The sequence below is a fragment of the Actinacidiphila epipremni genome (assembly GCF_012034175.1).
Lineage (GTDB): Bacteria > Actinomycetota > Actinomycetes > Streptomycetales > Streptomycetaceae > Actinacidiphila > Actinacidiphila epipremni.
Genome location: NZ_JAATEJ010000015.1, coordinates 114,366 through 198,267, shown reverse-complemented (window position 1 = coordinate 198,267; position 83,902 = coordinate 114,366). Strand labels below are relative to the sequence as shown.

Genomic DNA, 83,902 nt, shown 5'->3' with positions numbered 1-83,902 from the left:
TGGGTGGGGGCTGGGGTGGGTGGGCCCCCTGCTTTCGTCGGGGCTCTGGCCGCGGACGGTGGGTGGGCGTCGGGTGGCTAGACGCCGGTGGGGGATGGGGTGGTCAGGGAGGTGATGGCTGTGGTCAGGGTGTCGAGGGCGGCTTTTACGTGGGGGAGGGTGAGGGGGTTGGGGGTGGTCAGGGTTTGGTGGAGGTGGTGGGGGGTGTGGCCGTGGAGGGGGCCGGTGTCGATGCGGAGGCGGGGTTCGGTGGGGTCGTCGCCGAAGTGGTGGGCGCCGGGGGTGGGGCGGCCGAGGGCGGTGGAGAGGCGGGCTTCGGCGGTGGGGGCGTCGAGGCCGGGGGCGGTGAGGGTGGGGTAGAGGTGGAAGCCGGCTTTCGGGGGGCGGCAGACGGCGCCGGCGGCGGTGAGGGCGCGGTGGGCCGCGGCGGCGGTGAGGGCGTGCAGGCGGTTGGCCGCGGCGGTGAAGTCGGTGACCTCGGTGGGTTCGGTCAGGACGTAGGAGGTGGCCGCGGCGACGGGGGCGGGGAGGACCGCGCGCAGGGCGGCGAGGGCGGCGGCGGTGCGCTGGCGCCAGGAGGTGCCGTGGGCGGTCGCGGGGAAGCGGGCGAGGGCCGCCGGGACGGTGAAGGGGACGAGGGTGGCGCCGAGGTCGGTGAGGACCACCGTGTGGTCGGGCAGCATCTCCGCGGGGCTGAGCAGCACCGTGTCGCGGTGGTGCAGCGTGTCGGAGTACGTCTCGTCGGAGACGATCTGCAGGCCCGCCTCCGCGGCGGCCTCGCAGGTCTCGTGGAGCAGCTCGGGCGCGGTGACCGTGCCGGTGGGGTCGTCGGCGGCGGAGAGCACGAGCAGGCGGGGGTCGGCGCCGGCGGAGCGGGCCCGGCGGACGGTCTCCAGCAGGGCGAACGGGTCGGGTACGCCGCCGCCCTCGGGGGCGCTCGGGACGGCGTGGACGGGGCGGCCGATCAGGGCGGCGACGCCGACTTGCCAGGCGGGGGCGGGGCGGGCCAGGACGGGGTCGCCGCCGACCGCGGCGAGCAGGGCCAGCAGCAGGGACTCCGCGCCGGGGGCGGCGAGCACCTGGCCGGGGCCGCTCCACAGGCCGCGCCGGGTGAAGTAGCCGCAGGCGGCCTCCAGCAGGCGGGGCCCGCCGCCCGGGTCGTCGGTGCCGGGCGCGGCGGCGGCCAGGTGCTCCGCCCAGTACGGGGGTACGGGCAGGCCCGGGTCAGGCCGGACGCCGTGCGGCACGCTGATCGTCATGGCGCACCTCCGCTGCTGGCACTCCGGGGCGCGGGAGCGCGCCCCCTGAGGCCACCTTCCCTCGCCGCGGGCACTTGTGCACCAGGAGCGCTCCGGCGTCACACCCCGAGCAGGGCGGGCAGCTCGCGCATGTGGGCGAAGACGGTGGTGCCGGGGCCTTCCAGCCGGTGCGCCGGGGTGAGGCCGCCGCAGTAGCCGAAGGCGGGCATGCCGGCGGCGCGGGCGGCGGCGACGCCGTAGGGGCTGTCCTCGACGACGACGCAGCGGGCCGGCGGTACGCCGAGGGTGCGGGCGGCGTGCAGGAACAGGTCGGGGGCGGGCTTGCCGCGGGTGACGTCGGCGGCGCTGAAGACCCGGCCGGCGAAGCGGTCGTAGAGGCCGGTCAGGCCCAGCGTGTGTGCCAGGCCGCTGTGGCCGGTGCTGGAGGCGACGCAGGTCGGCACGCCCGCGCCGGCCAGCGCGTCCAGCACCGCCTCGACGCCCTCGACGGCGGTCAGTTCGGCGTCGAACGTCTCGCGGTAGCGGCGGCGCCAGTCGGTGTCCCAGCCCGCGGGCAGCGGCTGGCCGAGCTGGTTCTCGATGTCGGCGGCCATGTCGGTGAAGGAGCGGCCGACGAAGCGCTCGACGATCTCCGCCTCGGTCAGGGGCCAGCCGAGGCCGGCGAGGATCTGCGCGTCGATGGTGACGGCGAGCCGTTCGCTGTCGATCAGGACGCCGTCGCAGTCGAAGACGACCAGGTCAGGTGGTCTGTTCGGGGTGACGTTCACCCGGCGGAGCGTACCGTGCGCGTGTGCGGGCCGCCGCAGGGTAACCGAGCGGCATGGCATATCCCTGGAAGAGCTGGGACCGGGCGCTTTTCTCGCAGGTCGCGGGCCGGCACTGGCCGGGCGCGGAGCCGGTGCTGCCGCGGCTGAGCCGGGCGGCCGACCACGGGCGGCTGTGGGGCGCGGTGGCGGCGGGCATGGCGGTGGTGGGCGGGCCGGAGGCGCGGCGGGCGGCGCTGCGGGGCGCGGGGTCGCTCGCGCTGGCGTCGCTGACGGTCAACACGGTGGGCAAGGGCGCCTTCCGCCGGGCGCGCCCGCTGCTGGAGGCCGTGCCGGTGATACGGCGGCTGCGGAGGCAGCCGGTCACGTCGTCCTTCCCCTCGGGCCATTCGGCCTCGGCGGCGGCCTTCGCGACCGGGGCGGCGCTGGAGTCGGCGGGCTGGGGCGCGCTGCTCGCGCCGGTCGCGGCGAGCGTGGCCTTCTCCCGGGTCTACACCGGGGTGCACTACCCGAGCGATGTGCTGGTGGGGTGCGCGCTGGGCGTCGGCGCGGCCTTCGCCGTACGGGCGGTGCTGCCGCCCGCGCCGGGTGTGCCGCGGCCGGGGCCCGCCGTGCCGGTGCCGGAGCTGCCGGGTGGGCGCGGGCTGCATGTGGTGGTGAACGCCGCCTCCGGGCCGCCGCCGCTGCTGAGCCCGCCGGCGGCGCGGATCGCGGCGGCGCTGCCGCTGGCCGAGGTCAGCGAGTGCACGGAGGACGACGACCTGGCCGAGCAGCTGGAGAAGGCGGCGTCGCTGGCAGCGGGGCAGCGCGGGGCGCTGGGGGTGTGCGGCGGCGACGGGACCGTACGGCTGGCGGCGGCGGTCGCGCTGCGGCACGGGCTGCCGCTGGCGGTCTTCCCCGGCGGGACGCGCAACCACTTCGCGGCGGATCTGGGCCTGCGGGGTGTGGAGGACACCGCGGCGGCGGTGCTGGAGCGGCGCGGGGCCCGGGTGGACGTGGCGGGCACGACCGCGCTGGACGGGGGTGCGCGGGGGGCGGCCGAGCCGTTCCTGAACACCTTCAGCATCGGCTCGTACCCGGACCTGGTGCGGGTGCGGGAGCGCTGGTCGCGGCGGGTCGGGGCGTGGCCGGCGAGCGTGCTGGCGGCGGTGCACGTGCTGCGCACCTGCCGGCCGGTGGACATCGAGATCAACGGCAGGCCGCGCTCGGTGTGGCTGCTGTTCGCCGGGAACTGCCGCTATTCGAGCGTGGGCCTGGCGCCGGTGCGCCGCCGGGACCTGGCCGACGGGCGGCTGGACGTGCGGATCGTCGACGGCGGCCCGTACGCCCGCACCCGGCTGCTGGGCGCGGCGCTGACCGGGGTGCTGACCCGGTCGCCGGTGTACGAGGCGGCGGAGGTGCGGCGGCTGCGGGTCCGGGTGCCCGGCGAGGGCGTCCACCTGGCGTGCGACGGCGAGGTGGCGCCGGCTCCGCGTGAGCTGCTGCTGGACAAGGTGCCGGACGGGCTGGTGGTCTACCGCGGGCGCCGGTGAGCCGCGGCACGCGCGACGGCCGGCCCCCGGGTGGGGGCCGGCCGTCGGTCGCCGGGCCGCTGCCCTGCGCCACGCTGTCAGCTGCCGCCGTCAGGTGTTGCCGGTCAGTTGTTGCCGCTGACCAGGCCGGCCAGCGCCCGGACGCCCTGGCCGGAGATGCTGAGGGAGTCGGCGTTGCCGGTGTCGATCGACAAGATGAGCTCGTCGGAGGGCCAGGCGCCGCTGAGCGCCGCGAGCTGCACGAGCCGGTAGCGGTGGGTCGCCGGCAGCGCGTCGGCCATCCGGTTCTCGGAGGTGAAGACCGGCACGAGCTGCCGGCCGTCCTCCTGCTCGTAGACCGGTAGCTGGATCTCGCTGGGCAGTTCCGTGCCGTCGACGCCTTCGGGGTACTCGTCCACGGCCGGCACCGGCAGCAGCACGTCGCTGACGGCGAGGGTGCTGAGCGCGATGACGTTCTCGCTGCCGCTCGCGATCTCGTGGAGTGCGCGCTGCACGGGAGGCAGGGCGCCGTCGGGGCTGATGTCGTCGGTCATCGCTGAGGTGTCCTCTCGCCGCGGGGCCCGGGGGTGACACCGGCCTGGTCCGGCCGGGCGCCCCGGCTGCGTGGTCGGTCCTGCGCGTGCGTTTCCCTTACTGACCCCGGCGCGTACCCGGCAGGCGGCAGAGCATGCGCCGCGGGCCGGGAAATGCCACCGGCCGGGCCGGAAACATCCCCGCCCGGCCGGTCCCCCGGTGGCCTCACTCGTACTCGGTGCCGCCCTTGCGGGTCAGGTAGGCGTCGCCGACGACCTTGGCGAGGGCGCGACCGCCGAGGACGGGGCTGTACGTGTCGTCGGCGGTGCGGACGACGACGCCCTCGCGGATGTGCGTCCCGCGCCCCGTGACGGTCTCCCGGCCCTGCGCCAGCTCCAGCACCCGGTCGAGGTCGAAGGGGCCGTGGAAGAGCCGCGGCACCAGCGGCAGCTCGCCGACCGGCAGGTCCGCCGGGTCGATCCAGCGCAGCCGGCCGCCGATGTCGGCGCACACGTCGAAGGCCGCGTAGCCGGGCAGCTCGCGCCGGGCGTCGACGCCGTAGCCGAGGTCCTGCACGCCGCCGCCGTAGACCTCGCCGTAGATGCCGAGCCGGGCCGCGCCGAGCTTGCCGGCCAGCTCCGCGGCGAGCTCGGGCAGGCCGTAGCCGCGCACGGCACGCCAGTAGAGGTTGCCGGCCGCCTCGGTGAGGGCCAGCCGCTGGGCGCCCAGGCCCTTGGAGGTGACGTGCACCTCGCCGGTGCCCGCGTAGTACGTCAGGCAGCAGGCGGTGCCGTGCAGCTTCTCGGTGACGGTGACCAGGTCGCCGGGCGCGAAGATGCCGGGGAAGCGCTTGAGGTTCTCGATGTCGGTCCACGGCAGCAGGTCGGGCGCGGCCGTGACGTCCCCGCTCATCGACACCGGCACCGGCGGCACCCACTTGGTGATGCCCAGGCGCTCGGCGAAGTCCTCGTCGGCGGCCGACGCCGCGGCCAGGTCGGTGCCGTCGAGCGCGGCGGGGCGGCACACGAGGCCCTGCGACAGCTCGCCGCGCAGCCGTACCGCCCTGACGCGGTTGGCGGCGCCGCCGGCGAGCCGCCCGGTCAGGCCGAGTTCGGCGATGAGCGGGTCGGGCAGTACGGCCTGCTCGGGGATGTACACCGCGAACTCACCGGTGCGGAAAGCCCCCTTGGCCACCACCGCGCGGTAGAGGCCGACCTGCGCCAGCTCCAGTGCGTCGGCGTTCGGGTGCTCCAGAATCGTCAGCCGCTCGGCGGTGACCCGCAGTGTGGACATGGCTGTCCCCTCCCCCGGTTCGTGTGGTGTGCGCCCCGCGATCGGGGGCGCACACCACTGTGGCGGCGGGAGTCAGGCCCGGGCCAACGGTTTTCCTGCCGGGGTGTCAGCTGCCCGGCCGCATCAGGAAGTCGTAGCCGGCGGGCAGCGGGTGCCCGGCGCGGGCGGCGGCCCGTACCGCGTCGGTGATCTCGCCGTCGCCGGCGACCAGCCGCTCGGCGACCGCCCACCAGGTCTCGTTGAGCTCCTCCGCGCCTTCCCGCAGGTCGGCGACGACGATCCCGGCGTCCAGTAGCGCCCGCGCCGCGGCGGCGTCCCCGCGGGCCAGTGCGGTACGGGCGCGCAGCAGCCGGATCCGCCCGTCGTCCAGCGGGGCCCCGCCGCCCAGGGCCGGGGCCGCCAGCAGCCGCTCGGCGTCGACGGCCCGGCCGGCGTCGAGCAGCACCGGCACGGCCTCGACCAGCAGGGCGCGCTGGGCGGTGCGGGCGTCGGGCCCGTACTGCTCCGCGCCGGCCAGCAGGCCCTGCCACGCGGTGAGGTAGCGCTCGGCGGCGCGGTCGGTGCGGCCGTCCAGCGCGTCGGCGACGGCGAGCGCGCGGGCCGGCCAGGGCGAGGGGTGGGCGGCCAGCGAGCGCTCCCAGCTGCGCACGGCCTGCGCCTGGTCGCCGGCCGCCCACTGGGCGACGCCCAGGTAGTAGTCCAGGTACCACTCGTTGCCGGGGTAGGTGTCGGCGGACTCCAGCAGTTCGCGCCACGGCGGCGACACCAGGCCCGGCCCGGGCAGCGCCCCGGCGGGGGGCCGCGGGAAGACGCCGGCGAGCAGCAGTTCCAGCCACGGCTTCTGCGGCTCGCCGAGCGCGGTCGCCTCGAACGGCGTGCCGGGCAGCCGCAGATGGCCGCGCTCGGCCTCCAGCGCGCCCCAGCCGGAGCCGGTGTGCAGGATGTCCTTGGGGTCGACGTCGGCCTGTTCCAGCCAGTCGGCGTACGCGGTGTCGACGGCGGCGCGCGGCAGCGCGGCCTCCAGCCGGGCGGCGGCCTCGGCGCGGGCGGCGGCCCAGTCGGTGTCGTGCACCAGCTCCGGGTCGGCGCTCAGCGGCCCGTACGCCTCCAGCCAGGACAGGTCGGTGTCGGCGGGCATCGGGATGTGCTCGAACTGGGTACGGGCCAGGCCGGCCTGGATCTCCAGGTAGCCGCCGGTGCCGGGCTCGGTGAGCCAGTCCTGCCAGCGCCGCCCGCCGCGACCGCGGCCCCACCAGAAGACCTTACGGCCGCGCAGCAGGTCGGTGGACGTCTGGACCAGGCCGTGGCCGTCGCCGTCGAGCGCGGTGATCCAGCGGCGGTCGTCGCCGCGGATGTCCAGGAAGTAGTCGGCGGCGTGCTGCGAGCCGCCGGGGTAGCTGACGTCGGGGGCGCCGGCGGCCGGCACCGGCAGCTCGACCTGGCGCAGCACCCGCTGGTGGCCGAAGTGCCAGGCGGCGGTCGCGGGGGCCAGCACCCGGGTGCGGTCGGTCTCGGGCACCGCGATGTTGGACCACCAGTAGGCGGGGACGGTGCGGTCGTGCGGGTTGCGCACCCGGATGCCGACGTAGAGGAAGTCGGAGTCCTCCGGCAGCCACAGGTCGATCTGGAAGGCCAGGTCGCGCAGCCGCTCCCACTCCCACAGCCGCAGCATCTCGCCGCCGTCGGGCGCCGGGACCCGCCCGGCGTGCAGCGGGGCGCAGGTGTGGGCGGCGTGTCCGGTGGCGCCGAGGTTCCATTCGACGCCGCCGGAGAACCAGGCGCCGGCCAGGGCGAAGTCGGCGGGCTGGAGGACCGGGTTGCGGTAGAGCAGTTCGCGGCCGGTGGGCTTGTGGAAGAGCGAGTGCAGCCGGCCGCCGAGGCCGGGCAGGACGGTGGCGCGCAGCCGGGAGTTCTCGACGACCAGGGCGTCGAGTTCGGCGGGGGCCCGGTCGCGGCCGTAGCCGTCGCGGGTGCGGACCGGGAGGATGGTGCGCAGCGGGGCGTAGCCGATCTGCCGGGCCATGTCGGCGGGCAGCCCCACGAGGTCGGCCGGGTCGATCCGGTGCAGTTCGCCCGCGGGGCGCAGCGCGGGCAGCGGGTTCTCCGGTCCGAGCGGGGCGGCCGGAAGGGCCACCTTCGTACTGCGCACGGTCGTAGCCAAGGCCACCTCATCCTCGTCCGGTGCGGCGATCGCGGGTTGCGCGGGGTCTGACGATCACCATGGAACAGCTTTCCCGGCGCTCTGAACAGGCCCCCTGGGGTTCAGGGTTGGGCAAAACCCCGCAAGTGGGCGGTGGAGGGGTGAGGTCCGGGTGGCCGGATCACGCGGTGCGGGCGGGGCGGGTGCGCGGCGTGTGTGCGGCGGGGCCGGCGCGAGGGGGCCGGATTGTCGGTGGGCGCTGCTACAACGGAACGTATGACGACCGCCCCGCCTCCGCTGCCCCCGCCGCCTGCGGCGCTGGTGTTCGACGACTGGCTCGGCCTGATCGAGGACCGCTCGGCCGCGCTGCGGTCGGCGGTGGCCGCGGCGCCGGCGGGCGCGGCGGTGCCGGCCTGCCCGGACTGGACGGTGCCGGACGTGCTGGCGCATGTCGGCGCCGCGCAGCGCGCGTGGGCCGCCGCGGTCGCCGCGGGGCCGGCCCGCCGCCCGCCGGCCGAGGTGCCGGTGCCGCGCGCGCTGGCGGCCGGTGAGCTGCTGGAGTGGTCGGCGGATGCGACCCGGGTGCTGGTCGGGGCGTTGCGGGCGGCCGGTCCTGACGCCCCGTGCTGGACGTGGTGGGCGGAGTCCGGCGGGCTGTCGACGGCGGGCGCGGTGGCGCGGCACCACGTTCAGGAGGCCGCGGTGCACGTCAGGGATGTGCAGGAGGCCGCGGGCGGGCCGCAGCCGCTGCCGGCGGCGCTCGCGGTGGACGCGGTCGACGAGTTCCTGCAGGTGGGCTTCGGCTCGATGGACGGCTGGCCGCACTCCCCCGCCCGGGTCGCGCTGGTCGCGGACGAGGGCCGGGCGTGGACGCTGATCCTGGACCCGACGGGCGCCTCGCCGATCCGGGGCGCCGCGGGCGCCGCCCGGCCCGAGGCGGACGCGACGGTGGCCGGGTCGGCGAGCGATCTGCTGCTGGCGCTCTACCGCCGGCTGCCCTGGGCGGACGCCCCGCTGCGGGTGACCGGGGACGCCGCGCTGATACGGCAATTAGTGGTCTGGCCTCCGCTTGGTTGAGCACGTACCGTCCTGATAAGAGGGGTGATGCCCGTGTCAGGTCGAGTGTGGCAGGCGGCCGTTGTGACGTGTGGGGCGCTGCTGGTGACGGCAGGCTGCTCGTGGGGCGGAGGCGGAGCCGCGTCGTCCCCGCCGTCCCAGCCCACCGCATCGCCCGGCCCACCCGTGGGCAGCATCGACCACCCCCGTCCCGTGACGTGCCTGGACGGCGCGACGGCGCCCGTCGCCCGCGGCCCCGCCGCGAGCCGCACACCCGGCCGCCCCTGGGCGCCGCCGGTGACGGCGACGCCCACGCCCGGGCCGCAGGACGTCAGGGTCGGGCCGCTGACGCTGCACGGCCTGCGGGCGCTGTCGGGCGGCGACCAGGGCGCGCACGGCGTGCACAACTCCGACGGCTGGCACTACCTCATCGGCACCGCCGTCAGCGGCACCGACGCGGTGACGGTGACGATAGGCGCCGAGCAGCGGGCCCGCGCGGGGCTGGAGTTCGGCGGCGACGAGGGCCTGACGCCGGCCCCCGCGGTGACCTTCCACGGCTGCCCGGGGACGCAGACGTCCTACCTGGGGGCGTTCTTCGTCGCCGGGGACGGGCGGGCGTGCGTGCCGCTGGACATCCGGGTGGGTGACGGCGCGCCGCAGCGCGTGGTGATCTCCTTCTTCAGCGGGCGGTGCCCCGCATAGGGTGGGCCCATGACCGAGCCCACCGAGCCGACCGAGCCCAGTGCCGGCCGCGCCCCTCAGCCCGAGGCGCCCGGCGAGCCCGCGCACGACCCCGAGGTGCTGCAACTGGCCGGGCAGGTCTTCGATCTGGCCCGGCAGGGCGACACCGACCGGCTCGCCGCGTACGTCGACGCGGGAGTCCCGGCGGACCTGACCAACGACCGCGGCGACACGCTGCTGATGCTCGCCGCCTACCACGGCAACGCCGCGACGGTACGGGCGCTGCTGGAGCGCGGCGCGGAGGCCGACCGCACCAACGACCGGGGGCAGACGCCGCTGGCCGGCGCGGTCTTCAAGGGCGCGCGGGACGTCATCGCGGCGCTCGTCGACGCGGGCGCCGACCCGGCCGCGGGCACGCCGTCGGCGATCGACACGGCCCGGATGTTCGGCAAGGCGGACCTGCTGGCGCTGTTCGGCGCGGGCTGAGCGGGGGGCCGCTGTCCCCGGGGGCGGTGGGCCCGGGGTGGTGGGCCCCGGGACCGTTGCCGTACCGCTCGCGCGCGGGCGGGGTCAGGACGCCGTGGCGCGTTCGGCGCGTTCGCGGTGCTGCTGGGGGCTGATGCCGCGGACGCGCTTGAAGGCGGCGCTGAGCGCGAACGGGCTGCCGTAGCCGACCTTGCGGGCCACCGAGGCGATCGTCGCGTCCGGCTCGCGCAGCAGGTCCGCGGCCAGGGCCAGCCGCCAGCCGGTCAGATAGGCCATCGGCGGCTCGCCGACCAGGTCGGTGAAGCGGCGGCCGAGGGCGGCCCGGGAGACGCCGGTGCGCGCGGCGAGCCCGGCGACCGTCCAGGCCCGGGCCGGCTCCTCGTGCAGCAGCCGCAGCGCCCGGCCCACGACCGGGTCGCCCTGCGCCGCGTACCAGGACGGCGTGGCGGCCTCGGGCCGCGCGAACCAGGCCCGTAGCACCGCGATCAGCAGCAGGTCGAGCAGCCGGTCCAGCACCACCTCCTGGCCCGGGTCGTCCCGGGCGACCTCCTGGTCGAGCAGCGCGGGCAGCGGGCTGGACCAGGCGTCGGCGGGCAGCACCAGCACCCGCGGCAGCGCCGACAGCAGCCGGCCGCTGACCTCGCCGCGCATCCGGTACGTCCCGGTCACCAGCACGCCGCACTCGGGCGGCACGGCGCCGGGCGCGGCGTGGTCGCCGCCGGCGGGCGCGTCGCCCCAGGTCCGTACGCCCAGGTCCATCCGCTCGCACAGCTCGACGCCGTCGGTCGTGGTGGACACCTGCCCGGGGCGGATGACGATCCGCGGCTCGGTGTGCGGGTCGCCCGCGACGGTGTACGCCTCGGGGCCGCGGACCACCGCGACGTCACCGGGGCGCAGCTGCCGCGCGGGGCCGTCGCAGGGGCGTACCCACGCGTCGTTGCGCACCACGTACAGCAGCGTCAGCGGCGCCTCGTCGGCGATCTCCAGCGACCAGGGCGGGGTGAGGACCGAGCGCAGGAGGAAGGCGCCGCGGGCCCGGGGGCCGTCCAGCAGGTTCGCCAGGGCATCCATGCACCCCACTCTAGGGTGGACGCGCGCATATGCGGATGAGCTTCTCGGCGATGGCCGGGCGCGGGGCCGCGCGGATTGACTGTGGTCATGACGCAGCCGCCGCAGACCCCTTCGACCCCGCGCCCTCCGCAGGCCTCGCGCCCGCAAGAGCACTCGCCGCAGTACCCGCACCCGCACCGGCCGCCCGCCGGCTCCGCCGACCCGGGCCCGTACGCGCCCCTTCCCGACCGCCGCCCGACCCGAGGAGCTGCCGTGCACGGCGATCTCCGCAGCCTCGTCCTGCTGGCCGCGACGCTGACCACCGGCCTGATGGCCGGCCTCTACTTCGCCTTCTCCGTCGCCGTGATGCCGGGCCTGGCCAGGGGCGGCGACCGGACGCTGGTGGAGGCGATGCAGCGGATCAACGTGGCGATCCTCAACGGCTGGTTCACCCTGGCCTTCGGCGGCGCGCTGGTGCTCGGCGTGGTCGCCGCCGTCATGCACCGCGGCGGCGCCGGGCGGCCCGCGCTGCCCTGGATCGTCGCCGGGGTGGCGCTGTACGCGGTGTCGCTGGTGATCACCATGGGCTTCAGCGTGCCGCTCAACGACCGGCTCGCCGGGGCCGGGGACCCGGGGCGTATCCACGATCTCGCGGCGGTCCGGGCGCGGTTCGAGTCCGCGTGGGTGCACTGGAACGCCGCGCGGACCGTCGTCAGCACCGCCGCGCTGGGCTGCCTGGCGTGGGCGATGCGGGTCGCGGCGGGCACCGGCCGGGCGTGACGCCCCGGGCCGCGGCCCCCGCCGGCACGGGGCGGCGGGGGCCGCGGTGGCCGGCGTGTCCTCGGAGTCCGCGGGGGCCGTTGCGCGGCCGGCCGGAACGGAGCAATCGTCGAGTCCGGTGGGCGGCGCGGGCGCCGACAATGGGCGCCATGAATAATCCTGACGGCCACTCATCCGTGGCAGGCGGCACCGCGACCGCCGGGGAGCCGTACGCCGGCGCGTCCGCCGAGGAGGCGTTCCTGGCGCTGGACGGCGGCGAGGTGCACGTCCTCCAGGACGGCCCGCAGGACGCCCCCGCCCTGCTGCTGATCCACGGCTCCGCCTCCTCCGCCCGCACCTGGGACGCGATGGTGCCCGCACTTGCCGCCGCGCACCGGGTGATCCGCCTCGACCAGCTCGGCCACGGCCTGTCGGCCAAGCCCGCCGAGGGCGGCTACGGGATCGAGGAGCAGGCCGGCCGCGCCGCCGCGGTCCTGGACCGGCTCGGCGTCGCACGGGCCGTCGTCGCGGGCCACTCCGGCGGCGGCTTTGTCGCCGTCGCGCTCGCCGAGCAGCGCCCCGAGCTGGTGTCTGCGCTCGCGCTGGTCGGCACCGGGCCCCGGCTCGACGCCTTCACCGCCCGCGCCGGCGGCGGCATCGGGCCCGAGCAGTGGCCGCCGGACGACGAGCAGATCCGGCGGTTCGCGAGCAGCGGCTTCCACCCGGGCTTCGCGGTCCCGCAGGAGCTGGTGGACGAGCTGCGCGGCATGGCCTTCCACGCCTTCGCCGCCACCGCGCAGGCGTCGCTGGCGTATCTGGGGCGGCGCCCGATACCGGAGCGGCTGGCGTCGCTGGGCAAGCCGGTCCAGGTGGTGTACGGCGAGCTGGACGCCCGCTGGGAGCCGGCGTCCTTCGCCGGTTACGCGGCGGTGCCCGGTGCGCGCCTCGACGCGCTGCCGCACTGCGGCCATACGCCGGTGCTGGAGGACCCGGCGGGTACGGCGGCACTGCTGCTGGACTTCACCGCCGGGCTCGCGGCCGGCGCGGCCGGTGCGGCGGGGCCGGTGGGAGCCGCGGGGCAGGACGCGCCCGGGGACTGAGGGCGAGCGGCCGGTGCGGGCGGCGCCGCGATGCCATGCTCGGCACATGCTGATCTCATTACGTGATGCCGTGGCCCGACCCGACTCCCCGCTGGCCGCCGTGGGTTCGGGCGGGTGGACCGGCGGGGCGCGGCAGCTGGTGCTCGTCGACGGCGGGCCCGCGCCGGCGGATGTGGACGGGGCGCTCGCCGTGGTGTCGGCGGCCGACCCGCGCACGCGTGAGGCGCTGGCCGACATCGCCGGCAAGGCGGCGGGGCTGGTGGTCGTCGGGGACGACGCGCTGGCGGAGCGGATAGCGGCGGCGATATCGGTGCCGGTCGCGGTGCCGGCGCCCTCCGGGCCGGCTTCGGGGCCAGCGGCTTCGGGGCCAGCGGCTTCGGGGGCGGCGGCTTCGGGGCGGGCGGGCCTGCCGGAGGTCTGGGCGTGGCTCAACGGGCGCGCGGCGCTGTCGGCCGCCCGGCACGCCGACCGGATGGCCGAGCTCGCCGCGGTCGGCTGGCGGCACCTGCGGTCGGCGGAACCCGGCGCCCGGCCCCTCACCGCGTGGGCGGCCGGGCAGCTGGGCGCCCGGGTGCGGCTGGTGGCGGCGGGCGCGGACCCGGACGGCTGGCGCGGCGGGGACTGGGCCGCGTACGCCGAGCAGTGCCGGCGGCAGGCGCCCGCGCCGGTGCCGCTGGACGTCCCGCACCACGGGCATGTGGTGCTCGTCGACAGCGCCGGGGCAGTGCTGCTGGCCGAGCGCGCCGAGCCGTGGGAGCCCGGTGAGCCCGAACTGCTGGCGCAGGTCGCGCGGTTCGCGGCGATGGCGGCGTGGGCGGACGACGTACGGGGCCAGGAGATGCGTTTCGCGCAGGCCGGGCGGCGGCTGCGGGCGGCGGCGCTGCGGCGGCTGATGGACGGCCACATCGCCGACGCCCGGCGCACCCTGGAGCCGGTGCTGCCGGGCTTCGTGGCGGCCGGGGCGGGCGCGGTCGCGCTGGTCGAGGCGGCGCCGCACGAGGGGCCCGCGGTGCTGTCGGTGGCGATCGACCGGGCCGCGGGCGGGCGGGCGCTGATCGTGCCGGTGTCGGAGCTGCGGGCGGCCGAGCGGAGGTCCCGGCAGGTCGTGGTGGTCCATCCGGGGGGCGCGCGGGAGCTGGAGGCGCTGCTGGAGGCGGTGACGTCGGCGGTCGCGGGCCGTACGGCGGGCGGCAGCGCGACCACGCCGTGGCAGGGCATCGGCGCGGCGGTGGAGGCGGCCGAGCACGCGTGGGCGTCGGCGGCGGCGGGCCCGGGCGAGGCGGAGGGCCGGGACGGCCGGGTGCCGCTGCCCGAGCTGCTGGGCGCGGACGCCCGCGGCTGGGCCAAGCGGCTGCTCCAGGGCCTGCGGGAGAACGACGACGCGCGGCGCGCGGAGCTGCTGCGGGTGACCGAGGTGACGCTGTGGTCGGGGCCGTCGAAGGCGTCACGGCTGCTGGGCATGCACGACGACACCGTACGGGCGCATGTGCGGGCGGTGGCCGAAGCGGTGGGCCTGGACGCGGCGGACACCGTGCACGCCGCCGTGCTGTATCTGGCGGTACGGCTGGGGGCGCTGCCCGATCCGGTGACGGTGGACCAGCGGGTGACGCTGCGCGAGGCGCTGGGGCATGACGGCGCCCGGCAGTGGGCGCAGGGCGTCGTCGGCCGGCTGGACACGGACACCCGTACCGCGGTGACGTCCTGGCTGCGGCACGGCAGGGACGCCACGGCGGCGGGCGGGCAGCTGGGGGTGTCGCAGTCGACGGTGTACAACCGGATGGCCAGGGCCCGGCAGGCGACCGGCCTGGACGTCACGCGGCATCCGGGCCAGCGGCTGGAGATGGCGCTGGCCCTGCTGATCTGCGACCCGGCTTTCCGCGACGAGGCGCTGGGCGGCCCGGCGCTGCGGGCGGCGGACGCGCCCGCGCCGACGCCGGCGCCGGCCGGCGCGCAGGCGCTGGTGATCGACACCGGGACGGCGCATTCGGCGCGGGTCTACGACTACTTCCTGGGCGGCACGACCAACTTCCCCGCCGACCGGGCCGCGAGCGAGAAGATCCTCGCGTTCGCCCCGTCGGTGCGGACCGCGTCCCGGGAGTGCCGGGGCTTCGGCAACCGGGCGACGGCGTTCGTGGCGGGCCGGGGCGTCGACCAGTTCATCGACATCGGCACCGGCATCCCCACCTCGCCGAACCTGCACGAGATCGCGCAGGGGGTGAACCGTTTCGCCCGGGTGGTCTACGTCGACCACGACCCGATCGTGCTCCAGCACGCCGAGCAGCTGATGGAGGGCACCGAGGAGGGCGCGACCGCGTACGTCCACGGCGACTTCTACGAGGGGCCGGCGCTGCTGGACCGGCCGGAGGTGACCGCGGTCGTGGACTTCGGGCGGCCGGTGGCGCTGTGCCTGAACAACCTGCTGCATTTCGTGCCGGACGAGGACGCCTACGCCAGGGTGGCCGCGCTGGTGGCCCGGCTGGCGCCGGGCAGCATGCTGACACTGTCGCAGACCACGACGGAGTTCCATCCGGAGCTGGTGGCAAAGGTGGTGGCGATGATGAGCGCGGGCGTCACCCGGGCGCGGGCGCGGAGCCGGGAGGAGTTCGCCCGCTTCTTCACCGGCCTTGAGCTGGTCGAGCCGGGCATCGTGTGCGCCTCGCACTGGCGGCCGGAGCCGGGCGCGGCCGTGCCCGACCCGCGCGAGGTGAACGCGCTGGCGGCGGTGGGGCGGGTCGTCGGCTGACCGGCAGGGCCCATTGGCCGGTTTGTGTGGTTCATCCGGTTCCCGGCATGATTCCAGCCGGATTGCGGGCTCGGCTCCAAGGTCGCCGGGGGCCGGGCTGCCATAGCCTTTCAGTCCCCGTATTACTGGCCCGACCGGCCAGTTGAACACCGCACACGGTCTGTCGGAGCCTTCGCGCGCGGGGGCTCCGACGGACCCCACCGCCCGCTCCGCTAGAGTCGGTGCCGGCCGCGACTGGCGAGGGTGGGCAACCACCGGGGAGCGGCCGTCCCTTCGCGTGAGCGTCGACCGCCTGGGCGCCTTCCGCCACCGCGGGGCCCGGGTTCCGGGCTCCCGACGCGAGGAGGCCCGGGATGCACCTGCCGTTGCGTTACGGCACCAACCCCCAGCAGACCGCGGCGAGCGCCGCGCCCGTACGCCCGGACGTGTGGCCGGTGCGGGTGCTGAACGGGGAGCCGTCGTACATCAACCTGCTGGACGCGCTGAGCGGCTGGCAGCTGGTCAGGGAGGCCGCGGCGGCGCTGGGGCGGCCGGCGGCGGCGTCCTTCAAGCATGTCTCGCCGGCGGGCGCGGCGCTGGCCGGGCCGCTGGACGCGGCGACCGCGGCCCTCTACCGCATCGGCGTGGACGCCGGTCCGCTGGCGAGCGCGTACGTACGGGCCCGGGACGCCGACCCGAAGTCCTCCTACGGCGACTTCGCGGCGGTCTCGCACCCGGTGGACGCGGAGCTGGCCGAGCTGCTGGGGCAGGTGGTGAGCGACGGGATCGTCGCGCCCGGCTTCGAGCCGGGGACGGTGGCGGCGCTGCGGCGCAAGAAGAAGGGCGGCTTCCTGGTCGTCGAGGCCGACCCGGGGTTCGTGCCGCCGGCTCAGGAGGAGCGGGAGGTGCACGGGCTGCGGCTCACCCAGCAGCGCGACGACGTGCCGCTGCACTCCTCGCTGCTGGACGACCCGGTGTGCGGCGGGCCGCTGCCGCCCGGGGCGCGGGCGGACCTGCTGCTGGGGCTCGCGGTGGTGCGCTACACGCAGTCCAACTCGGTCTGCTACGTACGCGACGGGGTGACGCTCGGCATCGGCGCGGGCCAGCAGTCGCGGGTGGACTGCACGCGGCTGGCCGGCGCGAAGGCGGACGCCTGGTGGCTGCGGCGCCATCCGGCCGTCCGGGCGCTGGACTTCCTGCCGGGCGTACGGCGGCAGGAGCGGGTCAACTGGCAGGTGCGGTTCGTCGAGGGCGACATGACCGCGGACGAGCGGGCCCGGTTCGGCCGGGCGCTCGCCGCTCCCGCCTGCAACCTGGGCGACGCCGAGCGCCGGGCGTGGCTGGCGGGGCTCGACGGCGTCTCCTTCGCCTCGGACGGCGCGCTGCCCTTCCGCGACAACGTCGACCACGCCGCCCGGCACGGGGTGCGCTGGATCGCCGAGCCCGGCGGCTCCATCCGCTCCGGCGAGGTCGCCGACGCCTGCCGTGAGCACGGCGTCTGCCTCGTCCACACCCGGCTGCGGCTCTTCCGCCACTGACCCCGGGGGCGGCGGTTCAGCCGCCGAAGGCGCCGTGCCGGCCCTCGCCCGCGGTGAAGCGGGACACCCCGCTCGCGGCCTCGGCCAGCGAGATCCGGCCATGGGCCAGCTCCGCGGCCAGGGCGTCGGCTTCGCCCAGGCCCTGCTGGTCGAGCAGGGACAGCCGGTCCTGGCGCAGGCAGGTCTGGGGGAAGGCGGCGATCCCGGCGGCCAGCCCTTCGGCGGCGGCCCGGGCGGTGCCGTCCGGGACGACCCGGTCGGCGAGCCCGATGTCCCGCGCCTCTGCGGCCTCGACCGGGCGGCCGGTGAGCACCAGGTCCATCGCCCGGCCCATGCCGACCAGCCGGGGCAGCCGCACCGTGCCGCCGTCGATCAGCGGCACGCCCCAGCGGCGGCAGAACACGCCGAACACCGCGGACTCCTCCACCACCCGCAGGTCGCACCACAGCGCCAGTTCCAGCCCGCCCGCGACGGCGTGCCCGGCAACCGCCGCGATCACCGGCTTCCCGAGCCGCATCCGGGTGGGCCCCATCGGCCCGTCCCCGTCCCCGTGCGCCACGACGCGGTTGGCGCGCGGCGTCCCGTACGCGGCGAGGTCGGCGCCCGCGCAGAAGGTGCCGCCCTCCCCCCAGAGCACGGCCACCGACGCCTCCTCGTCGGCGTCGAACGCCCGGAAGGCGTCGGCGAGGGCCCGCGCGGTGGGGCCGTCCACCGCGTTGCGGACCGCGGGCCGGGACAGCACCACCGTGGTCACCGGCCCGTTGCGCTCGGTCCGTACGGCGGGCGGCTGCTGCGGGTCCTGCGGAGCCTGCGGGGCCTCGGGCTCTTCCGGCATGACGGCTGCTCCCTGCGGGTCGGTGGACATGGCGGCGTGACGGCATGGCGGCGTGGCGGCCCGGCGACCGGCCGGGAGCGGCAAGCCGCGAGCCGCGAGCGGGCGTTGGGCAGGCGGCTCAGCGGTGTTCCTGGACGAGCACCGCCCGGGTGTCCGGCTCCAGCGCCCGGAAGACATGCGCGATGTCCCCCGGGTAGGCGATGTAGTCGCCGGGCGCCAGCTCGACCGGCTCCTCGGCGACCCCGACCAGCGCCCGCCCGCTGCTCAGCACCACATGCTCCACGACGCCCGGCATGTGCGGGTCCGAGTCGCGTGAACTGCCGGGCTGCGCGGTCACCAGGTAGATGTCCCGCCGGGTGTTGGGCGGCGACGAGGCGAGCAGCGTCGCGACGTAGTCGGCCCGCTCGGCGGCGAACGCCGGGCCCTCGCCCGCCCTGATGACCTGCACCTGGGGCCGCGGCGGCTCCACGAGCTGGGCGAACGGCACGTCGAGGGTGACGCTGAGCGCCCACAGCGTCTCCACGCTGGGGTTCCCGGTGCCGGACTCCAGCTGCGACAGTGTCGACTTGGCGATCCCGGCCCGCCGCGCCACCTCCGCCAACGACAGCCCGGCGCGCCGCCGTTCCCGCTGCAAGGAGGCCGCGATCACGGCGAGCGGCGGCCCGCCGGCGGGTTTCTCGTCCTCAGGCACGGGCTCGGGCACGAGGGTCGCTCCCTTCTCGGCTTCGTTCGGTATATCAGTCGGCACGTTCGCCTTGACGAACGAGTGCCGCGGTGTTCACCATAAACGGCGATGCGTTCGATACGGCGAACTATACGAGCCCTCTCCTCCTCCGGTCCCGCACGGGACATCGCGTTGGTGTGCGCCGCCGACGCGGTCGTCGGGGTGTCCTTCGGCACGATCTCCGTCGGCCTCGGCCTGCCGCCCTGGCTGCCCGTGCTGATGTCACTGGTCGTCTTCGCGGGCGCCGCGCAGTTCCTCTTCGTCGGCCTGGTCGCGGCGGGCGGCAACCCGGCCGCCGCGGTGGCCGCCGGGCTGCTGGTGAACGCCCGTCACCTCCCCTTCGGCTTCGCGGTCGGCGACGTCTTCGGCACCGGGTGGCCGCGCCGGATCGCCGGCAGCCATCTGATGGTCGACGAGACGGTCGCCTTCGCCCTCGCCCAGCCCGAACCCGCCCGCCGCCGCACCGCGTACTGGCTGTGCGGCACCGGCCTCTTCGCCGCCTGGAACGCCGGCGTCGTCCTCGGCGTCCTCGGCGGTCGCGCGGTCGGCGACACCGACTCCCTCGGCCTCGACGCCGCCTTCCCCGCGGTCCTCGTCGCCCTGCTGCTCCCCTCCCTGCGTACCGCAGCCACCCGCCGCGCCGCCCTCACCGGCATGCTCGTCGCCCTGGCCACCACTGCCTTCCTGCCCGCGGGCCTGCCCGTCCTGCTCGCCCTCGCCGGGGTCGCCGCCGCCCGCCCCGCCCGTCGGGACCGCGCCGACCGACCGGACCGACCGGCCGGCACGGGCAGCACCGCCGCGCCCGCGCCCGGCACCCCCACCACCGAGAAGAGCCCCCGATGAGCACCACCCCCGAACTGCTCGCCGCCACCGCCGTCCTGGCCGCCGGCACCTTTGCCTTCCGCCTCGCCGGCCCGGCCCTGCGCTCCCGCGTCACCCTGCCGCCGCAGGCCGAACGGCTGCTGAACGTCGCCGTCGTCGTCCTGCTCGCCGCCCTCGTCGCCACCTCGGCGCTCACCGACGCCCACTCCCTGACCGGCCCCGCCCGCCCGGCCGGCGTCGCCGCCGGCGCCCTGTGCGCCTGGCGCAAGGCCCCCTTCCTCGCCGTCGTCCTGGTCGCCGCGGCGACCACCGCCCTGCTCCGCCTCCTCTCCGTGCCCTGAGCCCCACGCATCACATCCCGCCACTCCCGTCGCCGAGTTGGCCGAACTCGGAGGCGACAGCAGTTATGCAGGCCGTGTTACGTGTCATGTCTCCGTCGCTTTACACACGGGCGTCACCGTCCTGACGGAGAGCCACCCCCACAGGAGGACTACGTGACCGGTCCGTTCACCCGCCGCCTTCCGATGCGCCCCGCCACCCGGCGCACCGCACGCACCGCGCTGCTCGGCGCGCTCGCGGCATGCCTCGCCCTCACCGTCGCCGGCCCCGGCGGCAGCGCCTCGGCCGCCGACACCGACGCCCTGCCGCTGTCCGGCACCACCACGTCGGGCCTGCACAACAGTTACGACCCGGCCTCCTTCAGCTATCTCGCCCAGGCCCTCGACACCGGCACGTCGATGATCGAGCTCGACGTATGGGACGACTTCATCACCCAGGAGTGGAAAGTCAGCCACTCCAACCCGCTCGGCAACAGCAACAACTGCGTCAACGCCTCCACCCCCGCCCAGCTCTACACCGGCGGCGCCAACAAGGACCTGGAGAGCTGCCTCGACGACGTCCGGGTGTGGCTGGGCGCCCACCCCGGCCACGGCCCGCTCGTCATCAAGCTGGAGATGAAGGCCGGCTTCCAGGCCACCTTCGGGATGAGCCCCGCCAAGCTCGACCAGTCGATCAGCGCGCACCTGGGCAGCCTGGTCTTCAAGCCCGCCGACCTGCTCGCCAAGCCCGGCGGCGGGCAGTACGCCACGCTCGACGAGGCCGCCACCGCCGGCAACTGGCCCACCCGCGCGCAGCTCGCGGGCAAGGTGCTGCTGGAGGTCATCCCCGGCACGGTCGAGGAGGCCAACCCCACCGACTCGCTGTGGACGGACCGCGAGTACGCCGGCTACCTGCGGGACCTGCACAGCCAGGGCAAGACCGCGCAGGCCAACGTCTTCCCCTCGGTCCACAACGCCCAGGCCGGCGACCCCCGGACCCGCTACTCCGACACCTCCCTGCGGCCGTGGTTCGTGGCCTTCGACGGTGACGCCGCCACGTATCTGAACGGCAGTATCGACACCTCCTGGTACGACAGCCACCACTACCTGCTCTTCATGACCGACTCGCAGAACGTGGCGCCCGCGCTGGACGACGTGAACCCCGCGCCGGCCGACGCGCAGGCCAGGGTCGCCCAGCTCGCCAAGGCGCACGCCACGGTGGCCTCCAACGACTGGCGGGGCCTGCCGCAGGTCCAGTCGCTGGTGCTGCCGCGCGGCTGAGGCCCCGCTCCACCGGGCTCCCCACCGGGCGCTCGCTGCGAGGGCGCCCGGTGACGGTCAGTCGTTCAGCGGGGTCCGGCCGCCGGTCGGGCTGAGGTGCACAGCGGCCAGCTTCCACTGTGCACCGTCCGCGACGATCATCTGGGTGACGCGGAAGTGGCCGTCCGCGTCACGCCCGTCGTAGACGCTCTGCTGCCCCTGGACGCCCACCGCGACCGCGGCCCGCCCGTGCCTGCGGACCGTGACCTCCTCCCAGGTGAAGGCGTCGTGTATGAGCGCGCCCGACGCATAGCGGTCGATCCACTGCTTCTTGTCCAGCACGAAGCCCTGCGGGCCCACGGCCGTGAAGTCGTCGGTGAGCAGTTCGTCCAGCGCCGCCACGTCCCCGCGCAGCTCCGCCTCGCTCCAGCGCCGCGCGAACTCGGCCAGTTCCCGTTCGTCGTCCATGCCGATTGCCTCCCTTGCCACCCGGGGACGTCGGGCCCTCCGTCCTGCCCTCTAGACTCCCCGACCGGCCGCGATGTGACATCGGCCCCCGGTATGTTTTCCGGCTACTCCCCGGGTCAGCGGCCTCGCCCGGACGGCGTACTCCCGGTGGAGTAACCCGGCTCGCCGCCCCCCGCCCGGGAGCTGACGCGGCGTCGGGACCGGCGGCGTCTCAGGAGGCCAGCGAGCCGCGGTCGCCCATGACGATCACCGGGTGGTCGGCGGGCTGCAGGGTGTGCAGCAGGTCGACCATGTGGTCGGCGGAGACGCTGACGCAGCCGTGCGTGGGGCCGCCGTGGTCGACGTGCACCCAGATGCCGCCGCCGCGGTCCTCGCCCATCGGCTGGGTGCCGTCCAGCGGGGAGGTGCCGGGGACGCGGTTGTAGTCGATCGCGATGACGTAGTCGAACGCCTCGTCCAGCGGCTCGCCGTCGAAGCCGACGCCGCCGGCGCGGAATTTCGCGGAGTGGTGGTAGGGCAGCTTCGTGCCGGGGTCGGGCTCGAAGCCGCCGGCGTCGCTGAGGGTGAACACGCCGATCGGGCTGTGCAGGTCGCTCGCGTGGTGGTTGTCGGTCCAGCCGCGCAGCGCGTTGTGGGCCGGCCACGCCGAGCCGGGCAGCCAGCGGCCGTTCGCGGTCTTCGTCCACAGCGTCACGACGCTGGTGGAGGAGTCCTTCGCCTCTCCCGAGGCGACCAGCACCTGGCGGCTGCGGGCCGGGATCTCCGCGCGGGTCTGCGGCCCGAGGCCGCTGATCGCCGGCAGCGAACCGGGCGGCGAGACGGTCGGCGCCGCGCCCGCGGCACCGGAGCCGGGCGGGCCCTCGGCGGCGCGCGCCGCACCCGGCAGGCCCGCGTGCCCGGCGGTGACGCCGCGCTGGGCCACCCCGGAGGAGTGGCCGGTGACGACCAGATAGCCGGCGGCTGCCGCCGCGACCGCCGCGGCTCCCGCGACGACCGCGACCGCCGTGCGCCACTTGCGGCGGCGCGGTCTGCGGTGCCGGTTGCGCCTACGGTCCTCGGCGCCGCCCGTGCCGCCGCCTGGCAGGCCGGCGGCCTCGGGGCGGGGTGCGGCGGCGCGCGTGCGGTCGGCGTACGCGTCGGCGGGAGTGGCAGTCATCGGCACGATCCTCGCAAACACCCGGCTCCCACCCGTCACCCAGCCCCCAAGGACGCCCGTTTCATCCTGCACATCCACATTCGCACCCATCGTCGGCCGAAGCGGGGCGCCATCACGCCTCTTTGAGCAACTCCGCCGCCAGTTCACGCGGACGGCTGAGGGCCGGCAGGTGCCCGCCGGGCAGCACCTCCACGTCGATGCCCAGCCGCTCGCGCACCACCTCCCGCTGGAACTCCAGCGGGAAGAACCGGTCCTCACGGCCCTGCAGGAACCGGGTCGGCACATCCGGCCAGGAGGCCAGCGGCCACGGCTGGGCGAAGACCGCGGCGGGCGGTCCCGCCTGAGGCGCGGCGAGCGCCTCCTCGGTGACGGCGTCGGGGACGTCGTGGAAGAAGTCCGTGCGCGCGTCGAAGGCGGCGTCCGGGTCGCGGCCGTCGGCCTTGGCGTACGCGGCCCTGGCGTCGGCCTGCCCGGTGTTGCCCCACCACTCCCCCGCGCTCTCGCCGGGCCGCGGCACCATCGCGTTGACCAGCACGATGCGGTCGGCGCCGATCCGGTCGCAGGCCAGCGGTGCGGAGAAGCCGCCGAGGGACTGGGCGACCAGCACCACCGGGTGCGGCGGGGCCGGCGCCGCCGCCCGTACGGCCTCGGCGATCGCGTCGGCGAAGGCGTCGAGGCCGGCCGACTCGTGCGACGGCAGCGTCACGGTGACCACGGTGTGGCCGTGGGCGCGCAGTTCGGGCTCGACCAGATGCCAGTACCAGCCCTGGCCGTCGGCGCCGGGGACGAGGACGTAAGTCGCCATGACCGCCACCGTACCCCGCCCGCCGCGGCGGGTCCCCGGGGCGCGGAACGGCCCGGAGGGGCCGCCGGGGCGGCCTGGCGGCGCGTCAGGAGTAGGCGCGGGCAAGCCATACCGCCGCGGCGGCGGTGTTGCGGGCGGCGTCGGCGCCGGGGGCGAAGTCGTGGACGGCGAGGCCCACGGTTGCCCCGAAATGGTGACGGCCGAAGACGCGGTACATCGCGTCGCCGGTGCGCAGCCCGATGAAATAGGCGTCCCGATAGTCCAGTACGGCCGGCACCCGCCCGGCACCGGGCAGGTCCGCCTCGACGGTCGTGCCCGGCGCGGCGTCCCCGGGCAGTCCGAGGGCCCGGGCGGCGCGCTCCAACGCGTCGGGGGCGCCGGCCGCGGCGGGACCGTCCGCGGCGGCGAAGACGACCGGGCGCCGGTTGAAGTGCGCCAGGTACTGGCGGAGGGTGTGCAGATAGAAGTCGGTGTGGCGGTCGGCGCCGTCGTACTGGTTGTCCCAGTCGTCGACGAAGATGCCGCTGTGCACGTACCGCACCCAGGAGCCGCCGCCCTCGCGGGGCTCGATGAGCTCGTCGAGCTGGTTGAGGGTCTGACCGTGGACGCCGTCGGGCGACTCGGTGCGGGCGGTGACGCGGTGCGGCGGGTCCCACGCGGTGAGGGTGCCGCCGAAGCCGGCCGCGCCGCCGACCCGGGGCTCGAACTCCATCGGGAACAGCCATCCGGCGGTACCGGTGGTGACGGCCGCGAAGACATCCTCGGGGGGCGACCCGACCTCGAATTCACGGACGATCTCGAACGGCTTGGACATGGTGGTGCCTCTTCTTCCTGGTGTCGCGTTCGGTTGCGCGGCTCTGGTACGCGGCTCTGGTGCGCGGTTGCGGTGCGCGGTTCCGGTCCCGGCGGTGGGGCCCGAGCCGTGCCGGCGGGTCAGTCCTGCGCGGGCGGGCCGCCGGCGGTGACCTCGGGGGTCACCTCGGCAGTGACCTCGGCGGTGGGCCGCAGCGCGGGGTGCAAGGCGACGACGACGCGGTGCGGGCGACCGCCCTCGGCGTCCTCGTCGTGGTATTTGGCGATGAGCGCGCCGACGCCCGCGGTCAACTCCTCGACGAAGGCGGCCCGCTGCGCGGCCGAGGCGAAGCGCACCTCGCCGTCCAGCGCGTAGGTGGCCAGCCGCTGCCCGGCCCGGTCGGCGCCGGTGACCAGCGCCCCGACGTCGCGGACCAGCCGCGCGGCCAGCGCCAGCAGCCAGCGCGCCGACAGCTGGTCGCGGAAGCGGCCGGGATCGGGCTGCACGGCGGCCAGCGCCGCCGGCGAGATGACATACGAGGCGGCCGTGGCACGCATCAACCGCTCGGTGACGTTGCCCTTCCTGCGCTCGCCGGCGAGCGCGACCAGGCCGTGCTTCTCCAGCGCCTTGAGGTGGTAGTTCACCTTCTGCCGGGGCAGCCCGACCCGCCCGGCCAGCATCGTCGCCGACGCCGGTCCCGCGGCGAGCTCGGCGAGCAGCCGGGCCCGTACCGGATCCAGCGAGACGGCTGCCGCCTCGGCGTCCTCGATCACGCTCACGTCCCACATGGCTCCACCCTCGCACCGAAAACTTTTTTTGTCCAGGAAGAAGTGATTGTCGGTGGAGGAGCGTGCGGGGCCCGGGTACGGCGCGGCAATTTGCCACGGTTTGCTACGGCGTACGGCCGGCTCGGCGTACTGCGTGGTCGTGGAGGGCCTGCTCCACGACGGCGGCGAGGCGGGTGTGGTGGGCGCCGCGCCAGTAGACCCGGCCGCAGGCGGCGCACTCGGCGAAGACGTCGTAGGACTTCTCGGTGCCGGCGGCGAGCCGGTCGCGCACGGCGTCCTTGTCGGCGTCGCGCAGCGGCCCGTTGCAGGCGACGCAGCGGGTCCAGGGCGCGAGGTCCGGCTCGAAGCGGTCCAGGACGTCCTGGAGCTGCTCCTCGGGGCGGTCGCTGTAGACGTAGCCGCCGGCCCACAGCTCGCGGCGGCGCAGCAGGCCGCGGTCGCGGGAGAGCATCACCCGGCGCTCCCGGGCCGACTGCGCGGCGAGCGCCGGGTCGCCGATGTCCTCGCTCGCGTAGGCCGCGTCCACGCCCAGCAGCCGCAGCCGCCGGGCGAGGGTGCCGAGGTGGACGTCCAGCAGGAAGCGCAGCGGCGCGCCGGGCACGGCCTGCGGGCGGGCCACCGGCCGGACGTCGACGACCTCGCCCTGCTCGGGAATGTGCCGGGCCGGCACCTCGCGGCCGTCGACGGCGAGGCCGCCGACCTCGGTCAGCGGGATGCCCAGCGACTCCACGACGTGGCCGAGCGAGGACGAACCGTCCGTGGTGAGCGCAAGCGCCGCCGTGCGGCGGTCGGAGGGCAGGAAGAGGCGCAGCTCGGCGGGGACGCGGACGGTGACTTCTGGTCGGTTCACGGCGCCCAGGATGCCACCGGCCCCACCGGCACGGCCTGCTCTTTTCCCGCGCCCGGCCGCCGCCAGGCCGCCGCCCCTGCCGCACCCGGACCGCACCCGGGCCGCTCCCGGGCCGGCGTCAGAGGGTGTACGTGACGGCGACCGGCGCGTGGTCGGACCAGCGCTCGGCGTAGGTCGCGGCGCGCTCGACGGTGGCGGCGGTGGCCGCGGCGGCGAGTTTCGGCGTGGCCAGGTGGTAGTCGATGCGCCAGCCGGTGTCGTTGTCGAACGCCTTGCCGCGGTAGGACCACCAGCTGTACGGGCCCTCGACGTCCGGGTGGAGCAGGCGCACGACGTCGGTCCAGCCGCCTTCGGCGCCGAGCAGTTCGCCGACCCAGGCGCGCTCCTCGGGCAGGAATCCGGAGTTCTTGCGGTTGCCGCGCCAGTTGCGGATGTCGGCCTCGCCGTGGGCGATGTTCCAGTCGCCGCAGACCACGGCGTGGCCGCCGGTGGCGGCGGTGCGGTCGCGCAGGGCGTCGAGGTGGGCGCGGAATTCCGCCATGAAGCGGTATTTCGCGTCCTGCCGCTCGGTCTCGGCCTCGCCGGTGGGCAGGTAGAGGCTGCCGACCGTCAGGCCGGGCCCGGAGCCGCCCGCGGTGCCGTCGCCCGGCAGGTCGACCTCCAGGTAGCGGCCGGCGGCGTCGAACTCGGCGGAGCCGAAGCCGACGCGGACCGCGGTGGGCGCGACCCGGGACAGGACGGAGACGCCGGCCCGGCCCTTGGTGGCGGCGGGCGCGTGGTAGGCGTGCCAGCCCTCGGGGTCGCGCAGTTCCTCGGGGAGCTGGTCGGGCTCGGCGCGGACTTCCTGCAGGCAGATGACATCGGCGGCGGTCCGCTCCAGCCAGGGCAGGAAGCCCTTGCGCGCGGCGGCCCGCAGCCCGTTGACGTTCACGGTGGTCACGGTGGTCGGCACCGCACGGACGATACCCGCACCCCCGCGGCGGCGGAAAACCCGGGTCGTACTGCTGTGCGACGAATTGTCGGACCCACCGTCTACGATGGCGGTCGTGGAGATCAGAACGACGCGTTACGACGACGCCGCCGCGGTGCGGCTCGACGGCCTGGTGCAGCTGGAGTATGCCGAGCGGTACGGCGAGGGCGATCTGACGCCGATGGCGGCCGACCACTTCGACCCGCCGCACGGCCTGTACCTGGTGGCCTTCGACGCCGACGGCGAGCCGGTCGCGAGCGGCGGCTGGCGTGCGCAGGAGGCGTCGCCGGAGGGGCATGAGGACGGGGACGCGGAGATCAAGCGGATGTTCGTCGTACGGGAGCGGCGCGGGCAGGGCCTGGCGCGGCGGATCCTGGCCGAGCTGGAGGCGACGGCAGCCGCCGCCGGGCGCCGCCGGATGGTGCTGGAGACGGGCTCGCGGCAGCCCGAGGCGATAGCGCTCTACACCTCCTGCGGCTATGTCCCGGTGAAGAAGTTCGGCTACTACCGGCACGAGGAGCTGAGCATCTGCATGGGCAAGCCGCTGACGGCCCCGCTGCCGGTGGCGCCCAGGGGCTGACGGCCCGGGCCCGGCGCCGGGGTCAGCGGCGGCGGCGCCGCGAGGTGGTGAGGAAACGGCCGCACAGCCAGCCGATGACGTAGGTGATGAGCAGCGCCAGCCACAGCGGCATGGTGACCTCGGGGACCAGCAGCCGGATGCGGACGTCGCGGGTGTTCTCGAAGATGAAGACCAGCGCGAGGACGCCGAGCACCAGCACGACGATCCTGCCCGGTGTGAGCCGGTCGCGCATGCCGCCGCCGGACGCCTTGCCGGACGTGTCGGATGCCATGGCGCCCACCTGCCCTTCCGCTGCGGGTCCTTGCGGCCATGGTCGCCCGCGGGGGCGGCGGGCGCGGCGGGATGCTCGGCCGTCCGGGTGACGGGGGCCCGGGTGACGGGGGCCCGGGAACGCCGGATGTGCGCGCCGCGGTCAGACGTGGAGTTCCTCGTAGACGGCCAGCACGCTGCGGGCCTGCTGCTCGACCTGGTCGGTGACCGGCACCCAGCGCGGGTGGTAGGCGCGCTCGTAGGCGTCGCACCAGGTGTCGACGAGCCGGGCGACCGGCGGCACGTCCGCGACCTGGCGGAGCATCGCGGCGGCGCGCAGCGGGATGCGCTGGGCGTAGACCTCGATGCTGGTGACCCGCGCGGTGGTCATGTCGGGCAGCGGCGCGGCGCCCGGCGCGCGGACCGCCGGGTCCCAGTCGGCGGTGAGCGCGGGCCCGAGCCCGACGAGTTCGCGGACGGTGCGCAGCAGCGGGCAGTCGGGGTCGTCGAGCTGCGTCTCCACGGCGTCCAGCACCCGGGCGACGGCCGGCAGGTCGCGGCGCAGCGCGGCGCCGGCGGTGCGCAGGGCGCGGTCCGGGTCGGGGTGCGGGGTGGTGTCGGCGCTGCGGTCGCACGCCCACATGGGCACCTCGACGATCGCGGTGACCCCGTCGTAGCGCTGGGCGCGCACCCAGGTGGAGTGGGCGCCGTCGCCGGCGGCGGGGTCGTCGCACGGCGGCATCACGTAGACGCCGGGGCCGGGGCTCGGCCATTGGAAGGCGTCGGAGGAGCCGCTCTCCAGCGGGATGTCCAGCTCGGCGGCGGACTTGCCGATGCGCTCCGGGACGCCGGGCACGTCGCTGGTGAGCTGGACAAAGCTGCCGCCGACGTCGATGCCGTGCAGCGAGCACTGGAGCACCGGGCGCAGCGCGTCGAGGACGTCGACCAGCGCGCGGGTCTCGGGCAGCGCCGGGCAGCGGTCGTCCTCGCCGGCCGGCAGCCACTCGGGCTGCTCGGCGGTGCAGGGCCGGAAGAAGTGCGCGTAGTGGCCGCGCAGCGTGTAGGGGCCGGACAGCCATGGCTCGTTGAGGGCGGCGCCGTCCGGGTCGATGCACAGCAGGAAGTGCCAGCTGCTGCCGTCGTCGTCGCCGTCCGCGCGCCGGCGGGCGATGGTGTGGGCGAGCCGCAGCGCTGTCGCGCCGCCCACCGCGGCCTCGTTGGCGTGCGGTCCGGCGACGACCAGGACGTTGCGCTCGCCGTGCCCGACCGTCAGCATCAGCAGCGGGCGGCCGGCCCGCGATCTGCCGACCTCCCCCAGCCGGCAGATCCCCGGGTAGCCGAGTGCGAGCGCCCGTGCGCCCGCAGTCACTTCGCCGGTCGTCGGATAGAGCATCCCCGCCATCCTCGTCACCGCAATTCCCCCTGGGGCCCGGGCGCGTGAGGGCCGGGGCCGCATTACGACATCGAGTTCGATCCCGTTAGTAGGTCACGGGCGCGGCGGGGTGTCAACGGTGCCACCGCGGCTGTTACGCGGCTGGTGGCGCGGTGGCCGCGGCGCAGCCGCGGGGCGCGCCCGGGGGCGGGCGCCTCGGGGTTCACCGGTGTCGCAGCCGCCCCGCGGGCGACCGGGGCGGTCCCGCGGCGGGGGCATGCGCCCTGCATCGGGGCGAGGCGGCGTACGCCGTACGGGGGCGTGCGGCTGCGCGCGCGGGGTCCGCCGGACCGGCCCACCGTACGGGGCGCGGGCCTACGGCAGATGGGTGAGCCGCGGGCGGCGGGGTCAGCGCAGGGCCGGGGCGTGCAGGGTGAGGGTGCCGGCCCCGGCGTCGAGGGTCGCCGCCGCGCCGAGCGGCACGGTGAGCGCGGGGGTGCCGTGGCCGAAGGGCAGGCCCTCCAGGACGGGCACGCCGAGCGGGGCGAGCCGGTCGAGCAGCAGCGCCCGCACGTCGGCGTAGGGGCCGCAGCCCTCCCACGAGCCGGCCGCGATCCCGGCGACGCCGTCCAGCCAGCCGCTGCGCAGCAGTTGGGTGAGGTAGCGGTCGAGCCGGTACGGCTCCTCGCCGGTGTCCTCCAGCAGCACGATGCCGCCTGCGGCGGACGGCCGGCCCGAGCGCGTACCGAGGTCCGAGGCGAGCAGGCTCAGGCACCCGCCCATGGTCACGCCGGTGGCCCGCCCGGGCACGAGCGCGCACCCCTGCGGGGCGGACGCGGGGACGGCACCCGGCGCCGCGTCCCGGCCGGCGACGCCCGCGGTCGGCTCCCCCGGCGGGACCGCCCGGAGCACCTGCGTCTCCTGCGGGGCGAAGAGGGTGCGCCGCAGGTGCTCGCGGCCGGCCGGGTCGGACAGGAAGGCCGGGGTGCCGGGCATCGGGCCGTGCAGGGTGGCGACGCTCAGCCGGGTCGCGAACGCCTCGTGCAGCACGGTGATGTCGCTGAAGCCCACGAAGACCTTCGGCTCGGCCCGCGCCATCGCGTCCCAGTCCAGCAGGTCGGCCATGCGCTGCGTGCCGTAGCCGCCGCGGGCGCACAGCACCGCCGCGAGCGACGGGTCGGACCAGAAGGCGCCGAGGTCCGCCGCCCGGGCGAGGTCCGCGCCCGCGAGGTAGCCGGAAGGGTGGGCGTCCAGGACGTGCGGCGCGAGCACCGGCTCCAGCCCCCACCCCCGCAGCACCTCGACGCCCTCGGCCAGCAGCCCGCCCGGCACGGGCCCGGCGGGCGCGACGATCCCCACCCGGTCACCGGCGACGAGCCGCCGCGCCCGGTCCAGCGGCCCCGAAGCCCCACCCGGCACCCGGCCCGAAGCCCCACCCGGCGCCCGGCCCGCAGCACCGCCCGGCCCTCCACCCGAACCCGCAACCCGCACCCCGCCCGCAGCCGCACCCGGCGCCCGGCCCGCAGCACCGCCCGGCCCTCCGCCCGGAGCCGCAGCCCGCGCCCCGCCCGAAGCGGCACCCGGCCCTCCACCCGAACCCGCAGCCCGCACCCCGCCCGGCGCCGCACCCCCACCGGCACCCGGGCCGGCGCCCCGCGCCCCCGCCGGGACAGCATCCGGCACCCCGTCCGGCGCCTCCCCGCCGCCCGCGCCGGGGCCCCTCACGGCGTCAGGTCCAGCACCGGGACCCCCGGCGGGGTGAAGCCGAAGACCTGGCCGTAGAGGGAGAGTTCCGCCTCCAGGCAGGTCACCAGCGTGTCGAGGCGGCGGAAGCCGTGGCTTTCGCCGGGGAAGGCGAGGTAGGCGTGCGGCAGGTCGCGGCCGGCGAGTGCGGCGAGGAAGCGGTCGCACTGGACGGGCGGGCAGATCGGGTCGTCGAGGCCCTGGAGCAGCAGGAAGGGCACGGTGACCTGCTCGCTGTGGTGGACCGGCGAGCGGTCCCGGTAGCGCTCGGGCACCTCCAGGTGCGGCCCGATGAGCGATTCGAGGTACCACGCCTCGAAGTCGTGCGTCTCGCCGCCGGCCGGCGACCAGCCGGCGAGGTCGAGGATCGGGTAGCTGATCGCGCCGCAGGCGAACGTCGAGGTGGTGGTGAGCGCCGCCGCGCTGGTCCAGCCGCCGGCGCTGCCGCCGCGGATCGCCAGCCGCGCGGGGTCGGCGGCGCCCTCGGCGACCAGGCCCTCGGCGACGGCGACGCTGTCCTCGACGTCGACGACGCCCCACTGCTCGCGCAGCCGGTTGCGGTAGGCGCGCCCGTAGCCGGTGGAGCCGCCGTAGTTGACCTCGGCGACGCCGATGCCGCGCGAGGTGAAGTACGCGATCTCCAGGTCGTACACCATGGACGTACGGCTGGTGGGCCCGCCGTGCACCCAGATGGCGTACGGGGCGGGGCCGTCCACCGGGTGGTCGATGTGCCGCGGCGGGTAGACGTGGGCGTGGACCTCGCGTCCGCCGGGGCCGGTGAAGACGCGGGCCTGCGGCTCGGGGAGGTAGCCGGGGTCGACGGCGTCGCGGTGGGCGTTGCCGACGACGCGGGTGTGCCCGGTGGCGGTGTCGAGCTCGACGATCTCGTGCGCGCTGCGGGCGCTCGCGGCCAGGCCCACGACGCGGCTTCCGGTGGCGGCGAGGGTGGAGCTCCACTCGGTCCAGCGGCCGGGCGCGTCGGTGAGCTGCCCGGTCGCGGGGTCGAGCACGGCCAGCCGCTGGGCGCCGACGCCGTGCAGGACGGCGACCGTGCCGTCGTCGAGCGGGGCGAACCAGCGCTGGCCCAGTTTCCACAGCGGCCCGGCGTATTCCTCCTCGCGCGGGCGCAGGTTGACCGCCTCGCCGGTGGCCGGGTCCACCCGGTGCAGGTTCCACCAGCCGGTGCGGTCGGTGGCGGCCAGCAGCGTGCCGTCCGGGGTCCAGTCGGCCTGGACGACGGACTCCTCGGGCCCGCCGATCAGGGTGCGGGCGGGCCCGAGCGTGCCGTCGCCGAGCAGGTCGGCGCAGCGCAGTTCGGTGCCGTCCCACGGCATGCGCGGGTGGTCCCAGCCGATCCACACCGCCTGCCGGCCGTCCGGCGAGGGCCGCAGGGCGGTGACGAAGCGGTGGGCGACCGGGCCCATCTCGCGTATCGCGGCCCGGTCGTCGGCGGCGGAGCCGTCGAGCGGGATCGCGGTGTGCAGCCGGCGCAGGTCGGCGGGGCCGTCGCCGGTGAACTCCTCCAGCACCGCCCACACCTCGCCGCGCCCGGCGTGCACGGCCGGTTGCGCCCAGCGCAGCCCGCCGCCGACCGTGGAGACGGGGGTGAGCGGGTAGGGCCGCGCGCCGGGGCGGTCGGGGTGGAAGGCGTAGAGGCGCTGGTCGGCGTGGTGGGTGAAGACGACGAGGGGTTCGCCGTCGACGAGGGCGCCGCCCCAGGGGGTGCCGCCGTATTCCATGACGCGGTTGCGGACGTTCCAGGGCGCGGGCAGCGGGCATTCCTCGGTGCCGTCGGGGCGGCGCCGGATCAGCGCGCGCCGGCCGCCTTCTGCGGGGCGGGGCGCGGTCCACCACAGGTCGTCGCCGAAGGCGGCGAGGTCGGCGGGGCTGCCGTCGTGCGAGGCGGCGGTGGCGGCGTCGATCGGCGACGCCCACGTGCCGTAGGGGGCGGCGGTCATACGGTCTGCTCCTTCGTCGCGGCCCCGCGCAGGAACCGGTCCAGGACGCGCACCCCGAAGTGCAGCGCGTCGACGGGCACGCGCTCGTCCACGCCGTGGAAGAGCGCCTGGTAGTCGAAGCCGGGCGGCAGCCGCAGCGGTGAGAAGCCGTAGCCGGTGATGCCCAGCCGGGAGAACTGCTTGGCGTCGGTGCCGCCGGTCATGCAGAAGGGCACGACGTGCGCGTCGGGGTCGAAGTGCAGCAGGGCCTCGCGCATCGCGCCGAAGGTGGGCGAGTCGACGGGCGCGAGCAGCGGCACCTCGTGGTGCTGGTACGTCCACTCGACGTCGGGTCCGGTGAGCTTGTCGAGGGTGCCGGTGAACTCCTCCTCGCCGCCGGGCACGACCCGCCCGTCGACGTGGGCGGTGGCGGTGCCGGGGATGACGTTGACCTTGTAGCCGGCGTCGAGCATCGTCGGGTTGGCGCTGTTGCGGACGGTGGCCCGTACCAGGTACGCCGACTCGCCCAGCCGGTCCAGCAGCGCGTCGGGGTCGGCGAGGTCGTCGGGGCCGGCCGTGATGCCGTGCAGGGCGGCGAGTTCGACGAGGGCGGCCTCGACGGTGGGGGTGAGGCGGACCGGCCAGCGGTGCTCGCCGATCCGGGTGACGGCGGCGGCGAGCCGGGAGACGGCGTTGGCGTGGTTGATCTTGGAGCCGTGGCCCGCGGTGCCGTGTGCGGTGAGCTTCAGCCAGGAGGTGCCGCGCTCGCCGGCGGCGACGGGGTAGATGCGCAGCGGTGTGCCGTCCGGGCCGTCGCCGGCGTGGAAGGTGTAGCCGCCGGACTCGCTGACGCCCTCGGTGCAGCCCTCGAACAGCGCGGCGTGCTCGGCGGCGAGGTAGCCGGCGCCGTAGTAGGCGCTGTCCTCCTCGTCGGCGGTGAAGGCCAGCACGATGTCGCGGGCCGGGCGGTGGCCGGTCCTGGCCCAGGCGCGGACGGTGGCGAGCGTCATGGCGACGGCGTTCTTCATGTCGACGGCGCCGCGGCCCCACACCACGCCGTCGCGGATCTCGCCGGAGAAGGGGTGGACGGTCCAGTCGGCGGGCTCGGCGGGCACCACGTCGAGGTGGCCGTGCAGCACGAGGCCGGCCGCGCCGGGGTCGGCGCCGGCGACCCGGGCGACGACGTTGCTGCGGCCCGGGGCCCGCTCCAGGATGACCGGGTCCAGCCCGATCCCGGCCAGCTGCTCGGCGACGTATTCGGCGGCGGCCCGCTCGTTGCCGTCGCCGCCGCCGCGGTTGGTGGTGTCCAGCCGGATCAGGTCGCTGGTGAAGCGCTCGACCTCGGCGAGCGCGGTGTCGTCCACGCCGCTGCCGCCGGGTTCGCGGACCGCCCTCGGGGACTGCTCGGTCATGCCGCTCCTTCGTCGTTGCCCGTGCGGGTGTCGGTGGTGCGGGGTGTCGGTGATGCCGTGCGGCGCCGGGTCAGCCGTACTGCTCCTCGACGGCCTGCGAGACCAGCGTGGTGACGGCCTTGAAGGCCCGCAGCGCGGCGTACATCGTCGGCAGGGTGTACGCCACCCGCCGCTCGCCGGTGCGCTCCACGCCGGGGACGTGCGTGGCGGCCCCGACCAGGTGCCACGCGTCGAACTCCAGCTCCACGGTGAACGGCCCGGCCTGCACCGGCTCGTGCCGTACGGCGAGCTCGGCGGCCTGCGCGGCGGCGGCGCGGATGTCGGCGGCGGTCTTGGCGGGCGGCCGGCACACGGCGGCGTACCGCGACACGTAGTCCTTGACGGCGACGGTACGGGCCCGGGGCGCGTATGTGCGCGCGTCCAGGCCGGTGCGGTCGTCGCCGGTGACCAGGACGACGGGGACGCCGTATTCGGCGACGACCAGGGCGTTGAGCCGGCCCTCGCTCGCAGGCGCGCCGTTGACCCACACGCCGGTGATGGAGTTGGCGAGGTAGGTGTGGGCGAGGACGCCCTCGGTGCCGGCGCCGGTGTGGTAGCCGACGAAGGCGACGCCGTCGACGTCGCCGCGCTGCACGCCCTCGACCATGGACAGCTCCTTGTGCCGTCCGGTGAGCAGTTCCGCGCGCTCGTCGAGCTGCTCCAGCAGCAGGTTGCGCATGGTCCAGTGGGCCTCGTTGACCAGGACCCGGCCGGCGCCGCCGTCGAGGAAGCCGGCGACGGCGGCGTTGACGTCGGAGGTGAACATGTGGCGGCAGCGCTGCCACTGCTCGGTGCCGGGCAGCACGTCGGCCGGCCAGGTGACGCCGGTGGCGCCCTCCATGTCGGCCGAGATGAGGATCTTCCGCATGCGCAGTCACACTACGCGGCGAGCCCCGCGGCCAGCCACCGCGACGGGACCCCGGTCCTCCCGCCGCCGGGCCGCGGGAAAAGGGCGGGCAGGGCCCGGCAGCGGGGAGCTAAGGTGCGAATCCGGGCGTACGCCCGCGCGCGAGCAACCGCGCGAGCCGTGCTAGCGTCCAAAGACCATGTTCGAACTCCGATCCGAGCCTGTGAGGGATGGGAGGGCGACCCCGCCGGAAGCCTGGCCGGCCGGGACCACACCACCGCACCCGCTACCGGAAGAGGGCTTGTGACGACCTGGCAGCCTGCGCGTGTTTCCGCCACCTCGCGGAATCCCAGGGACCTGCTGCGCCGGGTGAACTTCCACCACCCGGTCGTCGTGGCGACCGTCCTGGCGGCGGTGCTGCACATGGTGTGGGCGTTCTACCTGGCCAAGGACTCCGGCGACATGGCCGCCCAGTACGCCTGGACGGACTTCATACGGGCCCACCCGTCGGCTTCGTACAACTTCTCCTGGTACGGCGGGATGCACCCGGCGTCGTACAGCATCCTGTCGCCGTACATCATGGCGGCCCTCGGGGTGCGGACGACCGCGGTGATCGCGGGCACGCTGTCGGCGACGGTCGGCGCGGCGCTGCTGGTGCGCGGCGGTGTGCGGCGGCCGATGGTGCCGGTGCTGTGGACGACGTTCGCTCTTTGGTGTGATGTCGTCTCCGGCCGGGTCACGTTCGCGCTGGGCATGCTCTTCGCGATGGTGGCGACGCTGGTGCTCTTCCCCGCCGCGCAGAACCTGCGCGGGCGCTCGCCGCGGCTGGCGACGGCGGCGGCGATGACGGCGCTGGCGACGATGTGCAGCCCGGTCGCGGGCCTGTTCGTGCTGGTGCTGGCCGCGGCGCTGTTCCTGACCGGCCGCCGGGTCGACGCGTACGTGCTCGCGGCGGTGCCGCCGCTGGTGGTCGGCGCCACCTCGCTGCTCTTCCCGTTCTACGGGGTGCAGCCCTTCAGCTGGTTCTTCGCGATCATCCCGTTCGCGATCGGTGTCGTGACCGCGCTGGTGGTGCCCAAGCACTGGCGGGAGATCCGCTCCGGTTCGTGGGTGTACGCCATCGGCGTGGCGCTGACGTGGATCATCCCGTCCCCCATCGGCAGCAACGTGGAGCGGCTGGCGCTGCTGTTCGGCGGCACGATCATGCTGCTGGTCGCGCGGGACGCCCCGTGGCCGGCGCGCTGGCGGGCGGCGCTGTGGCTGGCGTTCGCCGGGATCGCGGCGTGGCAGATCACCAAGCCGATCGTGGACCAGGTCAACACCTCGGCGGTCAGCTCCACCGTGCGGCACGCGCCGCCGCTCATCGCCGAGCTGCAGAAGGTCGACGCCGACCGCGGCCGGGTCGAGGTCGTGCCGTTGCGCTCGCACTGGGAGGCGTCGGGCCTGTCGCCGTACGTGAACCTGGCGCGCGGCTGGAACCGGCAGGCCGATGTGGAGCGCAACCCGCTGTTCTACGACGGCACGCTGAACGCCGAGACGTACAAGGCGTGGCTGGAGCACTGGAGCGTCTACTACGTCGTGCTGCCGGCCGACGAGCCGGACGGCGCGGCGGTGGCCGAGGCGAAGATCGTCCGCTCGGACCCGGACTGGCTGACGCCGGTGTGGAACGACGCGAACTGGCAGATCTTCAAGGTCGACGGCGCGGTCGACCCGCTGGCCGACCCGCCGGCCACGGTCGAGGAGGCGGGTCCCGCGGAGCTGACGGTGTCCATGCCGAGCGCCGGCAGTGTCCTGCTGCGCATCCCGTGGTCGCCGGTGCTGGGCATCGAGGGCGCCAAGGACAACCGCCACGGCTGCCTCGCGGCGGAGGGCGAGTGGACGCGGCTGTACGTGCCGACGGCCGGCACGTACCACATCGGCGGCTCGTACTCGGACATCCGGGGCACGCAGTGCCCCAAGCCCAAGAGCTGACCGCGCGCAGCCCCGCCGCGGGGGCTCAGTCGGCCGGGACGGTGCGGACGGCGACGCCCGAGGCGGTCAGGGCGGCGAGCTCTTCGGCGGGGGCCCGGTCGTCGGTGACGACGGTGTGCAGGGCGCCGGCCGGGGCCACATACGCCAGCGCGGTGCGGGAGAACTTGGCGGCGTCGGCGACGGCGATGACGCGCCGGGCGGCGGCGATGGCGGCCCGCTTGACCGCCGCCTCGGCCAGGTCGTAGGCGGTCAGGCCGTCCGCGGCGCTCAGGCCGCAGCAGCCCAGGACGGCGGTGTCGAAGCGCAGCGCGCCCAGCGCCGACTCCGTCAGCGGGCCGGTCAGGGCCAGTTCGCCGGGGCGGGGCTCGCCGCCGGGCATGATCAGCCGCAGCCGCGGGGCGCCGGTCAGCGCGTTGGCCGCGTGCAGGGACAGCGGCATCACGGTGAGCCGCCGCTGCTCCAGGGCGCGGGCGACCTCCAGGCAGGTGGTGCCGCTGTCCAGGACGACGGTCTCGCCGTCGGCGACCAGCGCCGCGACCTCGGCGGCGATCCGCCGCTTGGCGGCCAGCCCCTCGGTCGCGCGCAGCGCGAACGGCGGCTCCTCGCCGCGCAGCAGCAGGCTGCGGGCGCCGCCGCGGTAGCGCTCCAGGACGCCCTGGCCGGCCAGGATCTCCAGGTCCCGGCGGACGGTCATCTCCGACGCGCCGGTGAGCGCGGCGAGGTCGGCGACGCCGAGCCGGCCCTGCTCGCGGACGGCCTCGACGATCTGCCGGTGTCGCTCGGTGCTTGCCATGGCGCCCATTGAACACCACCTCCGCCGATCGTTTCGCACATCTCAGGTGTGTGAAATCGCCGCTTCCGAACAGCAGAGTTGTTTGTTAGGTTCGCGGGCATGCAACGGACCCTCCGGGCCGCCCGCGCGGCCACCTTCGCCTACTTCGCCCTGAACGGGTTCGTCCTCGGCATGTGGGTCGTCCACATCCCGGCGGTCGAGCGGCGGGCCGGGATCAGCCACGCGGTGCTGGGCTCGCTGCTGCTCCTGCTGGGCGCGGGGGCGTTCGCCGGGATGCAGCTCGTGGGGCCGCTCGCCGACCGGTTCGGGGCCCGCCGGGTCGTGCCGGTGTCGGCCGGGCTGTGCGCGGCGGCGGTGCTGCTGCCGGGGCTGGCGACCAGCGGCTGGGCGCTCGGGGCGGCGCTGCTGGTGCTGGGGCTCGGCAACGGGTGCCTGGACGTCAGCATGAACGCGCACGCCGTGCAGGTGGAGCGGGGGTACGGGCGGCCGGTCATGTCGACCTTCCACGCGGTGTTCTCGCTCGGCGGGGTGGCCGCGGCGCTCGTCGGGGCGCGCACCCTGAGCTGGGGCTGGAGCGCGCCGGCGACGCTCGCCGGGACCGCCGCGGTGGCCCTGGCGGCGGCGCTGGCCGCGGCGCCCGCGCTGCTGCCGCGGGCTGCGGGGGCGGCAGGGGCAGAGGCGGCCGGGGCAGAAGCTCCGGCGAAGACGGCATCAGGGACGGCAGCCGATCCCGGTGCCGTACGGGCGCGTCGCCGCACGCCCGGGCGGATCTGGGCGCTGGCCGCGCTCGCGCTGATGGTGATGCTCAGCGAGGGCGTGGCGAACGACTGGAGCGTGCTGGCGACCCGGGACGTCCTGCACGCGCCGGCCGCGACCGCCGCGTTCGCGTACGGCTCCTTCGCCACCGCCATGACGGTCGGACGGCTGCTGACCGACCGGGTGGCGGGGCGGTTCGGGCCGGTGCTGGTCGTGCGGTGGGGCGCGGCGACGGCGGCGGTGGGCATGGCGGCGGTGGTCTTCTCGCACTGGGTGCCGCTGGCGCTGGCCGGCTGGACGGTCTTCGGGATCGGCCTGTCGGGGACGGTGCCGCAGCTCTTCAGCGCGGCGGGCCACGCCGACCAGGACGCGGCCGGCGCCAACGTCTCCAAGGTGGCCGGGCTCGGCTACCTCGGCATGCTCGCCGGCCCGGCCGCGATCGGCGCCCTGACCCGGGCGGTGCCGCTCAACGTGGCCTTCGTGCTGCCGCTGGGCCTGTGCGCGGTGGCCGCAGCCGCCGCGCAGATCCTGCGCACGCCGGAGGCCGCGCCCCCGGCGGCCCGGCCGGCGGCGGTCGCGGACGCGGCTGCGTAACGGCGTCCCGCCGCCGCAGGCCCGCAGGTCCCGCAGGCCGCAGGCCCCGCAGGTCCCGCAGGCTCCGCGGTCAGAAGCGGCCCGAGGGCTGGTCGGAGTGGCCGAGTTGCAGGTCGCGTTCGGTGCGGCGGCCGGCGGCGACCTGGAGGACGGTGGCCACCGGCGGGTAGCCCGCGGCGATGACGGTGTACTCGCCGGCCGCGAGGTCCACGAAGCGGAAATTGCCGTCGGGGCCGGTCGTGGCGGAGTCCACGACGTTGCCGGCCGCGTCCAGCAGGGTGACCCGGGCGTCCTCGACCAGCCGCCCGCCGGGGGCACGTACGGTGCCGCGCAGCACCGCGCCGCCGGCCAGCTCCACGTCCTGCCGGGTCTCCCGGGACGCCTGGACGGTGACGGGCAGCGCGGCCGGGCGGTAGGCGGGGGCGCTCGCGGCCAGGGTGTACTCGCCGGCGACCAGCTCGGCCAGCACGTAGTCGCCCTCGCGGCCGGTGCGGGCGGTGGCCACGACGTCGCCGCGTACGTCGGTGAGCGTCACGACGGCCTCCCGTACCGGTGTGCCGTCGGCGGTCCGCACCGCGCCGGCGAGCCGGCCGGCGCCGCCGAGGACGACGTCGAGGTCCACCGGGTGGTCGCCCACGGTGACGCTGACGGCCTGCGGCTGGTGCCCGCCGGCCGCGGCGATCAGCACATAGCTCCCGGCGCCCGGGGTGCTGAGGGCGAAGCGGCCGTCTGCGGCGGTGGCGCCGCGGCCGATCTGCCGGCCGGTGCCGTCGATGAGGGTGAGCGCGGCCCGCCCGACGCCGGTGCCGTCGGCGTGCTGGACGGTGCCGCACACCGCGACCCCGGCGTGCTGCGCGGCGGCTGCGGTCCGTACGCCGGAGCGCGGCGGCGGGGGCGGCGCCGCCGGGTCGGTGGCGACCGTGCCGAGCGGGGTGTCGTCCGCCAGGCCGTCCAGGCGGCCTGCGGCGGGGTCGTCGTACGCGGTCGTCGCGGCGGTCGCTGCGGCGGGGCCGTGCTGGGTCACCAAAGGTTTCTCCTTGAGCAGGAAGGCGAAGAGGAAGCCGAGGACGAGGACCGGCACCAGGTAGAGGAAGATCCGCGGCATGGCGTCGGCGTAGGCCCGCACATAGCCGTCGCGCACCGCGGCGGGCAGCGTGCGGACCAGCTGCGGGGTGACCGACTGCGGGTCGGGGAGCCGGGCGCCGTGCGGCAGTTCGACGGCGAGGCGCTTGCCGAGCCGGTCGGCGAAGAGCGTGCCGAAGACGGCCGCGCCGACCGAACCGCCGATCTGCCGGAAGTAGTTGTTGGCGCTGGTGGCGGACCCGATGTCGGCGGGCCGGACGGAATTCTGCACGGCGAGCACCAGCACCGGCAGCACCAGCCCGATGCCCAGGCCCAGCACGGCCATGTAGACGCTGTACGTGACCTGCGGGGTGTCGGCGTCCAGCAGCGACAGCAGCCACATGCCGACGGCCGACAGGGCGCCGCCGATGATCGGGAAGATCTTGTACCGCCCGGTGCGGCTGATGAGCTGGCCGCCGGCGATGGACGCGACGACGACGCCGAGCATCATGGGGAGCATGAGCAGCCCGGAGCCGGTGGCGCTCGCGCCGTCCACCATCTGCAGGAACGTCGGCAGGTAGCTGGCGGCGCCGAACAGCGCGACGCCCACGACGCAGCCGATGAGCGCGGTGACGTTGAAGACCCCGTCGCGGAAGAGCCGCAGCGGGATGACCGGCTCGACGGCGAAGCGCTCGACGACCAGGAAGAGCACCGCGCAGCCGGCCGCGCCGGCGCCGAGGCCCAGGATCTCCCGGGACCGCCAGCCGTAGGTGGAGCCGCCCCAGGTGGTGAGCAGCACCAGGCAGGTGGAGCCGGCGGCGAGCAGCAGTGCGCCGAGCACGTCGAGCCGGGGGCGCGCGGTGGGCTTGGGCAGCTTGAGCACCGTGGCGATGACCGCGAGGGTGACCAGGCCGAAGGGGATGTTGACGGCGAAGCACCAGCGCCAGGAGGCGTGGTCGGTGAAGAAGCCGCCGAGCAGGGGCCCGGCGACCGAGGCCAGGCCGAAGGCGGCGCCGATGGTGCCCATGTAGCGCCCGCGTTGGCGCGGCGGCACGATGTCGGCCATGATCGCCTGCACGCCGATCATCAGCCCGCCGCCGCCGATGCCCTGGATCGCCCGGAAGGCGATCAGCTCGTTCATGGAGCGCGAGTAGGCGGCCAGGGCCGAGCCGGCGACGAAGGTCAGGATCGCGAACTGGAAGACGCCCTTGCGGCCGAACAGGTCGCCGAGCTTGCCGTAGATGGGCAGGCCGATGGTGGAGGCCAGCAGGTAGGCGGTGACGACCCAGGACATCTTGTCCAGGCCGTGCAGCTCGCCGACGATCTTGGGCAGGGCGGTGGCCACGATCATCTGGTCGAGCGCGGCCAGCAGCAGCGCCAGCATGAGCCCGAGGAAGACCAGCCGGACCCGGCGGGGCGTCAGGTCCACGGCGGCCGTCTCGCCGGCGGGCGCGGCGGCGTCGGCGGGCGCCGCACCGCCGCCCGGCCCCGGGCCGTCACCGGGCGCCGGGGCGTCCGGCGCGTACTCCTGAAGCCCGTACTCCTGCGGCTCGTACGCCTGCCCGGGGAGGACGGGCGCCGGGCCGTCCGGGACCGCCGGCGGCGGCCCGTCGCCGTCGAACAGGGCGAGCAGCCCGCCGCGCTCCGGGCCGTCCTCCCCGTCGCCGTCCGCCGCCGTCCGGTCGGTCAGCGTGCTGCCTGCCACCCGTCACTCCCCTCGTCACACCTGTTTCACCACCGACTCCGCATGAGGCGACAACGAAGCAGGGGCGCGGTGATTCTCAGGAAGTAGGCAAAACCACCCGTATCAGTGACAGTTCGCGAAACCAACCGGGTGAGGGGGCAGAACGGGACGGACCGGGACCGAGGACGGCGGCGGCACGGGAGATCCGCGCGGGGCTACTGCCCGCTCTCGACCTCCGCGGCGAACTTCGCGAGCAGCTCGTCGTAGATGCGGCCGAGGCCCTTGGGGGCGAAGGTGCGCTCGAAGAAGCCGCCGACGCCGGTCGCGCCCTGCCAGCGGGTGGCGGCGACGACCTTGCTGCGGCCGGCGCCCGCGTCGGTGACGGTCCAGGTCGTGGTCATGCTGGAGTTGCGGTCGCTCTCCAGCAGCTGCCGCTCGCCGGGGGCGGTGACGTCGAGCAGGCAGTCGCGCACCCGCTTGCTGGTGGCCTGGAGCCGCCAGTGCACCACGGTGCCGGCGCCCGCGCCGCCCTCGCGTACCTCGTACTCGCTGAACTGCCCGGGGAGCACCCGGCCGCGGGTGCCCGTGTAGTCGGCGAGTGCGGCGTAGACCCGCTCCGGCTCCGCGGCGACGATCCGCTCCGTGGTGGCCTCGACCTGCGCCATGAATTCTCCTCGGTCCGTGTCCGTGCGCGTTCTTCACGCGACGCACAAGCCAACCACACCCGCTTATCGAATCTGTGTTCTATTGTGGACGGGAACGGTACGCCGGACGACCCCGAGGAGGGCGCGATGCGCTGGGAGCAGCTGGGCCGGGAGGACGCCACGGGCGCGCTCTTCGGCACCGACGCCGTGACCCGGCGTTTCGACACGCCCGAATTCCGCGGCATCACCTTCCACGAGGTGCGGGCCCGCTCGATCCTGAACCGGGTGCCGGGCGCGTCCCGGATGCCCTTCGAGTGGACGGTCAACCCCTACCGCGGGTGCTCCCACGCGTGCGTCTACTGCTTCGCGCGCAAGTCGCACGGCTATCTGGACCTGGACACCGGGATCGGCTTCGACACCCAGATCGTGGTGAAGACCAACGCGCCGGAGCTGCTGCGCCGCGAGCTCGCCGCGCCGCGCTGGCAGGGCGAGCACATCGCGATGGGCACCAACGTGGACTGCTACCAGCGCGCGGAGGGCCGCTACCGGCTGATGCCGGGGATCCTGGCGGCGCTGCGGGACCGCGCGAACCCGTTCTCGATCCTCACCAAGGGCTCGCTGATCCTGCGCGATCTGGAGCTGGTGCGGCAGGCCGCGCGCGTCGCGGAGGTGTCCATCGCGCTGTCGGTCGGCTTCCTGGACGGCGAGCTGTGGCGCAGCGTGGAACCGGGCACGCCTTCCCCCCAGACGCGCCTCGCGGTCTGCCGCACCTTCGCGGAGAACGGCATAGCGGCGTCGGTGCTGATGGCGCCGGTGCTGCCCTTCCTGAGCGATTCGCCCGAGCAGCTGCGCGCGACGGTACGGGCGATCGCCGCGGCCGGCGCCGGCTCGATCACCCCGCTGGTGCTGCATCTGCGGCCCGGCGCCCGGGAGTGGTACATGGCGTGGCTGGCCCGCCACCACCCGCATCTCGTACGGCGCTACGAGGCGCTGTACGCCGACGGCTCGTACGCCCCGACGTGGTATCAGCGCCGGATCACCCGCCAGGTGCACGAGTTCGCCGCGGAGTTCGGCTGCGGCCCGGCCCGCGCGAGCGGGTTCCGCCGTTCGGTGGAGCGTCGGCGGGCGGCGGAACCGGATCAGGATGGGGAGCGTGAACGGGGGCAGGAGCGGATACGCAAGCAGGGTCCGCGACGGCCGGGCGAGCCCGGGCACGCACCGGGGGACACGCCCGGCGACGCGTCCGGGGACACCCAGCTGACCCTGCTCTGACGGCCCCGGCGGGCCGTCCACGGGACTCCGCCGGCCGCACGCCACGGGGGCGTACGGCCGGCGGACCGCTCACCGCGACCACCCTCACCTCGTGGCGGGATCACCCGCGCGGCCCGCTCATCTGTGGGCGGCCCAGATCACATGCGCGCAGGGCTGGCGCCGAAGTTACTCGCCGGTTACCCTCGAAAGCACCGTGCACGGCGGCCTGGTGACGCAGCCGCCGCGCATGCGCACCACCTGTCGGTCCGGCATGCACACCGGTCCGGCCCCGGGACAGGGCCGGCCAGGTTGTCACGCGGGCGCGCCCACCTTCGCGCCAGGCCCGCGACTCCACCCCACCCTCCTTCGCCGTGCGCGCACCCGTCGCGCCCGGGCAGCCACCCGCGCAAGGCCACCAGCGTCTGGAGTCACGCGATGTCCCGTCACACCGCCATCCCCGCAGCATCCCCCGGATCCGCATCCGCACCCGCACCCGCCCCGGCCGCCGGCCCGGCCGCCGCGCCCCCGCCCGTCCCCTCCGTCGTCGCCGTGATCGGCCTGGGCACCATGGGCACCGGCATCGCCGAGGTCATGGCGCGGGCCGGCCACGAGGTGATCGGCGTGGACGTGGACGCCACCGCCGCCCGCCGGGCCGTCACCGCCCTGGACCGCTCCACCGCCCGCGCGGTGCAGCGCGGGCGCTGCACCCCCGAGGAGCGGGCCGACGCGCTCGCCCGCTTCCGCACCTTCCCCGACCTGCGGGCCGCCGCGGCGGCGGACCTGGTGATCGAGGTCGTGGACGAGCGCTACGCCGTCAAGCGGGACGTCATCACCGCGCTGGACCGGCTGGTGCGGCCCGAGGCGATCCTGGCGACCGGCACCAACGCGCTGTCGGTGACCCGGCTCGCGGCCGAGACCGCCCGGCCCGACCGGGTGCTGGGCCTGCACTTCTTCGCGCCCGCGCCGGCGATGAAGCTTGTCGAGGTGGTGTCCACCGTGCTGACCTCGCCGCAGGCCACCGCGGCGGTCACCGCGCTGGTGCGCAGCCTCGGCAAGGAGCCGGTGCCGGTCGGCGACCGGCCCGGGTTCATCGCCGACGGGCTGCTGTTCGGCTACCTCAACCAGGCCGCCGCCATGTACGAGTCGCGGTACGCGACCCGGGAGGACATCGACGCGGCGATGCGGCTCGGCTGCGGCCTGCCCATGGGCCCGCTGGCGCTGCTCGACCTCATCGGCGTGGACACCGCCACGACCGTGCTCGACGCGATGTACGAGGCCACCAGGGACCGGCTGCACTCCCCCGCGCCGGTGCTGCGCCAGCTCACCGCCGCCGGCCTGCTGGGCCGCAAGTCCGGCCGCGGCTTCTACCGTTACGAGGCGCCCGGCAGCCCGGTGGTCGTCCCGGACGCGCCGGCCCCGCGCGAGGAGGGCGGCGGGCGCCCCGCGGGCCGTACCGTCACCACGGTCGGCGTCGCGGGCTCGGGCACGATGGCGGCGGGCATCGCGGAGGTCTTCGCCAAGGCCGGCTACCCGGTCCGGCTGGCCGCGCGCAGCCCGGAGAAGGCCGAGCGGGCGGTGGCCAGGGTCGTGGCGTCACTGGACCGCTCGGTGGTCAAGGGGCGGCTGGACGAGGGGCAGCGGGACGCGGCGGTGGCGCTGCTGGCGCCCGCCGCCTCCTATGACGAGCTGGCGGCGGCCGACCTGGTCGTGGAGGCGGTGGCGGAGGACCTGTTCGTCAAGCAGGAGCTCTTCCGGGTGCTGGACAAGGTGTGCCGGCCCGGCGCGGTGCTGGCCACGACGACGTCCTCGCTGCCGGTGGTGGCGATCGCCCGGGCCACCGGCCGCCCGCAGGACGTGGTGGGGATGCACTTCTTCAACCCGGCGCCGGCGATGAAGCTCGTGGAGGTCGTGCACACCGTGCTCACCGCCGACGACGTGGTGGCGACCGTGCACGAGGTGTGCGGGCAGGTGCGCAAGCACCCGGTGGACTGCGGGGACCGCGCCGGCTTCATCGTCAACGCGCTGCTCTTCCCGTACCTGAACAACGCGGTGAAGATGGTGCAGGACCACTACGCGAGCGTGGACGCGATCGACGCGGCGATGAAGCTCGGCGGCGGCTATCCGATGGGGCCCTTCGAACTGCTGGACGTGGTGGGCCTGGACGTGTCGCTGGCGATCGAGCAGGTGCTGCACGAGGAGTTCCGCGACCCGGGCCTGGCGCCCGCGCCGCTGCTGGAGCACCTGGTGTCCGCGGGGTGCCTGGGCCGCAAGACCGGCCGGGGCTTCCGCGAGTATGCCGGGGCCTGAACAGGCGGCGGGCCGGGGCGGTTCTCCCCCGGATGCCGGGCGCGACGGCCCGCCGTGTTACGTTCCCCACATGTCCCAGCCCGCGAAGTCCGGTGTCCCCGAGCCCGCGAACGTCCCGCGCGCAGCCGCCCAGCGGCAGCGGGTCAGGCAGGACCTCGCGGCGGCGGCGATGCACCTGTTCGCGACGCAGGGCTACGAGGCCACGACGGTCGACGAGATCGCCGCGACGGCGGGTGTGGCGCGGCGGACGTTCTTCCGGCACTTCCGCTCCAAGGAAGAGGCGATCTTCCCCGACCACGACGACACGCTGGTGCGGGTGCAGGCGGTGCTGGACTCCGCGGACCCGCACGAGCACCCGCTGGACACGGTGTGCCGGGGCATCACCGAGGTGCTCCGGATGTACGCGTACATGCCCGAGGTGTCGGTGGAGCGCTACCGGCTGACGCGCGAGGTGCCGACGCTGCGCGAGCGCGAGATCGCCTCGGTGGCACGCTACGAGCGCCTGTTCACCCGCTATCTGCTGGGCCACTTCGACGAGGGCGCCAAGGGCTACGGCGACGACGACCCGCTGCTGGCCGAGGTCGCCGCCTCGGCGGTGGTGGCCGCGCACAACCATGTGCTGCGGCGCTGGCTGCGGGCGGACGGCAAGGGCGATGTGGAGGCGCAGCTCGACCACGCCTTCGACGTCATCAAGGCGACCTTCGGCACGGCCATCGGGGCGGGCCGGATACCGTCCCGCGGCCCCGCTCCGGCACCGACGACCACGGTGTCCCGGCAGGGCGAGGTGGTGGTCGCGGTGGCGCGTACCGACGCCTCGCCGGCGCAGATCCTGCGCAGCATCGAGGAAGCGCTCCGCAGGGCCTGAGCCGCCCCCGGAGCCCCGGCCGCGCGCCGCAGCCCGCCCGCGTTCACCCGTACGGCCGCGGTTGCCCGCTGCCCTGCCCGGGGTGACACTGGCGTCACTGACAAGAAAAAATGGCACGCAGTGTCTTTACGGCTGGCACAGCGTGCCATACGGTATCCCCAGTCCGGGCGGACGGCCCGCGGTGATCCCCCGCAGGCCGGCTGTCCCCGAGGCCCGGACGCCTGCGTCACAGGCCCTTCCGCGCCACCGCGCGGTTCCTTCGCTCCACCGTCAGTTCCCGCCGGACCGACGGGCGCACCCTCACCCCACCCGACCCCCGCGTTCCCGCGAGGTGTCGCCGCAGCCGCCCCGCGCGGCCCCTGCGGCGACCGCGGAAACGCTTCGCCGGAGGCGAGTCACATGAAGGAAATCCTGGACGCCGTCCTCGCACCCGACAGCACCCCGGCCGACATCGCGGCCACCCGGCTGCCGGAGTCGTACCGCGCGGTCACCGTGCACAAGGACGAGGCGGAGATGTTCACCGGTCTCGCCACCCGCGACAAGGACCCGCGCGCCTCGCTGCACGTCGACGACGTGCCGCTGCCGGAGATCGGCCCCGGTGAGGCGCTGGTGGCGGTGATGGCCAGCTCCGTCAACTACAACTCGGTCTGGACGTCGATCTTCGAGCCGGTCTCCACCTTCGCCTTCCTGGAGCGCTACGGCCGCACCTCCCCGCTCGCCAGGCGGCACGACCTGCCCTACCACGTCATCGGCTCCGACCTCGCGGGCGTGGTGCTGCGCACCGGGCCCGGCGTCAACAAGTGGCAGCCCGGCGACCGGGTCGTGGCGCACTGCCTCAGCGTGGAGCTGGAGTCCGCGGACGGCCACAACGACACGATGCTCGACCCCGAGCAGCGGATCTGGGGCTTCGAGACCAATTTCGGCGGCCTCGCCGAGATCGCCCTGGTCAAGTCCAACCAGCTCATGCCCAAGCCGGAGCACCTGAGTTGGGAGGAGGCGGCCTGCCCGGGCCTGGTCAACTCCACCGCCTACCGCCAGCTGGTCTCGCGCAACGGCGCCGGCATGAAGCAGGGCGACAACGTGCTGATCTGGGGCGCGAGCGGCGGACTGGGCTCCTACGCGACCCAGTTCGCGCTCGCCGGCGGCGCGAACCCCGTCTGCGTGGTCTCCAGCCCCGAGAAGGCGGACCTGTGCCACCGGATGGGCGCCGAGGCGGTCCTCGACCGCAGCGCGCAGGGCTACCGCTTCTGGCGCGACGAGCACACGCAGGACCCCAAGGAGTGGAAGCGCTTCGGCAAGGACATCCGCGAGCTGACCGGCGGCGAGGACGTGGACATCGTCTTCGAGCACCCCGGCCGGGAGACCTTCGGCGCGTCGGTCTACGTCACGCGCAAGGGCGGCACGATCGTCACCTGCGCCTCCACCAGCGGCTACACGCACGAGTACGACAACCGGTACCTGTGGATGTCGCTCAAGCGGATCGTCGGCTCGCACTTCGCCAACTACCGCGAGGCGTGGGAGGCCAACCGGCTGATCGCCAAGGGCAGGATCCACCCGACGCTGTCCCGCACCTACCCCCTGGCGCAGACCGGCCAGGCCGCCTACGACGTCCACCGCAACCTGCACCACGGCAAGGTCGGCGTCCTGGCGCTGGCCCCCGAGGAGGGCATGGGCGTGACCGACCCGGAGATGCGGGCCCGGCACCTCGCCTCGATCAACCTCTTCCGCGACGCGGCGGACGCGGCAGCCGCCGCCCGTCCCCCGGCGCGTACCGGGGTCGCCCAGGCCACCGAGGCCGCCGGGGTCGCCCGGTGAGCGGGCAGCGGGAGCGCGACCGCCCGTGGCTGATGCGGACGTACGCCGGCCACTCGACCGCTGACGAGTCCAACGCGCTCTACCGGCGCAACCTCGACAAGGGCCAGACGGGCCTGTCCGTCGCCTTCGACCTGCCGACGCAGACCGGCTACGACGCCGACCACGTGCTGGCGCGCGGCGAGGTCGGCCGGGTCGGGGTGCCGGTGGGGCATCTCGGCGACATGCGCCGGCTGTTCCGGGACATCCCGCTGGAGCGCATGAACACCTCGATGACGATCAACGCCACCGCCATGTGGCTGCTGGCGCTCTACCAGGTCGTCGCCGAGGAGCAAGGCGCGGACGTGGCCGCGCTCCAGGGCACCACGCAGAACGACATCGTCAAGGAGTACCTCTCGCGCGGGACGCATGTCTTCCCGCCGGTGCCGTCGCTGCGGCTGACCACGGACATGATCACGTACACCGTGCACCGCATGCCGCGCTGGAACCCGATCAACATCTGCAGCTACCACCTCCAGGAGGCCGGGGCGACGCCGGTGCAGGAGATCGCGTACGCGATGTCCACCGCGGTCGCGGTGCTGGACGCGGTGTTCGCCTCGGGGCAGGTGCCCGAGCAGCGGCGCGGCGAGGTGGTGGGGCGGATCTCGTTCTTCGTCAACGCCGGGGTGCGCTTCGTCGAGGAGATGTGCAAGATGCGCGCCTTCTGCCGCATCTGGGACACCCTCACCCGTGAGCGGTACGGCATCGAGGACCCGCGGCACCGGCGCTTCCGCTACGGGGTGCAGGTCAACTCGCTCGGGCTCACCGAGGCGCAGCCGGAGAACAACGTGCAGCGCATCGTGCTGGAGATGCTGGCGGTCACGCTGTCGAAGGACGCCCGGGCCCGCGCGGTGCAACTGCCCGCGTGGAACGAGGCGCTGGGGCTGCCGCGGCCCTGGGACCAGCAGTGGAGCCTGCGCATCCAGCAGGTGCTCGCCCATGAGAGCGACCTGCTGGAATACCCCGACATCTTCGACGGCAGCCATGTCGTCGAGGCGAAGGTCGGCGCGCTGGTGGAGCAGGCGACCGCCGAGATGGCGCGGATCGAGGAGATGGGCGGCGCGATGGCCGCGGTGGAGTCCGGCTACCTGAAGTCGGAGCTGGTGGCCTCGCACGCGGCGCGGCGGGCCCGGATCGAGTCCGGCGAGGAGAAGGTCGTCGGGGTCAACATCCACCGGGCGACCGAGCCGAGCCCGCTGACCGCCGACCTGGACACCGCGATCACCACGGTGGACCCGGGGACCGAGGCCCGGGTGGTGGCCGCGCTGGAGGACTGGCGGCGCGAGCGCGACGAGCCGCGGGCCAAGGACGCGCTGGTGTCCCTGCGGGCGGCGGCGGAAGGCACCGAGAACCTGATGGCGGCGACGCTGGAGTGCGCGCGGGCCGGTGTGACGACCGGCGAGTGGGCCGGCGCGCTGCGCGAGGTCTTCGGCGAGTTCCGCGCCCCGACCGGGGTGGGCGGCGCGCCGGTCGCGGTCACCGCGGACGACGGCGGGCCGCTGGCCGAGATCCGGCGCAAGGTCGCCGACACCGCGCGGGAGCTGGGCGGCGGGCGGCTGCGGCTGCTGGTCGGCAAGCCGGGCCTGGACGGCCACTCCAACGGCGCCGAGCAGATAGCCGTACGGGCCAGGGACGCCGGCTTCGAGGTCGTCTACCAGGGCATCCGGCTCACCCCCGAGCAGATCGTGTCCGCGGCGGTCGCCGAGGACGTGCACTGCGTGGGCCTGTCGATCCTGTCCGGTTCGCATACGGCGCTGGTCCCGGACGTGCTGGCGCGGATGCGCCGGGCGGGCGTGGACGACGTGCCGGTCGTGGTCGGCGGCATCATCCCGGCCGCCGACGGGGCGGCGCTGCGCGCGGCCGGTGTGGCGGCGGTGTTCACCCCGAAGGACTTCGGTATCACCGAGATCATCGGCCGGATCGTGGACGAGATCCGGCGCGCGAACAAGTTGGAGGTCTGACCGTGCAGTTCGGCCGCACATATGAGGAGTTCGAGGTCGGTGCCGTCTACAGGCACTGGCCGGGAAAGACGGTCACCGAATACGACGACCATCTCTTCTGCCTTCTCACGATGAACCACCACCCGCTGCACATGGACGCCAACTACGCGGAGAAGACCACCGACTTCGGCCGCAATGTGGTCGTCGGGAACTACGTCTACTCGCTGCTGCTGGGAATGTCGGTACCGGACGTGTCGGGAAAGGCGATCGCCAATCTGGAGGTGGAGTCGCTGCGGCATGTCGCGCCGACCTTCCACGGCGACACCCTCTACGGCGAGACGACGGTGCTGGACAAATGGCCGTCCAAGAGCAAGGACGACCGCGGCATCGTCCAGGTCGAGACCCGCGGGCACAACCAGGACGGCACGCTGGTGTGCGTCTTCCGGCGCAAGGTGATGGTGCCGACCGCCGCGTACGTCGAGCGGCGCGGCGGGGAGCAGCCCGGCCGCCCGCAGCCGCAGCAGCGCTCGGAGGGGAACTGACATGGCGGGACGACTGGGGCGGACGGACGGGCTGACCGACGTCCAGCAGGAGATCATCGGCACCGTCCGCGCGTTCGTGGACAAGGAGATCCTGCCGGTCGCCACCGAGCTCGAACACCGCGACGAATACCCCACCGACATCGTCGAGGGCCTGAAGGACCTGGGCATCTTCGGGCTGATGATTCCGGAGGAGTACGGCGGCCTCGGCGAGTCGCTGCTGACGTACGCGCTGACCGTGGAGGAGATCGCCCGCGGCTGGATGAGCGTGTCGGGCATCATCAACACGCATTTCATCGTCGCCTACATGATCAAGCAGCACGGCACGCAGGAGCAGAAGGAGTATTTCCTGCCGCGGATGGCGGCCGGCGAGGTGCGCGGCGCGTTCTCGATGTCGGAGCCGGGACTGGGCTCGGACGTGTCGGCGATCCGCACCAAGGCGGTGCGCGACGGGGACGCGTATGTGATCAACGGGCAGAAGATGTGGCTGACCAACGGCGGGTCGGCGAACCTGGTGGCGGTGCTGTGCCGCACCGACGAGGGGCAGCCGGCCGACGCGCCCGCGCACCGCTCGATGACGACGTTCCTGGTCGAGAAGGAGCCCGGCTTCGGCGCCAACGCGTCCGTCCCCGGTCTGACCGTGCCCGGCAAGATCGAGAAGATGGGCTACAAGGGCGTCGACACCACCGAGCTGGTGCTCCAGGACGTCCGGATCCCGGCCGACCGGGTGCTGGGCGGGGACAGCGGGCGCGGCTTCTACCAGATGATGGACGGCGTCGAGGTCGGCCGGGTCAACGTGGCCGCGCGCGGCTGCGGGGTCGCCCGCCGGGCCTTCGAGCTGGGCATCGCGTACGCGCAGCAGCGGCACACCTTCGGCAAGCCGATCGCGCAGCACCAGGCGGTGCAGTTCAAGCTCGCCGAAATGGCCACCAAGGTGGAGGCCGCGCACCAGATGATGGTCAATGCCGCACGCAAGAAGGATTCCGGCGAGCGTAACGACCTGGAAGCGGGCATGGCGAAATACCTGGCGTCGGAGTTCTGCAAAGAAGTAGTGGAGGACGCGTTCCGGATCCACGGCGGCTACGGCTTCTCCAAGGAGTACGAGATCGAGCGGCTCTACCGGGAGGCGCCGATGCTGCTCATCGGTGAGGGGACCGCCGAGATCCAGAAAATGATCATCGGCCGGAGACTGCTGGAGGAATACCGGATCCAGGGCTGAATCGAGGGCCTTATGTCCGGATTTGTCATGACTGATCCGAGGCGAAAGTCACACTCGGTCATGGCCGTGGGGGGCGGAAGGGCATGTGAACCGGCCATCGACTCGCCCTTGCGCTTGCCGAGTTGCCGGTGTCAGCCGATACCATCGACCAAAGCCGCCGTCCCCAGAAGCAATTCGCGGCATCCTCCGCTACGAAGGTCTTCCATGCCCGACAGCCATTCCCCTGCGCCACGTCGCCGGGTCCGCCTCGCACGTGGCGCATCACCGTGGCTCCTGCCGACCGCCGCCACCGCGGCGGTCTCCCTCGCCAAGGCGCGCCACTCCGGCCGCTGGGCGGCGGTGGCCGTCCCCGCCACCGCGCTCGCGGCCGGGATGCTGTGGTTCTTCCGCGACCCGGAGCGGGAGATCGCCGAGGGCCGCGTGATCAGCCCCGCCGACGGCGTGGTCCAGAGCGTCATGCCGTGGAAGGACGGGCGCACCCGCGTCGCGATCTTCATGAGCCCGCTGAACGTGCACGTCAACCGGGCTCCGCTCACCGGCACGATCTCCTCCGTCGAGCACATCCCCGGGGGGTACGTGCCGGCGTTCAACAAGGAGAGCGAGAACAACGAGCGGGTCGTGTGGCACTTCGACACCGATCTCGGCGACGTCGAGATGGTGCAGATCGCCGGGGCCGTGGCGCGGCGGATCGTGCCGTACGTGCCGCGGGGCTGCAAGGTCGAGCAGGGCGAGCGCATCGGGCTGATCCGCTTCGGCTCCCGGGTCGACGTGTACCTGCCCGCCGGGATCGAGGCGGGCGTCGAGGTCGGCCAGACCACCACGGCTGGGGTGACTCGCCTTGACCGTGACTGACGGCGACACGGCCCAGTCCGACTGGGTGACCGAACTCCAGGACGAGGTCCACGACCTGCCGCTGTCGACGCGGCTGTCCATCGCGGACGCGCTCACGCTCGGCAACGCGATCTGCGGCTTCCTCGCGGTGTACTTCACCACGACCGGGGTGCTGGTGCCGCACCTGAACGGCACGAACGACGGCGGGATGTCCAAGCACAGCGCGGCGACCGCGGTGTCGCTCATGCTGCTGGCGTCGGTCTTCGACCTCTTCGACGGGCTCGTGGCGCGCAAGCTGCGCAGCTCGGCGATGGGCGCGGAGCTGGACAACCTCTCCGACCTGATCAGCTTCGGGCTCGCCCCGGCGTACTTCGTGGTCGTATGGGGGCTGGTCGCCGACGACGCGCACGGCAAGGTGTCCGCGGCGGCGGCGGTGCTCGTCGTCCTCGCGGTGGTGCTGCGGCTCGCCCGCTTCTCCTGCACGACGCTGCGGGACGGGGTCTTCCAGGGGATGCCCAGCCCCTTCGGGGCGATGACGGTGGTCTCCGTGGTGCTGCTGGAGCTGCCGTTCGTGCCGACGATCGTGGCGATCGTGGGTGTGGCGTGGCTCATGGTCAGCCGCGTCGAGTACCCCAAGCCGAGGGGCCGCCTGGCGGCGGTGACCTTCGCCTGGACGATCGTGAGCATGCTGTGCCTCACGGCCTGGACGCTCGACGTCCCCGGCGGGCATGAGCTCCTCCAGACCGGCGCGGCCCTCCAGTGCGGCGCCGCCGCGCTCATCCCGTGCTTCGCCACGACCCGCCGCGTCAACACGATGCGCGCCAACCGCCGCGAAGCCCGCACCGACGCGCTGCGCTAGCGCTGGCCCGGTTGGAGCTGCCCGCTGCGTCGGGCGGTGCTCTTGGCTGCGCCGCGGGGCGCCCCCCAGGGGCGCGGGGCTGTGTTTGTTGTGCGGCTGGCGCCGCGTGGGCGCGACTGGGGGGGTTTGCGGCTGCGCCGCGGGGTGCTTTTCAGGGGCGCGGGGAACTGCTCCCCCAGAGGGGGTACCCCCAGCAACCGGCCACCGGCCGGTGGTCCGGACCGGACCGAACAGCCCCTTTCGGACGGTGGCGACGTGCACGCCGGTTCCTGGCTGGTCGCGCAGTTCCCCGCGCCCCTGAAAAGCTCACCCCGCGGCGCAGCCGCTAACCCCCGCCGGCTGGGCGCCTAGACGCCGGACGCCAACCACCAGGGGCGCGGGGAACTGCGCGCGCAACCCACCACCGGCCGGTGGTCCGGACCGAACCGAACAGCCCCCTTGGGACGGTGACGACGTGCACGCCGGTCACTGGCTGGCCGCGCAGTTCCCCGCGCCCCTGGTTTGCCGCCCCGCGGCGCAGCCGCAAACCCCCGCCGGCTGGGCGCCTAGACGCCGGACGCCAACCACCAGGGGCGCGGGGAACTGCGCGCGCAACCCACCACCGGCCGGTGGTCCGGATACGACAGCAACAGCCCCTTTGGGTCGGTGACGACCTGCGGGCCGCATGTGGCTGGGGGTACCTCCCAGGCGAAGCTCTGGGGGAGCGCAGTTCCCCGCGCCCCTGAAAAGCTCACCCCGCGGCGCAGCCGTGCCCTCCGACAGGTCGCGCCCACGCGGCGCAGCCGCGAGGGCTGGGTGGGGTTAGGTCAGGAGGTCGCTGGCCAGGAGGGTGGCGGCGCGTTCGAGGAGGGGGCCCGCGTTGGTCATGGAGAGCGTGGGGTCGGGCTCTAGCGCGGAGAGCGCATACGTGTGGGTGATGCCCGCGGCGGCGAGGGCGGACTCGGGGAGGGTGAGGCGGCCACAGACGGCGGCCACGGGGATGCCGTGGGGGGCGGCGGCCCGGGCGACGCCGATGGGGGCCTTGCCGTGCAGGGTCTGGGGGTCGAGGGAACCCTCGCCGGTGATGACGAGGGCCGCGCCGGCGACCGCGTCCTCGAAGCCGAGGACGTCGAGGAGCACCTCGATGCCGGGCCGGAAGGTCGCCTGGAGCCCGACCAGCGCCCCGAAGCCGATCCCGCCGGCCGCGCCGGCGCCCGGCGCCGCGGCCAGCGGCATCGCGCCGAGGACCTCGGCGTAACGGGTGAGCGCCGCGTCGAGGACGGCCACGTCCTCCGCGTCCGCCCCCTTCTGCGGACCGTAGACCGCCGCCGCCCCGGTAGGCCCGAGCAGCGGATTGTCGACGTCGCTGGCCAGCACGACCTCCGTCGCGGCCAGCCGCGGGTCCAGGCCGCCGAGGTCCGCGCTCGCCAGGTCCGCGAGCGCGGCCCCGCCGGGTGCGACGGGCGCGCCGCCGGCGTCCAGCAGCCGCGCCCCGAGCGCGCTGAGCATGCCCGCGCCGCCGTCCGTCGTGGCGCTGCCCCCGACGCCGAGCACGATCGTGCGGGCCCCCGCGTCGAGCGCGGCCCGCAGCAGCTCACCGGTGCCGTACGTGGTGGCGGTGCGCGGCGCGAAGACGCCGGGCGGCAGGTGCCGCAGCCCCGACGCCTCGGCCATCTCGACCACCGCGGTGCCCGCGCGCAGCGCGTACGCCGCCTCGACGGGCTCGCCCAGCGGCCCGGTGACCCGCACCGTACGCCGGTCGAAGCCCGCGGCGACCGCCGCGTCCACCGTGCCGTCGCCGCCGTCGGCGACCGGCAGCGCGGTGATCTCCAGGCCGGGCACGACCGCCCGCAGCCCCGCCGCGACATGCTCGGCGACCTGCACCGCCGTGAGCGAGCCCTTGAACTTGTCGGCGGCGATCAGCACCCGCCCCGGCGCAACCCTCGCGGTGTCGGCCACCGTCACCCCTCCGTCGAATCCGTCGCTGCCCACCGGCCCGTACCGGGCCCGATCATGGGACCTCGCGCTCGGACCCTATCCCGGCCGGGCGGCCGGCCCCGCGAGCGGGGCCGCGGGACCAGTAGATTCGACGGCATGACGACCGACTACGCGACCTACCTCGCGAGCCTGCCCCGCATCCTCGCCGGCGCCAGCATGCTCTTCCGCTCGGCCGACGGCCGCATCCTCATCGTCGAGCCCAACTACCGCGACGACGGCACGTGGACGCTGCCGGGCGGCACGATCGAGTCGGACCTGAACGAGACGCCGCGGCAGGCGGCCCGCCGGGAGACGGCCGAGGAGATCGGGCTGGACGTGGAGCCGGGCGTGCTGCTGGCGTTCGAGTGGAGCACGGCGGGCGGCGAGCGCCCGCCCTCGGTGAACTTCCTGTTCGACGGCGGGGTGCTGACCGACGAGCAACTGGCCGCGATCCGGCTCCAGGAGGAGGAGCTGGACTCCTGGAAGCTGGTCGCCCTCGACGAGGCCGACCGCTACCTCTACCCGCGCGCGGCCCTGCGCATCGGCGCCGGGCTGGACGCGCTCGCCGCCGGGACGGCGCCCGTGGAGCTGGTCGACGGCCACCCGGCGGCCGGCGGCGCGTGACGCCGGGCAACGCCACGTGACGCCGGGCGGCCCGCGCCCTCAGGGCTTGGGGATGTCGAAGAAGTAGGTGAGCGACCCGGCGAGCCTGAGGTCGCCCTTGACCTTGAGCTTGCGGGTGAAGAAGAGCGTGGGCCCCGAGGCGTTGCCGGAGACCAGCTTGAGGAATTCGGGCGCGGCCATGGCGAGGCTGAGCTGCGGCTCGCGGTCGGTGCGCTCGGGGACGACGGTGCAGGTGCCGCCGCCGATGTGGGTCTCGTAGACGTCGTCGGGACCCCCGTCCGCGGCGGTGATGCGCCAGCGGATGAGGGCGTCGCGGCCGGCGGCGGCGTCGGGCCGGAAGCGGGTGTTCATCCGCCCGAAGACCTCGTCGAGCACCCGGCGGCGCTGCGTGCCGGCCATCAGCTCGGCGATCCGGGCGGTGGGCAGGCCCTTGACGATACGGGCGAAGTCATGGGGCTCGACGGAGCCGAAGTCCAGCGTCTCCAGGTCGAGATCGTCCTGTGCGGTCATCGGCCACCTTCCTTACTCACAAGTAAACTTACCGACGGGTAAGAGTAGTTTCCGCGCCCCCTCGCCACAACCGCCGCACGGCACGCACCGGGGCATGCGGTACCGGTCGGCAGAAGGCCACCGAAAGGTCGGCGAAAGGTTCACAAAGCGGCGACAGAGAGCAACCTTTACCCCTATGCTTCCGACTCGGCACCCGTGAACTACCCGTGGTGACGGGGGCCTTGCGGCCGTAGCCGCAGCTTTTCCCTGCCCTCTCCCCCACGCGGCGGCCGGCGACGGCCATGTCGTCGTGCGGCCAGGGCCGTCCTGTCCCCACCGCTCGCCCGTACATCGTTGAAAGAGGCACACCTCATGTCCCAGCCCCAGCAGCTCGGCAACGGCCAGTCCACCTCGTGGGAGAAGTTCTGGTACGTCCTCGGCTGCATCTACTTCGGCGCCGCCTACCTCTCCAAGGTCCCGGCGAAGAAGGCCCTGAGCGAGTACGGCCTCGTCGAGCTGACCGGTGCGGAGAAGTTCTGGTACGTCATCGAGTGCATCGCCTTCGGCTCCGGCTACTTCTCCAAGGTCATCTTCAAGAAGGCGCTGTCCGAGGTGCGTTTCGGCGTGCCGCAGGGCTACACCGCGCCGCCGGCCGGCCAGGCGCCGTACACGGGCTGACACCGCCTCACCTCCTGCCGCCGCGCGGCCGGGTGCGTACGCATGACGCGTTCAGCGCCGGGCCGCGCGGCGCAGGTGTCTCAGGACCGCGCGGGCGGCGCCCAGGCCGCTCATGCCGTGCACGCCCGGCCCCGGCGGGGTCGCGGAGGAGCACAGGAAGACCCCCGGGCGCGAGGTCGCGTACGGGACGGCGGCCAGCCGCGGGCGCAGCACGGTCTGCAGCCCCGCGAAGGCGCCGCAGGCCACGTCCCCGCCGACGTAGTTGGCGTTGCGGGCGGCGAGCCCGGCGGGACCGGTCACGGCGCGGGCCAGCACCAGGTCGCGGAAGCCCGGCGCGAAGCGCTCGATCTGCCGCTCGACGGCGTCGGTGGCGTCGCCGTGCCAGCCGTTGGGGACGTGCCCGTACGCCCAGAAGACGTGCTTGCCCTCCGGCGCGCGCGACGGGTCGACCACGGTGGGCTGGGCGGTGATCAGGAACGGGGTGTGCGGCGGGCGTCCGGTCACCGCGCGGGTCAGCGCGTCGCCGATCTCGGTGAAGGTGGGGCCGACATGCACGGTCCCGGCCCGCCGCGCCTCGGGCGCGGTCCACGGGACGGGGCCGTCGAGCGCGTAGTCGATCTTGAAGACGGACGGGCCGTAGCGGTAGTTGCGGTAGGCGTCGCCGAGCGCGGCGATCCGGGCCAGCGCCGTCGGCGAGGTGTCGAAGACGTACGCGCGGGCCGGCGGCAGCTCGTCGAGCTTGCGTACGGTCACCCCGGTGCGGATGGTGCCGCCGAGTTCGGTCAGGTGGCCGGCGAGCGCGTCGGAGATGGCCTGCGAGCCGCCGCGGGCGACCGGCCAGCCGCGCTCGTGGGCGGCGAGCGCGAACATCATCGCCATGGCGCCGGTGAGCGGCTGGCTGAGCTTGGTGATGGCGTGCCCGGCCAGGCCCGCGAGCAGCCCGCGCGCCTTGGCCCCGCGGAAGCGCAGCGCGAGCAGCGAGACCGGCGGCAGGCCGGTGAGGCCGAAGCGCGCGAAGCGGTAGGGGTCGCGGGGTATCCCGGCCCACTGCGGCCGGAAGAAGTCGGCGGCGATCGTGTCCCAGTGCCCGACGTAGGGCGCCATGAGCTTGCGGTACGTGACCGCGTCGCGCGGGCCGAGGGAGGCGGCGGTCGCGCCGACGCTGCGGCCGAGCACCGCGGCGGTGCCGTCGGGGAAGGGGTGCGCCATGGGGATGTCGGGGTGCAGCCACTCCAGGCCGTGCCGGCCCAGCGGCAGCGCTTCAAAGGCCGGTGAGCCGATGCCGAAGGGGTGCACCGCCGAGCACGGGTCGTGCCGGAAGCCGGGCAGTGTCAGCTCCTCGGTCCTGGCGCCGCCGCCGACGGTGTCCGCGGCCTCGTAGAGCTGCACGCTCAGGCCCGCGCGGGCCAGTTCGACCGCGGCGGTCAGCCCGTTGGGCCCGGCGCCGACGACGACCGCGTCGGCGACGACCGCGCGCGTCACGGCCGCACCGCCGCCCGGCCGTACGGCCTCGTCCCACCGGTCACCGCAACCACTCCGTCGCCCATGCCGCCATCCAACCAGACGGCGGGGCTGCATGGTTGCCTACCCGGCAAGCGTGGCAGGGTCACGCCACCGCCGCGGCGGGCCGGCTCACGTCAGGGCCGGGACGACGTGCTCGCCGTACGCGTCGACGACGGCCTGCCTGGCGTCGTGCATGGCGTAGACGGCGAACTGGTCGACGCCGAGGTCGCGCAGCGCGGTCAGCTTCGCCACATGCGCCTGCGGCGGGCCGACGAGGCAGAAGCGGTCGACGATCGCGTCGGGCACGAAGGCGGTGTCCGGATTGCCGCTGCGCCCGTGGTGCGCGTAGTCGTACGTCTGCCGGCGCTCGATGTACGCGGTCAGCTCCTCGGGGACCAGCCCGGAGTGCTCCCCGTAGCGCCGGACCAGGTCGGCGACGTGGTTCCCGACCATCCCGCCGAACCACCGGCACTGCTCGCGCGCGTGGGCGAGCGCGTCCGGCGAGTCGTCGGGCGTGACGTACGCGGGCGCGGCGACGCACACGGTGAGCGCGTCCGGATCGCGCCCGGCGCGCTCGGCCGCGGTGCGCACCGACTTGACCATCCACTCGGTCAGGTACACATCGGCCAGCTGGAGGATGAAGCCGTCGGCCAGCTCCCCCGCCATGGCCAGCGCCTTCGGGCCGTACGCGGCCATCCACACCGGCAGCCGGCCGCCGGCCACCCACGGCAGCCGCAGCGCCGTGCCGTCCACGACCGCCTCGCGGCCCTCGGCGAGGTCGCGGATCGCGGTGATGGCCGAGCCGAGCCGGGCGAGCGTCGCGGGCGGCCGGCCGGCGACCCGCACCGCCGAGTCGCCGCGGCCGATGCCGCACACGGTGCGGTTGCCGTACATCGAGTTGAGCGTCGCGAAGGTGGAGGCGGTGACCTCCCAGGTACGGGTCGCGGGGTTGGTGACCATGGTGCCGACGGTGAGGCGCTCGGTCTCGGCGAGGACGCGGCTGTGGATGACGAAGGGCTCCTGCCACAGCACCGCGGAGTCGAAGGTCCAGCCGTGGGTGAAGCCGGCGCGTTCGGCGCGGCGCATCAGGGCGACGACGTCGGACGCGGGCGGGTCGGTCTGCAGCACGAGGCCGAAGTCCATGGCCGCGCTCCTTGCGTGGGGGATCGGGGGTCACGGGCGGGGGTCACAGGTACTGGCACAGGCCGCGCGGGACGTACTGGCCGTGCCCGGCGTGGCCGACGTACGCGCCGCGGTCGACGACCCGGACGCCGCGGGACAGGACCGTCTCGACCCGGCCGGTGAGCCGGCGGCCCTCGTAGGCGGAGTAGTCGACGTTCATGTGGTGGGTCGCCGCCGAGAGGGTCTGCTCGGCGTCGGGGTCGTAGACCACGACGTCGGCGTCCGCGCCGGGCGCGAGGGTGCCCTTGCGCGGGTAGAGGCCGAACATCCGGGCGGGTGCGGCGCACGCGACGTCGATCCAGCGGCGCCGGGTGAGCCGGCCCTCGACGACGGCCTGGTGCAGCAGGTCCATGCGGTGCTCCACGCCCGGCAGCCCGTTGGGGATCTGCGAGAAGTCGCCGCGGCCCAGCTCCTTCTGCCCGGCGAAGCAGAACGGGCAGTGGTCGGTGGAGACCACCTGGAGGTCGCCGGTGCGCAGGGCCCGCCACAGCGCCGCCTGGTGCTCGCGCGGGCGCAGCGGCGTACTGCACACGTACTTGGCGCCCTCGAAGTCCGGCTCGGCGAGGTTGTCGGCGGACAGGAACAGATACTGCGGGCAGGTCTCGCCGAAGACCGGCAGGTCCAGGTCGCGGGCGGCGGCCAGTTCCGCGACGGCCTGCTCGGCGGAGACGTGCACGACGTACAGCGGGGCGCCGGCGACCCGGGCGAGCTGGATCGCGCGATGCGTCGCCTCGGCCTCCAGCAGCGCGTGCCGCACCTCGCCGTGGGCGCGCGGGTCGGTGCGGCCGGCGGCGAGCGCCTGCCGGACGAGCACGTCGATGGCGATGCCGTTCTCGGCGTGCATCATGACCAGGCCGCCGTTGCCGGCCGCGCGCTGCATGGCGCGCAGGATGCGCCCGTCGTCGCTGTAGAAGACGCCGGGGTAGGCCATGAAGAGCTTGAAGCTGGTGACGCCGGCCTCGACGAGGGTGTCCATCTCGGCGAGGGTCCGGTCGTGGACGTCCGCGACGATCATGTGGAAGCCGTAGTCGATCGCGCAACGGCCGTCGGCCTTGTCGTGCCACGCGTCGAGCCCGGCGCGCAGCGACGAGCCGACGTCCTGGATCGCGAAGTCGACGACGGTGGTGGTGCCGCCGAAGGCGGCGGCGCGGGTGCCGGTCTCGAAGGTGTCGGAGGCGGTGGTGCCGCCGAAGGGCATCTGCATGTGGGTGTGCGCGTCGACGCCGCCGGGGATGACGTAGCGGCCGGTGGCGTCGATGACGGTGTCGGCGGTCCAGCCGGCCGCGGTGTCGCTGTCGTGGTCGGCGAGCGCGGCGATCCGGCCGCCGTCGATCAGGATGTCGGCGTGCGTCTCGTCGGCCGCGGTGACGACCAGGCCGCCGCGGATCAGGGTGCGGCCCGTCACAGGGCGTTGCCCGCGGGGCCGGTGGCCAGCGCCTGCTGGGCGGCGGCGAGCGCGGCTTCGAGGGCGTCGGCGCCCTCCTCGGCCTCCTCGACGGTGAGCGACAGCGGCGGGGCGATACGCAGGACGTTGCCGAACCGGCCGCCCTTGCCGATCAGCAGCCCGTGCTCGCGCGCGGCCTCCAGGGCGAGCCCCGCGGCCTCGGCGGAGGGCTGCCCGCTGCCCGGGACGACCAGCTCCACGCCGAGCATCAGGCCGCGCCCGCGCACCTCGCGGACGATGCCGAGCCGGGCGGCGGCGGCCTCGAACCTGCCGCGCAGCAGGCCGCCGATGCGGCGGGCGTTGCCCTGGAGGTCGTGCTCGACGAGGTAGGTGAGGTTGGCGAGCGCTGCGGCGGCCGTGACGGGGCTGCCGCCGAAGGTGGAGATGGAGTGGGCGGTCAGGCAGTTCATGACCTCGGCGCGGGCGACGACACCGCCCATCGACATGCCGTTGCCGATGCCCTTGGCGAAGGTGAGGATGTCCGGCGGGCCGGCCTGGCCGTGCGCCTGCCAGCCCCAGAAGTGCTCGCCGGTGCGGCCCCAGCCGGTCTGCACCTCGTCGGTGATCCACAGGATGCCGTGCTTGTCGAGGACCTGCTTGAAGGCGGCGAGCAGGCCGTCCGGCGGCATCGTGAAGCCGCCGACGCCCGGCACGGGCTCGGCGATCAGCGCGGCGACCGGGCCGCCGGTCTGGCCCAGCACGTCCTCCAGGTCGGCGACGCACGCGGTGACGAACTCGGCGTCGGACAGCTGCGCGTACGGCCCGCGGGTGCGGACGCCGCCGTGCACGTACAGCGTCTGGAGCGGGGAGAGGCTGGTCGGGGACCACGCGGAGTTGCCGGTGATGCCGACCGCGCTGAAGGAGCGGCCGTGGTAGCTGTTGCGCAGCGCCAGGATCTGGTTCGAGCGGCGGTAGGCGGTGGCGAGCAGCAGGGCGGTGTCGTTGGCCTCGGTGCCGGAGGTGGTGAAGAAGACCCGGGCGTCGGGGATGCCGGACAGGCGGGCGATCCGCTCGGCCAGTTCGACGGCGTGGCTGCTGAGGTAGAGCGTCGAGGAGTGCAGGATGCGGCCGGCCTGCGCGCTGACCGCGGCGGTGACCTCGGGGAGGGCGTGGGCGGTCATGGTGGTGAGGATGCCGCCGAAGAAGTCCAGGTAGCGGTTGCCCTCGGCGTCCCAGACGTGCCGGCCCTCGCCGCGGGTCAGCTCGATGGGCCGCCGGTAGTAGGTGGCGAGCCAGTCGGGGAGCACCGCGCGGTGCCGGGCGTGCAGGGCGGCGTGCGCGCCGCCGGCCGGGGCGGCGGAGGTGGTGGTGGGCGTGGTCGGCGGTGTCTGGGTGGCCATGGGTCGCTCATGCTCCCGTCAGGGTGCCGTACGCGTCGGGGCGCCGGTCCCGGTAGAAGGCCCACTGGGCGCGGACCTCGTCGATGAGGCCGAAGTCGAGGTCGCGGACCAGGAGTTCCTCCTTGACGTCCGAGGCCGCCTCCCCGACGAGTTGCCCGCGCGGGTCGACGAAGTAACTGGTGCCGTAGAAATCGTCGTCGCCGTACTCCTCGCGGCCCACGCGGTTGATGGCGGCGACGAAGTATTCGTTGGCGACGGCGGCGGCCGGCTGCTCCAACTGCCACAGGTGCGCGGACAGTCCGCGGCTGGTGGCGCTGGGGTTGAAGACGAGCTCCGCGCCCGCGAGGCCGAGGGCGCGCCAGCCCTCGGGGAAGTGCCGGTCGTAGCAGATGTAGACGCCGACCCTGCCGGCGGCGGTGTCGAAGACGGGCCAGCCGAGGTTGCCCGGGCGGAAGTAGAACTTCTCCCAGAAGCCGTGGACTTGGGGGAGGTGGTGCTTGCGGTACTTGCCGAGGACGGTGCCGTCGGCGTCGATGACGGCGGCGGTGTTGTAGTAGACGCCCGGCTGCTCGATCTCGAAGACCGGCGCGATGACCACCATGCCGGTGTCGCGGGCGAGTTGGCTCATACGGAGGATGGTCGGGCCCTCGGGGACGGATTCGGCCCAGCCGTAGTGGGCGGCGTCCTGGACCTGGCAGAAGTAGGGGGCGTTGAAGACCTCCTGGAAGCCGATGATCTGCGCGCCCTGGGCCGCGGCGGTCCTGGCGTGCTCCTCGTGCTTGGCGAGCATGGAGGCGGTGTCGCCGGTCCAGGTCGCCTGGACCAGCGCGGCACGTACGAGTCTTCTGCGCATGGGGGTTCCTCCGCGGGTCACGCCGCGTACCGCCTGGCCGGCGGGGGCTCGGGGGGTCACTGTCGCACCCCGCCCCCGGACTGCGCGGCCCGGCGCGCGGTGGGGTCGCCCTGCCGGGCGAGAGGTTGCCCCTTGCGGTGGCGGGTTGCCCGGCGCGGCCGGGCGCTACGGGGGTGCCACTTGCGGTGGCGTGCGCGATCGTCCGCTGATCGTGGCTTGTCGCGCAGTTCCCCGCGCCCCTGGTCTGCTGACCCGCGCCGTCGACCGCCGCCCCTGCCGCCGTACCCGGCGGGACGCTACCCGCCCCCGCCCCCGCGTGCGGGGGCGGGCGGGGGCGCCTACGTTGGAAGGACAGGCCACTTCCGCGATTGCGATCAGGGGATCGGCATGAAATGCCTCGACTGCGCCCTCGCCAATCCCGTCGGTACGACCACGCTCGCGCCACCCGACGCGGTCGCCGCGTGCGCTCACTGCGGCGCCGGCGTGTGCGGCCACCACGCGCACATCGCCTTCGAGCCGGTCGCCGGCGCGCCGGGGGACTCACCGGCCGCCCGGCGGGTCACGTGCGACGTCTGCCATCCCGCGGAGAGCGCGGCCGGCCTGGGATGACCGCCGGCCGGCGGCGCGTGCGACGAGAGCAGGAGACCTCCTCATGTCCCACCATCTCGACACCCCGCTGGCCGCGCAGAACGGCCAGCTGTTCCTCGACGACCTGTACGTCTTCCCGGGCCGGGACAGCACCGTCCTGGTCATGGACGTGAATTCCAACGTCACCGGCGTCTACGCCGAGCCCGGCTTCCACCCCGAGGCGCGCTACGAGTTCAAGGTGCATCTCGACGGCGCCGACGACGAGGCGCTGACCTACCGCTTCTCCTTCGGGGAGCCGGACGGCGGCGGCCGGCAGGCGCTCCGGCTGGAGGCGCTGACCGGCGCGGACGCGCGCGAGGACGGCGCGGACGGCGCGCTCGTGCTGGAGGGCCGCACCGGCGAGAGCGCCGAGAGCAGCAGCGGCGGCGTGCGGGCGTGGGCGGGGCGGGTCAAGGACCCCTTCTACATCGACCTCGGGCTGCTGGCCATGGTCAACGGCGCCGTCGGCAAGGGCACGAAGGTGGACCTGTCGTCCTGGAAGCCCCAGGAGGCGAAGAACAGCTTCGCCGGCACGTCCGTCGAGACGATCGTGCTGGAGGTGCCGTACGGCGACGCGCAGCTGGAGCCGGGCGCGCGCACGGGCGTGTGGGCGGCGACGAAGCTGGCCACCGACGCGGGCGGCTGGCGGCAGATCAACCGCGCGGGCCTGCCGATGATGTGGCCGATCTTCTGGCCCGGCGACACGGACTTCTCCAACCCGGCCAACACCCGCCACCCCTCCCAGGACACCGCGGCGGCCGGGGACGCGATCGCCGCGCAGGTCGCCGCGGTGGTCCGCGCCACGGGCACGGCGGCCGACCCGGACGGCTACGGCCGCACCGTCGCCGGGCAGCTCTTCCCCGACGTGCTGCCGTACGTGGTCGGGACCCCGGCGTCCTTCGGCTTCGCGACCCGCAACGGGCGCCCGCACGCGGACAACGCGCCCGAGGTGATGATGTCGCTGGTGACGAACCTGCCGGTGCCCGCGGGCCTGACGCCGGCCACCAACGCCGACCTCCACACCGGCGCGTTCCCGTACGTCGTGCCGGTGTGAGCTCAGGCGCGGGCGAGGGCCGCGGCGAGGTTGCGGTGGCAGGGGGCGGAGACCCGGGCCGCGGCGGCGAGCAGCAGCTGGGTCAGCCCCGGGCGGGCCCGGGCGACGGCCGCCGCGGCGTCGGCGGTACGGGCCCGGGCGACCGTCTCCAGCAGCTCACCGGCCTCGGCGGCGCGGCCGGCGGTCGCGAGCAGGTCGGCGACGTCGGCGACCTCGGCCGCGGCACGTGAGGCGGCCTGGTGCAGCAGCGTGCGGGCCTGCGCGTCGCGGCCGTCGGCGACCAGCGCGGCGACCGCCTGCGCGACGGACTGCGGCGGCAGCGCGGCGATCTCCCACAGCAGCGTCGCGACGTCCGCGGTGAGCCCGGTGCGCTCCAGTTCCCGTACGACGTAGGGGATCCGCTCGGCCGGTCCGCCGGCGGCGGCGCTCAGCGCGAGGTAGGCGCCGCCGCTGTCGCCGGCCCGCCGCAGCCGCCACAGCGCGGCCACCTCCGCCCGCGCCTCGGCGTCCCACCGCGGATCGCCGGCCGGCACCGCGGGCCGCGCCGCCCGCCGGGGCGCGCCGGCGAACCGCGCTCCCCGCGGCGCGGGCGCGGTCTGCGCCACGGATTGCGCCGCCTCGACGTCGAGCCGCGGGCCCTTGCCGGCCGGCTTCGTCGGCGCCCCGGCGAACCGGGCCCCGCGCGGCGCCGCGGCCCGTACCGCCTGCTCGGCGACCTGCGGGGCGCTCTCCACGGGCGCCCCGGCGAAGCGCGCCCCCCGCGGCCTGCGTACGGCCGACCCGGGCTCGGCGGCGGGCGGCGGCCCGGCCACGGGCTCGCGCCGGGGCTGCGGGACGCCCTCCCCCGCCGGGCCCGGCTCCGGGCGCCGGCGCTCCCCCGCGGGGGCAGGCGGGCGGTGGGCCGCGGCAGCGGCGGCAGCCGCTTCGTGCAGGGCCTGCGCCCGGGCGATCTCACCGGCGGGCGCGTCCGGCGCGCCGCCGGCCACCGCGAGGTCCCGGAGCATCGTGCGCACCAGGGGCCAGGGCACGACCTCGTGCCCTGCGGCGTACGCGCGGGCCGCGTCGGGGTTGCGGGCGGCCCACAGGGCGTACCGGCCGGGCCGGTCGCCGAGCGCCGCCAGCAGGGAGCGGAAGTAGTACAGGAATTCCGGTGTCACCACAGACCTCCGTCGGCTGCCCGTCCGGCACTCGACCGGCTGCCCGTCCGGCATTCGACACCCGGCGCGTTACGGCACTGCTACGGACGGTTTTCCGGCAGCGACCGATCACCCGCGGTCCCGCGGCCCCCGCTCGGCGGCCGGATCGGCAGGCAAACTTGCAAGTTTTCCTGCCGGACTCCTACGGTGGTGCCGTGAGCAGGGCAGACGGTACGCGCACCGCGGACGAGCTGGCCACGCTGGTCGCCCTGCTGGGGCGGCGGATGCGGGCGGCCTCTGCGGAGGCGGAGCTGACGCCGTCGCAGCAGTCGGTCATGGGGCGGCTCGGGCACGAGGGCCCGGCGACGACCGCGGCGCTCGCCCGGCGCGAGCTGGTGCGACCGCAGTCGATGCGGGCGACGCTCGCCGCGCTGGAGGAGCGCGGCCTGGTCGTGCGCGCCCCGCACCCCACCGACGGCCGCCAGGTGGTCTTCTCGCTGTCCGCCTCCGGCGCCGCTCTGCTCGGCTCCGGGCGCGCGGCCCGCCGCGGCTGGCTGGCCGAGGCGATCGAGGCCCGGCTCACCCCCGACGAGCACCGCGCGCTCGCCGGCGTACTCCCGCTGCTGCGCCGCCTGGCGCAGTCCCCGCAGCACGGCAACCCCACAGGAGATGTCCCGCAATGACCGCGACCACGCTCGACCCCCGCACCGCCCTGGTCGTCATCGACCTCCAGCGCGGCATCGTCGCGCTGCCGACCGCCCACCCGGCCGACGAGGTCGTCGCGCGCAGCGCCCGGCTGGCCGCCGCCTTCCGCGCGGCGGGCCTGCCGGTGGTGCTGGTGAACGTCACCGGTGTCGCGCCCGGCCGTACCGACGGCGGCCCCGGCGGCAGCGTGGACTTCCCCGAGGGCTGGGCCGACCTGGTCGGCGAGCTGGACCGGCAGCCGTCCGACATCACCGTCTCCAAGCAGCAGTGGGGCGCCTTCTACGGCACCGGCCTGGACATGGAGCTGCGCCGCCGCGGGGTCACCCAGATCGTGCTGTGCGGCATCTCCACCAGCATCGGCGTGGAGTCCACCGCCCGGGACGCCTACGAGCACGGCTACCACGTCACGGTGGCCGTCGACGCGGTGACCGACACCGACGCCGCCGCGCACGAGCGCGCGGTCGCGACGATCTTCCCGCGGCTCGGCGAGACCGGCACGACCGAGGACATCCTCGCGCTGCTGCCCGCCTGATCCCCGCACGCCCTTTTCGCGCCGGGCGCGGCCCCCTGCCGCGCCCGGCGAGCGCCCGGTGGGCATCCGGTGAGCGCCCGCCGCGTACCCGCCGCGTACCCGGTGAGCGCCCCGCGAGCGCCCGGTCCGCACCGTAGTCGGCACCGCTCGAACACCGCTACGATGCCGCGCCATGAGCGACGACCTCCGCAATCTCGTCCTGGCCCTGGTGGCAGCCGCCGTGTGCGTGGCGGCCGGCTGGTTCGCCCGCAGCTATCTGTGGCAGCGCCGGCTGCGCCGCAAGCAGCGTTTCTTCGGCCTGCCCACGGACTCCGAGTGCCTGCTGGTGGTGCCGCGCGACCCGGGCTCGCGGGGGTGGAGCGTGGCCCGGCACGACGCGTTCTCGCTGCTGGAGCTGGCCGCGGCGATCAAGGAGTGCGGGGCGCACGCGGAGGTGCTGGCGCACGACACGGCCTGGCAGGGCTTCGGCGCCCGTACCGAGTTCTGCATCGGCGGCCCGGCGGAGAACCTGCGGCTGGCGGCGCATCTGCGCTCGATGCTGCCGGGGGTGGAGATCAACACCGACCCCGCGCCCGGCCCCGACCAGGGCGCGATCACCGTGGGCGGCACGACGTACCCGCTGGAGAAGGGCGCGGTCGAGTACGTGCTGCTGGCCCGGCTCGCGGCGGCCGGCGACACCGGCAACGACCGCCCGGTCTTCCTCTTCTCCGGCCAGCGCGGCATCGCCACCCAGGCCGCGGCCCGGTACCTGTCCCGGCACCACACCCGGCTGGCCCGTAAACACGGGGTGGACGCGACGTTCTGCCTGCTGCTGCGGGTGGTGAATTCCCAGGCCTACGGCTCGGACGTCGTCGAGCTGGTCGCGGACGTGACGAAGCAGGCGGCGGCGACGTCGAAGAAGCTCAGTCAGCGAGACCGATCACCAGCCACATGATGCCGGCGCCGGCGACGGTGCACAGCAGCGTGGAGCTGGACGGGTGCGGGCTGTGCGCCTCCGGGAGGATGTCGGAGGTCGCCAGGTAGAGCAGGAAGCCGGCGAAGAAGCCCAGGTAGAGGCCGAGGACGCCGGCGGGGATGGTGAAGGCGAGCGTCACGGCCGCGCCGGCGACCGGCGCGAGGGCGTCGGCGGTGAGCAGCATCTGGGCGCGGCGCTGCCCGTTCCCGTACATCCGGGTGATGGTGTACGTGTTGAAGCCGTCCGCGAAGTCGTGCGAGACGACGGCGATGGCGACGACGATGCCGACGGTGCTGCCGGCCTGGAAGGCGGCGCCGATCGCGAAGCCGTCCATGACGCTGTGGCCGACGAGGGCCGCCGCCGCGGTGATGCCGATGCCCTTGACGGGGTCGTGGGCGTGCCCGTGGCCGTGGGCGTGCGGGGCGTACTCGCCCTCGTGGGCGCGGTGGATGGCCACCGAGCGCTCGATGATGTGCAGCGCGAGGAAGCCCGCGACGAACATCAGCAGGGCCGCCGGCACCCCGAAGACCTCGCGGGGCTGGGTCTCCAGCGCCTCGGGCAGCAGGTCAAACCCGACGACGCCGAGCATCAGCCCGGCGGCGAGTCCGAGGACGAGGTGGCGGCGGTCCCCGATACGGTGGGCGACGATGCCGCCGACGAGGGTCATCGCGAAGGCGCACGCGGCTATCAGGACCGGCATGGGTCGATGATCCATGACGCCGCGCGCGCCCGCGAGTCAGGGTCGCCTTACCTGCGGGGCAGGTCAGCGACGCTTTCCGGGCCCGAGGACCCGGGCGGCGACGGCGGTGGCCATGGCCTGCTCGCCGCTCGCGTTGGGGTGGGCGGGGGCGGCGGGCGCGGCCGGCACCAGCGGCTCGATCCAGCGGACGCCGGGCGCCTGGCACATGTCGCGGCCCACGGTGGGCCCGTAGGTGTCGACGTACTCGGCGCCGCCCAGCAGCGCCTCGACCCGCAGCATGGTGTTGAGGTTCTTCTCGGTGCTGCGCAGGTACGGCACGTCGCCGGCGGCGAAGGGCACGGCCGGGAAGCAGCCGGGGCCGCGGTCGGGCAGCAGGTCGGGGTAGCCGACCACGACGACGCGGGCCTTCGGCGCCTGGCGGTGCACGGCCCGCAGCACCTGGGCGACCTTGGGGGCGGCCTGGACGATGTTGACGGTGAGCTGGTCGAGGCTGCCGCGCGGGGCGTAGTGCTCCTTGCAGGGGTCGCCGGCCGGGTCCTGGACGCTCAGGCCCGCGCAGGTGGCGATGATCGAGCCGAAGCCGATGTCGTTGCCGCCGATCTGCAGGGTGACCAGGGTGGTGTCGCGGGTGACGGCGGACAGCTGCGGGCCGTTGGTGCCCTGGGCCTGCCAAATCTGGGCGGTGGTGGCGCCGCCGCAGCTGACGTCGGTGAAGCGCGCGAAGCGGCCGGCGGCGGCCACCAGCGAGGGGTAGTTGTGGTCGGAGCGGGTGCAGTTGGCGTCGACCTGGGTGGGGATGCCGGGGCCCGAGGTGTAGGAGTCGCCGAGGGCCACGTAGTGGACGGCGGGCCTGCCGTGCTGCGGGGCCGGGTGGTGCGGGCCGCCGTGGGCCGCGGCGGGGCTGACGGCGGCGGCGGTGAGGGCGAGTGCCCCGCCGATCGCCGCGGCGCCCAGACCTGCCGTACGGCCGCCCCGGCGTTTTCCCGCGGGCCTTGCGGCCGTCCGCCCGGTGCCGTTCCCGCCCCTGCCGAATATCGCCGCCATGCGGCCCCTCCCCTGCGTCGACGCTGACGTCGATCAAGGTTCGGGGCCGCGGCATGCGGTGTCAATGGGCGGGACGCCCGGGTGACGCCTTCACGTCATGTGCGCGTCGCCCGCGTCACCGTCCGACCTCGACGAGGGTGCGGGCGGCCTGCGCGATGGAGGAGGCGTCGATCCCGGCGTCGGCGAGCTGCTCGGCGGGCGTGGCGGAGCCGGGCATGGTGTGCACGGCGAGCCGGGTGTGGCGCGGGGCGGGGTAGCCGTTGCCGAAGGACTCCATGACCGCGTCGGCCAGGCCCCCCTCGGGGTGGTGGTCCTCGGCGATGACGAACCGGCCGGTGGCCTCGGCGGCGGTGCGCAGCGCCTGGGTGTCGACCGGCTTGACGGAGTAGAGGTCCAGCACCCGGGCGCGGATGCCGTCGGCGACGAGCTGGTCGGCGGCGGCCAGCGCCTCGTGGACGGTGACGCCGGCGCCGATGAGGGTCACCTGGTCGTCGGGGTGGGAGCGCAGCACCTTGCTGCCGCCGACCGGGAAGGCGTCGCCGGGGCCGTAGATCACCGGGGTGTTGCCGCGGGTGGCGCGCAGGTAGCTGATGCCGGGCCGGTCGGGCATGGCGGTGAGCAGCTGCACGGCCTGGTTGGCGTCGCACGGGTAGAGCACGGTGCTGCCGTGGACCGAGCGCATCATCGCGAGGTCCTCCAGCGCCATCTGGGAGGGGCCGTCCTCGCCGATCGCGACGCCGGCGTGGGTGCCGACGACGTTGATGCGCGAGCGGCTGACGGCGGCCATCCGCAGGAAGTCGTGGGCGCGGGTGAGGAAGGCGGCGAAGGTGGCGGCGAAGGGCGTGAAGCCGCACACGCCGAAGCCGACGGCGGCGCCGATGAGCTGCTGCTCGGCGATGTAGCACTCGAAGTAGCGCTCGGGGTGGGCGTCGGCGAACAGCTGCGCCTTGGTGGAGTCGCCGACCTCGCCGTCCAGTACGACGACGTCGTCGTGCAGCGAGCCGAGGGCGGCGAGGGTCTCACCGAAGGCGGTGCGGGTGGCGACCGGGTCGCCGCCGGTGGCGTAGCGGGGCAGCGCGGTGTGCGGGTCGCCGCCGCCGCGGGCGGGCTGCTCGGCCTCGGGCGGGGCCTGGACCTCGACCCGCAGGTGGCGTTCGCCGCCGAGTTCCCGGATCGCGTCGTCGGGGTCGGCAACCGGCTTGCCGTGCTTGCCCTCCTTGTCCTCGACGGCGGCGACCCCGCGGCCCTTGCGGGTGCGGGCGATGATCGCGGTGGGGGCGCCCTGGTGGCTGCGGGCCTCGGTCATCGCCTGGTCGATGGCGGCGACGTCGTGGCCGTCGATCTCGACGGTGTGCCAGCCGAAGGCGCGGATGCGGCGGGCGTACGCGTCGAGGTCCCAGCCGTGCCGGGTGGGTCCGCGCTGGCCGAGCCGGTTGACGTCGACGATCAGCGTGAGGTGGTCCAGGTGCTCGGCGCCGGCGGCCTCCATGGCCTCCCACACCGAGCCCTCGGCCATCTCGCTGTCGCCGCACAGCACCCAGGTGCGGTACGGCAGGTGGTCGAGCCGGGCGCCGGCGAGCGCCACGCCGACGCCGATGGGCAGGCCCTGGCCGAGCGAGCCGGTGGCGACGTCGACCCACGGCAGCCGGGGGGTGGGGTGGCCCTCCAGGCGGCTGCCGCGCTTGCGGAAGGTCAGCAGCTCGTCGTCACTGATGGCGCCGGCGGCCTTGTAGGCGGAGTACAGCAGCGGGGAGGCGTGGCCCTTGGAGAGGATCAGGTGGTCGTTGCCGGGCAGCTCCGGGTGCCGGAAGTCGTAGCGCAGGTGCCGGGCGAGCAGGACGGCCATGATGTCGGCGGCCGACATGGAGGAGGTGGGGTGGCCGGAGCCGGCGGCCTTGGCCGCCCGTACCGAGTCGACGCGCAGCTGCTGGCCGAGTTCGGCGATCTCGGTGTCGCTGCGTACCGGGCTGTGGGTGATGGTGTCGTTCATGGCGCCGTCGTCCTCCTCGCGGGGTCGGTCCGTCCCTGCGGTGCGGCTGCCCGGCACGGAGCCGGACAAACCGGGCCGGTGCCCGTGCGGCCTCGGATCCCGGCCTCGGATCCCGGCCTCGGATCCCGGCCTCGGATCTCCGGCCTCAGATCTCCTGCGGCAGCTCGGTGCGCACCGGCACCGCCTTCGACCGGGGGCTGCGCCGCTCCAGCCGGGCGAGCCGGCCCGCGCACCACGACAGCAGCATGCACATGCCGATGTAGACCGGCGCGATGACCATCACCACCGGGATGAACGGCAGGTCGTAGTCGAGGTTGGTGGCGATGAGCTTCCCGGAGTAGAGGAATTCCTGGTAGGTGATGAGGTAGCCCAGCGAGGTGTCCTTGAGGGCGACGACGAGCTGGCTGACGATCGCCGGCAGCATGGACCTGGCGGCCTGCGGCACCAGCACGTACGTCATGACCTGCGTCTTGCGCATGCCCAGCGCGTAGCCGGCCTCGCGCTGGCCGCGCGGCACCGCGTTGACGCCGGAGCGGAAGACCTCGGCGAGCACCGAGCCGTTGTAGAGGGTCAGGCCGATGACCAGGGAGAGCATGGGGTCGAGGCGCAGCGCGATGAAGATGAAGAAGATCATCACCAGCAGCGGCATGGCCCGGAAGAACTCCACCACCAGCCCGCTCGCCCAGCGCACCGCCCGGTGGTCGCTGAGCCGCCCGGCGGCGAAGACCACCCCGAAGACCAGCGAGGCCAGCGCCGCCCAGCCGAACGCCTTGAGCGTGTTGGCGAGGCCGGTCAGCAGCAGCCGCTGGATGCCCTTGTACGCGAAGGGCCGCCATTTGACGACCGAGAACTGCCCGGTGTCGACGAGCTTGTAGACGACGAAGCCGGCCGCGGCGAGCAGCAGCGCCCCGGTGATCCAGGCGTAGCGCCGGTGCCGGGCCAGGGCGCGCGGGCCGGGGATGTCGTAGAGGGCGCTGGCGCTCTCGGTGCCGGCGGTCATCGCGGGACCCCGAAGCGGCGCTCCAGCAGGCCGAAGATGCCGGCGAGCGCGAGGGTGACGATCAGATAGCCGACCGCGATCCACACGAAGCTCCAGATGACGCTGAAGCCCCGTTCGCCCAGCGGCTTGTACGTGCCCAGCAGCTCGGTGACGGAGAAGGACCCGGCGATGGCGGAGTTCTTGGCCAGCGCGATGAGCGTGGAGCCGATCGGCGAGATCACCGAGCGGGCCGCCTGCGGCAGCACCACCAGCGACAGCGTCTGCCGGAAGCTCATGCCGAGGCTGCGGGCGGCCTCGCCCTGCCCGGTCGGCACGGTGTTGATGCCGGCCCGCACCGCCTCGCAGATGAAGGCCGAGGTGTACGCGCCGAGCGCCAGGACGGCGAAGACGGTGAAGGGCAGCACCACCCCGAACCGCGGCAGCCCCAGCAGCGCGGCGAAGAACAGCAGCGTGAGCGGGGTGTTGCGGAGCACCGTCACCCATCCGGTGCCGAACGCCCGCAGCGCCTTGACCGGCGAGACCCGGAAGCCCGCGATCAGCACCCCCAGGGCCAGCGACAGCGCGCCGGCGAGCAGGGTGAGCTGCACGGTCCCCCACAGGCCCTGGCCGTAGAGCGAGAGGTTGTCGGTCAGCACGTCCATCAGCCGCTCCCCTGGTAGCGGTCCACCGGCGGCGGGGCGGGCGCGGGCACGCCGGACAGGCCCAGCGTGACGTCGTAGGCCCGTTTCCAGTCGCCGTTCTTCTGGTGCGCCACGATCGCGTCGTCCAGCGCGAGCCGCAGCGCGGTGTCGGACTTGGCCAGGCCGATGCCGTACGGCTCCTTGGAGAAGGGCCTGCCGACCAGCTTCATCTCCTCGGGGGCCTTGGCGGCGTAGCCGAGCAGGATCGAGTCGTCGGTGGTGACGGCGTCGACCTGGTAGGTGAGCAGGTTGTCCACGCACACCGAGTAGGTGTCGTACGTGACCGGTCGCGCGGCCGGGTAGTCGGCCTCGATGCGCTGGATGGAGCTGGAGCCGGCCGCCGAGCACACCTTCCTGCCGTCGAGGTCGCCGGGGCCGTGGATGCCGTTCTCGTCGGCGCGCACCAGCAGGCCCTGCCCGGCCATGTAGTACGGGCCGGCGAAGCCGACCTGGCGTTTGCGCAGCGCGTTGATGGTGTACGTGCCGACGTACATGTCGATCTGCCCGTTGGCCAGCGCGGTCTCCCGGTTGGCCGACGCGATGGCCTGGTAGGTGAGCCGGCCGGCGGGGAAGCCGAGGGAGGCGGCGGTCATCTTGGCGATCTCGATGTCGAAGCCCGAGTACGCCCCGGTGGCCGGGTCCTTCTCGCCGAGGTAGGGCTGGTCGTCCTTGACGCCGACGACGAGCCGGCCGCGGCGGTGGGCGCGGGTCCAGGTGGGCGAGGAGGGCAGCGTGAAGCCGGTGTCGACGCGGTAGACGGGCAGGTCGCCGGGGCGCGGGCCCTTGGCGGGCGGGCTGCCGGACCGGCCGCAGCCGGCGAGCAGGGCGGCGGCGAGCACGGCGAGCAGGGCCGGCAGCAGGGCGGCGGGGAGCGGGCGGCGCGCGGTCGGGGGCAGGCGCGCAGGCGGGGTCGGGGGCACGGGCGGGGGCGGGGGCACGGGCGGGGGCGGGGGCACGGGCGGCTCAGTGGTGGAGGATCTTGGACAGGAAGTCGCGGGCCCGGTCGGTGCGCGGGTCGGTGAAGAAGTCCTCCGGCACCCGGTCCTCGACGATCCGCCCGTCGGCCATGAAGACGACCCGGTCGGCGGCGGAGCGGGCGAAGCCCATCTCGTGGGTGACGACGACCATCGTCATGCCCTCCTCGGCGAGCTGCTGCATGACCTCCAGCACCTCGTTGATCATCTCCGGGTCGAGTGCGGAGGTCGGCTCGTCGAAGAGCATCGCCTTGGGCTCCATCGCCAGCGCCCGGGCGATCGCGACCCGCTGCTGCTGCCCGCCGGACAGCTGGGCGGGCAGCTTGTCGGCCTGGTCGAGCAGGCCGACCCGGTCGAGGAGCTCCCGGCCGCGGCGCTCGGCGTCGGCCCGGGGGCGGCGGCGGACCTTCAGCGGCGCCAGCATCACGTTGTCCAGCACGGTGCGGTGCGCGAAGAGGTTGAAGGACTGGAAGACCATGCCGACGTCGGCGCGCAGCCGCGCGAGCGCCCGGCCCTCGGCGGGCAGCGGCCGGCCGTCGACGGTGATGGTGCCGGACTGCACGGGCTCCAGCCGGTTGATCGCCCGGCACAGCGTGGACTTCCCCGACCCGGACGGACCGATGACCACCACGACCTCGCCGCGCCCCACCGTCAGTTCGATGTCCTTGAGCACATGCAGCGAGCCGAAGTGCTTGTTGACCTTGTCCAGGACGATCAGCGGCTCCACCGGCGGGCCGGGCGCGTCAGCCGAGCACGCGGTGGACGAGGGTGTCCCGCTCGGTCTGCGGGATCGCCGTCCACCGCATGCCGCGCAGCGCGCCTTCGAGGGCGAGCAGGGTGTGGGTGCAAGCGTCCTCGGGCAGTTCGGGGCGGATCTTCTCGAACGCCCGGCCGGAGCCCAGCCGGCGCAGTTCGCCCGCGTCGTCGACGCCCGCGCGGCGCAGGCGTTCGGCGAGCACCGCCCCGATGTTCGGCAGCTGCTGTAGGGAGTCCACGTGGCGCCTCCGGTGCACGGCTGAGGGGTGGGAGAAGGGAACGTGTGCCGCCATCATGCACATATGCCGCACCCCATCCGGGCGATCCCGCCCTTGACACGCCCTGCCCGTCCCCCGGGAGGGGTGGCATCCGCGGTCACACGGCGAGGTCGACCACCACGGGGGCGTGGTCCGAGGCGCCCTTGCCCTTGCGCTCCTCGCGGTCCACATACGCGTCCGAGGCGGCCTTGGCGAAGGCCGCGTTGCCGTACACCAGGTCGATGCGCATGCCGCGGTTCTTGGGGAAGGCCAGCTGGCGGTAGTCCCAGTACGTGTAGGGGTGGTCGTACTTCAGCGGGCGCGGCACGACGTCGGTCAGGCCGGTGGCGCGCAGCGCGGCCAGCGCGTCCCGCTCGGGGGCGGTGACGTGGGTGGCGCCCTCGAAGACCGACACGTCCCACACGTCCTCGTCGGCCGGCGCCACGTTGTAGTCGCCGAGCACCGCGAACGGCAGGTCGCCGGCCGCGCTGCCGGCCACGGCCGCGCGCAGGGCGTCGAGCCACAGCAGCTTGTAGGCGTAGTGCGCGTGGCCGATCTCCCGCCCGTTGGGCACGTACACCGACCAGACGCGCACCGCGCCGCCGCAGGTCGCCGACACCGCGCGCGGCTCCTGCACCCCTTCGTAGGCGGGCCCCTCGGGCAGGCCCTTGACCACGTCGGCCAGGCCCACCCGGGAGAGGACCGCCACCCCGTTCCACCGCCCGTCGGCGTTGACCGCCGCCTCGTACCCCAGCTCGCGCAGCTCGTCGTACGGGAACTGCTCGTCGGTGCACTTGGTCTCCTGGACGCACAGGACGTCCGTGCCGCTGCTCTCCAGCCAGCCGAGCAGCCGCGGCAGGCGGGCGGTGATGGAGTTGATGTTCCAGGTCGCGATGCGCATGTCCCCCAACCTAGCGGCTGGGTCCGACAACGGCGCTCAGCCCTCGGTGCCCTCGCCCGGGGCCAGCCGCAGGTGCTCGGCGCCGCCCAGGTTGCCGACGTGGGTGTCGTACAGCGGCCGGGCGAGATCGGCGAGCAGCGCGTCGTGGACGTCGAGGCAGCGGCGCGGTGCGACCTCCCGGACGTAGTCGATGACCTCGGAGATCTTGTTCCAGGGCGCGTGGACGGGCAGCAGCAGGGTGTCCACCGGGTGGCCGGGCACGGTGAAGGCGTCGCCGGGGTGGAAGACCGCGCCGTCCACGAGGTAGCCGACGTTGGTCACCCGGGGGATGTCGGGGTGGATCACGGCGTGCAGTTCGCCGTGCACCTGGACGTCGAAGCCCGCGGCGGTGAAGGTGTCGCCCTGGCCGACGGTGTGCACGCGCCCGGGGTAGCCGGCGGCGAGCTGTCCCGCGACGCTGGCGAGCGCCCACAGCTCGGCGGCGGGCCGGGCGTCGAGTACGGCGCGCAGCTTGCCGGGGTCGAAGTGGTCGGGGTGCTCGTGGGTGACGAGCAGGACGTCGGCGCCCTCGGCGGCGTCCTGCTCGCTGAAGCCGCCCGGGTCGATGACGAGCGTCTGCCCGTCCTTCTCCAGCCGGACGCAGGCGTGCCGTTTCTTGGTCAGCTCCACTGGTTCTCCACCCTCGCGGTGACGCGTCGGTCGGCCGGCCGGTGCCCCGACCGGGGGGGGCGGCGGCCTTCGGTCCCTCGTGCTACGGATGCCCGCCGGTCTCCTGCTCGACGACGGTGCGGGCGGCGCCGATCGCGGCGCGGGCGGCGGGCAGCCCGCAGTAGACCGCGGTGTGCACCAGCACCTCCTCGATCTCGGCCGGGCTCAGCCCGATCCGCAGCGCCCCGCGGACGTGGTCGGCGAGCTCGCCGAGCTGCCCGGTGACGGCGAGCGCGGTGAGCGTCACGCAGGCCCTGGTGCGGCGGTCCAGGCCCGGGCGGGACCATATCTCGCCCCACGCGTACCGGGTGGCGAGGTCGTCGAAGCGGGCACCGAAGGCGTCGGGGGCCTCGGGGGCGCGGTCGGTGCCGGCGCTGGCGCCGATGATCTCGGCGCGCAGCCGGTTGCCGTCGGCGAGCCGGTCGGGCACGGCGGCGGCGGGCATCCGCGGGGCGGGGACCGGCGGCACGGGCGGCGGGGGCTGCGGGAGCGCCGCGGTGTGGTCCTGCCAGGCGGTGGCGAAGTGGGTGGCGAGCAGGTCGCCGACCGCGGCGGGCTCCTCCACCGGTGCGAGGTGGCCGGTCGCGGGCACGACGGCGAGCCGGGCGTCGGGGATGCCGGCGACCAGCAGCCGGGCGTCGGCCGGCGGGGTCTCGGTGTCGTCGGCGCCGGCGACGACCAGGGTGGGCACGCTGATGCTGCCGAGGGCGTCGCGGATGTCGAAGGCGGCCAGCGCCTCGCACGCGGCGACGTAGCAGGCCTGGTCGGTGGTGGCGACCATCCGCACCGCCCACTCGGTGATGGCCGGCTGGGTGGCGAGGAACGCCTCGGTGAACCAGCGCTGCGGGCCGGCCTGCGCGGTGCGCTCCAGGCCGTTGGCGCGGACGACCACCCCGCGCTGCCGCCACATGTCGGCGGTGTTGAAGCGGGCGGACGCCGACACCAGGGCGAGGGCGGCGACCCGGTCGGGCCGCAGCAGGGCCAGCCGGGCGCCGATGGCCGCGCCCAGGGCGCAGCCGGCGTAGCCGAAGGTGTCGATGCCCTCGTCGTCGAGCACCGCGAGCAGCCGCCGGGCCAGGTCGTCGACCGAGGACGCCGGCTCGGCGGGCGCGCCGCCGTGCCCGGGCAGCTCGTAGCGCAGTACCCGCCAGGTCTCGCTGAGCTGCGGCAGCTGGCGGTCCCACATGTGCCAGGTCGCGCCCAGCGCCGGTCCGAGGACCAGCACGGGGGCGGTCTCGGGGCCGTCGAAGCGGTACTGCAGGGGCGGTGCGTCGTCGTACAGGTCGTCCATGTCGTCGTCGTGGCCGGCCGGGAAACCGGCCGTGTAGTCGGCTGCCGCGCCCACGGGCGCGTCGGTCGTCAGCTCGCTCATCGCTTCACGCTACCTACTGCGCCGGGCGTCGCAATCACCCACCCCCGAAGCCGTGCTGGAAGTTGACGGTGGAGACCACGTAGACCACCGGAGTGTCGGGGTGGGTCAGGTCCACGGTGATGTCGTGATCGGGTTTGTCGCCGACCTGGTGGGTGGACATGCCCGACCAGTAGTGGCCGGGGACGTGGAAGTTCCAGTCGACCTGGGCGGCCTGCTGGTCGCTGATCGCCAGCTTTCCCTCTTTCAGGGCGGCGCGGCTGGTGCCGAGCCCGGCGAGGAAGGTGTCCAGGCCGCCGGAGGTGGTGGTGAACTGGCAGTAGAGGGTGCTGGTGTCCCAGGAGTTGGTCTCCAGGAAGCCGTCGTGGACGGTCCGGTCGGGGATCGGCACCTGGTAGATGCGGCGCTGGAGCTCGCTGGGCACCACCCACGTCAGGTGCCGGGCGGCGGCGGCCTTCTGGGCGTCGGCGCCGGCGCCGCGGCTCTGCGCGGCGGAGATCAGGACGTAGCCGAGCGGCACCAGGACCAGCAGGGGGACGACGACCCAGCGCATCCAGCGCGGGATCTCGCGCGGCGGCACGGGCGCGGGGCCGCCGCCGTGGCCGGCCCGCGGGGCGCCGCCGCCGGCCCCGCCGCCGCTGCCGCCGGCGTCGGGGGGCAGGTCCGGGTCCGTGCGGGCGGGGCCCTCGGGCGCGCCGTCGGCGGGGCCGTGCTGCGGTACGGCCTGCTCCGGGGTGGTGGTCACGAGTCGGCCCCCTGGCGGCCGTAGATCCGCCCGTAGCGCTCGTAGCGCTCGATACGGCGGCGGTTGGTGCGGCGGAAGCGGCGGGCGACCAGCCGGGCGAGGTCGGCGGCGCCGACCATGCCGGCCTCGGGGCCGAGCTCGGCCTTGGCGATCCGCGCCTCGGGGCGGTAGCCGCGGCCGGTCAGCGTACGGCGGAAGGCGTCCCTCGCGGGAGTGATGAGCAGATCGTCCGCCGCGCTGACGCCGCCGCCGATGACGAAGCAGGACGGGTCGAGGGCGGCGGCGAGGTTGGCGATGCCGACGCCGAGCCACTGCCCGATGTCCTGGAAGAGCTCCACGCACATCGGGTCGCCGGCCCGGGCCAGCTCGGTGATCAGCGGGCCGGTGATGTCGCCGACGACCCCGCCGACCCGGTCGATGATGCCGTACGCGACCGGTGAGTCGGCGGCGGCCATCTCGCGGGCCTCGCGGACCAGGGCGTTGCCCGAGCTGTACTGCTCCCAGCAGCCGCGGTTGCCGCACGCGCAGCGGTGGCCGCCGGGCACGACCTGCATATGGCCGAACTCGCCGGCGACGCCGAACCGGCCGCGCTTGACGTGGCCGTCCTCCAGGATCGCGCCGCCGATGCCGGTGCCCAGCGTGATCATCACCAGGTCGTCCTCGCCGCGGCCGGCGCCGAAGCGCCATTCGGCCCACGCGGCGGTGTTGGCGTCGTTGTCGACCATGACGGGGACCAGCAGCCGGTCGGCGAGCCGTTCGCGCAGCGGCTCGTCGCGCCACGACAGGTGCGGCGCGAACAGGATGCGGTCGCGGTCGGCGTCGACCCAGCCGGCCGCGCCGATGCCGACGGCGTGCACGTCGTGCCGCTCGGACAGGTCCAGCACCAGCTCGACGATGACGTCCTCGACGACCTTGGGACTCTTGGACTTGTCGGGCGTCTCGGTGCGGACCTTCTCCAGGATGTTGCCGTCGGCGTCGACGACCCCGGCCATCACCTTGGTGCCGCCGATGTCGATGCCGACGGTGGGCACCCGCGGCGCGCTCAGATGGCTGCGCCGCTCCCGGCGCTCGGCGCCGCTGACATTGCGCCACACGGTCGCTCTGGCGGCGCTGCCGCGGTACACACGTTCACGGTTGGCACTCAAGCGCGGGTCTCCGGGTCGGCGCCGTCCGCCGGCTCGGTCACCGCCGGCGTACGGCTCAGCTCATGTGTCAGCTCGTCCAGCTCGCTGCCTCCGGCCATCTCCCGGGTCAGCGCGTCCAGGGTAATGGCCTCCTTGAGGTGGCTGCCGGACATCGTGCCGCGCTTGAGCAGGACGAAACGGTCACCGACCAGGTAGGCGTGGTGCGGATTGTGCGTGATGAGCACCACGCCGAGGCCCGCGTCGCGCGCGGCGGCCACGTATTTCAGGACCATCCCGGACTGCTTGACGCCGAGCGCCGCGGTCGGCTCGTCGAGGACGAGCACCTTGGCGCCGAAGTGCACCGCGCGGGCGATGGCCACGCACTGGCGCTCGCCGCCGGACAGGGTGCCGATGGGCTGGTCGACGTCGCGCAGGTCGATGCCCATCCGGGCCAGTGCCTCGCGGGTGGTGGCGCGCATGGCGGCGACGTCCAGGCGGCGCAGCGGCCCGCGGCCCTTGGTGGGCTCCGAGCCGAGGAAGAAGTTCCGCCACACCGGCATCAGGGGGACGACGGCCAGGTCCTGGTAGACGGTGGCGATGCCGCGGTCGAGGGCCTGGCGCGGCGAGCTGTGCCGTACCTCCTCGCCGTCGACGGCGTACGTGCCCGCGTCGTGCGGGTGCAGCCCGGCGATGATCTTGATGAGGGTGGACTTGCCGGCGCCGTTGTCGCCGAGCACGCAGGTGATCTGCCCTGCGTGCACTTCCAGGCTGACCCCGCGCAGCGCCCGGACGTTGCCGTACGACTTGGCGACGCCGGTGAGCGCGACGAGCGGGGTGCCGGGCTGCGGGGCGTCCTTGCCGAGGGTGTGGGGGGTGGTCATGCGGTGGCCTCCGCGCGCCTGCGGACCCAGGCGTTGAGCAGGGTGGCGAGCAGCAGCATCGCCCCGAGGAAGAACTTGAACCAGTCCGGGTTCCACTGGGCGTAGACGATGCCCTTGCTGGTCATGCCGAAGATGAACGCGCCGACGGCCGAGCCGATGGCGCTGCCGTAGCCGCCGGTCATCAGGCAGCCGCCGATGACGGCCGCGATGATGTACAGGAACTCGTTGCCGACGCCCTCCCCGGACTGCACCACGTCGAAGGAGAACAGCAGGTGCTGCCCGGAGATCCAGGCGCAGAAGGCGACCGCCATGTACAGCCCGACCTTGGTGCGGGCGACGGGCACGCCCACCGCGCGGGCGGCCTCGGCGTTGCCGCCGGCGGCGAAGATCCAGTTGCCGGCGCGGGTGCGCAGCAGCACCCAGGTGGCGACGGCGACCAGGCCGAGCCACCACGCGATGGTGACCTGGAGGTCCACCGAGCCGATCGTCCAGTGCGAGGCGAAGACGTCCCTGGCGGCGGGGAAGCCCTCCATGTCGCCGATGGACTTGGTGGCGACGGTGCCGCTGATGAGCTTGGTCAGGCCCAGGTTCAGGCCGGTGAGCATCAGGAAGGTGCCGAGCGTGATGATGAAGCTGGGCAGCTTGGTGCGCACCAGCATGATCCCGTTGAAGGCGCCGAAGGCCAGCGTGACCAGCAGCGAGACGCCGACGCCGACCCAGGTGTCGGCCGTCATCTGGTAGCTGAACATCGAGGAGATCAGCGCGGAGCTGGTGACCATCACGCCCGCCGACAGGTCGAACTCGCCGCCGATCATCAGCAGCGCGACGGGCACCGCCATGATGCCGATGGTGGACGAGGCGTAGAGCACCGTGCCGAAGCTGGACCAGTGCAGGAACGGGTCGGCGGCGACGGCGAAGAAGACGAAGACCGCGACCGCGCCGACGACCGCGCCCAGCTCCGGGCGGCCCAGCAGCCGCCTGGCCGCCGAGCGCGGCGACAGCCGCTCGTCGGCGCCGGCTGCGGCGCCCGGGTCGAGCAGCGGCGCGAGCCCGGTCATCGGGTCCCCCGCTTGGCGTAGCTCAGCAGCGCGTCGGCGTCGTCCTTGGTGACGATCTGCGGGCCGGTGAGCACCGGCTGGCCGCCGCCGAGGGTGTCGTTGTTGTAGCGGTACAGCCACAGCAGGTCGATCGCCTCGTAGCCCTGCAGATACGGCTGCTGGTCGACGGCGAAGCCGATCGTGCCGTTCTTGAGCGAGGCGGCGACCTGCGCGTTGAGGTCGAAGGTGTCGATCTCGGCCTTGGAGCCGGCCTGCTGCTTGGCCTTGGCGGCGGTGTCGGCGAAGGGCGCGCCGAGCGTCACGACCGAGTCGATGCCCGGGTCGGACTGCAGCTTGGCCTGGATGGCGGACAGCACGTCGGGCATGTTGGTGCCGTTGACGTACAGGTTGTCCATCTGCCCGGTGAACTTCTCCTTCGCGCCGGCGCAGCGCTGCTCCAGGCCGACGTTGCCCTGCTCGTGCAGCACGCACAGGGCGTGCTTCTTGCCGCGGGTGTTGAGCTCCTCGCCGACGGCGTTGCCGGCGATCGTCTCGTCCTGGCCGATGTGGGTGAGCGCGCCGAACTGCCGGGACTGGGCGGCGCCGGAGTTGATCGTGATGACCGGGATGCC

General features: G+C 74.8%; 78 protein-coding genes and 1 riboswitch (1 of these 79 running past the window's edge). Of the genes, 30 read left to right on the top strand and 48 right to left on the bottom strand.

What is annotated here, in order from left to right; genetic code table 11:
• Positions 1 to 77: 77 nt before the first annotated feature.
• Both HCN08_RS19425 and HCN08_RS19420 read right to left on the bottom strand, forming a co-directional pair.
• Complete coding sequence (locus HCN08_RS19425; protein ID WP_167984401.1) at positions 78 to 1,259, bottom strand: aminotransferase class I/II-fold pyridoxal phosphate-dependent enzyme; 1,182 nt, start codon at positions 1,257 to 1,259, stop codon at positions 78 to 80.
• Positions 1,260 to 1,357: 98 nt separating this feature from the next.
• On the bottom strand, positions 1,358 to 2,026 hold the full coding sequence (locus HCN08_RS19420; protein WP_322974558.1) for an HAD family hydrolase: 669 nt from the start codon (positions 2,024 to 2,026) through the stop codon (positions 1,358 to 1,360).
• Positions 2,027 to 2,079: 53 nt separating this feature from the next.
• Between HCN08_RS19420 and HCN08_RS19415 the strand changes: the two genes are divergently transcribed.
• On the top strand, positions 2,080 to 3,555 hold the full coding sequence (locus HCN08_RS19415) for a bifunctional phosphatase PAP2/diacylglycerol kinase family protein (RefSeq protein WP_167984399.1): 1,476 nt from the start codon (positions 2,080 to 2,082) through the stop codon (positions 3,553 to 3,555).
• Positions 3,556 to 3,659: 104 nt separating this feature from the next.
• Here HCN08_RS19415 and HCN08_RS19410 read toward each other — a convergent pair whose 3' ends face one another.
• The 3 genes from HCN08_RS19410 to HCN08_RS19400 all read right to left on the bottom strand — a co-directional run bounded on the left by HCN08_RS19410 (position 3,660) and on the right by HCN08_RS19400 (position 7,522).
• A complete protein-coding gene (locus tag HCN08_RS19410) occupies positions 3,660 to 4,088 on the bottom strand; it encodes an SseB family protein (protein WP_167984398.1) in 429 nt (142 codons plus the stop codon).
• A 205-nt stretch (positions 4,089 to 4,293) separates the two neighbouring features.
• Positions 4,294 to 5,361, bottom strand: coding sequence for an RNA ligase (ATP) (locus HCN08_RS19405; protein ID WP_167984397.1), 1,068 nt, complete (start codon positions 5,359 to 5,361; stop codon positions 4,294 to 4,296).
• Positions 5,362 to 5,467: 106 nt separating this feature from the next.
• Positions 5,468 to 7,522 (bottom strand): DUF5107 domain-containing protein, encoded by a 2,055-nt coding sequence (locus HCN08_RS19400; protein WP_167984396.1) that lies wholly within the window; start codon positions 7,520 to 7,522, stop codon positions 5,468 to 5,470.
• A 255-nt stretch (positions 7,523 to 7,777) separates the two neighbouring features.
• Here HCN08_RS19400 and HCN08_RS19395 point away from each other — a divergent pair, with 255 nt between their 5' ends.
• The 3 genes from HCN08_RS19395 to HCN08_RS19385 all read left to right on the top strand — a co-directional run bounded on the left by HCN08_RS19395 (position 7,778) and on the right by HCN08_RS19385 (position 9,724).
• Positions 7,778 to 8,578 (top strand): maleylpyruvate isomerase N-terminal domain-containing protein, encoded by an 801-nt coding sequence (locus HCN08_RS19395; RefSeq protein WP_167984395.1) that lies wholly within the window; start codon positions 7,778 to 7,780, stop codon positions 8,576 to 8,578.
• Between the two features lie 192 nt (positions 8,579 to 8,770).
• Positions 8,771 to 9,259: a hypothetical protein gene (locus HCN08_RS19390; RefSeq protein WP_167984394.1), complete on the top strand. Its 489-nt coding sequence runs from the start codon at positions 8,771 to 8,773 to the stop codon at positions 9,257 to 9,259.
• 9 nt (positions 9,260 to 9,268) lie between these two features.
• Positions 9,269 to 9,724: an ankyrin repeat domain-containing protein gene (locus tag HCN08_RS19385; RefSeq protein WP_167984393.1), complete on the top strand. Its 456-nt coding sequence runs from the start codon at positions 9,269 to 9,271 to the stop codon at positions 9,722 to 9,724.
• Between the two features lie 84 nt (positions 9,725 to 9,808).
• Here the strand turns inward: HCN08_RS19385 and HCN08_RS19380 are convergent, their stop codons facing one another.
• The gene (locus HCN08_RS19380; protein WP_167984392.1) at positions 9,809 to 10,795 is read right to left on the bottom strand and encodes an AraC family transcriptional regulator; all 987 of its coding nucleotides are present in this window, start codon (positions 10,793 to 10,795) and stop codon (positions 9,809 to 9,811) included.
• A gap of 252 nt (positions 10,796 to 11,047) precedes the next feature.
• On the opposite strand from HCN08_RS19380, the gene HCN08_RS19375 reads away from it, so the two are divergent.
• The 4 genes from HCN08_RS19375 (at position 11,048) to HCN08_RS19360 (ending at position 16,893) form a co-directional block, all read left to right on the top strand.
• Entirely contained in the window at positions 11,048 to 11,554 is a 507-nt protein-coding gene (locus tag HCN08_RS19375) for an anthrone oxygenase family protein (RefSeq protein ID WP_322974557.1), read from the top strand.
• Between the two features lie 149 nt (positions 11,555 to 11,703).
• Positions 11,704 to 12,633, top strand: a complete 930-nt coding sequence (locus HCN08_RS19370; protein WP_167984391.1) for an alpha/beta fold hydrolase — start codon at positions 11,704 to 11,706, stop codon at positions 12,631 to 12,633.
• A 70-nt stretch (positions 12,634 to 12,703) separates the two neighbouring features.
• Entirely contained in the window at positions 12,704 to 15,376 is a 2,673-nt protein-coding gene (locus tag HCN08_RS36630) for an SAM-dependent methyltransferase (protein WP_167984390.1), read from the top strand.
• Between the two features lie 220 nt (positions 15,377 to 15,596).
• Positions 15,597 to 15,681: riboswitch (ZMP/ZTP riboswitch) on the top strand.
• Between the two features lie 48 nt (positions 15,682 to 15,729).
• Positions 15,730 to 16,893 carry a phosphoribosylaminoimidazolecarboxamide formyltransferase gene (locus HCN08_RS19360; protein ID WP_167984389.1) on the top strand — a complete coding sequence of 388 codons (1,164 nt, stop codon included), beginning with the start codon at positions 15,730 to 15,732 and terminating at the stop codon, positions 16,891 to 16,893.
• 16 nt (positions 16,894 to 16,909) lie between these two features.
• Here HCN08_RS19360 and HCN08_RS19355 read toward each other — a convergent pair whose 3' ends face one another.
• Positions 16,910 to 17,728 carry a crotonase/enoyl-CoA hydratase family protein gene (locus tag HCN08_RS19355; protein ID WP_167984388.1) on the bottom strand — a complete coding sequence of 273 codons (819 nt, stop codon included), beginning with the start codon at positions 17,726 to 17,728 and terminating at the stop codon, positions 16,910 to 16,912.
• Positions 17,729 to 17,846: 118 nt separating this feature from the next.
• Complete coding sequence (locus HCN08_RS19350) at positions 17,847 to 18,431, bottom strand: helix-turn-helix domain-containing protein (protein WP_322974556.1); 585 nt, start codon at positions 18,429 to 18,431, stop codon at positions 17,847 to 17,849.
• A gap of 156 nt (positions 18,432 to 18,587) precedes the next feature.
• Here HCN08_RS19350 and HCN08_RS19345 point away from each other — a divergent pair, with 156 nt between their 5' ends.
• From HCN08_RS19345 to HCN08_RS19335, 3 genes are all read left to right on the top strand, one after another.
• Positions 18,588 to 19,295 (top strand): AzlC family ABC transporter permease, encoded by a 708-nt coding sequence (locus HCN08_RS19345; protein ID WP_456319012.1) that lies wholly within the window; start codon positions 18,588 to 18,590, stop codon positions 19,293 to 19,295.
• On the top strand, positions 19,292 to 19,615 hold the full coding sequence (locus HCN08_RS19340; protein ID WP_167984386.1) for an AzlD domain-containing protein: 324 nt from the start codon (positions 19,292 to 19,294) through the stop codon (positions 19,613 to 19,615). The genes HCN08_RS19345 and HCN08_RS19340 overlap by 4 nt, the downstream gene beginning before the upstream one ends.
• 153 nt (positions 19,616 to 19,768) lie before the next feature.
• Positions 19,769 to 20,872: a phosphatidylinositol-specific phospholipase C domain-containing protein gene (locus tag HCN08_RS19335; RefSeq protein ID WP_322974554.1), complete on the top strand. Its 1,104-nt coding sequence runs from the start codon at positions 19,769 to 19,771 to the stop codon at positions 20,870 to 20,872.
• 57 nt (positions 20,873 to 20,929) lie between these two features.
• On the opposite strand, the gene HCN08_RS19330 is transcribed toward HCN08_RS19335, so the two are convergent.
• The 7 genes from HCN08_RS19330 to HCN08_RS19300 form a co-directional block, all read right to left on the bottom strand.
• Entirely contained in the window at positions 20,930 to 21,319 is a 390-nt protein-coding gene (locus HCN08_RS19330; RefSeq protein ID WP_167984385.1) for a nuclear transport factor 2 family protein, read from the bottom strand.
• Positions 21,320 to 21,530: 211 nt separating this feature from the next.
• On the bottom strand, positions 21,531 to 22,475 hold the full coding sequence (locus HCN08_RS19325; protein WP_167984384.1) for a L,D-transpeptidase family protein: 945 nt from the start codon (positions 22,473 to 22,475) through the stop codon (positions 21,531 to 21,533).
• 112 nt (positions 22,476 to 22,587) lie between these two features.
• A complete protein-coding gene (locus HCN08_RS19320) occupies positions 22,588 to 23,280 on the bottom strand; it encodes an alpha/beta hydrolase (RefSeq protein WP_167984383.1) in 693 nt (230 codons plus the stop codon).
• 85 nt (positions 23,281 to 23,365) lie between these two features.
• The gene (locus tag HCN08_RS19315; protein ID WP_167984382.1) at positions 23,366 to 24,094 is read right to left on the bottom strand and encodes an SRPBCC family protein; all 729 of its coding nucleotides are present in this window, start codon (positions 24,092 to 24,094) and stop codon (positions 23,366 to 23,368) included.
• Between the two features lie 119 nt (positions 24,095 to 24,213).
• On the bottom strand, positions 24,214 to 24,861 hold the full coding sequence (locus HCN08_RS19310; protein ID WP_167984381.1) for an ArsR/SmtB family transcription factor: 648 nt from the start codon (positions 24,859 to 24,861) through the stop codon (positions 24,214 to 24,216).
• A 103-nt stretch (positions 24,862 to 24,964) separates the two neighbouring features.
• Entirely contained in the window at positions 24,965 to 25,711 is a 747-nt protein-coding gene (locus HCN08_RS19305; RefSeq protein ID WP_167984380.1) for a Mut7-C RNAse domain-containing protein, read from the bottom strand.
• A gap of 118 nt (positions 25,712 to 25,829) precedes the next feature.
• Positions 25,830 to 26,663, bottom strand: coding sequence for an exodeoxyribonuclease III (locus tag HCN08_RS19300; RefSeq protein WP_167984379.1), 834 nt, complete (start codon positions 26,661 to 26,663; stop codon positions 25,830 to 25,832).
• Between the two features lie 85 nt (positions 26,664 to 26,748).
• On the opposite strand from HCN08_RS19300, the gene HCN08_RS19295 reads away from it, so the two are divergent.
• A complete protein-coding gene (locus tag HCN08_RS19295; RefSeq protein ID WP_167984378.1) occupies positions 26,749 to 27,261 on the top strand; it encodes a GNAT family N-acetyltransferase in 513 nt (170 codons plus the stop codon).
• 22 nt (positions 27,262 to 27,283) lie between these two features.
• Here HCN08_RS19295 and HCN08_RS19290 read toward each other — a convergent pair whose 3' ends face one another.
• The 6 genes from HCN08_RS19290 to HCN08_RS19265 form a co-directional block, all read right to left on the bottom strand.
• Positions 27,284 to 27,532: a LapA family protein gene (locus HCN08_RS19290; protein ID WP_167984377.1), complete on the bottom strand. Its 249-nt coding sequence runs from the start codon at positions 27,530 to 27,532 to the stop codon at positions 27,284 to 27,286.
• Positions 27,533 to 27,673: 141 nt separating this feature from the next.
• Positions 27,674 to 28,903 (bottom strand): M14 family zinc carboxypeptidase, encoded by a 1,230-nt coding sequence (locus HCN08_RS19285; protein ID WP_240970227.1) that lies wholly within the window; start codon positions 28,901 to 28,903, stop codon positions 27,674 to 27,676.
• Positions 28,904 to 29,290: 387 nt separating this feature from the next.
• The gene (locus HCN08_RS19280) at positions 29,291 to 30,301 is read right to left on the bottom strand and encodes a S66 peptidase family protein (RefSeq protein ID WP_167984375.1); all 1,011 of its coding nucleotides are present in this window, start codon (positions 30,299 to 30,301) and stop codon (positions 29,291 to 29,293) included.
• 302 nt (positions 30,302 to 30,603) lie between these two features.
• Complete coding sequence (locus tag HCN08_RS19275) at positions 30,604 to 32,583, bottom strand: prolyl oligopeptidase family serine peptidase (RefSeq protein ID WP_167984374.1); 1,980 nt, start codon at positions 32,581 to 32,583, stop codon at positions 30,604 to 30,606.
• Complete coding sequence (locus HCN08_RS19270) at positions 32,580 to 33,974, bottom strand: M20/M25/M40 family metallo-hydrolase (protein ID WP_167984373.1); 1,395 nt, start codon at positions 33,972 to 33,974, stop codon at positions 32,580 to 32,582. Before HCN08_RS19270 ends, HCN08_RS19275 begins: the two co-directional genes overlap by 4 nt.
• A 70-nt stretch (positions 33,975 to 34,044) precedes the next feature.
• On the bottom strand, positions 34,045 to 34,881 hold the full coding sequence (locus HCN08_RS19265; protein ID WP_167984372.1) for a M55 family metallopeptidase: 837 nt from the start codon (positions 34,879 to 34,881) through the stop codon (positions 34,045 to 34,047).
• 282 nt (positions 34,882 to 35,163) lie between these two features.
• Between HCN08_RS19265 and HCN08_RS19260 the strand changes: the two genes are divergently transcribed.
• The gene (locus tag HCN08_RS19260; RefSeq protein ID WP_322974552.1) at positions 35,164 to 36,831 is read left to right on the top strand and encodes an MFS transporter; all 1,668 of its coding nucleotides are present in this window, start codon (positions 35,164 to 35,166) and stop codon (positions 36,829 to 36,831) included.
• A gap of 25 nt (positions 36,832 to 36,856) precedes the next feature.
• Here the strand turns inward: HCN08_RS19260 and HCN08_RS19255 are convergent, their stop codons facing one another.
• A complete protein-coding gene (locus tag HCN08_RS19255; protein WP_167984371.1) occupies positions 36,857 to 37,624 on the bottom strand; it encodes a DeoR/GlpR family DNA-binding transcription regulator in 768 nt (255 codons plus the stop codon).
• Positions 37,625 to 37,723: 99 nt separating this feature from the next.
• Between HCN08_RS19255 and HCN08_RS19250 the strand changes: the two genes are divergently transcribed.
• Positions 37,724 to 38,974, top strand: a complete 1,251-nt coding sequence (locus HCN08_RS19250; protein WP_167984370.1) for an MFS transporter — start codon at positions 37,724 to 37,726, stop codon at positions 38,972 to 38,974.
• A 70-nt stretch (positions 38,975 to 39,044) separates the two neighbouring features.
• On the opposite strand, the gene HCN08_RS19245 is transcribed toward HCN08_RS19250, so the two are convergent.
• A complete protein-coding gene (locus HCN08_RS19245) occupies positions 39,045 to 41,741 on the bottom strand; it encodes an MFS transporter (protein ID WP_322974551.1) in 2,697 nt (898 codons plus the stop codon).
• Positions 41,742 to 41,935: 194 nt separating this feature from the next.
• Positions 41,936 to 42,385 (bottom strand): SRPBCC family protein, encoded by a 450-nt coding sequence (locus tag HCN08_RS19240; RefSeq protein ID WP_167984369.1) that lies wholly within the window; start codon positions 42,383 to 42,385, stop codon positions 41,936 to 41,938.
• 126 nt (positions 42,386 to 42,511) lie between these two features.
• Here HCN08_RS19240 and HCN08_RS19235 point away from each other — a divergent pair, with 126 nt between their 5' ends.
• The 9 genes from HCN08_RS19235 to pssA all read left to right on the top strand — a co-directional run bounded on the left by HCN08_RS19235 (position 42,512) and on the right by pssA (position 54,026).
• A complete protein-coding gene (locus HCN08_RS19235) occupies positions 42,512 to 43,636 on the top strand; it encodes an Rv2578c family radical SAM protein (RefSeq protein WP_206318973.1) in 1,125 nt (374 codons plus the stop codon).
• A gap of 414 nt (positions 43,637 to 44,050) precedes the next feature.
• Entirely contained in the window at positions 44,051 to 45,922 is a 1,872-nt protein-coding gene (locus HCN08_RS19230; RefSeq protein ID WP_167984368.1) for a 3-hydroxyacyl-CoA dehydrogenase family protein, read from the top strand.
• A gap of 70 nt (positions 45,923 to 45,992) precedes the next feature.
• Positions 45,993 to 46,787, top strand: a complete 795-nt coding sequence (locus tag HCN08_RS19225) for a TetR family transcriptional regulator (RefSeq protein WP_206318951.1) — start codon at positions 45,993 to 45,995, stop codon at positions 46,785 to 46,787.
• A gap of 399 nt (positions 46,788 to 47,186) precedes the next feature.
• Complete coding sequence (gene ccrA / locus HCN08_RS19220) at positions 47,187 to 48,602, top strand: crotonyl-CoA carboxylase/reductase (protein WP_167984366.1); 1,416 nt, start codon at positions 47,187 to 47,189, stop codon at positions 48,600 to 48,602.
• Entirely contained in the window at positions 48,599 to 50,599 is a 2,001-nt protein-coding gene (locus tag HCN08_RS19215) for a methylmalonyl-CoA mutase family protein (RefSeq protein WP_167984365.1), read from the top strand. The genes ccrA and HCN08_RS19215 overlap by 4 nt, the downstream gene beginning before the upstream one ends.
• Before the next feature lie 2 nt (positions 50,600 to 50,601).
• Positions 50,602 to 51,120, top strand: coding sequence for a MaoC family dehydratase (locus HCN08_RS19210; RefSeq protein ID WP_167984364.1), 519 nt, complete (start codon positions 50,602 to 50,604; stop codon positions 51,118 to 51,120).
• Position 51,121: 1 nt separating this feature from the next.
• Entirely contained in the window at positions 51,122 to 52,336 is a 1,215-nt protein-coding gene (locus tag HCN08_RS19205) for an acyl-CoA dehydrogenase family protein (protein WP_167984363.1), read from the top strand.
• Between the two features lie 204 nt (positions 52,337 to 52,540).
• A complete protein-coding gene (locus HCN08_RS19200; RefSeq protein ID WP_167984362.1) occupies positions 52,541 to 53,188 on the top strand; it encodes a phosphatidylserine decarboxylase in 648 nt (215 codons plus the stop codon).
• Positions 53,175 to 54,026 carry a CDP-diacylglycerol--serine O-phosphatidyltransferase gene (gene pssA / locus HCN08_RS19195; RefSeq protein ID WP_167984361.1) on the top strand — a complete coding sequence of 284 codons (852 nt, stop codon included), beginning with the start codon at positions 53,175 to 53,177 and terminating at the stop codon, positions 54,024 to 54,026. The genes HCN08_RS19200 and pssA overlap by 14 nt, the downstream gene beginning before the upstream one ends.
• Positions 54,027 to 54,827: 801 nt before the next feature.
• Here pssA and HCN08_RS19190 read toward each other — a convergent pair.
• Positions 54,828 to 55,964 carry a glycerate kinase gene (locus HCN08_RS19190; protein WP_322974549.1) on the bottom strand — a complete coding sequence of 379 codons (1,137 nt, stop codon included), beginning with the start codon at positions 55,962 to 55,964 and terminating at the stop codon, positions 54,828 to 54,830.
• 135 nt (positions 55,965 to 56,099) lie between these two features.
• On the opposite strand from HCN08_RS19190, the gene HCN08_RS19185 reads away from it, so the two are divergent.
• Complete coding sequence (locus HCN08_RS19185; protein WP_167984360.1) at positions 56,100 to 56,606, top strand: NUDIX domain-containing protein; 507 nt, start codon at positions 56,100 to 56,102, stop codon at positions 56,604 to 56,606.
• 39 nt (positions 56,607 to 56,645) lie between these two features.
• Here the strand turns inward: HCN08_RS19185 and HCN08_RS19180 are convergent, their stop codons facing one another.
• Complete coding sequence (locus HCN08_RS19180; RefSeq protein WP_167984359.1) at positions 56,646 to 57,116, bottom strand: SCP2 sterol-binding domain-containing protein; 471 nt, start codon at positions 57,114 to 57,116, stop codon at positions 56,646 to 56,648.
• A gap of 351 nt (positions 57,117 to 57,467) precedes the next feature.
• Here HCN08_RS19180 and HCN08_RS19175 point away from each other — a divergent pair, with 351 nt between their 5' ends.
• Entirely contained in the window at positions 57,468 to 57,773 is a 306-nt protein-coding gene (locus HCN08_RS19175) for a hypothetical protein (protein ID WP_167984358.1), read from the top strand.
• A gap of 51 nt (positions 57,774 to 57,824) precedes the next feature.
• Here the strand turns inward: HCN08_RS19175 and HCN08_RS19170 are convergent, their stop codons facing one another.
• From HCN08_RS19170 to HCN08_RS19150, 5 genes are all read right to left on the bottom strand, one after another.
• On the bottom strand, positions 57,825 to 59,255 hold the full coding sequence (locus HCN08_RS19170) for a phytoene desaturase family protein (RefSeq protein WP_322974547.1): 1,431 nt from the start codon (positions 59,253 to 59,255) through the stop codon (positions 57,825 to 57,827).
• Positions 59,256 to 59,405: 150 nt separating this feature from the next.
• Positions 59,406 to 60,419: a TIGR03842 family LLM class F420-dependent oxidoreductase gene (locus HCN08_RS19165; RefSeq protein ID WP_167984356.1), complete on the bottom strand. Its 1,014-nt coding sequence runs from the start codon at positions 60,417 to 60,419 to the stop codon at positions 59,406 to 59,408.
• 43 nt (positions 60,420 to 60,462) lie between these two features.
• Entirely contained in the window at positions 60,463 to 61,863 is a 1,401-nt protein-coding gene (gene hydA / locus HCN08_RS19160; RefSeq protein WP_167984355.1) for a dihydropyrimidinase, read from the bottom strand.
• A complete protein-coding gene (locus HCN08_RS19155; protein ID WP_167984354.1) occupies positions 61,860 to 63,242 on the bottom strand; it encodes an aspartate aminotransferase family protein in 1,383 nt (460 codons plus the stop codon). The genes hydA and HCN08_RS19155 overlap by 4 nt, the downstream gene beginning before the upstream one ends.
• 7 nt (positions 63,243 to 63,249) lie before the next feature.
• A complete protein-coding gene (locus HCN08_RS19150; protein ID WP_167984353.1) occupies positions 63,250 to 64,095 on the bottom strand; it encodes a nitrilase-related carbon-nitrogen hydrolase in 846 nt (281 codons plus the stop codon).
• Between the two features lie 387 nt (positions 64,096 to 64,482).
• Here HCN08_RS19150 and HCN08_RS19145 point away from each other — a divergent pair, with 387 nt between their 5' ends.
• Complete coding sequence (locus tag HCN08_RS19145; RefSeq protein WP_167984352.1) at positions 64,483 to 64,704, top strand: hypothetical protein; 222 nt, start codon at positions 64,483 to 64,485, stop codon at positions 64,702 to 64,704.
• A gap of 43 nt (positions 64,705 to 64,747) precedes the next feature.
• Complete coding sequence (locus tag HCN08_RS19140; protein ID WP_167984351.1) at positions 64,748 to 65,776, top strand: DUF4331 family protein; 1,029 nt, start codon at positions 64,748 to 64,750, stop codon at positions 65,774 to 65,776.
• A 2-nt stretch (positions 65,777 to 65,778) separates the two neighbouring features.
• Here HCN08_RS19140 and HCN08_RS19135 read toward each other — a convergent pair whose 3' ends face one another.
• Positions 65,779 to 66,933: a flagellar biosynthesis protein FlhF gene (locus HCN08_RS19135; RefSeq protein ID WP_167984350.1), complete on the bottom strand. Its 1,155-nt coding sequence runs from the start codon at positions 66,931 to 66,933 to the stop codon at positions 65,779 to 65,781.
• Positions 66,934 to 67,127: 194 nt separating this feature from the next.
• Here HCN08_RS19135 and HCN08_RS19130 point away from each other — a divergent pair, with 194 nt between their 5' ends.
• From HCN08_RS19130 to HCN08_RS19120, 3 genes are all read left to right on the top strand, one after another.
• Positions 67,128 to 67,595 (top strand): MarR family winged helix-turn-helix transcriptional regulator, encoded by a 468-nt coding sequence (locus tag HCN08_RS19130; RefSeq protein ID WP_407648840.1) that lies wholly within the window; start codon positions 67,128 to 67,130, stop codon positions 67,593 to 67,595.
• Positions 67,592 to 68,149, top strand: coding sequence for an isochorismatase family protein (locus HCN08_RS19125; RefSeq protein ID WP_167984349.1), 558 nt, complete (start codon positions 67,592 to 67,594; stop codon positions 68,147 to 68,149). Before HCN08_RS19130 ends, HCN08_RS19125 begins: the two co-directional genes overlap by 4 nt.
• 172 nt (positions 68,150 to 68,321) lie before the next feature.
• Positions 68,322 to 69,083, top strand: coding sequence for a hypothetical protein (locus HCN08_RS19120; RefSeq protein ID WP_167984348.1), 762 nt, complete (start codon positions 68,322 to 68,324; stop codon positions 69,081 to 69,083).
• On the opposite strand, the gene HCN08_RS19115 is transcribed toward HCN08_RS19120, so the two are convergent.
• From HCN08_RS19115 to HCN08_RS19040, 16 genes are all read right to left on the bottom strand, one after another.
• Positions 69,052 to 69,804, bottom strand: a complete 753-nt coding sequence (locus HCN08_RS19115; protein WP_167984347.1) for a ZIP family metal transporter — start codon at positions 69,802 to 69,804, stop codon at positions 69,052 to 69,054. The genes HCN08_RS19120 and HCN08_RS19115 overlap by 32 nt on opposite strands.
• A 63-nt stretch (positions 69,805 to 69,867) precedes the next feature.
• Positions 69,868 to 70,848: an SGNH/GDSL hydrolase family protein gene (locus HCN08_RS19110; protein ID WP_206318950.1), complete on the bottom strand. Its 981-nt coding sequence runs from the start codon at positions 70,846 to 70,848 to the stop codon at positions 69,868 to 69,870.
• Between the two features lie 115 nt (positions 70,849 to 70,963).
• Entirely contained in the window at positions 70,964 to 72,838 is a 1,875-nt protein-coding gene (locus tag HCN08_RS19105) for a transketolase (RefSeq protein ID WP_167984346.1), read from the bottom strand.
• A 145-nt stretch (positions 72,839 to 72,983) separates the two neighbouring features.
• Positions 72,984 to 73,838 carry an amino acid ABC transporter permease gene (locus HCN08_RS19100; RefSeq protein WP_167984345.1) on the bottom strand — a complete coding sequence of 285 codons (855 nt, stop codon included), beginning with the start codon at positions 73,836 to 73,838 and terminating at the stop codon, positions 72,984 to 72,986.
• Positions 73,835 to 74,479 carry an amino acid ABC transporter permease gene (locus HCN08_RS19095; RefSeq protein ID WP_167984344.1) on the bottom strand — a complete coding sequence of 215 codons (645 nt, stop codon included), beginning with the start codon at positions 74,477 to 74,479 and terminating at the stop codon, positions 73,835 to 73,837. The genes HCN08_RS19100 and HCN08_RS19095 overlap by 4 nt, the downstream gene beginning before the upstream one ends.
• Complete coding sequence (locus HCN08_RS19090) at positions 74,479 to 75,414, bottom strand: glutamate ABC transporter substrate-binding protein (RefSeq protein WP_167984416.1); 936 nt, start codon at positions 75,412 to 75,414, stop codon at positions 74,479 to 74,481. Before HCN08_RS19090 ends, HCN08_RS19095 begins: the two co-directional genes overlap by 1 nt.
• Positions 75,415 to 75,481: 67 nt before the next feature.
• Positions 75,482 to 76,219 (bottom strand): amino acid ABC transporter ATP-binding protein, encoded by a 738-nt coding sequence (locus HCN08_RS19085; protein ID WP_167984343.1) that lies wholly within the window; start codon positions 76,217 to 76,219, stop codon positions 75,482 to 75,484.
• Between the two features lie 16 nt (positions 76,220 to 76,235).
• Entirely contained in the window at positions 76,236 to 76,487 is a 252-nt protein-coding gene (locus tag HCN08_RS19080) for a TfoX/Sxy family DNA transformation protein (RefSeq protein ID WP_031515493.1), read from the bottom strand.
• A 136-nt stretch (positions 76,488 to 76,623) separates the two neighbouring features.
• Entirely contained in the window at positions 76,624 to 77,406 is a 783-nt protein-coding gene (locus HCN08_RS19075) for an exodeoxyribonuclease III (RefSeq protein WP_167984342.1), read from the bottom strand.
• A gap of 36 nt (positions 77,407 to 77,442) precedes the next feature.
• Positions 77,443 to 78,075: an MBL fold metallo-hydrolase gene (locus HCN08_RS19070; RefSeq protein WP_167984341.1), complete on the bottom strand. Its 633-nt coding sequence runs from the start codon at positions 78,073 to 78,075 to the stop codon at positions 77,443 to 77,445.
• Between the two features lie 82 nt (positions 78,076 to 78,157).
• Positions 78,158 to 79,486, bottom strand: coding sequence for a bifunctional 3-oxoadipate enol-lactonase/4-carboxymuconolactone decarboxylase PcaDC (gene pcaDC, locus HCN08_RS19065; protein ID WP_322974546.1), 1,329 nt, complete (start codon positions 79,484 to 79,486; stop codon positions 78,158 to 78,160).
• Between the two features lie 34 nt (positions 79,487 to 79,520).
• Positions 79,521 to 80,228, bottom strand: a complete 708-nt coding sequence (locus tag HCN08_RS19060; protein ID WP_240970226.1) for a hypothetical protein — start codon at positions 80,226 to 80,228, stop codon at positions 79,521 to 79,523.
• Positions 80,225 to 81,373, bottom strand: a complete 1,149-nt coding sequence (locus HCN08_RS19055) for an ROK family glucokinase (protein WP_167984340.1) — start codon at positions 81,371 to 81,373, stop codon at positions 80,225 to 80,227. Before HCN08_RS19055 ends, HCN08_RS19060 begins: the two co-directional genes overlap by 4 nt.
• A complete protein-coding gene (locus tag HCN08_RS19050; RefSeq protein WP_167984339.1) occupies positions 81,370 to 82,233 on the bottom strand; it encodes an ATP-binding cassette domain-containing protein in 864 nt (287 codons plus the stop codon). The genes HCN08_RS19055 and HCN08_RS19050 overlap by 4 nt, the downstream gene beginning before the upstream one ends.
• A complete protein-coding gene (locus tag HCN08_RS19045) occupies positions 82,230 to 83,291 on the bottom strand; it encodes an ABC transporter permease (RefSeq protein WP_167984338.1) in 1,062 nt (353 codons plus the stop codon). Before HCN08_RS19045 ends, HCN08_RS19050 begins: the two co-directional genes overlap by 4 nt.
• Positions 83,288 to 83,902: the 3' portion of a sugar ABC transporter substrate-binding protein gene (locus tag HCN08_RS19040; RefSeq protein WP_206318965.1), read on the bottom strand. 393 nt of this gene lie beyond the right edge of the window; only the last 615 of its 1,008 coding nucleotides appear in the window; the start codon falls outside the window, past its right edge — the gene reads right to left on this strand; it ends in the stop codon at positions 83,288 to 83,290. The genes HCN08_RS19045 and HCN08_RS19040 overlap by 4 nt, the downstream gene beginning before the upstream one ends.

Bases quoted from the DNA above. Each gene is read 5' to 3' on its own strand.
- HCN08_RS19150 (WP_167984353.1), bottom strand. From the start codon at position 64,095: ATGCGCAGAAGACTCGTACGTGCCGCGCTGGTCCAGGCGACCTGGACC.
- HCN08_RS19340 (WP_167984386.1), top strand. From the start codon at position 19,292: ATGAGCACCACCCCCGAACTGCTCGCCGCCACCGCCGTCCTGGCCGCC.
- HCN08_RS19355 (WP_167984388.1), bottom strand. From the start codon at position 17,728: ATGCCGGAAGAGCCCGAGGCCCCGCAGGCTCCGCAGGACCCGCAGCAG.
- HCN08_RS19240 (WP_167984369.1), bottom strand. From the start codon at position 42,385: ATGGCGCAGGTCGAGGCCACCACGGAGCGGATCGTCGCCGCGGAGCCG.
- HCN08_RS19290 (WP_167984377.1), bottom strand. From the start codon at position 27,532: ATGGCATCCGACACGTCCGGCAAGGCGTCCGGCGGCGGCATGCGCGAC.
- HCN08_RS19315 (WP_167984382.1), bottom strand. From the start codon at position 24,094: ATGTCCAAGCCGTTCGAGATCGTCCGTGAATTCGAGGTCGGGTCGCCC.
- HCN08_RS19125 (WP_167984349.1), top strand. From the start codon at position 67,592: ATGACCGCGACCACGCTCGACCCCCGCACCGCCCTGGTCGTCATCGAC.
- ccrA (WP_167984366.1), top strand. From the start codon at position 47,187: ATGAAGGAAATCCTGGACGCCGTCCTCGCACCCGACAGCACCCCGGCC.
- HCN08_RS19370 (WP_167984391.1), top strand. From the start codon at position 11,704: ATGAATAATCCTGACGGCCACTCATCCGTGGCAGGCGGCACCGCGACC.
- HCN08_RS19265 (WP_167984372.1), bottom strand. From the start codon at position 34,881: ATGCGGAAGATCCTCATCTCGGCCGACATGGAGGGCGCCACCGGCGTC.
- HCN08_RS19285 (WP_240970227.1), bottom strand. From the start codon at position 28,903: ATGCTCTATCCGACGACCGGCGAAGTGACTGCGGGCGCACGGGCGCTC.
- HCN08_RS19325 (WP_167984384.1), bottom strand. From the start codon at position 22,475: ATGACTGCCACTCCCGCCGACGCGTACGCCGACCGCACGCGCGCCGCC.
- HCN08_RS19110 (WP_206318950.1), bottom strand. From the start codon at position 70,848: ATGGCGGCGATATTCGGCAGGGGCGGGAACGGCACCGGGCGGACGGCC.
- HCN08_RS19075 (WP_167984342.1), bottom strand. From the start codon at position 77,406: ATGCGCATCGCGACCTGGAACATCAACTCCATCACCGCCCGCCTGCCG.
- HCN08_RS19230 (WP_167984368.1), top strand. From the start codon at position 44,051: ATGTCCCGTCACACCGCCATCCCCGCAGCATCCCCCGGATCCGCATCC.
- HCN08_RS19270 (WP_167984373.1), bottom strand. From the start codon at position 33,974: ATGACCGAGCAGTCCCCGAGGGCGGTCCGCGAACCCGGCGGCAGCGGC.
- HCN08_RS19180 (WP_167984359.1), bottom strand. From the start codon at position 57,116: ATGACCGCACAGGACGATCTCGACCTGGAGACGCTGGACTTCGGCTCC.
- HCN08_RS19415 (WP_167984399.1), top strand. From the start codon at position 2,080: ATGGCATATCCCTGGAAGAGCTGGGACCGGGCGCTTTTCTCGCAGGTC.
- HCN08_RS19155 (WP_167984354.1), bottom strand. From the start codon at position 63,242: ATGGCCACCCAGACACCGCCGACCACGCCCACCACCACCTCCGCCGCC.
- HCN08_RS19050 (WP_167984339.1), bottom strand. From the start codon at position 82,233: ATGACCACCCCCCACACCCTCGGCAAGGACGCCCCGCAGCCCGGCACC.
- HCN08_RS19310 (WP_167984381.1), bottom strand. From the start codon at position 24,861: ATGTGGGACGTGAGCGTGATCGAGGACGCCGAGGCGGCAGCCGTCTCG.
- HCN08_RS19095 (WP_167984344.1), bottom strand. From the start codon at position 74,479: ATGGACGTGCTGACCGACAACCTCTCGCTCTACGGCCAGGGCCTGTGG.
- HCN08_RS19320 (WP_167984383.1), bottom strand. From the start codon at position 23,280: ATGGCGACTTACGTCCTCGTCCCCGGCGCCGACGGCCAGGGCTGGTAC.
- HCN08_RS19295 (WP_167984378.1), top strand. From the start codon at position 26,749: ATGGCGGTCGTGGAGATCAGAACGACGCGTTACGACGACGCCGCCGCG.
- HCN08_RS19200 (WP_167984362.1), top strand. From the start codon at position 52,541: ATGCCCGACAGCCATTCCCCTGCGCCACGTCGCCGGGTCCGCCTCGCA.
- HCN08_RS19395 (WP_167984395.1), top strand. From the start codon at position 7,778: ATGACGACCGCCCCGCCTCCGCTGCCCCCGCCGCCTGCGGCGCTGGTG.
- HCN08_RS19255 (WP_167984371.1), bottom strand. From the start codon at position 37,624: ATGGCAAGCACCGAGCGACACCGGCAGATCGTCGAGGCCGTCCGCGAG.
- HCN08_RS19410 (WP_167984398.1), bottom strand. From the start codon at position 4,088: ATGACCGACGACATCAGCCCCGACGGCGCCCTGCCTCCCGTGCAGCGC.
- HCN08_RS19425 (WP_167984401.1), bottom strand. From the start codon at position 1,259: ATGACGATCAGCGTGCCGCACGGCGTCCGGCCTGACCCGGGCCTGCCC.
- HCN08_RS19120 (WP_167984348.1), top strand. From the start codon at position 68,322: ATGAGCGACGACCTCCGCAATCTCGTCCTGGCCCTGGTGGCAGCCGCC.
- HCN08_RS19275 (WP_167984374.1), bottom strand. From the start codon at position 32,583: ATGACCGCCGCCCCCTACGGCACGTGGGCGTCGCCGATCGACGCCGCC.
- HCN08_RS19205 (WP_167984363.1), top strand. From the start codon at position 51,122: ATGGCGGGACGACTGGGGCGGACGGACGGGCTGACCGACGTCCAGCAG.
- HCN08_RS19380 (WP_167984392.1), bottom strand. From the start codon at position 10,795: ATGGATGCCCTGGCGAACCTGCTGGACGGCCCCCGGGCCCGCGGCGCC.
- HCN08_RS19115 (WP_167984347.1), bottom strand. From the start codon at position 69,804: ATGCCGGTCCTGATAGCCGCGTGCGCCTTCGCGATGACCCTCGTCGGC.
- HCN08_RS19250 (WP_167984370.1), top strand. From the start codon at position 37,724: ATGCAACGGACCCTCCGGGCCGCCCGCGCGGCCACCTTCGCCTACTTC.
- HCN08_RS19100 (WP_167984345.1), bottom strand. From the start codon at position 73,838: ATGACCGCCGGCACCGAGAGCGCCAGCGCCCTCTACGACATCCCCGGC.
- HCN08_RS19175 (WP_167984358.1), top strand. From the start codon at position 57,468: ATGTCCCAGCCCCAGCAGCTCGGCAACGGCCAGTCCACCTCGTGGGAG.
- pcaDC (WP_322974546.1), bottom strand. From the start codon at position 79,486: ATGAGCGAGCTGACGACCGACGCGCCCGTGGGCGCGGCAGCCGACTAC.
- HCN08_RS19165 (WP_167984356.1), bottom strand. From the start codon at position 60,419: ATGGACTTCGGCCTCGTGCTGCAGACCGACCCGCCCGCGTCCGACGTC.
- HCN08_RS19235 (WP_206318973.1), top strand. From the start codon at position 42,512: ATGCGCTGGGAGCAGCTGGGCCGGGAGGACGCCACGGGCGCGCTCTTC.
- HCN08_RS19105 (WP_167984346.1), bottom strand. From the start codon at position 72,838: ATGAACGACACCATCACCCACAGCCCGGTACGCAGCGACACCGAGATC.
- HCN08_RS19145 (WP_167984352.1), top strand. From the start codon at position 64,483: ATGAAATGCCTCGACTGCGCCCTCGCCAATCCCGTCGGTACGACCACG.
- HCN08_RS19385 (WP_167984393.1), top strand. From the start codon at position 9,269: ATGACCGAGCCCACCGAGCCGACCGAGCCCAGTGCCGGCCGCGCCCCT.
- HCN08_RS19045 (WP_167984338.1), bottom strand. From the start codon at position 83,291: ATGACCGGGCTCGCGCCGCTGCTCGACCCGGGCGCCGCAGCCGGCGCC.
- HCN08_RS19140 (WP_167984351.1), top strand. From the start codon at position 64,748: ATGTCCCACCATCTCGACACCCCGCTGGCCGCGCAGAACGGCCAGCTG.
- HCN08_RS19360 (WP_167984389.1), top strand. From the start codon at position 15,730: ATGCACCTGCCGTTGCGTTACGGCACCAACCCCCAGCAGACCGCGGCG.
- HCN08_RS19330 (WP_167984385.1), bottom strand. From the start codon at position 21,319: ATGGACGACGAACGGGAACTGGCCGAGTTCGCGCGGCGCTGGAGCGAG.
- HCN08_RS19185 (WP_167984360.1), top strand. From the start codon at position 56,100: ATGACGACCGACTACGCGACCTACCTCGCGAGCCTGCCCCGCATCCTC.
- HCN08_RS19405 (WP_167984397.1), bottom strand. From the start codon at position 5,361: ATGTCCACACTGCGGGTCACCGCCGAGCGGCTGACGATTCTGGAGCAC.
- HCN08_RS19225 (WP_206318951.1), top strand. From the start codon at position 45,993: ATGTCCCAGCCCGCGAAGTCCGGTGTCCCCGAGCCCGCGAACGTCCCG.